This is a genomic window from Caulobacter sp. LjRoot300, from assembly GCF_964253875.1.
In the GTDB taxonomy this organism is placed as follows: Bacteria; Pseudomonadota; Alphaproteobacteria; order Caulobacterales; family Caulobacteraceae; genus Caulobacter.
The window spans coordinates 1-107,267 of the sequence record NZ_CAXUSA020000007.1; the positions used below are offsets into that span (position 1 = coordinate 1).

Genomic DNA, 107,267 nt, shown 5'->3' on the forward strand with positions numbered 1-107,267 from the left:
CGGCGTCATGGGACTTCAGCGCCGGACTCAGCGGGTCCGTTGGGGACATGCACGCACAGTCAGCGCCCTGCGCGCCGGCCGACGCCTTGCCGTGCGTGCGCGTCCCCGCTGAGTCCTATTTCCCGCTGTCGACCACGCGGGTGACGGGGCGGTCGTCGCCGGCCGACAGCTCGTCGCGCCATTGACCGCGGTCGTCCTCGTAGGAGATGCCGGTGTCGTCGCCGGCCACCCGCTGCTCGCCGGCCGCGCGCTGGGCGGCGTGCAGGGCCGCGTCGTGGGTGCGGAAAGTCTCGGAGAACACGTCGCCCACCTTGTAGGCCCAGCCGCCGTCGTGCTCGACGATGGTGTAGGTGATGTCGGTCATGGGACGGCTCCGTTCAGTGTGGCTCAAGGAAACTGCGCCTCGAAGGCCACGGTTCCAAGCGGGAAGTCTTGAACGGAGCGGTCGCGTCGCTACGCCTTCGGAAACAACCATGTCAGGCCGTGGGTGAACGCTACCGGGAACGTCGTCTCGTGGAAGGTATTGTCCATGATCTCGTCGCGGACCTTCAAGCCCGGATAGCCCCGCCCCCGCAACGCCTTGGCGAAGGCCCGCTGGTCGGCGACCATGTCCTCGGCGTCGCCCCCGGGACGCGGTCGTTCCAGCGCGCCGGTCGCCAGATAGATGCGCGCCTTCAGGTCCTTGTGGCCGGCGGCGTAGGCGGTTTCGGCCTTGAACATCTCGCGATGGCCATACCAGAGCGACGGGCTGGTCAGGATGTAGCTGTCGAACAGCTCCGGCTCGGTCACCGCCACCCAGGCGCCGAACAGGCCGCCATAGGACTGGCCCGCCAGCGTCCGGCGTCGCGGATCGGCCCGGTAGCGGCTCTCCACGAACGGCAGGACCTGCCCCTTGATGAAGGCCAGATATTGCGGAGCGCCGCCGCTGGCGGACGGCAGGCCGGGATCACGCCAGGGCGTCATGTCGCGCCGGCGGCTGACCATGCCATCGTCGCCCTGGGCATAGGAAATCCCCACCAGGATGGCCTGGTCCAATCGGTCGAACCTGTAGGGCAGGTGGGTGACGCCCGAGGCGACCTGGAAGGTGTACGGACCATCGTTCAGATAGATCACCGGCCAGGTTCGGCCGGCGTTCTCCGGTGCGTCGTAACCGAACGGCGTCTTGACATAGATCTGGTAGACGCGGCCCTGGGCCGAGGCCGGCAGGGTGTGGACCTTGCTGCCGGGCACGGCGAACTCGGCGGCGTCGGTCTGGAAGACGGCGACGGGCGAGGCCGGTTTGGCCTGCTCGGCCGCGCGGGCGTCGGTCGCGGGCTTGCAGCCGGCGAGGGCCAGCACCGCCGAGGCGCTGGTCAGTATGGCGAAGAGCGGTCGCCGGGCCGAACGCGGGAACACCAACCGCTCCTAAGCCACCTTCACCCGCGCCGCGCTCTCCGGCAGGTCGGTTCCGAACGCCCGCTGGAAGAACTCGGCCACGGTCGGCCGCTCCAGCTCGTCGCACTTGTTCAGGAAGGTCAGGCGGAAGGCCAGGCCGATGTCCTTGTCGAAGATCTCGGCGTTCTGGGCCCAGGTGATCACCGTGCGCGGGCTCATGACGGTCGAGATGTCGCCGTTCATGAAGGCGTTGCGGGTCATGTCGGCGACGCGGACCATGGCGGCCAGGGTGCGCTTGCCTTCCGGGGTGTCGTAGGACGGGTTCTTGGCCAGGACGATGCCGGCCTCGACGTCGTGGTCGAGGTAGTTCAGCGTCGTGACGATGCTCCAGCGGTCCATCTGGCCCTGGTTGATCTGCTGGGTGCCGTGATAGAGCCCGGTCGTGTCGCCCAGACCGATGGTGTTGGTCGTCGAGAACAGCCGGAAATAGGGGTTGGCGCGGATCACCCGGTTCTGGTCGAGCAGGGTCAGCTTGCCGCCGGCCTCCAGCACGCGCTGGATGACGAACATCACGTCCGGGCGGCCGGCGTCGTATTCGTCGAACACCAGGGCGATCGGGCGCTGCAGGGCCCAGGGCAGAATACCTTCGCGGAACTCGGTGACCTGCTTGCCGTCCTTCAGGACGATGGCGTCCTTGCCGACCAGGTCGATGCGCGACACGTGGCTGTCCAGGTTCACGCGCACCAGCGGCCAGTTCAGCCGGGCGGCGATCTGCTCGATGTGGGTGGACTTGCCGGTGCCGTGATAGCCCTGGACCATCACCCGGCGGTCGTTGGCGAAGCCGGCGCAGATGGCCTTGGTCGTCTGCGGGTCGAACCGGTAGGCGCCGTCGATCTCCGGCACGTGGGCGTCGCGATGGCTGAAGGCCGGGACCTTCATGTCGCTGTCGACGCCGAACGCGTCGCGGAGCGTGACCCACTTGTCGGGGGCCAGGGTGATCAGGGGATCGGCGGCGTGGCTGTCGGTCAGGTCGGGCATGATGCTTCCCGCTTACCGCTTTGACGTGGGGGAGGGGAAGGGCGAAGGCCAGTCCGGCGTGGAAAAAACACGACCTCTCAACACGACGCCCCGGGCGGCGTGAGCCGTCCGGGGCGCGCGGTGCGGTCCTCCCGGGGGAGAACCTAGTGGTTGGCGATGATCACCGAGGCGATCAGGCCGGTGGCCACGGCGGCCAGGATGTAGTTGTCGTCCACGCGCTGCCAGCGATAGCCGCGGGGCGGCGCGCGCAGGCCGTGGCGGCGCCAGTCGCTGACATAGTAGCGGTTGTCGCGATAGCGGGCGTCCAGGCGCTGGCCGCGTTCCCAGCGGCGATAGTCGCGGCGCTCGTGGGCGGCTTCCCGGCGGCTGTGGCCGTAGTCGCGGCGGTCATGGCGATCATAGCGGTCGTCGTGACGCTGGTCGTAGCGGCCGCGGTCGTGGTCGTCATAGCGCTGGCCGGCGGCCATGGCCGTGCCCGACAGGGCCGTGCCGGCCAGCAGGGTCGCGGCCAGGGTGGTGATGATCAGACGCTTCATGATGAGGTCCTTTCCTATTGGTGGCGGTCCGACACCGCCGAACCTCTTCGATAGTCCGACACTAGCGAATGGGGTTTGGACTGAACATGAACGGCGCCGGTCAGGAATGGTTCATCGTATTTCCGGGGTGCAACATTTGGCCCAGCTCTGGAATACTGGCGTGGCGCGAAATCGAAGTTTGTGCGTTCACTTGCCATGATGCGTTTTTCCGCCTTTCAACCTCGCCGGGATTTGCCGCGACTGCTGGCCGCGGCGCGAATCGAGCTGGGCGCGGTGGCGGCCCTGCTGGTGCTGGCGGGCGGGGCCCTGGCCTTCCTGGCGCTGTCCGACGAGGTGGCCGAGGGCGACACCGCCGCCTTCGACCTGGCCGTGCTCAAGGCCCTGCGGCTGCCGGGCGACCCCAACGGCCTGATCGGCCCCAAGTGGCTGCACGTGGCGGCCGCGGACGTCACCGCCCTGGGCTCGATCACCGTGCTGGGCCTGGTGGTGGTCCTGGCCCTGGCCCTGATGCTGAGCCTGCGGCGCTGGAGCGAGGCCCTGGTGGTGCTGGTCGGGGCCGGCGGCGGGGTGGCGATCAGCCAGGGCCTGAAGCACCTGTTCGGGCGCGAGCGGCCGCAGCTGGTCTATCGCGCGGTCGAGGCGGCCAATCCCAGCTTCCCGTCCGGCCACGCCATGCTGTCGGCCGTGGTGTTCCTGACCCTGGGCGCCCTGGCGGCCCGGTTCGCGCCGCGCCGACGGGTCAAGGCCCTGGCCCTGGGGGCGGCGGTGCTGCTCAGCCTGCTGGTCGGCGCGTCGCGGATCTATCTGGGCGTCCACTGGACCAGCGACGTCCTGGCCGGCTGGAGCCTCGGCGCGGCCTGGGCCATGGCCTGCTGGGTGGCGGCCTGGGCGTGGGAGCGACGGGGCTGGAGAGGCGGGCCGAAAGCCGACCGCCTCTAAGGCGCGCTCAACTTCTCCAGCCGTTGGGCGGCGTTGCGATTGGTCGGGTCCAGCGCCAGGGAACGCCGGTAGTTGGCGATCGCGGCGGCCTTGTCACCGTTGGCCTCGTAGGCGTCGGCCAGGCTGTCGAACGCATTGCCGCTGGCGGGATGAAGGTCGGCCGTCAGCTTCAGCACGGCGAGCGCCGTGCGGGGCTTGCCGAAGGCCAGCAGGCGATAGCCCCAGTCGTTGAGTTCGGGCTCCGGCGCGGTGAAGCCGGGCGTGGCCGCGACGAACCGCGCCACGGCGGCCTGCGGATCGCGGTCCTCCTGTTCGGCCAGGGCCGCGCGCAGGGCCGAAACGCCGGTCAGCGTCATGCCCGGAATGAAACCCTGGGCGATTTCGTCGATCAGGTCCTCGGGCGTGGCGCCGGCCAGGTTGGTCAGGATCACCACCGCCACCCTATCGTCGGGATAGAGGTAGACCGCCGAGCGGCTGCCGCCGGTCATGCCGACGACGCGGCGCCGCGGGCGGTCCTGGACCAGCCAGCCCAGGCCCCACTGGCCCGGCTCGCCGTCGGCATAGGCGACCGGCGTCCACAGGGTCTTCAGGGCCGAGGGGCCGAGAAGACGGCCCTGCCGCAGGGCGATCGCCCACCGCGCCACGTCCTCGGCGGTGCTGTTCATGCCGGAGGCCGCCCGATGCAGGGGCGTGAAGATCTCCTGGCGGAGAGCCGGCTGGTCGGGCGCCGCCTGGCGATAGCCGTAGGAGACCGCGCGCTCGGGGCCGGCGTCGCGGCTGTCGCCGTAGCCCGTGCGGGTCATGCCCGCCAGGGCGATCTGTTCCCCGGCCAGGGTGGCGTCGGCGGCCCGTCCGCGCAGGCCGTTGATGGCCATCTGGACCAGGGCGTAGTTGGTCTGGCTGTAGTCGAACCGCTGGCCGGGCGGAAAGCGGACGGGCTTGGCCAGGGTTTCCTTCCAGGCGGCGGCCTCGTCGATCGCGCCGCCGCCGTTGTTGTCGACGAAATTGGGCAGGCCGGAGGTGTGGCTCAGCAGGCGCTCGACGGTGACGCCGCGCCAGGCCTGCGGCAGGTCGCCGACATAGCGGCCGATCGGCGCCGACAGCTCCAGCCGCCCGGCCTCGACCTCGCGCAGAGCGGCCACGCCCGTGAAGGCCTTGGTGATGGAGTTCAGCGGAAAGATGGTCTGGGGCGTCACCGGGGTTCCCGCCGCGATGTCGGCCAGGCCATAGGCCCGCGACATGACGATCCGGTCGTCCTGGACGACCGCGATCTGCAGGCCGGGAATGTGTCGCTCGCTCATCGCGCGCCGGATCAAGGCGTCGGTCCGCGCCGACGCATCGGGCGCGGCCTGGGCCGAGGCCCCGAGCGCAAGGGCCGCCAACAGCGCCAGCGCGCCGATCATTCCACTCGTCATGACGCCATCGCCCCACGTGGACCCGCGTCATAAGGACCAGGCCGGAGATGCTCCGGCCAGTTAATCCTTGGTCATGTACGGCGTGGGCCGCGGACCGGGGCCCGTCCTACTTCGCCAGCCCCGACTTCTGCAGCGTCTTGTAGGCCTTGATCACCCGCTGCAGCTTGTGCTCGGCGCTGCGGTCGCCGCCGTTCATGTCGGGGTGGCAGCGCTTGAGCAGGTCCTTGTAGCGGGCGCGGATCGCCGGGCCGTCGGCGCCGGCCTCCAGGTCGAGGTCGGCCAGGGCCTGGCGCTCCAGCTTGCCCAGGCTGCGGCCGGCGGCGGCCTGGGCCGATTCGGCCCTGCGCTTCTCGGCGCGGAACAGGCCGAACGGGTCGTTCAGGTGGCGGGCGTCGCGGGCGGCGGCGGCGGCGGCCTCGCGCGAGCGGCTGTCGGCCTTCATCGACCAGGTCGGCCGGCCGCCGGTCATCTTCTCCTGCTCCTGCTGGGAGCGGATCTGGCCCTCGCTCATGCCGGCGTAGAAGTTCCAGTTCTTGTTGTACTCGGCCGCGTGGCGCTGGCAGAAATTGTAGTAGACGCCCGGCATGTCGCGCGACTTGGGCGCCTTGGCCGTGGCGGCCGAGCGGCACTCGGGGTGATCGCAGCGCACCTCGCCCGGTTTCAGGGCGTAGACGTCGTTCTCCCGCGCGGCCTCCTCGGCCGTTTTCGGGGGGCGGACACGGATGTCGAAAAACTTGGGGCGATATTCGAAGTCGGCGCTCATGGCGCTTAGAGTAAGCCGCAGCTATTTCCGTTCAAGGATTGACAAGCAAGGAACCCGCCATGGGCGCTATCGCCGACGCCATCGCCGCCAAATTGACCGCCGCTTTCTCGCCCACGCGGCTGGAGATCGTCGATGACAGCGACCGCCACCACGGTCATGCCGGACACCGCGAGGGCGGGGAGAGCCACTTCAACCTGCTGATCGAGGCCCAGGCCTTTGCCGGCAAGGCCCGGGTGGCCCGCCAGCGGCTGATCTTCCAGGCCCTGGCGGAGGAAATGGCGGGTCCGGTCCACGCCCTGTCGATCGTCGCCAAGGCGCCGGGCGAGGCGTGATCAGGCCCGCGAAAACGGGCTTGCCAGGGCGGCCCGCGACTGATTGCCTCTCCGCCCGGCGCGACCCCGCAACGACGCGGATTCCGCCGGCGAAGAGGCCGGCATGAGCGCAACCGAGACATCTCCCCCCATCCCGATCTTCCTGGACGAGGACAGCGAGGCCGCCCTGGCCGCCGCCTTGCCGGCCCTGCTGGCGCGATCCTACGCCCGCTATTCGAACTTCACCGTGGCCGCCGCGGTGATCGACGCCGACGGCCGCGCCCACCTGGGGGTCAATGTCGAGAACGCCGCCTACCCGTCCGGCACCTGCGCCGAGCAGACGGCGATCGGGGCGATGGTCACGGCCGGCGGGCGCGGCATCGCCAAGGTGCTGATCGCCGCCGGCTCCAACGGCGTGGTCCAGCCCTGCGGCGCCTGCCGCCAGCGGATCGCCGAATTCGCCACCGACGCCTGCGAGGTGGTCTCGGTCCAGGACGGCAAGGCCACGCGCCGCACGCCGTTCTGGAGCCTGCTGCCGGAGTCGTTCGGCCCGCGGGACCTGGGGTAGGCGCTACGGAAAAGGGGCGGCCCGGAGACCGCGCCCCTTCTTGTTCGGACATCAAGCCCGGTCCGGGCGATCACAGACCGCCGGGGCCGCAATCGGTCTTCAGGTACTTCTCGATCTCGACCAGTTGGGTTTCCAGCATCTCCGGGGTCATGAAGTTGTACTGGTGCCCCATGTCCTTGATCTCGAGGTACTTGTAGGTCTTGCCGGCAGCCTTGAGGGCCCCGACGAAGCGGCGGGATTCCTCGACCTCGACCGTCTGGTCGCGATCGCCGTGATAGACGAAGATCGGGATCGAGACGTTCTTGGCGTTGGGCAGCGGGTCCAGGCCGTCGATGGTGGGGCGCTGGTATTCGCGCAGGAAGCGGTCGTTGTAGGTCTCGCCCTGGAAGCGCTTGATCTCGGCCACGCCGGCCCCGGCGATCGAGCATTGATAGAGGCCGTTGGGGCGGATGGCGGCGGCGAAGGCCGCATAGCCGCCGTAGGAATAGCCGAACAGGGCGATACGGTCCGGCGCGGCCAACTTCTGGTCGATCAGGTACTTGGCCGCGTCGTCGTTGTCGTCCTGCATGGCCATGCCCCACTGGGCGTCGCCCGCCCGGGCCAGCCTGGAGCCCCAGCCCTCCGACCCGCGGAACTGCGGCTGGATCACCACATAGCCGCGCGAGGTGAAATACTTGGTCCAGCCCGACACGTCCCAGTCCAACTCGTCGCGGGCCGAGGGGCCGCCGTGCGGCAGGACGATGGCGGGGTAGGGGCCCGGGCCATAGACGTCCTTGGGCGGGGTGTGCAGGAAGGCGGGGATCATCAGGCCGTCGCGGGCGGCGTACTGCACCAGCCGCGACTCGCCCAGGACCGCGGGATTGATCTGCGGGCGCGACTTGCCCAGCAGAGTCAGCTTGGTCCCGTCGGTCAGCAAGTAATACTCCGGCGGCAGGTTGGGGCCGGATTTGCGGACCAGGATGTATTTCTTGTCCTTTGACCAGTCGGTGATCTGCACCCCGGCCCCGTCCGGATAGCTGAACTTGGCCGGGGCCGCGCCGCTCGGATCGGTCCATTGCAGGCTAGTGGGCTTCACCCCCAGGGCGGTGGGCAGATTCTTGGCGGCGGCCGCCAGGACCGGGTCGACCCAGTAGTCGCGTCCCGTATCGGCGCCATAGCTGAAACCCAGCACCTTGCCGTCATCGTCGAGGATCGGGCCGCCGGCGTCGAACAGCTTTATCTCAAAAGCGGGCTCGATGATCTTCCGCTGGGCGATGTCGTATTCGTAGATGCCGGTCTTGTCGGCGCCGTTCTGGCGGACGTTGACGTAGACGATGTTGGGGTCGTCACCGAAACCGACCACGGTCGTCAGGTTGCGGTCCTTGGCGTACGACCGGAAGTGCTCGGACCATTCGCCGGTCTTCGGATCTCGAATCTGCTGACCGATATAGACGTTGCCGTTGTTAACCTCGACTTTCTGGCGGGCCCGCAGTTCTCCGGTATGGTCGGCCTCCAGGCCGCCGAAGCGGTCCGAGCCGCGGGTCACGCGATCGGCCCCGCCGTCATAGAGATCGACCTTGTAGACGTCGCCCGCGCCGTTCGCGCCGGTGTTGAGCACCAGGATATGTTTGGGGTCGTTGGGCAGCCGGCTCAGGATCGACGGGTTGCCGACGGCCTGCACCAGCTCCTCGTAGTCGCTCTTGCCGCGGTTCTCCGGCAGGGCCGAAGTCCATTTCGAGCCCTGTAGATCGGTGATGTACACCTTCTGCAGGTGGGCCTTGGTCGAACCGTAGGTCCACAATTGCTGGGCCACGACCGCCAACCGGTCGTCCTTGACGAAATTTACCGCCATCAGTTGCATCTTGGACGCGCCCAGGATGGTCGGCGCCTTGTCCGGATTGGCGGTTTCCCAGATGGCGACGACCTTGGTCACCCCGTCTGGCGAGACGAGACCGGCGATGTGCTTGCCGTCCGGCGAGATGCTGACGTCGTCGATCTGGGCGTTGCGGGCGAAGTCATGGGCCGTCGGCGCCGTCGCCGGAGCCTGGGCCAGCGCCGGAGCGGCCATCAAGGCCAGGGTGACGCTGGAGAGCAATCCAAGGTTGCGTAAAAGCATCGTGACTTCAAATCCCCGCGCTGGATAAACATTGCTATTTGTAAGAGCGCACTTACCGGGCGCTCGCCCCATTCTCGACACGCCTGACCACCGGCTTCAAGGCGTTCGACACGGCAGCCTATCCAGTTTGGGGCGGACTCCAAGCTATCATGAGCATCCAGGGCGCTGGTGAAAGCGGCATCGTGGTCCCTTAGTGGCGATACTGTGACCAGATTGTAACGCCGGTCGCCATAAGTTTTCCAAACAGCTTCTTATCATTGAGCCGGCCTTCGAAGGTGAATAGCGTTCGCCGTAATCGGGGGCGGCGCAATTTTTTGATCGTCCCCTAGCGCGCTTAAAAGGCAGGGGACCTTATGCTAGACCGCAAGCTATTGCTTACCACTTCAATCCTGGCGGGTGTCGTCGCCTTAGCCGTCGCGCCCGTGAGCGCCCTGGCCCAGGACACCACCTCGACCGCCAAGGCCCCGCCGGCCGACACCGAAGTCGAAACGCTTGTCGTGACCGGTTCGCGCATCAAGCGCACCGAATACACCAGCGCCTCGCCGATCCAGGTGATCACCTCCGAGCAGTCCACCCTGCAAGGGCTGGTCGACACCGGCGACATCCTGCAGAAGTCGTCGGCCGCGAGCGGCTCGTTCCAGTCGAACAACCTGCTGACCGGCTATGTCATCACCGGCGGCGAGAACATCAGCAGCGTGTCGCTGCGCGGCCTGGGCGCCAACCGCACCCTGGTCCTGCTGAACGGCCGCCGCCTGGCGCCGGCCGGCCAGGGCGGCACGGTCGGCCCTGTCGACCTGAACGTCCTGCCGTCGTCGATCATCGACCGCACCGAAATCCTCAAGGACGGCGCATCGTCGATCTACGGCTCGGACGCCGTGGCCGGCGTCGTCAACATCATGACCAAGAAGGACTTCGACGGCGTCGAGCTCAACGTCTACGGCTCGGTTCCGACCCGCGGCGAAGGCGAGACCTACCGGATCTCGGGCACCGCCGGCAAGGTGTTCGACAAGGGCTACATCAACCTGACCGCCGACTACAACGAGCAGAAGGCGCTGAAGGTTAAGGACCGCAAGTACACGTCCTGCGCCGAAGACTACCGCTTCGACGCCGTGACCGGCGACCGCGTGGACTTCATCGATCCGAAGACCGGCCACTACAAGTGCTACAACGCGGTCAACAACGCCTGGCAGGCGGCCGACGTCTTCGGCGGCATCTTCCAGTACGATCCGACCCTGGCCAACGCCCCTCCCGGCGGCTACCCGGCAGCGGCCCTGGGCCTTCGTGGCACGCCCGCCAACCCCATTCTGATCGACTGGGTGCGTGCCGCGCGGGGCGGACAACCGGCGACCTACCCCTATGCTAACTATGACAACGCCGCGTACCAGAACTCGGACGCGATCTCGCCGATCAAGCGCGGCACGATCTATCTGACCGGCAGCTACGATATCACGCCGAACGTCGAGGCCTACACCGAACTGCTGCTGAACCGCCGTAAGTCGTCGGGCGCCAGCATCATGTACCTGTTCGAGACTGTGTCGGGCGACAACCCCGCCAACTCGGTCGCTACTGGTCTGCAGACCGCCGGCGCCTCGGGCGATGCGATCCCGCTGATCCTGCTGCCGCACTTCCAGCGCGAGACGATCGACTACGGCCGCATCGTCGGCGGCCTGCGCGGCACCATCAACGGCGCCGGTTTCCTGAACAACTGGGACTGGGACGTCTACGGCCAGTACGGCAAGTCGGACGCCAAATACACCAGCGACTTCATCTACCAGGACCGCGTGTACGCGACGACCGGCGGCAGCGGCCTGGCTTGCGATCCGTCCGAGATCACCGTCTCCGGCGGCTCGTGCATGACGATCGACTACTTCAATCCGGCTGTGCTTGCGGGCAATCTGACGCCGGCCCAGCGCGCCTTCCTGATCGGTCAGGAAACCGGCACGACCAAGTACACCCAGTACTCGTTCGAAGGCTCGATCAGCGGGGACCTGTTCACCCTGCCGGCGGGCCCGGTCGGCGCGGCGTTCGGCGCCACCTACCGCAAGGACAAGCTGGACGACACCCCCGGCTACAACGCCCAGAACGCCAACTACTGGGGCTACAGCACCGCCGGCCGCACGAAGGGCAGCGACGACGTCAAGGAAGTCTACGGCGAACTGGCCGTCCCGGTCTTCAAGGACCTGCCGATGGTCGAGAAGCTGGATCTGAGCCTGTCGGGCCGCTACACCGACTACAAGAGCTACGGTTCGGACGAGACCTATAAGGTCGGCCTGAACTGGCAACTGTCGTCGGCCTTCCGCATCCGCTCGTCGTACGGCACCTCGTTCCGCGCCCCGGCGCTGTACGAACTGTACCTGGCCGACCAGACCTCGTTCTTCAACGGCATCGACCCCTGCCGTCGCTGGGGTGAATCGACCAATACCAAGCTGCAGACCAACTGCGCGGCCGCCGGCATCCCCGACGACTACGTGGAATCCTCGACCCCGCAGGTCAGCACCGGCGGCGGCGCGGGCCGCCTGAAGGCCGAAACCTCCAAGGCCACCACCTTCGGCGTGATCTGGACCCCCAGCTTCATCGACCTGAGCCTGGCGCTGGACTACTTCGAGATCGAAGTGAACAACGAGGTGGCGAACTTCGGGGCCGGCAACATCCTGAACGCCTGCTACGGCGGCAACAACTACCCCAACGACTTCTGTACGCTGTTCAACCGCGACCCGGTCAGCCACGACGTCACGATCATCAACGACAACTACCTGAACGTGGCCAGCCAGAAGAACCGGGGTCTGGACTTCAACTCCCGCTACCAGCACGAGTTCACCGTCGGCAAGCTGACGATCGATGGTCAGTTCACCTGGCAGTTCGAAGACGTGACCAACCTGCTGGAAGGCGGCGAGCCGGACGACCACAACGGTGAAACGACCGAGCCGGACTTCACCGGCGTGATCAACACCCGCTTCGATCACGACGACTGGACCGTCAACTGGGCGGTCGACATGTACGGCAAGGCTTCGGACACCGAGCTGATCGACGGTGGCGACATCCACTCGAGCACCCGGTACAACAAGAGCCTGTACTCCAAGCAGTACACCGAGTTCACGGCCTACCACTCGCTGACCGTGCGCAAGAAGTTCGACAACCTGTCCATCCAGGCGGGCGTGCTGAACCTCTTCGACGAACTGCCCCCGGCTCAGTCGGCCGGCCAGTTCCGCGTCGGCGTCTCGGCCCTGAACGCCTACGACCTGCGCGGTCGCCGGTTCGTGTTCGAAATCAACAAGCGCTGGTAGCGGCTCCGCCCGGGCCGCCGGCCTCGCTGGCGGCCCGGGTCAGGGCGACTTTCCAGACAAAGAACTGACCAGGCATAAAGGAAGAGCGGAGGGACCAGTCCCGCCGCTCTTTTTCTTTTGAGGGGGCCGGCGGTGGCGGACCTCAGACCACCTGCGCCGCCAGCCCTTCCAGCACCTTGCGCAGGTCGGCTTCGCGGAACGGCTTCTGCAGCACGGTCGCGCCCCTGTGGCCCTCGGACAGCCCGGCCTCGCCATAGCCGCTGGCGAAGGCGAACGGCACGCCGCGTTCCCTGAGGGCGTCGGCGACCGGGAAGATCGGGCGACCGCCCAGGTTGACGTCCAGCAGGGCGGCGTCGATGTCGGCGGCGCCGGCCAGGCGCAAGGCCTCGTCCAACTCGGCGGCGGGGCCGACGACGATGCAGCCGAGGTCGGTGAGCATGTCTTCCACCAGCATGGAGACCAGCGCCTCGTCTTCGACCACCAGGACCTTAAGGGCGGCGAGGGTCTTCATTGTTCAGGGCTCCAGGGCACGGATCGGCAACCTCATGGTGCATACGAGGCCAAGGCTATCATAGGCCAGCGCGACTTGTGCGGACAGTTCTCCCGCCAGGCCCTTTTCGAGCAGGCGCGCGCCGAACCCCTGGCGGCGGGGCGGAACGACCGGCGGGCCGCCGCGCTCGGTCCAGGTCAGGCGCAGGCGCGGGGCTCCGGACGCGTCGGGCTCCGGTCCCCAGGCCACTTGCACCGCGCCGCCGGGGACCGACAGCGCGCCGTATTTCAGGGCGTTGGTCGCCAGTTCATGGATGGCCATGCCCAGGGCGACCGTCGCCTTGGGGTTCAACTGGACGTCGCGGGCGTAGTCGAAGGCGATGCGGTCGCGGGCGGCGAAGGCCTCCAGCTCGAAATCGAAGATCTCGCGCAGGCTGGCGCCGGCCCAGTTCTGCTGGGTCAGCAGGTCGTGGGTGTGGGACAGGGCCATGATCCGGCCTTCGAAGGCGTCGCGGAACGCCGCCGGCGTGTCGGTGGTGCGCAGGGTCTGGCTGGCGATCGACTGCACCGAGACCAGGGTGTTCTTCACCCGGTGGTTCAGCTCGTTGACCAGCAGCTTCTGGCGTTCCTCGGCCCGCTTGCGCTCGGTGACGTCCAGGGAGACGCCGGCCATGCGCCGGGCGCCGCCGTGGTCGGCGGTCTGGGCGGCGCGGCCTCGGGCATGCACCCAGCGGACCTCGCCGCCGGGAGTGCGGACGCGGTACTCGATGTCATAGTCGGCCTCGTGCCGGATGGCGTCCTCGATGGCGGCCATCATCCGCGGGCGATCGTCCGGATGCACCGAGGCGACCAGGTCGGCGAAGCCGAAGTCCTCGTCGGGGCCACGGCCGTAATTGGCCTTGCAGATGTCCGAGGCCAGATAGGCCCTGGTCTCCACGTCCAGCTCCCACGAGCCCAGGCGACCGGACTCCAGGGCGAACTTCAGGCGCTCCTCGGCGTCGCGGCGCTGGGCCAGCTCGGCGTGGGCCGCCTCGTGGGTCCGTGCGGATTCGATGGCCACCGCCGCCTGGGCGGCCAGGCCGATCATCAGGCTCTCGGCGCGGGAGCCGAAGCGCGCCGGCTGGGAATGGCCGAAGAACAGGCCGCCCAGCACCGCGCCCTGGCGGGTGATCACCGGCACCGCCAGGTAGCTGCGGACCGGCAGGTGGCCTTCCGGCATGCCGCCATGGGGCGGGTTGCGGCCATAGCGCGGGTCCTGGGTGATGTCGTCCGACCGCACCACGCCCTCGCCCGCGAAGGTGGGGGCGAAGACCGCGGTGCTGCGCGGCATGGGGAAGGTTTCGAACGCCGAGCGCGGCGCGCCCGACAGGCTGTAGAGCATCAAGCTCTCGCCGGCCTGATCGACGACCTTGTAGAAGAAGGCCCCGAACTGGGCGCCGGTCAGCTCGACCCCGCCGTCGACCACCGTCTGGACCAGGGTCTCGGCGTCATGGCCGGCCCCGATCGCCTCGGCGACGCGGTTGAGGGCGCGGGACCGGCGGACCTCCTCGGCCAGGGCCGCCTCGGCCGCGGCGAGGCGTGCGGCAAGGTCCTGAACCTCGTCCTCCTCGACGCGACTGGTCGCCTTGGCCAAGCTGTTCACCCCCACTCGCCCCGGTCGCCCGATCTACCGGGCGCGGTCACAAACGCGTCGCCATGGTGATGGTTCCCGCGCCGTCATAGTGCGTCGAGATCGCGCCGGGCTCAACCGGCCGTCGCGCGGAATGGTCGACTAAGGCGACCGAAAACAAGACCTTGTGTCGGGTAGGCGACCCATCGTGCTCATCGGGCGCTCTCGTCCAGCCGGCCGCTGATCCGCAGGCCGGTGATCTGGTTGCGCTGGCGGCGCAGCACCTGGAAGCGGTGGTGGTGGAAGATGAAGATCTGGCCGGGCTCGGGAATGGTCTGGGCCTCGTGGATGACCAGGCCGGCGATGGTCACCGCCTCGCCCTCCGGCAGCCGCCAGTCCATGGCGCGGTTGAGGTCGCGCACCGTGACGTGGCCGTCGACATGCACCGAGCCGTCCGCCTGCGGACGAAGGCCCTCGACCTTGGTGTCGTGCTCGTCCTCGATCTCGCCGACGATCTCCTCGAGGATGTCCTCCAGGGTGACCAGGCCCTGCAGGGCGCCGTACTCGTCGACCACCAGGGCGAAGTGGCTGCGGCGCTTGAGGAAGGCGTTCAGCTGGTCCTTGAGGTTGGTGGTGTCGGGGATGAACCACGGCTCGCGCTGGATCGAGGCCACGTCGATGTCGTCGATCGCGCCGTTGGCCGCGGCCAGGGCCCGCAGCAGGTCGCGGGCGTGCAGCACCCCGACGATGTTGTCGGCGTTGTCGCGATAGAGGGGGATGCGGGTGTGCTGGGCCTCCAGCGCCTCGGCCACCAGCTCGCGGATCGGCAGGTCGGCGTCGATCAGGGTGATCGACTTGCGGTGGACCATGATCTCCGAGACGTCCATGTCCGACAGGTCCAGCACCCCGCCCAGCATCCGCCGGTCGCCGCTTTCGACCCCGCCTTCGGAGTGGTGGTACTCGACCGCGCCGCGGATCTCCTCGTGTGCGGCCAGCACGTCGACCTCCATGGTCAGCCTGACGCCGAACAGCCGCAGGGTGCGCCGCACCACCCACTGGATGGTGTAGATGATCGGGCCGAACAATCGCACCACCAGCAGGGTGGGGCCCGACAGGAAGCGGGCCACGTCGTCGGACTTCAGGATCGCCAGGGTCTTGGGCAGCACCTCGGCGAACACCAGCACCAGCACGGTCATCGCCCCGGTGGCCGCCGCCACGCCCCACGGGCCGGGGATGGCGGCGGTCAGCACCTGGGTGGTCAGGGCCGAGGCCAGGATGTTGATCAGGTTGTTGCCCAGCAGCACCGCCCCGATCATCGTCTCCTGGTCGGCCAGCAGCGTGTTGACCCGCTTGGCGGGGCGGTCGCCCTCGCGCTCCAGCTGGTGCATGCGGGCTCGGGAGGCGGCGGTCAGCGAGGTCTCGGCGGCCGAGAACAGCGCCGACAGGGCCAGCAGGACGATGACGATCGGCGCGAGGCCGAGGATGGCGGTCAGGATCATGGGAGTGGTTGTACGCCGGGGCGGCGGCGAGGGGGAGATGGCATGGGCCGCGGGCCAGGTGCGCCGCCGCTGGCGTCGGAGCCTCCTCCGGGATCGCAGGGCAATCGCCTATGACCAAAAGCGGTTGTCATCCCGGACGAGCGCGCAGCGCGAAGATCCGGGACCGGGGCGTGAGCTCAGAGCTTGCGGCGGTCCTGGATCGGCGCTCGGCTTCGCCAAGCTTGTCCGGGATGACAGGTTTTTCAGAGCGATAGCCCTGTCCAGGATCGGCGGCTTCCATCGCAAGTCGAGGCTATTTTGTGGATATATAGACAGTTTGGCGGGATTCCCCCAGATATAAGCAATAACTTTGTGGATTTACGAGAAAAATGTCACATAGCCGTGTCATGGCCTCCCCGGATTTCATTCGCAGGAGGGGCTATTGCACCGGATCATCGACACAGGCGCCGCGTCCACGCACTCGCGCCGGACTGGAACGCGCAGGCGCGCGCTGATGGCCGGGGCCATGGCGACCGCGGCCCTCATGGCCGGCCAGGCCTGGGCGGCCGAGCCGACGGCCGAACCCGCGGCCGACGCCGGCGACGCGACCATGGTCGACTCCTTGGTCATCGTCGCCAAGCGCAACGACGCCGCCAAGGCCCAGATGAACGCCCTGACGCCGGTGGCGATCCTGTCGGCCGAGGACCTGGAGCACACCGCGGTCCACAACGTCGCCGAGGCCCTGGGCATGATGCCCAGCGTCAATGTGATGAACACCGGCTCGTCCTTCTTCGGCGGCATCGACGGGGCCTCGCGCGGCGAGGGCATGTTCGTGTCGATCCGCGGCCTGAACGCCGAGTTCAACGTCAACATGATCAACGGCGTGACCGTGGCCCAGGGCATGCCCTACAGCCGCCAGGTCCAGCTGAGCCTGTTGCCGCCCTCGGGCCTGCACACCATCCTGCTGAACAAGACCTCGACCGCCGACATGGACGGCGACGCGATCGGCGGCACCGTCGATTTCCGCACGCCCTCGGCCTTCGATTATCACGACGATTTCCACGGCTCGATCACCGCCTCCGGCCGGGTCGAGAGCCGGGCCCGCGACTATGGCGACAAGGGGCTGGGCGGCGGCCTTTCGGGCGAATGGGCCCATAAGTTCGGCGCGAACCAGGCTTTCGGCCTCTATGCCAGCGCCTTCTACGACAAGCGCAACTACGCCAACAGCGAGATGGCCGGGGTCATGGCCGCCCGCAACGATGGCGGCTGGGGCTTCCTGGTCAAGGACGCCGCCACGAACGGCAACAGCTATCCCGGTCTGGACCCGGAGCAGAACATCACCCAGACCGGCGCGAACTTCGGGGTCTCCAACGGCTATACCGCGCGCTGGGGCGGCAATTTCACCCTCGACTGGCGTCCGGACGACACGCTTGAAGTCTATCTGCGCGGCTCCTACGCCTACGCCAAGACCCAGCAGAACTCGACGCTCAGCCAATACGTCAGCGCCGCCAAAAGCTACAAGGAGGCCGTCCCCGGCTCCGGGCGTTACGCCCTCAGCGTCGACGCGATCTCGACCCGCGTCTGGTACGAGACCAACCCCGAGAAAGCCGATCTGGGCACCCTGCAGTTCGGTGGCGACAAGACCCTGGGCGCCTGGACCCTATCGCCGCAGCTGTTCTACAGCGAGGGCGACAACGACCGCCCCAACCACATCGAGGCCTCGGCCCGCGTCAACCAGAGCGACCATTTCAACCACGGCTCGAACCGGCCTCTGGGTGGCCTGTCGATGGGCTATACCGACGACCTGCCCCGGCCGCTGTTCACCCCCGACATCTTCAACGACCTGAACAACGCCGGCTCGGCCCTGCTGGCGCGCCGCGCCGGCCAGCTGACCGAGCAGTACAGCGGCCAGCAGAAGTACGGCTTCAAGTTCGACGCCAAGCGGGTCTTCGACGACGGCGCGCTGCAGTGGGTCAAGCTGGGCGGCAAATATGTCGACAGCCATCGCCGGGTCACCAACCGCGACTGGACCAACGACCACTTCGCCAACCTGATCGGCCAGGGCGGCCTGACCTGGGACAGCCTGGGCCTGACCACCGGTTCTTACGATCACATCTATCCGGGCGAATATGGCTGGCGAATTCCGAAGGTCAGCCAGGACAAGCTGTTCGAGTACTTCAACAAGTACAAGACCGACGCCAGCTTCGACACCTGCGGCTCGCTCGCGGTCAACAACTTCAACTGCAACACCCAGAAGGGCGACGAGGCGGTGGCCTCGCTCTACGCCATGGCCGACTACCGGTTCGGCGACGTCGAGGTCATCCCGGGCCTGCGCTACGAGCACACCAAGATCGACAACACCTACTGGGTGATCCCGAGCAAAAACGGGGTCGAGGAAGTCGGCGACTGGGCGCACAGCGACACCACCTATGACGAGGTCCTGCCCAGCCTGTTCCTGACCTGGCGGCCCAGCGGGGCGGCCGTCTATCGCGGTTCGGTCTGGACCTCCTACACCCGCCCGGCCTTCATCCAGCTGGCCGGCGGCGAGCGCCGCCAGGTCAGTGACGACGGCAATGTCACGATCACCAAGGGCAATCCCGACCTGAAGCCGATCAAGGCGATCAACCTGGATCTGTCGGGCGAATGGAGCAACGCCAAGGGCGGCTACGCCATGGTCGGCGGCTTCTACAAGCACCTGTCGGACTATCTGTACGACAACGGCTCCAGCCCGGTGAACTCCGACACCCTGACCGAGGGCAAGGTCACCACCAACCAGCCCACCAACGGCGGCGACGGCGACGTCTATGGCGTCGAGCTTCAGCTGCGGCAGAAGTTCTCGGACCTGCCGGGCCTGCTGAGCGGCCTGGGGGCGGGGCTGAACGTCACGCGCCAGTGGACCAGCGTCGACCTGGGCGACGGCGTCGACAACCGCATCCAGAACGCGCCGGACTGGTTGGCCGACGCCCAGCTCTTCTACCAGAAGGGCGGTCTCAGCTTCGACGTGATCTACCATTACACCGGCGCCTATGTGTCCGACTACGACGTGCTGGACCAACCGGGGGAATGGGACAACCTCTGGGTCCGGCCCCTGCGCAGCGTCGACCTGCATGTCGGCTACGCCTTCGACAACGGCGTCAAGCTGGACCTGTCGGTGGCCAACCTGCTGAAGGGCGAAAGCTACTGGTCGCACATCGGCGAGCACAGCCTGGCGCTGTCCGACGTGGTCGACTCCGGCCGGACCAGCCTGCTGACTCTCAAATACGCCTACTGACCCCGCGGATCCCGGCCGTCCTCCGCGGCCGGGATCCCTCGCTCCGGCGCGGGCGTCGCGCCGACCTCACCGACAGGCGCGCCTGATGAAGCCCATCCTTCCGATCATCGCCTTCGCGGCGCTGCTGGCCCTCGGCGGCGGCGCGGACGCCCAGGCGCCGGGTCCGCGCGGCTCGCTCAAGGTCGAGCGCACCGTGATGCTGTACCGCCACGGCATCCGCGCCCCGCTGCCGGGCGAGGCGGCGGTCGACGCCTACGCCCACCCGCCCTGGCCGGTCTGGAGCACCCCGCCCAGCCTGCTGACGCCGCACGGCCGCGAGGCGGCGCGGCTGATGGGCGCCTATGATCGCCAGCGCCTGTCCCATCTGGGGCTGACGGCGCCGGGCGGCTGTCCCGCGCCCGGCGCCGTCGCCATCTGGACCAACACCGCCCAGCGCACCATCGCCAGCGGCGAGGCGTTCGCCGAGGGCTTCGCGCCCGGCTGCGGCCTGGCCGTGGGCCACCAGCCGCCCGACACCGAGGACCCGCTGTTCCACCCTGTCGAGGCCAGGGCGGTGGACTTCAGCGGCGCCGAGGCCGCCGTCGCGATCATCGCCGAGAACGGCGGCCCGGCCGGCCTGGTCGCCCCCTACGCGGCCGAGATCCGCGAGATGGAGCGCGTGCTGGGTTGCGACAGGGCCCAGCCCCCCTGCGACATCGCCTCGGCCAGGGCGAGCCTCGCGTCCAGCGCCGACGATGGCCTGGCGCTGGACGGGCCGATCGCCATCCTGTCCGGCACGGCCCAGGTGTTCATGCTGCAATATGCCGAAGGCCTGCCGCTGGACCAGGTGGGCTGGGGCCGCGCCTCGCCGCGGACGCTGGAGGAGGTCTCGCGCCTCCACGCCCTGCTGTTCGATATCCACGCCCGGCCGCGCTACATGGCCCGGCGGATCGGCGGGCCGATGGCCAGGCGGATCTCCGGCATCCTGGCGGCCAAGGACGCGCCCGCCGTCAACGTCTTCGTCGGACACGACAACAACATCGCCGCCCTGGCCAGCCTGGTCGGCGCGCACTTCAAGATGGACGGCTACGGCCAGGACGACCCGCCGATCGGGGGCGCCCTGGAGCTGCAGGTCCTCGTCGACGGCCAGGGCCGCCGGTTCGTCGAGGCCTTCTACGAAGCCCAGACCCCCGACCAGCTCCGGCGGCTGGCGCCTCTGTCGCTGGCCAACCCGCCGGCCCGGCGCGCGCTGGACCTGGCTTGTCAGGCGCCGGGCCAACGGCTCTGCCGGCTGGAGGACTTCCTGGCCGCGCTGGATCGCCGCTTGAGCGCCGACTAGGCGTGGTCCTCGTCCTTCGACAAGCTCAGGATGAGGACCCTTGCGGACGCAGCGCCAGAAAACCTCATCCTGAGCCTGTCGAAGGACGAGGTTTTCGGCTCCAGGGCCAACCGGCTCGCGCCGACTAGAGCGCGCCTTCCTCGATCAGGAACGCCCGCAAGGCCGCGCGGTCGACGTCCTTGGCCACGAAGGCGTCGCCGATGCCGCGGACCAGGATGAAGGTCAGCAGCCCGCCTTCGGCCTTCTTGTCCTGGGCGCTGTGGGCGATCAGGGCGTCGGCGCTGAACGGCTCGGGGCGGACGTCGGACAGGCGGGTCGGCAGGCCGGCGGCCTTGATCGCGGCCTCGGCGCGGACCGCGTCCTGGGCCGAGCACAGGCCCTGGCGGACCGAGAAGCGGAAGGCCTGGGCCATGCCCAGCCCGACGGCCTCGCCGTGCTTGAGCGCGTCGCCGAAGCCCATCTCGCCCTCGACCGCGTGGCCGAAGGTGTGGCCCAGGTTCAGCAGGGCCCGGCGCCCGGTCTCCTTCTCGTCCTCGGCGACGATTTCGGCCTTCATCTCCACCGAGCGGCCGACGGCGCGGACCAGGGCGGCGGTGTCGCGCTCCAGCACGGCCTTCACGTGGGCCTCCAGCCACTCGAAGAAGACGAAGTCGCCCAACAGGCCGTACTTGATGATCTCGGCGTAGCCGCAGGCCAGCTCGCGGGCGGGCAGGGTGGCCAGGATGTCTAGGTCGGCCAACACCAGGCGCGGCTGGTGGAAGGCGCCGATCAGATTCTTGCCGCGCGGGGTGTCGATGGCCGTCTTTCCGCCCACGGACGAATCCACCTGGGCCAGCAGGGTGGTCGGGATCTGGATGAAGTCGATGCCGCGCTTGTAGATCGCCGCCGCGAAGCCGGTCAGGTCGCCGACCACTCCGCCGCCGAACGCGATGACCATGTCGCCGCGCTCCAGGTTCAGGGCCAGCAGCCGGTCGCTCAGCGCGGCCAGGCCCTCGAAGCTCTTGGTCTCCTCGCCGGGCGGGACCAGGATCACGTCGGTGGCGATCCCCGCGTGCTCCAGGGCGTTGGCCAGGCGCTCGCCGTGGTGCTCGCCGACGATGGTGTCGGTGACGACCGCCACCCGCTTGCGCTTCAACAGTGGGGCGATGTGCTCCCCCGCCCGGTCGATCAGGCCGGTGCCGACGACCACGTCATAGGCGCGCGCGCCCAGGCCCACGGGGATGGTGGTGATCACTTGGACTCGCTTTCGGATGAGGACGGGCTTTCGGACGGGGCCAGGTAGCCCCTCAGGCCCTGGATCACGGCCTCGACCGCCACGCCATGGGCGGTGTCGCCGGTCTCGACGGTCAGGTGGGCCTCGCCATAGGCGGGATAGCGGAGGCTGGCGTGTTCGCGCAGCACGTCCATTGGGTCGCGGCCCTTCAGCAGCGGCCGGCCTTCCTTGCGACCGACGCGACGGGCCAAGAGCTCCAGGTCGGCCTTCAGCCAGACGGCGACGGCCTTGGACTTGATCAGGGCGCGGGTCTCGGCGTTGACGAAGGCCCCGCCGCCGGTGGCCAGCACGTGCGGCGGCTCGTCCAGCAGCCGGGCGATCACCCGCCGCTCGCCGTCGCGGAAGGCCGGCTCGCCCATCTCGGCGAAGATCTCGGGGATCGAGCGGCCGGCGGCGGCCTCGACCTCGTTGTCGGCGTCGCGGAACGGCAGGTCCAGGGCCGTGGCCAGGCGGCGGCCGACGCTGGACTTGCCCACGCCCATCAGCCCGACCAGCACGATGGTCTTGCGGCGCAGGATCGCCTTGGGGTCGGGACCCTGGTCGTCGGGGCGGGAGGGGGCGGGATCGTCGGTCATGGCCTGCTGGCGGTTTACACGAGGGCGGGGCGTCCCGCCAAGGTTTGGACCAAAGCCGCGTCCAGGGTGTTCGGCAGGGCGAAAAGTTTCGCCAACCCCCGTCCTGCGGCATAGTTGATCCATGGCTCCTTCCAAGCGACTCACGACCTGTTCGACCTTCGTCCTGGCGGCGGCGTTGCTTTCGGCGGCTCCCGCCTGGGGGCAGGGACCAGTGCAGGTCCAGTCCCTGGCCGCGCCGGACCTGTTCTCGCCGCCGGCCGCCCAGACGGGGCTGTCGGGCGACCTGTGGAAGGACGCCTCGCCCGGCGTCGTCAAGGAGGCCCTGCCCAAGCTGGCGGCCAAGCCGCTGTCGCCGGCCACGGCGGGCCTGGCGCGGCGGGTGCTGGCCACCGGCGCCAACGCCCCGGCCGGGATCGGCGACGACCCGGAGCTGGGCGCGACCCGGGCCATGGCCCTGATCGCCCTGGGCGAGGCCAAGGGCGCCGACGCCGTGCTCGACCGCGTCCCCGGCGTGGCCGGCAGCGCTCCGTTGTCGATGGCGGCGGCCGAGGCGGCCCTGATCACCGGGGCCGACGACAAGGCCTGCAAGGTCGGCGAGGCGCTGAGCGTCGAGCGCGGCGGGCCCTACTGGCTGCGGCTGCGGGCCTTCTGCCAGGCGATCGGCGACCAGCACGACGCGGCCCAGCTGACCTTCACCCTGGCCGCCCAGCAGACCAAGGACGCCGACTACGCCCGGCTGATGAACGCCCTGCTGTCGGGCACGCCGGCCGGGGCGGCCAACCTGAAGAACGGGATCAACTACGCCCTGTCGCGCAAGCTGGGCCTGGACGTCTCGACGCCCGCCGTCGTCGCCGCCGCGTCGCCGGCCCTGAAGGCGGCGCTCAGGCCGGCCGACGCGGCGCCGCCCACCGACCTGACCGCCGCCCAGGCCTCCGCCGTCGCGGCCCTGCGCGGCGCCAAGGGGCTGGCCGCCTTCACCGACGCCGCCAAGGCCGCACAGCCGGCCATCGCCGCCCTGGCCCGGGCCGACGCGCCGCTGGAGGACCCGGTCCTGCTGGCCCGCGCCGCCCTGGCCGCCGGCGACCCGGCCACGGCCCGGGCCATCCGGGGCAAGCTGACCGGCGACGTCCTGCCCGCCGGCGCCACGACCACGGACCTCGCCCTGCTGGACGCGACCCTGGCCGCCGCCGAGGGCAAGAAGGACGGCCAGATCCTCGACGGCCTGGTCGAGCGCGGCGTCCAGGGCGGCGCCAAGTCGCCCGCCCAGCCGGCCGCCCTGATCCTGGCCGCGTTGGGCGGCGTCGTCAGCCCCGAAGCCCGAGCCCCGTTCGCGACCTTCGATCCCGGCAAGTCCACGGCCCCGGCCGGACGGCTGATCGTGCTGGACGAGGCGGCCGCCGCCGGCCGCCAGGGCGAGGCGGCGATGCTGGCCCTGTCGATCGCCGCCGACGCCGGCCCCGCCGGTCCCGGCCCGGTCGACCGCGCCCGGCTGGTCCGCGCCCTGCTGAAGGCCGGGCTGGAGGCAGACGCCCGCGCCTTCGCCGTGGAGGGGCTGCTGGCGCTGCAGGTGAAATGAGCGCCGCCGCCTCTCCGGGAAAGAGCGGGGGTTGGATCGACGCCTTCCTCGAGATGATGGCCGTCGAGCGCGCCGCCGCCCGCAACACCCTGACCGCCTATGAGAAAGACCTGGTCGACGCCCGCACCTTCCTGGCCTCGCGCGGCGACCTGGACGGGGCCTCGGCCGAGGCGGTCGAGGCCTATTTCGCCGACCTGGGGGCGCGCGGCCTGTCGCCGGCCACCGCCGCCCGCCGCCGCTCGGCCCTGCGCCAGTTCTACCGTTTCGTGCTGGGCGAGGGCTGGCGGGGCGACGACCCCTCGCGCCGGGTCGAGGCCCCCAAGGCCGGCCGGCCCCTGCCCAAGGTGCTGTCACGCGACGCCGTCCTGCGGCTGATCGCGGCGGCGGCCGCCAAGGACGGGGCCCAGGGCCTGCGCCTAGCCTGCATGATCGAGCTGCTCTACGCCTCGGGCCTGCGGATCTCCGAACTGCTGAACCTGCCCCTGGCGGCCCTGGCCCGCGACCCGGCCTTCCTGATGGTCAAGGGCAAGGGCGGCAAGGAGCGGCTGGCCCCGCTGAACGACGCGGCCCGTACGGCCGTGAAGGCCTATCTGGAGGCAAGGCCGCAATTCCTGCCAAAGGGCGTCAAGGAAAGCCCCTGGCTGTTCCCGTCACGTGGCAAGGGCGGAAAGCTGACCGGCCGCCGAGTGTCGCAGCTGCTGGAGGACGCCGCCATCGCCGCGGGCATTGACCGCGAGACGGTCAGCCCGCACGTGCTGCGCCATGCCTTCGCCACCCACCTGCTGGAGGGCGGCGCCGACCTGCGCGTCATCCAGACCCTGCTGGGCCACGCCGATATCGCCACCACCCAGATCTACACCCACGTGGCCGGCGACCGCCTGGCGGAGGTGGTGAAGGCCAAGCACCCGCTGGGGCGGAAGTAGCTAGGGCGGATCGACACCCCCGCCGTCATTCCCGCCACAAGGGCGGGGTTTCACTCAGGCCGACGATTCCTAGGACAAACAACCTAGACTCTCTAGGTCGTTTGTCCTAAAGCGTGATGCGGCGTGGAGATCAAGGTGTCAGCTGCTGATACGAGAGCGCAGATTGTCGAAGCGGCGGATCGCTTGTTCTATGAGCGCGGCTTTGAGGCCACCACGTTCGGCGACATCGCATCGGCCACCGGTCTGTCGAGGGGCAACTTCTATTATCATTTCCGAACCAAGGACGAGATCCTCGACGCGGTGATCGCGCTCCGGCTAGTCAATACGTCGGCCATGCTCGCCTCCTGGGAACGCGCAAGCCCACGTCCCGCCGATCGCATTCGAAGCTTCCTTGAGATCCTTATTGTCAACCGGACCAAGATCATGGGCCACGGTTGCCCCGTGGGAACACTTTGCACCGAGCTTTCCAAGCTCGACCACTCAGCGGCGATGGCGAGCACAGGTCTCTTCACGCTCTTCCGTGATTGGCTGAAACTTCAGTTTGTGGCGCTCGGCCGAGCCGACGAGGCGGACGCGCTCGCCATGCACGCCCTGATGCGCAGCCAAGGCGTCGCCACGCTGGCCACGGCTTTCAAAGACGAGGCCTTCATTCGCCGTGAGGTGGCCGACCTGAAGGCCTGGCTTGGCGCCCAGGCGCCCAAGTCTTCTTGAGCTCCCTCCCTTGCTTTTAGGAACGCCAATGTTCGTGATCACCCTGCGATTCGCCGACAAGAGCCGCGCGCCGTCCTTAATGGATGACCACAACGCCTGGATCAGGAAGGGCTTCGAAGACGGAGTGTTCCTACTGGTCGGAAGCCTTCAGCCTGCCGCAGGCGGCATGGTCGTCGCCCATGGCGCGACGCAGGCTGAAATCGAGTCGAGGGTCCAGAACGATCCCTTCGTCGCGGCAGGCGTCGTGACAGCTGAAATCGCCGAGATCGTGCCCGCCAGAACGGACGAACGCCTAGCCTTCCTTCGACCCGCCGCCTGACCAACAGGTTTGCGCCGCCGGCGCGGCGCCTCGTCGGCACATCGCGCCCGACAGCGCGCGTATCGGTCAGGACGCACGGCGTTGATGCTCTCATGGCGGGACCAAATCCTCGGATTTGGACCACAGCTAGCGCTCTTCGCTCTTGTCGGGGCGGGCGCGCTACTTGGTCTCGCGCAAATCTACTTGGTCTCGCGCGAATATAGAGGCATGCCGTGCGCTCAATGGCCAACGCCATCTGAAGTCTGTAACCCACCCTGTACAGATGACCGCCATGTCCGCCTCAGGGCCGGCGGCCGACCTTTGCCAGCATCGGTGTATCCCCCTCATTTCAGGGCGGGAATGACGGATGCAAAGGGGTAGTTTGGAGATCGATCGAGCGGTCCGAAGCGCTGAATGCCGATCCGCCCTAGCCCTCCGCCCTGTCCAGGTGAAGCGCGAAGCCGTTCGCGCCGGGATCGCCCAGGCAGGGACGGAGCGTCATGCTCGGGATCAGGTAGTCGCCGCCGTTCTGCCGCCGATAGGGGATGGGCGGGGTGGTCGCCAGCGTTCGCATCCGGTCGCGCAGGCGCTCGGCGACGGGTTCGAAACCGGCCGCGTCGAGGCGGTCGACCCTGCAGGCCACGAACGGCGGCAGCACGTCGTAGCCGGGATAGTAGAGGATCCCGTGGTTGATCGGGAACAGCAGGTCGTCGATCGGGCCGTTCACCCCGCGGGCGGAATAGTGCTCATCCCAGCCGCCGGCGGTGACGATCAACATCGCGCGTTTCCCCGCCAGGGTTCCCTCACCGTAGCGGTCGCCCCATCGCGTGTCGCTGTGCTCGCCGACGCCATAGGCGAAACCGTAGGCGTAGACCCGGTCGACCCAGCCCTTGAGGATCGCCGGCATGGCGAACCACCAGAGGGGGAACTGGAGGATCAGGACGTCGGCCCACAGCAGCTTCTCCTGCTCGGCCCTGACGTCCGTGGTCAGGCCGCCGGCGGCGAAGGCCTCGCTGGAGGCCGCGGCGGGCTTGAAGCGCGCGTCCGGGGCCAGGAGGGGGAAGTCAGCGTGGTCGACCTGCGACTTCCAGCCGTCGGCATAGAGGTCGGTCACCCGCACCTCGTGGCCCTGGGCCAGCAGTTCCTGGACGGCGACGTCGCGGAGCGCGCCGTTGAGCGAGCGGGGTTCGGGATGGGCGAAGACAAGCAGGACTTTCATGGGTCGACGATCCTAGGGGGTGGAAACCGACCCTCCAGGTAGGCGGCGTCGCCATGATCCGGTACGTATGGTGAATGCATAGGATCATGCCGAAAAATGGATAGGTCCGACGTCACGCTGGAGCGCATGCGCACCTTTGTCCGGGTGGCCGAACGGGGAAGCCTGACCGCCGTCGCGCGGGAGCTGGGCGCCGGCCAGTCGACGGTCACCCGGCACCTGCGGGAGCTGGAGGAGGCCGTCGGCGCGCCCCTGCTCAGCAGGACCACCCGGCGGGTCGCCATGACCGAGGAAGGCGCGCGCTATTACGCCCACTGCGTCCAGATCCTGCGGCTGGTCGAGCAGGCGGCGGACGAGGCGCGCGGCGCGCGCGGCGCGCCGGCCGGCACGATCCGGATCTCGTGCACGGCGGCTTTCGGGGTGTTGCACGTCAGCCGACTGATCTTCGCGTTCCAGGACCTCTATCCCGGCATCGGGATCGACCTTGGCCTCACCGACGAGCGCGTCGACCTGGTGCGGGAGGGCGTCGACATCGCGCTGCGCCTGGGGCCGCTCGCTGACAGTTCCATGAAGCTGCGGACCCTGGGCCAGTCTCGGCGCCTGCTGGCGGCCTCGCCGGACTACCTGGCGGCGCGGGGCCGGCCGGCCGTGCCGGCGGACCTGTCCGGCCACGAGGGCGTCCGGATGTCGAACGTGGCGGGCAGCGAGACGCTTGTCCTGCGGGGACCGGACGGCGAACACCATGCGATCCCGTTCGGGGGCCGTCTGCGGGTCGACCACGGGCTGGCCGCGCGCGAGGCCCTTGTCGCCGGGCGCGGCGTGGCGCCCGCCCATCGGTGGCTGGTCGACGACCTGCTGGCGGCGGGCCGGCTGGAGGCGGTGCTGCCGGACTACGCGCCGCCGCCGGTCCCGCTGAACATGCTGATCGTCCCCGAACGGGCGGGCGTCGCCCGGGTCCGGCTGCTGGTCGACTTCCTCGCCGCGCGGATCGGCGAGGTCCCGGGGATCGAGAAGACACGGCCGGAGCGCTAGAGCCTGTTTATCGGGATCAGATGGAATCATCTGATCCCGATAAACAGGCTCTAGATTCAAACATTTAGAGCGCGTTTGGCGGGCGAAACCGCTCACACTTTCGCCCAACGCGCTCTAGGCGGCGCCGAGCGGTTTTGATTTGGCCGCGCGCCCTGCTAAGCACCCCCACCTTTCAGGAGAAGAACGACATGTCGGACGAAACCCGCGACAGCAACGGTACGATCCTGGCCGACGGCGACAACGTCACCCTGATCAAGGACCTCAAGGTCAAGGGCTCGGGCGGCGTGACGCTGAAGCGCGGGACCCTGGTCAAGAACATCCGCCTGACCGGCGACACCGACGAGATCGAGGCCAATGTCGAAAAGGTGCGCGGCCTGGTGCTGCGGACCGAGTTCGTGAAGAAGGCCTAGGTTCCGTGGACCGCTAGGCGTTTGGCGTCGAGGCGGCGCCCTCGTCCTTCGACAGGCTCAGGATGAGGGCTACTGGTCAGGCGGCTCCGTAGAATTCCTCATCCTGAGCTTGTCGAAGGACGAGGAATTCGGCCCAAGACCATCAATTGTCCACAGACCTCAGGCCGCCGCCGGGGTTTTCGCCGCCCTGCGGTTCAAGCTCCGGAACGCGCCGGCCGCCATGAGCAACAGGGCCAGGGCCAGATAGTCCAGCCAGGCGAGCGCCGGATGCACCAGGTAGGGCGACGGCCAGGTCGCCACTAGGGCCAGGGTGTTGGCGGTGTGGATCACCAGGCCGGCGCCCACGGCGACCAGCAATCGTCTGAACTGGCCCCGCGCCGCGAACCACCCCCCCGCCGCGAAGACCCCGGCCAGGCCCAGCATGGCGGCCACGTGCCAGGCCGGTATCGACAGGAGATCGGCGACGGCGCTGTCGGCGGTCTGGCCCCGGAAGAGGCGGAAGCTTCCGGCCCACCCGTCGAGACCGTGGCGTTTCAGGTCCGCGACGACGGCCAGCATGTATAGCGGCATGAAGGCGTGGGCGGCGGCGGTCAGAAAGCTGACCACCGCGACGGCCAGGCGGCCGGTCAGGAGCGCGATCCTCATCGGCGAGATCCTTTGCTGGTAGGCGGCCCAGACGCAGCCGGCCGCGAAGGTCAGGGCCGGGCCGGGCGCGTCGATGGCGGCGAGCTCGGCCTGCATGCCCAGGGCCCAGTCGCGGCGACGGTCGGGCATGATGGCGGCCGCGTGGCGCAGAAGATGTTCGGCGATCTGGCGGGCCAGGGACATCAGGCCAACCTCGCCCTGGCCGGCGTCGCGCTCGCGAAGACCTCGCCGCCGACCCGTTCGCGCGCCAGGGCCGCGCCCGTGTCGGTCAGGCGGTAGGCGTGGCGCGGCGGCCGCCCGGGCTGCAGCGGCTGGCGCCATTCGGCCTCCAGCAGCCCCTGGTCGCTCAACCGGATCAGCAGCGGATACAGCGTGCCCGACTTCAGCCCCGTCTCCTTGGACAGGTCGTAGCCGTAACGCCAGGCCTGGGGCTGGGCCAGCAGGGCGGCCAGCACCGATCGGGTCTGTCGCGAGATGTTGGGCGCACGGGTCATGCGACCATTAGCAACATATGTAGAGTTTGAGTCAAGAGCGGGAGGTAGAGCGGCTGCAACCGGATCCTTCCCCTGTGGGGGAGGACTATCGCATATGGCCAAAAGCAGTTGTCATCCCGGACGAGCGCGCAGCGCGAAGATCCGGGACCGGGGCGTGAACTCAGAGCTTGCGGCGGTCCCGGATCGGCGCTCGGCTTCGCCGAGCTTGTCCGGGATGACAGCTTTTTTCAGAGCAAAACCATATGCGATAGCCCTGCCACGGGGAGGGATCAGACCTAAGCCCCCTCGAACGCCGCCTTCAGCTTCGGCATGTCCAGCTTGACCATCTGCATCATCGCCGCGAACATCCGGCCGATGGCGGCCTTGTCGGGGCTGGAATAGAGGTCCAGCAGCTCCTGCGGCACGATCTGCCAGGACAGGCCGTACTTGTCCTTCAGCCAGCCGCACTGGCTTTCCCGGCCGCCGTCGGCGATCAGCGCGTCCCAGTAGCGGTCGACCTCGGTCTGGTCGGCGCAGTGGACGACGAACGACACGGCCTCGGTGAAGGGAAAGATCGGGCCGCCGTTCAGGGCGGTGTAGGTCTGGCCGTTCAGCTCGAAGCCGACGGTCATCACTCGCCCGGGCGGTCCCGCCGGCGGCTGGGCGTCGCTGGGATAGCGGGCGACGCTGGTGATCCTCGAATTGGGAAACAGCGAGACATAGAAGTTGGCGGCTTCCTCGGCCTGGGTGTCGAACCACAGGAAGGGGGTGATCTTGGGCATGGCTTTCCTCCACGGGACCGCCGGTCGGCGGGTTCAAGGCGAGGACGATCAGGACATGCGTCTCCCGACATCGGTCCGGACTTTTCGACCAAACGCCCTTCTCACGCGGCGGCCAGCAGATCCGCGGAGGTCAAGGAGGATGGTCGAATCCTGCGGGGCTTCGCCGCGCGCTATTCGAACGTGGCCATGCTGAGGGCTGTGACCTGGCGCTGGGTGAGTTGGCGCACCAGCATGATCGAGGTGATCGAACTGCCGATCGCCGCCAGCATGGTCGCGATGGTCAGGCACGCGCCTAGTGACTGGCCGCCCGCCGTGTTGTCGCTTGAGGCGAAGCTGCCGACGAGCGCGACGACGTTGGTCGCCAGGAACAGGCCCCACCACACCCGCAGAAGGTTCGGAGTGTCCAGCGAGCGCCAACGCGCCGAGTCCGTGCTGATGTTCCAGGTCTTCTCGACACCTTCGAAAGGCTTGGTCAGGCAGGCCACCGGCACGAAGAACCAGCCGACGCCCCAGGCGGGCGACATGTCGAAGCTGGGCGCCAGAACGTGGGCGTTGCGGTTGGTGCGATGGACCCACATGAGGAATAGCACCAGATAGATCGGCAATGAGGCGGCATAGACCATGGCCGACAAGGCGAAGCTCAGGATGAAGCCCGTGGATTGGCTGCCCAGATCGTCGGCGGAGAGCGTCGTACCGGGATCCAGCTGAAGGAGGAAGCTCAGCTGCCAGGCCGTGGCCGCGCCATAGGCGGCCGCGCCCGCCAGATGCATCCACAGGCCAACGATCGCGCCCTTGGCGCGCCGCGTCGGGCTCTTGGATGTGTAGACTTTCTTCTTTGCCATGGACGGCCCCCCGGTTCGTCGCAACCGGAGATAGACCGTTTTGAGCCACCCGACAACGCCGCCGTTGCCGCCCCCGCCGCCGCGGACTAGTTACGCGGCATGCCCGCTTCCGAGATCGAACCCTTCCACGCCATCGCCATCAGCCGCCTGGCCCACCAGATGAAGGCCCAGGGCCGGTCGATCATCCACATGGAGTTCGGCCAGCCCTCGACCGGCGCGCCCAAGGCGGCGATCGCGACGGCGCATCACGTGCTGGACACCGACGGCATGGGCTATTGGGAAAGCCCGTTGCTGAAGGCGGCGATCGCCCGGCGCTACGCCGACCTGGACGGGGTCGAGGTCGATCCCGAGCGGATCATCCTGACCTGCGGCGCCTCGCCGGCCCTGGTGCTGGCCCTGGCCTCGAACTTCCAGCCGGGCGACCGCGTCGCCCTGGCCCGGCCGGGCTATGTGGCCTATCGCAATACCTTGAAGGCCCTGAACCTGGTCCCGGTCGAGATCGGCTGCGGGGCCGAGAGCCGCTTCCAGCTGACCGCCGCCCACCTGGCCGCGCTGGACCCCGCCCCGGCCGGGGTGATCATCGCCAGCCCGGCCAACCCGACCGGCACGATCATCCCCGCGGCCGAGCTGGAAGCGATCGCCGGCGTCTGTCGCGACCGGGGGATCCGCATTGTCTCCGACGAGATCTATCACGGCCTCAGCTACGGCGAGCCGGCCCGCTCGATGCTGGCCTTCGAGCCCCAGGCCCTGATCGTCAACAGCTTCTCCAAGTACTTCAGCATGGCCGCCTGGCGGCTGGGCTGGGTGGTCGTGCCGACAGAGCAGGTCCAGCGGGCCCGGGCCTTCATGGGCAACCTGTTCCTGACCCCGCCGTCGCTGAGCCAGCACGCCGGCCTGGTCGCCATGGACTGCCTGGACGAGCTGGAGGGCCATGTCGCCGTCTACCGCGCCAACCGCGCCCTGCTGCTGGACGCCCTGCCGGCCCTGGGCCTGGCCTCGATCGCCCCGCCGGACGGGGCCTTCTACATCTATGCCGACATCGGCCACCTGACCGACGACAGCCTGGCCTTCTGCGAGGCCCTGCTGCGCGACACCGGCGTGGCCACCGCGCCCGGCGTCGACTTCGACCCGGTGGACGGCCGACGGTTCATCCGCTTCAGCTTCGCGGTCTCGACGCCGGAGGTCGAGGAGGCGCTGCGGCGGATCACGCCGTGGTTCGCGGCGCAGGCGACGGCTTAGGAGGACAGTGATGCGGCTGATCGGAATGCTGGATTCACCCTATGTGCGGCGGGTGGCCGTGACCCTGCGGCTGCTGGACCTGCCGTTCGCGCACGAACCGGTGTCGGTGTTTCGCCACTACGACGTGTTCGCGGCGATCAATCCGGTGGTCAAGGCGCCGACCCTGGTCACCGACGACGGCGTGGCGCTGATGGATTCGACCCTGATCATCGCCCATCTGGAGCGGCTGGCCGGGCTGCGCCTTGGCCCCGACGACCTGGCCGAACACGCCCGCGCCCAACGGATCCTGGGCCTGGCCCTGGCCGCCTGCGAGAAGACCGTGTCGCTGGTCTACGAGTTCAACCTGCGCCCCGAAGACAAGCATCACGCCCCTTGGATCGACCGGGTGCGGCGGCAGCTCGGCGCGGCCTGGAGCCTGCTGGAAGCCGAACTGGCCTCGCCGCCGGCGTGGCTGGAAGGCTCGCAGGCCTGGGCGACCAGCGCGGTAGCCTGGACCTTCGCGACCCGGACCCTGCCCGAATCCGTCGAGGCGTCGGCGTGCCCCAGCCTGGCGGCGCTGACCGCGCGGGCCGAGACGACACCGGCGTTTCTGGCGACGCCGTTCGACGACGCCTCTAGGCTCGCATCCAGTCGATGAACGCCCGCAGGGCCGGCGAGAGCTGGCGGCGGCTGGCATAGTAGAGGAAGAAGCCGGGGAACGGCTCGCACCAGTCGTCGAGCAGCGAGACCAGTCGGCCGGCGGCGATGTCGTCGGCCACCTGGTCGCGGATCAGGAAGGCCAGCCCCGCGCCGTCGAGACAGGCGCGGCGGATCACCTCGTTCTCGTCGCTGACCAGCACGCCCGGCGGGTTGACCACCACCTCGCGTCCCTGGCGCTCGAACTCCCACGGCCAGGGCTGGCCGTTGCCCCGCCGAAACAGCAGGCAGCGATGGTCGAGCACGTCCTCGGGTCGGTCGGGCGCGCCGCGGGCCTCGACATAGGACGGCGCGCAGACCAGGGCCTGGCTGAGCTCGCGCCCCAGCGGGGCGGCGATCATGTCGGCCTGCAGGCTCTCGCCCAGCCGCACGCCGCAGTCGAAGCCGCCGGCCACGATGTCGGACAGGCCGTCGTCGCAGACGATCTCGACCCGCACGTCCGGATAGGCGTCCAGGAAGCCGCCGATGCGCGGGCCCACCAGCCAGCGCGCCGCCGAGCGGGCGATGTTGATCCGCAGCCGCCCGGCGGGACGGTCGCGGAACGCCGCCACCTCGGACAGGGCCGCGTCGATGTCGGCCAGGGCCGGGGCCAGCCGCGCCAGCAGCCGCTCGCCAGCCTCGGTGGGCGCGACGCTGCGGGTCGTGCGGTGCAGCAGCCGCACGTCCAGCCGGGCCTCCAGGTTGCGCATCGTGTGACTGAGGGCCGAGGCCGAGACCCCCAGCACCTGGGCGGCGGCGCGGAAGCTGCGATGCTGGGCCACCAGGGCGAAGACGGCGAGGTCGGGCAGGGGGCGCTGGTCCATTGCTGAGTATTGCTCAGCAGTCCGCTGAGACTTCAAGCGCTTATCCTGGGCGGGGCCCGCGCCCATCTTCACGCTGTCGGAAGGCCGCGCCTTTCGACCGCAATTCCAGACATGAGGATATCACCATGAAGACGCGCAAACTCGGCGACGGACTGGAAGTCTCGGCCATCGGCCTGGGCTGCATGGGCATGGGCCAGGTCTACGGCACGGCCCTGGACAAGGCCGACGCCTTCAAGGTGCTGGCCCGGGCGGTCGAACTGGGCGTGACCTTCTTCGACACCGCCGAGGTCTACGGCCCCTACACCAACGAGGTGCTGGTCGGCGAAGGCCTCAGGCCGTTCCGTGACAAGCTGGTGATCGCCACCAAGTTCGGCTTCGACATCGCGCCGGAAGGGACCGCCGAGGGCTTCGCCCGCATGCGCGGCACCGACAGCCGGCCCGAGCACATCCGCGCCGTGGCCGAGGCCTCGCTCCAGCGGCTGGGCGTCGAGGTGATCGACCTGTTCTACCAGCACCGCGTCGACCCGAACGTGCCGATCGAGGACGTGGCCGGGACGGTCAAGGACCTGATCGCCGAGGGCAAGGTCAAGCACTTCGGCCTGTCGGAAGCCGGTCCCGAGACCATCCGCCGGGCCCATGCCGTCCAGCCGGTGGCGGCCCTGCAGAGCGAATATTCGCTGTGGTTCCGCGACCTGGAGCAGACCACCCTGCCGGTGATCCGCGAACTGGGCATCGGCCTGGTGCCGTACAGCCCGCTGGGCCGGGGCTTCCTGACCGGGGCGATCAAGGCCGACGCGCCGTTGGCCGACAACGACTTCCGCCGGGGGCTGCCGCGCTTCCAGGGCGAGGCCCTGGCCAAGAACCTGTCCCTGGTCGAGGCCCTGACGGCGATCGCCGCCGAGAAGGGGATCACCCCGGCCCAGCTGGCCCTGGCCTGGATCCTGGCCCAGGGCGAGCACATCGCCCCGATCCCCGGCACCACCAAGATCAGCCGACTGGAGGAGAACCTCGGCGCCGTCGACGTGGTCCTGTCGGCCGACGACCTGGCCCGGATCGCCGCCGCGGTGCCCGAGACCGCGGTCGAGGGCGCCCGCTACAGCGAGGCCGGCCTGGCGATGGTGGGCAGATAGTCGCCCTCTCCCGGAGGGGAGAGGGAGGGACCCGCCGCGTAGCGGTGGGAGGGTGAGGGGTTACACCCTCACCGATTTCTCGCAACGCCCTGCCGGCGCTCCGTCGGACTCACCACCCCCTCACCCTCCCACGCCTGGCGGCGCGGGCCCCTCCCTCTCCCCATGGGAGAGGGGGCTTTGGGTATTGCCCCTTCCGCCCCGGCGCCCCCACACTCGCCGCCATGGCCGACAATCCGCTGCAGCGCCTCGACGCCCTCGAACTGGTCAAGATGGGCAAGAGCACCATCACCCTGGGAGGGCTGGGCGCGGCGATCGTGATCGTGGCGGCGGCGATGCTGGCGGCGCGCTTGGCCGCCGCCGGCCTGCGCCGCCTGCGGGCCCGGGCGGTCGACAACGCCTCTTCGCTGTACGTGGTCGAGAAGCTGGCGACCTACGGCCTGGTGGTGATCGGCTTCCTGGCCGCGTTGTCGACCATGGGCATCGACCTGACCTCGCTGGCGGTGTTCGCCGGGGCCCTGGGCGTCGGCGTGGGCCTGGGCCTGCAGGGGGTGATCAAGGACTTCGCCTCTGGCATCTCGCTGGTGTTCGAACGGCTGGTGGCGGTGGGCGATTTCGTCGAGCTGTCGAACGGCGCCCGGGGCGTGGTCCACGAGATCGGGCCGCGCGCCACTCGCATCCGCACCAACGACAGCACCGACATCGTCGTGCCCAACTCGGTGCTGGTCAACGACCAGGTCATCAACTGGACCCTGCACCATTCCAACCGCCGCATCCGCGTGCCGTTCGTCACCGCCTTCGGGGCCGACAAGGAAAAGGTGCGGGCCGCGGTGCTGAAGGCCGCCCATTCGGTGCCGTTCACCTCGCCCGACGACGCCGTGCGCAAGAGCCAGGTCTGGCTGGTCGGCTACGGCGACTCGGCGCTGAAGTTCGAGCTGGTCGTCTGGCCGACGATCGAGTCCGTGCGTCGGCCGGCGGCGATCTTCGCGGCCTATACCTGGGCCATCGACGACGCCCTGCGCGGGGCCGGGATCGAGATCCCCTATCCGCAGCGCGACCTGCGCCTGCGCGGCGTGCTGGGCGAGGAGGGCGACGACGCCCGCGCCGCCCTGCGCCTGGAGCCCCGCGCCGCCCGCCGCGCCAAGGCCAAGGCCGCGGCGCTCTCGTCCAGCAACGACGCGGCCGAGGACCTGACGCGCGAGGATCCCGAGGAACCGCCGGCGCCGGTTCAGGGGCCGCCGAAACCTGAACGCTAGCTTTCCTCCGTTGTCATCCCGGAAGCCTCGTAGAGGCTGTCCGGGACCCAGGGGACTGGGCGAAGGCGGTGCGGTTCACCTGGATCCCGGCTCTGCGCTTCGCTCCGGCCGGGATGACAACCATTGGGCTGGGAGAGATCAAGGGTTCCCCGAGCGTCAGTCTTGACCCTCGTGCCGCGCCGCCGCACCTTATCTCGCAACTGCGAAATAAGCAGAGACCAGGGATGCGAGCGCCATGAAGACCCCCCGAGGCTTTTTCAAACCCCTGGCGATCGGCGCGCCGACGCCCTGGCGCGAGCCGCCGGCCCGGGTCGAGCGGATGATCCACTTCGTGCCGCCGCACCTGGACAAGGTCCGCGCCAAGCTTCCCGAGATCGCCCCAACCGTCGACGTGATCCTGGCCAACCTGGAGGACGCCATCCCCGCCGACGCCAAGGGCGCGGCCCTGGCCGGCGCGGTGGCGATGTCGCGTGAGGTCGACTTCCGGGCCCTGGGCGTGGGCCTGTGGGTGCGGATCAATTGCCTCAACTCCCCCTGGCACCTGGACGAGGTGGCCACCCTGGTCGAGAAGGCGGGCGACCGCATCGACGTGATCATGGTCCCCAAGGTCGAAGGGCCGTGGGACATCTTCTACATGGACCAGCTGCTGGCCTCGCTGGAGGCCAAGCACGGGGTCACCCGGCCGATCCTGCTGCACGCGATCCTGGAGACCGCCGAGGGGGTGATGAACGTCGAGCAGATCGCCGGGGCCAGCCCGCGCATGCAGGGCATCTCGCTGGGGCCGGCCGACCTTGCCGCCAGCCGGGCCATGAAGACCACCCGGGTCGGCGGCGGCCATCCCGGCTACCGCGTCATCGAGGACCCGCACGCCGACGGTTCGCCCCGAGCCTCTGTCCAGCAGGACCTGTGGCACTACACCTTCGCCAAGATGGTCGACGCCTGCGCCGCCCACGGCATCAAGCCGTTCTACGGCCCGTTCGGGGCCATCGACGACCCGGTCGCCTGCGAGCAGCAGTTCCGCAACGCCTTCCTGATGGGCTGCGCCGGGGCCTGGAGCCTGCACCCCAGCCAGATCGCCATCGCCAAGCGGGTGTTCTCGCCGGCCCCCGACGAGGTGGCCTTCGCCCGGCGCATCCTGGAGGCCATGCCCGACGGCACGGGCGTGGCCATGCTGGACGGCAAGATGCAGGACGACGCCACCTGGAAACAGGCCAAGGTCATGGTCGACTGCGCCCGACAGATCGCGGCCAAGGATGCGGAGTATGCGGCGTTGTATGGGTTTTAGTTAGGTCCTCCCCCTGTGGGGAGGTGTCGGCGAAGCCGACGGAGGGGGGAGTGGTCGGGCGCCCGACATAAGCAGGATCGACGATCCCAAAACTCCCCCCACCGATCGCTTCGCGATCGCCTCCCCCACAGGGGGAGGGTTCTGGTTTACGCCGCCACCGACGTCACCACCCGCGATCCCGCCACCAGCATCTTGTGCACGGGACACGCCTCGGCGATCTCCATCAGCCGGGCCCGCTGGGCGTCGTCCAGGTCGCCGCCCAGGGTGATCACGCGTTCGAAGGTGTCGGCCGGCTGCGAGGACGGGTCGCGCCGCCAGGTCACCTCCACATGCACCGCGCCCAGCGCCCAGGCCTTGCGCCGGGCGTAGAGCCGCAGGGTCTGGGTGGTGCAGGCCGCCAGGCCGGCGGCGACCAGGTCGTGGGGATTGGGGCCGACGTCCAGTCCGCCGTCCACGGGGCCCAGGTCGGCCGCGAAGCGGCTGGGGCCGGCGGTGACCAGGATCTGCACCCCGCCGTGGCCGCTGTCGTCGGCGATGGCGGAGGGGCGGGCGAGGGCGACGATCATGGGCGGACTCCGAGCTAGGGCCGGAAACCTGCCATCGCCAGGCAGAGCCGTCTTGGATGGATTTGAGGCCATCCCCGGAATTGTCATCCCGGACGAGCGCGAAGCGCGAAGATCCGGGACCGCCGGAAACGCGGCGCTCAGGCGTCGGTCCCGGGTCTGCGCTTCGCTACGCCCGGGATGACAGCCGTTCTGAATGTGATTTTAGGCCGCCGCGCGCTGGGCCGAGGTCACCTCGAACAGGCGCGTGGCCCCGCGCCACACCTCGACGGTGTCGCAGCCGCGATGGACGCCGACCAGCTCTTCGGCGCGACGGCGCGCGGCCTGGTCGTCGGGGCAGGGGGTGACGTCGAAGCGCGGCACCGAGCCATCCGGCTCGACACAGAAGAAGGTGAACACCTGCATGGGAACGTCCGTTCGCATCAGGCGGGACCGGGTCCATATTCGATGGGCGGGGCCGCGGGCGCCGGCTTTGGTTCTAAGCCGACCAGGAGGATATAGGCGAGAACCCCGCGATTAACCAGTAACCATCGGTTTTCAGACGAGACTCTCCTGGGGACGAATCCCTGGGACGCAAAAGGGGTTCCCACACGGCCAAGGTGTCGCTGCGACGACGAGTCGCAGGACCGGCCCGCGCGTGGGACGCTTCTGGGCCGATTTCGAGGCCGAAGCGCCAAAAGCGGTTTCGTTTTGCGTTATCGCGCTCTAGGTTCGCCACCTTTCCGCAACGGCGACGTTAAGAGACCCATGGCCGCGCACTATCTCGACTTCGAGCGACCCATCGCCGATCTGGAAAGCAAGATCGAAGAGCTGTCGCGGCTTTCCGAGACGGCCGGCCCCGGCGCGTTCGAAAGCGAGATCCAGGCGCTTCGCGATCGCGCCCAGCAGTTGCGCAAGGAGGCCTATGCGGGCCTGGACGCCTGGCAGAAGACCATGGTCGCCCGCCACCCCGAGCGCCCGCATCTGAAGGACTACATCGCCGGCCTGATCGACGAGTTCGTCGAGCTGCGCGGCGACCGCAAGTTCGCCGACGACCAGGCGATCGTCGGGGGCCTGGGCCGGTTTCGCGGCGTGCCCGTCGTGGTCATGGGCCACGAGAAGGGCCACGACACCACCACCCGCCTGAAGCACAATTTCGGCATGGCCCGCCCCGAGGGCTATCGCAAGGCCGTGCGGCTGATGGACATGGCCGAGCGCTTCAACCTACCGGTCATCACCTTCGTCGACACCGCCGGCGCCTATCCGGGCCTGGGGGCCGAGGAGCGCGGCCAGGCCGAGGCCATCGCCCGCTCGACCGAGCGCGGCCTGGTGCTGGGCACCCCGATGGTCGCCACCATCGTCGGCGAAGGCGGCAGCGGCGGGGCCATCGCCCTGGCCGGCGCCAACAAGGTGCTGATCCTCGAGCACTCGATCTATTCGGTGATCTCGCCGGAGGGCGCGGCCTCGATCCTGTGGCGCGACGGCGCCCGGGCCAAGGACGCGGCCGCCAACATGAAGATCACCGCCCAGGACCTGATCCAGCTGAAGATCGTCGACCGCATCGTCGAGGAGCCGGCCGGCGGGGCCCATTCCGACCCGTCCGCCGCCATCGAAGCGGTCGGCGACGCGGTCGAGGACGAACTGAAGGCCCTGATGAAGCTGTCGCCGGCCGAGCTGAAGAAGCAGCGCGCCGCGCGGTTCTACGCCATCGGCCGCGAAGGGCTGCAGTAGTGTTTGAGCCGAGCCCGCGCGATCCTCTTCTCGGGGGGGAAGTCGGAGGGCGTAGGCAATCGAGCCGCGACTGGCTCGGCGCCGGGCTCGACGGCGGCTTGGCCAATGCCGGCTGGTTGGCCTTGCCCGTGGTCGCCATTCTGGGTTTCGGCATGTTGGTTTTCTCTGCCTGGCGACAGTTGTTCGGCGGCCGTCGATAAAAATTCGCGGCGCATGTCACGTCCGGCCGCCCGACCTCGTCTTGTTCCCGAAAGCCCGAACACCGGGCCCCAATCGAGGACAAGACCATGAGCGCCGAAACCGCCCCCTTCCGCCACGACATCAATGTGCCGGCCGTCTACCAGGCGTTCATCGCCGCCGAGACCGCGGCGGTGGGCGCGGGGATCGACAAGCATCTGACGCACCTGGTCAAGCTGCGCGCCTCGCAACTGAACCAGTGCGCCTTCTGCGTGAAGATGCACTCCAAGGAAGCCCGCGACGACGGCGAGACCAACGAGCGGCTGGACCGGTTGACGGTCTGGAGCCACGTCTCGGACTTCACCGCCAAGGAAAAGGCCGCCCTGGCCTGGACCGAGGCCCTGACCCAGCTGCCGACCCACACCGACCTTGGCCCCCTGCGCGCCGCGTTGCGCGAGCACTTCACCGACGTCGAGGCCAGCGCCCTGACCACGGTGATCGCGATGATCAACCTGTGGAACCGCCTGGGCGTGTCGGTGCACTAGGAGAGTCCGAACGGATCCTCCCCCTGTGGGGGAGGTGTCGCCAAAGGCGACGGTGGGGGGAGTGATCGGCCATTGACCGCACCCCGGATCGAACGAGCCCAAGACTCCCCCCACCGGTCCTGCGGACCGCCTCCCCCATAGGGGGAGGGTCTTCACGCGTCGTCTTCGCTTGCCCGCCACGGTAAACACCCCGGCAAACACTGTGACGCCGCCGCGAAGTTTTCGTGAAATAGCCACGCTTGCGACCGCGGATTAGCCGGTCGTTAGCTCAGAAATGGTCCCTCCAGCCGCGAGTGGAGGCGTACCCATGTTCACCTTGCGAGACACCGTTTCTTCCCTGGTCCCGGCCCGCGCCGACACCCTGGGCAAGACGCTGTACGAGCGGTTCCGCGAGGAGCCGGACACCCTGATCGTGCCGGTGCTGGACGCGGACGATCGCCCGATCGGCCTGGTCGAGCGCAATGCCTTCTTCCTGCGCATGGCCGCCGAATACGGCCGCGCCCTCTACGCCCTGCGGCCGATCTCGGTGCTGATGGACCCCGACCCGCTGGTGGTCGAGGCCGAGGTCGAGCTGGCGGCGTTCACCAGCGACAGCCTGTCCTACCGGGCCAGCGACCTGCTGCGCGGCTTCATCGTCACCGACGGCGGCCGCTATCTGGGCGTCGGCACGGTGCTGGGCCTGCTGCAGGCCGCCAACGAGACCAACCGCCGGGGCGTCGCCGACCTGGCCGCGGCCAAGGCCAGCGCCGACCAGGCCCATACCTTCATGACCGCGGTGGTCGAGGCCATCCCGTCGATGGTGTTCGTCAAGCGGGCCGACGACCACGCCTATGTGCTGCTGAACCGGGCCGGCGAGAAGATCCTCGGCCACGCCCGCGCCGACATGATCGGCCGCACCGACGCCGACTTCTACCCGGAAGAGCAGGCCGCCATATACAGGGAGCGCGACGCCGAGGTGATCTCGTCGGGCGAGGTGCGGGTGATCGAGGAGGACCACGTGCCGCGCAAGGACGGCTCGGTCGCCCTGCTGCGCACCAAGAAGATCGCCATTCCCGGCCCCGACGGAACGGCGGAATACCTGCTGGGCGTCTCCGAGGACATCGCCGAGCGCAAGCGGGCCGAGGCCCAGATCGCCCGCCTGGCCCACTATGATCCGTTGACGGATCTTCCCAACCGCCTGCTGTTTCAGAAGGACCTGGCCGCGGCGCTGGGCCGCGCGGCCCGGCGCGAGGACCTTGTGGCGGTGCACTGCATCGACCTGGACCGCTTCAAGACCGTCAACGACACCCTGGGCCATCCGGTCGGCGACGCCCTGCTGAAGACCGCCGCCGAGCGCCTGCGGGCCTGCGTGCGCGAGGGCGACACCGTCGCGCGGCTGGGCGGCGACGAGTTCGCGGTGGTGCAGTGCGGCCTGACCGACCTTTCCGGCGCCACGCGCCTGGCCGGCCGCATCGTTGAGGCCCTGGCCGAGACCTTCGGGCTGCAGGGCCACCAGGTGATGATCGGCGGCAGCGTCGGGGTGGCCGTGTCGCCCAATGACGGCGCCGACAGCGACGAGCTGCTGAAGAAGGCCGACATGGCCCTCTACCGCGCCAAGGCCGACGGGCGCGGGACCTTCCACTTCTTCGAGCGGGCCATGGACGAGCAGCTGCAGGCCCGCCGCGCCCTGGAGCTGGACCTGCGCCTGGCCCTGGCCGAGGGCCAGTTCGAACTTTACTACCAGCCGCTGTACAGCCTGGGCGCCGACCGGGTGATGGGCTGCGAGGCCCTACTGCGCTGGCGCCATCCGGCGCGCGGCATGGTCTCGCCGGCCGACTTCATCCCACTGGCCGAGGAGATCGGCCTGATCAACCCGCTGGGCGAGTGGGTGCTGCGCGAGGCCTGCCGCGAGGCGGCCGGCTGGCCCGGCCACGTGCGCCTGGCGGTCAACCTGTCTCCGGCCCAGTTCCGCGACCGGCATCTGGTGTCCACCGTGGTCTCGGCCCTGGCCGCCTCGGGTCTGGCCGCCCAGCGGCTGGAGCTGGAGATCACCGAGTCGGTGCTGCTGCAGGACACGGCCGGCAACATGTCGATCCTGCACGACCTGAAGGCCCTGGGCGTGCGGATCTCGATGGACGATTTCGGCACCGGCTATTCCAGCCTCAGCTATCTGCGCAGCTTCCCGTTCGACAAGATCAAGATCGACCAGACCTTCGTGCGCGACATCCTCGACGACGCCGACGCCCTGGCGATCATCAAGGCGGTGCTCGACCTGGGCGCCAGCCTGGGCATCACCACCACGGCCGAGGGCGTGGAGACGGTGGAGCAACTGGACGAACTGCGCCGCCAGGGCTGCGGCGAGATCCAGGGCTACTTCATCAGCCGCCCCAAGCCGGCGGCCGAGATCGCGGCGATGCTGGGCGTGGTCGTCGCGCGGCAGGGCGGCCCCATCGTCACCTTCTCCCATGGGGAGAAGGAGGGGCCCGCGACGAAGTCGTGGGAGGATGAGGAGGTAAGGCGTCAGACGGCGCGCCGGCAGGGCGGTTCGTGAAGCTGGGGACAGGCGCATGCGCCTGTCCCCGACCGATTTATCCCCGACCTTTGCGCCTTCACCCCTAGCCTCGCGCCGCGATCTTCGCCACACAGCGGCCCATGCGCATGGTCGGCTATCTCAGGGTTCCGCCCGTCAGGGGCGTGGTGATCGACGGGCCGCAGTCGCAGCGGCTGTTCGAGGCCGGCTGCGACCAGCTGTTCCACGACCGCTGCTACGGCCTGGCGGTGCACAAGCCGGGGCTGGACCAGGCCCTGGCGGCGATGAAGCCTGGCGACGTGCTGGCGGTCATCAACCTGCACGCCTTCGCCGCCCACCTGGTCGACCTGCTGGAGGCGCTGGCGCGGCTGGAGGCGGCCGGGGTTCACCTGCTGACCCTGGCCGAGGGGATCGACACCCGCCAGCCCGGCGGCTTCTTCACCGCCTGCGCCCAGCTGGCGACCTTCCATGACCAGCGCCGCATGGTGCGCACGGCCGAGGAGAAGATCGTGCGCGACGGCGGGCGGCGGTCGGCCGAGACTGGACAAGCTTCCGAGCCAGTCCCAGATCTGGGTCCCGACGCCTGAGGACATCGCCATGACCGCCGCGCCCGCACCGAGACGTCATCCGGACGGGCGCCCGGCCATCGGCGTGCTGCTGCGCGAGCAGCGCGCGGCGCGGCGGATGAGCCAGCTGGACCTGGCCAACGAGTCCGGCGTCTCGGCCCGCCACCTCGGCTTCATCGAGATCGGCCGGGCCCAGCCCAGCCGCGAGATGATCGCGCGCCTGGCCGACGCCCTGGGTCTGCCGCTGCGCGAGCACAACGCCCTGCTGCTGGCCGCCGGCTACGCCCCGCAATATGGCGAGCGGGCGCTGGCCAGCCCTTCGATGGGGTCGATGGGCCAGGCGATCGACCTGATCCTGCGCCACCAGGAGCCCTATCCCGCCTTCGTCATCAGCCGCCGCTTCGAGGTGCTGGCCGCCAACGACGCGGCGATGCGGGTCAACGCCTTCCTGATGGAGGGGCGGTCCAGTCCGCACACCAACCTGCTGCGCCAGGTGTTCGACCCCGACGATTTCCGCCCGGTGATCGCCAACTGGCCCGAGGTGGCGGCCAAGTTCGTGCGCCAGCTGCAGGACGAGATGATGGCCTCGCCCCACGACCCGGCGCTCCGCCGGCTGCTGGACGACATCCTGCGCTATCCCGACGTGCCGGCCGCCTGGCGGCTGCGTGCGCTGGGCGCCGAGCCGGACCCGGTGCTGACCATGGTGTTCAACAGCCGCGCCGGGCCCCTGCGCTTCTTCGAGACCATCACCACCTTCGCCGCCCCGCGCGACGTGACGCTGGACGAGCTGCGCATCGACTGCGCCTTCCCGGCCGACGACCACACCGCCCAGGTCTGCGCCCGGCTGGCCGCCGGCGAGTTGCGCTGACCCGCCAGGTAGTTGCGGCCGCCGGCGTCCCCGCGCACCTCTGCCGTCGTGTTCAATCGGAGGCGCGGATCATGCGGAACGGGTTCAAGGCGGCGCTGGCCGTGGCGGCGGTGATGGTCGCGATCGCGACGGGCGGAGGCGCGCAGGCCGCGCCGCAGGACGCCGAGCACGCGGCCCTGGCCCGGTTCGCCGGCCACTGGACGGTCAGGCAGAGCTACTGGACCCGCCCCGACAAGCCGCCGGCGGTCGACCAGGGCGAGGCCGACCTGGCCATGGTGCTGGACGGCCGTCACCTGCGGCAGGACCTGCGGATCGCCGGCCAGGACAAGCCGTTTCAGGGCCTGGGCTATATCGGCTACGACACGGCGGCGAAGACGTTCTTCAGCACGTGGATGGACGTCAACTTCACCGGCCTGATCGTCGCCCGGGGCGCCTATGACGCGGCGGCCGGTCGCTACACCTTCCTCGGCGAAACGCCCGACTTCGACCATCCGGGCCAGTCGATCCCGCTGCGCGAGGTGCTGACGCGCCAGGACGACGACCACTTCACCTACGCCTATTACGAGACGCGCGACGGGCGGGAGGCTCAGGCGGTGCGGCTGGACTACACGCGGGTGCGGTAGGGCGGTGGCCGGGGTATCTCCTTTTTTCCGTCATTCCCGCCCTTGTGGCGGGAACCCCTGGTTCAGCCGACGGTGAGACGCCTTGGCGCGCCGGCGCGCTACCCTCCCGCACCTGCGGCGGATAGAGGGGTTCCCGCCACAAGGGCGGGAATGACGGCTGAAATTGGAATCAGGCTTGGAGGTCGATAGCTCCTACGCCACGTCCCTCAGCGCCTCGCCCAGTTCCTCGACCATTTCCGGCGTCGTCGCCCAGGAGCACATGAAGCGGGCCGTGCCGTCCAGGAAGCGGTAGACGAACCAGCCCCGCTCGCGCAGGCGCTCCAGGGCCGCGTCGTCCATGTCGACGAACAGGCCGTTGGCCTCGACCGGGTGGCGCAGGGGGAAGGGCATCAGGGCGGCCAGCTTACGGGCCATGGCGTTGGCGTGAGCGGCGCGAGCGGCCCAGGGCCCGCCGTCGCCGGCCTCGCCCAGCAGGCCCAACCACGGGGCGGACAGGAACCGCCCCTTGGAGACCAGCTGGCCGGCGTGCTTGAGGCGGGCGTCCAGGCGCCGGGCCAGGGCCTTGTCCAGGAACACCACGGCCTCGGTCGGGGTCGAGCCGGCCTTGGTGCCGCCGATCACCAGGATGTCGACGCCGATCTTGGCCACCCGCCTGAGGTCGAAGCCCGCCGCCACGGCGTTGGCCAGGCGCGCCCCGTCCAGGTGGACGCCGTAGCCCCTGGCCTTGACCGGCGCGATCAGGGCGGCCAGGTCGTCGGCGCTGTAGACCGTGCCGTACTCGGTGGCGTTGGTCAGGGACAGGGCGGCGGCCGGCTGGCGGTACGAGACGTCCGGCTCGTTCAGGGCCAGCTCCAGCCCCGGCAGGGCGATCTTGCCCGAGGCGCCCGGCAGGCCGACCAGCCCCATGCCCTGGCCGAAGAAACCCGGCGCGCCGGTTTCGTCGGTGCAGATGTGGGCGTGCTCGTGGGCCAGCACCGCCTCGTGCGGCCGGGCCAGGCAGGTCAGGGCGAAGGCGTTGGCGGCCGTGCCCGAGGCGGTGAACCGCACCTCGGCGTCGGCGTCCAGCAGGGCGCGGATGCGGTCGGCGGCCGCTTGGCTGACGTGGTCGGTCCCATAGCCCGACGCCGTGCCGTCATTGGCGGCGACGATCGCGGCGATGACCTCCGGCATGGCCCCGGCCACGTTGTCGGAGGCGAAGTCGTAGCGGGCCATGGGGAGTCTCGGGGGTTGACGGTACCGACCGGATGCCATGGCGGGGGCGGTCACGTCCAGCATCCCTCACGGTTGTCATCCCGGAAGCCTCGCAGAGGCTGTCCGGGACCCAGGGGACTGGGCCGATGCGGTGCGGTTCACCTGGGTCCCGGACAAGCGCTGCGCGCTTTCCGGGATGACAACCGTTGGGGGCCAAGGGCGCTGCGAAGGATCAATCGAACACGATCACCGACCGCGCCAGTTCCCCCCGCTTCAGCTCGTCGAAGGCCGAGTTGACGTCCTCCAGCTTGATCCGCCGCGAGATCAGCTCGTCCAGCTTCAGCTTGCCGCCCATATAGGCGTCGACCAGGCGGGGCATGTCGACGGGGAAGCGGTTGCTGCCCATGAAGCTGCCCTGGATCTTCTTCTCGCCCAGGAAGTCGGGGCCGTGCAGCTCGATCATCGTGCCGACCGGGATCATGCCGATGATGTTGGCCGTGCCGCCCCGGCGCAGCATCTTGAACGCCTGCTCGGCGGTGACCTTCAGGCCGATGGCCTCGAAGCTGTGGTGGACGCCGCCGCCGGTCAGGTCCTGCACGGCCTTGACCGGGTCGTCGGCCCCGGCGTCGATCACGTCGGTGGCCCCGAACGATTTGGCCAGCTCCAGCTTGCCCGGGATGCGGTCGATGGCGATGATCCGGCCGGCCCCGGCCATGGCCGCGCCGTTGATGGTGGCCAGGCCCACGCCGCCGCAGCCGATCACCGCCACGGTCTCGCCGGGCCGCACGCCCGAGGTGTGGATCACCGCCCCGACCCCGGTCATCACCGAGCAGCCGATCAGGGCGGCGCGGTCGAACGGCATGTCGCGGCGGATGGCGACGCAGGCGTGCTCGTGCACCAGCATCTGCTCGGCGAACGACGACAGGTTCAGGAACTGGGCCATCTTCGTGTCCCCCGACCCCGAGAGATCCTCGCGGAATAGCCGCGGTTCCTCGCCCTTGGCGCGCTTGGTCTCCGGACTGATGCAGAGACTCATATGGCCGGTCAGGCAGACCTCGCAGTGGCCGCAATAGGCGCTGAGGCAGGTGATCACGTGGTCGCCGACCTTGACGGTGCGGACCTCGGACCCGACCGCCTCGACGATCCCGGCGCTCTCGTGGCCCAGCACGGCGGGCAGGGGATGGGGATAGGAGCCTTCGACGAAATGCAGGTCCGAATGGCAGACCCCGGCGGCCTTGGTGCGGATCAGCACCTCGCGCGGGCCCGGCTTGCCGATCGAGACCTCCTCGATCGTGAGCGGCTTGCCCACCTCGCGCAGAACGGCGGCCTTCATCGGCGATCTCCCGGGTTCGTTTCGGGAGACCCTAGCGGGCGGGCGGGGGGCGAAGGAAGGGGTGTTCGAACAAATGTTCGGGGGCGGTGGGCGCGGCTGGGGACAGGCGCATGCGCCTGTCCCCGATCTGGCCCTAGGCCGCGATCGCCACCTTGCGCTCGGGCAGGATGGCGTCCACCGACAGCAGCACGATCATGGCGGCCTCGGTGGTGATCACCGCCGCCACCAGGGGCGAGGCGGCGTCCTCGCCGAGCGGCGGGGGCGGGCTGATGGCCTCGGCCGGGACGATGAAGCTGTCGCAGACCGCGTCGACCAGCAGGCCGGCGACGTCGTCGTGGTGCTCGACCACGATGATCACCTGCCGGGCGCTGTCGGCGGCCACGCCCTTGCCCAGGCGTTCGGACAGGTCGATGACCGGCATCACCTGGCCGCGCAGGTTGATCACGCCGCGCACATAGGGCGGGGCGTCGGGCAGCGGGGTGGCGGGGGTGACGCCGCGGATCTCGCGGACCGCGCCGACCGGCACGCCATAGGTCTGGGTCCCGACCTCGAACGACAGGATCTGCAGAGCCTCGCCGGCCGCGTAAGCCACGTTCCTGGACATCGCCTGGTCGCCTTCAAGCTTGGCGCCGCCCGTTCTGGGCACCGTCTCGCCCGCAGCCTCGCGCGGAAAGGTGAATAAATCGGCCTGGTTTCAAGGATTTGAGTCCCGGCGGGCCGGCCGCCGAAGCTGAAAGCCCCGTTCAGCCTGCGTTCAGCCGCCGGGTCCGACACTGGCCGCAAGATGGAGACGGGCCGTAGCCAGCGCCTGCTCCAGGAAGGAACAGCGTCATGACCCGCACTCTGAAGACCACGATCGGCCACATCGCCGCGGGCGTCGCGGCCCTGGCCATGGTCGCCGGCGCGACCGCCGCCTCGGCCCAAGGCTACCGTCACGGCGGTTATGGCGGCTATTACGGCGGCCGCCACCACCATCACGGCAACGACGCCGGCGTCGCCATCGCCGGCGGCATCGTCGGCCTGGCCCTGGGCGCGGCGATCGCCGGCAACAACAACGACCACTATCGCCGCGGCTACGACTACGGCTACGCCCCCCCGCCGCCCCCGCCGCCCCCGCCGCGTTACTACGGCGGCTACGGCTACGGACGCCCCTACGGCTACGGCTACGGCCGGGGTTACGGCTACGGCCGCGACTGCTGGACCACCCGCGACTACGACCGCTGGAGCGGTTCGGTCTACGAACGGACCGTCTGCCGCTAGGGCAGGGTCCATCCCGACACGAAGACGCCCCGGGTTCGCACCCGGGGCGTTTTTCGTTTTGGACGGCCCTCATGCGTCCGCTCATCCTGGCGAATGTCCATAGGCGCCAGGTTACAAAGTTCCTCATCCTGAGGCGCCCGCGCAGCGGGCCTCGAAGGACGCAAGGCCGCCAGCTTCGTGCGTCCTTCGAGGCCCGCCGCTACGCGGCGAGCACCTCAGGATGAGGAATATCAAGCCAGCCTATATGCCTGACGCCCAAACCTAGCGCCTATGGGCATTCGCCGGGATAACCGGTGTTCGGCTAGGCCGCCCGCAGCCGCTCCAGCACCAGCGGGTGCAGCTCCTGGTTGGTGGCCAGGATCGAGACGCCGGCCAGCGGGTCGCCATGCTCCTCGATGGTCGAGACCTTGCCGCCGCTCTCGGTGACCATCAGCACGCCCGCCGCCACGTCCCAGGGCTTGATGTTGCGCTCCCAGTAGCCGTCGAAGCGGCCGGCCGCGACCCAGGCCAGGTCCAGGGCCGCGGCGCCGAAGCGGCGCACGCCGGCGACCTTCTGGCTGACCTGGTGCAGCTCCTTGAGGAACTGGGCGTGGCCCGGCTTGCCCAGGAACGGCACGCCGGTGGCCAGGATGCTTTCGTCCAGGTGGCGGCGGGCCGCGACCCGCAGGCGCTTCTCGGCGCCCAGATAGGCGCCCTTGCCCTTCTCGACCCAGAACAGGTCGTTGGTGATGGGGTTGTAGGTGACCCCGGCCACCACCTCGCCCTCGCGCTGCAGGGCGATGTTGACCGCGAAGTGGGGGATGCCGTGCAGGAAGTTGGTGGTGCCGTCCAGCGGGTCGACGATCCAGGTGTGGGTCTTGTCGGTGCCCTCGACCAGGCCGCGCTCCTCGCCCAGGAAGCCGTAGCCGGGGCGGGCCTTTTCGAGGATCTCGAAGATCACCTGCTCGGCCTTCTGGTCGGCGACGGTGACGAAGTCGGCGGGACCCTTCTTGGACACCTGCAGCTCGGTGACTTCGCCGAAGTCACGGGCCAGGCCGCGGGCTGCTTTACGCGCAGCGTCGATCATCACGTTCAGGAGGGCGGAAGCGGTGGCCAAGGCGGGTGTTCCTCATAGTTCCCCCTGCGCGGCGTCGCCCAAGGGGGAGCGACGGCGGGGGATATGCATGCGGGCGGATAGAAAGATCGGGAAAGTGGGCGCGATACCTAGTCGCGTAGGCGCGCGAAAGCAAGGCGAGGGGATTTTGTCGCGTTCCCCCACCCCCGCTCATCCCGGCGAACGCCGGGATCCAGATCCCATGGCGGTGTGGCGGGTTGGAAGAGCTCGGCGTCCTTGGCGTCCGACCCAAAGCCATTCCATCTGGGTCCCGGCATTCGCCGGGATGAGCGGATTTTTGGATTTGAGCGGCTAAACCAACCCGCCATGTCACATCCGCGACGCGAATCTCGTCCTGCTTCTGAACAACGGAGACCACGACGATGCGATGGGCGAAATGGATCCTGCCGGTGCTGTTGGCCATCAACGGCGCGGTGATGATGCTGGCCCCGGCCTGGTGGTATCCGCGCGTGCCGGGGGCGATCGAGACCGGGCCGCTGAACGACCACTTCGTGCGCGACGTCGGCGCCGCCTACCTGGCCTGCGCCCTGGCCCTGAGCTGGGCGGTGAGGGACCCGGCGCGCGGGCTGGGCGTCGCGGTCGCCTCGGCGACTTTCCTGACCCTGCACGCCGCCATCCACCTGGTCACCCCGTTCTGCGGGACGAGCCTGCCCTGGCCGCTGCTGGTCCGCGACTTCCCCGGCGTGTTCCTGCCGGCGATCGTCAGCCTGCTGGTGGTGCGGTCGTGCTTTCGGCGCCAGAAGAGGACGGCATGAGCGAACAGGATTCCATCTTCGAGGAACGGCGCGGGGCGATGACCGGCCTGGCCTACCGCATGCTGGGCTCGCGGGCCGACGCCGAGGACGTGGTGCAGGACGCCTGGATCCGCTGGCGCGGCGTCGAGGCCGACGCGGTGGCCAACCCCGCCGGCTTTCTGAACAAGGTGGTCACCCGCCTGTGCCTGGACCGGCTGAAATCGGCCCGCGCCCGGCGCGAGGTCTATGTCGGCGAGTGGCTGCCCGAGCCGGTGGTCGACGACGACCATGAGCGGCTTCACGACGATTTGGGCGAGGACCTGTCGGTGGCCTTCCTGCTGGCCCTGGAGCGCCTGACCCCGCTGGAACGCGCCGCCTTCCTGCTGCACGACGTGTTCGACGTTCCGTTCGCCGAGGTGGCCAAGACCCTGGGCCGCGGCGAGGCGGCCTGCCGCCAGCTGGCCGCTCGGGCCCGCGAGCACGTCAAGGCCGGCAAGCCGCGCTACCGGCCCAGCCCCGAGGAGGAGCAGCGCCTGACGGGCGCCTTCCTGGTCGCCACGATGAGCGGCGACGAGAGCCTGCTGCGCGGCATCCTGGCCCAGGACGTGGTCATGCATTCCGACGGCGGCGGCATCGCCAAGGCGACGCTGAACCCGGTGTTCGGCCTGGAGAAGGCCGTCCGGCTGGTGCTGGGTCTCAAGAAGAAGTGGCCGACCCCCGAGGGCGCGACCGCCCGTCTGGCGCGGATCAACGGCGCGCCGGGCATCGTGCTCAGCCACGACGGCGTGGTGTTCCAGACCATGGGCCTGGAGATCGTCGACGGACGCATCGCCGCCGTCTACACGATGCGCAACCCGCAGAAGCTGGCGCGGCTGAATTCTTAGCGCGGGCCCCTCCCTCTCTCTCTTTGAGAGAGGGAGGGGCCCGCCGCGAAGCGGTGGGAGGGTGAGGGGTGAAGGCGTGGGCAGTGAAACCCCCGTTACTCCGCTTGCCGGGGATAAAAACGCAGCCAAGCTCGCCCCATGAACCCGATCCCCAACGCCCGCCGCCTGCGTCGCCATCAGACCCGTGCCGAGGAAAAGCTCTGGGCGATCGTGCGCGGTCGCCGCCTCGGCGGCTTCAAATTCCGCCGCCAGGTTCCGATTGACCGCTATTTCGCCGACTTCGCCTGTTGGGCCGCCAAGCTCGTCGTTGAACTCGACGGTCCGACGCATGAAGAGCGCGAACTCCATGATCTGGTTCGCACCGAGGTTCTGGAACGTTGCGGATATCGCGTGCTGCGGTTCGACAACGATCTTGTGCTGGCCGATCCCGGCGGCGTGGCCGAGGCCATCGGCGCGGCGCTCCGGCCGAGGGCGTGACCCCTCACCCTCCCACGCTTCGCGCGGGCCCCTCCCTCTCCCCTCCGGGAGAGGGCGATTTAAGGCAACGTCACCTTCGGCAGGGTGTCCCTGGTCTCGCAGGCCACCCGGCCGGCGCCGCCGGCGGCGCCCTTGATGTCTTCGATCTTCTCGCCCGTCCGCCAGCCCTTGGGCAGGCCCTGGTCGCCGGTGAAGTCCATGCCCAGGTCGATCCACTTGTCGGTGGCGCAGTCCAGGGCGAAGACCATGATCGGCCCCTTGCTGGCCGGCCAGGCCTTGTAGGGGCCGTTGGGCCGCCCCTCGGCGATGCGCAGCACGATCAGGCCGGACGCCTGGTCCACCCGCATGAAGTCGGCGTCGTAGAAGGTCTTCGCCTCGCCGGGCGAGGGCTTCCAGTTCTCCGCCAGGGCCGCGCCGGCGACCGCCGTCGCCAGGCCCAGGACGGCTACGCCAAGCCAACACAGTTCAAGCCGCCGCATGGGCGTCCTCCCCGTTTCTTATCGTTGGAGGAAGGGTACGCCCGTCAAGCTTGGGCGGCAAGTTCCGCGAACGGCGTTATCCGTCGCGCGCGGCCTGGCGGGCTGCAAGCCCCTGGGCGATGGCGGCGTTGAGCGCCGCGACGCCGGCCGCCGGGCCGCCGGCGTGCTTCCAGACCCCGGCCGAGACGGCCAGGAAGTCGGCCCCGGCCGCGGCCAGGCCGGCGGCGTTGTCGGCGGTGATCCCGCCGATCGCCACCGAGGGAACCTCCATGGTCTCCTGCCAGATCGACAGGATTTCCGGATCGGCGGTGGTCGGGGCCTCCTTGGTGGTGGTCGGGAAGAAGGCCCCGAAGGCCACGTAGTCGGCCCCGGCCTCGGCGGCCTCCATGGCCAGGTGGCGGCTGTCGTGGCAGGTGACGCCGATCATCGCGCCCGGCCCCATGATCTTGCGGGCCTCCTTGTAGGGCGTGTCGCTCTGGCCGACATGGACGCCGTCGCAGCCCAGGCGCGCGGCCAGGTCCGGCCGGTCGTTGAGGATCACCGCCACCTCGCGCGAACGGGCGATGGGGCTCAGCGCCTGGACGGCGGCGGCGATGATGTCGTCCGGCGCGTCCTTCAGCCGGATCTGCAGCGCGGCCACGTCGCCGCCGTCCAGCGCGGCGGCCAGCTCGCGGCCGAAGCCGGCCAGGTCGTCCAGGGCCGGCGGAGTGATCAGATAGAGGCGGCAGTCGGTCATGGGCCGGGATTACGCCGATTTGCCGGAACGGGCGAGAGGCTGAGAGGCAAAGGTCCTCCCCCCGTGGGGGAGGCGGCCGAAGGCAGGTGGGGGGAGTTTTGGGACCGAGGACCCAGGGTGCGGCCAACCCCCGACCAATCCCCCCTCCGTCGGCTTCGCCGACACCTCCCCCACAGGGGAAGGATTTAGGGTCTCTTTGTCGCACTGCGAGTCAGTTGCAAAAGCTTTGCGCCTGAGCTACATGAGAATGACAATCATTCGGCGGGACCTGCGGCCTTGTACGTCTGCAACTGTAACGGCATTCGCGAGCGGGAAGTCCGCGCCGCCATCGACGCCGGGGCCACCCGCCCGGCCGAGGTGTTCCGTCACAAGGGCTGCCAGGCCCAGTGCGCCAAGTGCGTCTGCGAGATGCGCCAGATGATCCAGGACAACCGCCAGGCCTTGGCCTACGCCGCCGAATAATCGGCCGCAAACCGCGAAAATCCGTTATCGCGAAGCAGTCTCACGCTTTTCCGTGAGGCTGAGAAACACTTGCAGACATAGCGGTTGAAGCCGTCGCCCCGATAGACCACGGTCGCGCCGAATCCAGTCTTTTGAGGAGGCCGCCATGCAAGGCGATCCCGGCATCATCCGGCTCTTGAACGCGGTGCTCACCAACGAGCTGACGGCGGTGAACCAGTACTTCCTGCACGCGCGGATGTACGACAACTGGGGCTTCAAGCGCCTGGGCAAGATCACCTACGACGAATCGATCGGCGAGATGAAGCACGCCGACAAGCTGATCAACCGCATCCTGTTCCTGGAAGGCCTGCCCAACCTGCAGGACCTGCACAAGCTGAAGATCGGCGAGACCGTGCCCGAATGCCTGGCCAGCGACCTGTCGGTCGAGCTGGGCGGCCGCGAAACCCTGATCCCCGGGATCATCCAGTGCGAACAGGTCCGCGACTATGTCAGCCGCGAGCTGCTGCGCGAGATCCTCAGCGACACCGAGGAGCACATCGACTTCCTCGAGATGCAGCTGGGCCTGGTCAAGGCGCTGGGCGAGCAGAACTACCTGCAGAGCGCCGTGGGCGAACTGCCGGCCTAGGTTGAAGGCCAGAGCGCAGACCCTCCCCCTGTGGGGGAGGCGATCGCGCAGCGATCGGTGGGGGGAGTTTTTAGGGGTGTCGATCCTTGAAGCGGTCGAGCGGCGATCAGTCCCCCCTCCGTCGGCTTCGCCGACACCTCCCCCACAGGGGGAGGACCTAAGAATCTCGTCGGGACGGGCGGGGCGCAAAGCGATCATGCTGACCTCACAAACCGTTGTCTCGCTTGGGAACCAAGGTCCAGCTAGGCGGTTACAAGCATGTTTAGCGAGGAGTCCCGTCATGCACATCCCGAACGGCAAATCCCACGGGAGGCGGACTCACGCCGGCCGCGAGTCGTTCGAGATCGACGCCAAGGCCGACACCCCCGCTTCGGCCGGCGCCCAGCTGGCCCTGGGCCTGGCGGTGGCCGGCGGTGCGATCCTGCTGTCGACGGTGCTGGGCCGCCGGCATGAGCGGATGATCGACGACGAGGAATATGCGGTCGGCTACGCCGAGATGCACGAGCCGGTCGCCCACCAGCCCAAGATGCTGACCAGCCTGATCCTGCCGCCGCTGTTCATCGCCATGACCCTGTCGGGGCTGCGCATCTGGAACGCGCCGTCCAGCCCCACCCGCACCCGGGCTCTCACCCTCTGGAGCTTGGTCCAGGGCTTCAACGCCCTTTGGCTGGCCCTCGGCGCCAAGCGCGTCGGGGGGCAGCTTGGGGCCGCGACCGCGTCCCTGGCCGCCTCGGCCGCCTACGCCCTGCAGGCCCGCAAGCTGGTGGCCCCGGCCTCGGGTTTCAACAGCCCCTATCTCGGTTGGCTGGGCTTCGCCAACGCCCTGACCGAGGAGCTGTGGAAGCGTCCGCGCCGCGCGACGATTCATTAGGATAACGCCGGTCCGCCGTCGTTCAGCGGCCGTTCAGGCGGCCAAGCCCTAGCTTTCCTCCGAGCCAAGTCTTTGGGGGAGTTTTCACATGAACCGTCGTCTCTGGACCTTGGGGATCGCCGTCGCGACCGCCGCCTTGGCCGGCTGCGCGACCATGAGCCAGGAGGCTTGCCTGCAGGGCGACTGGGCCGGCGTCGGCTTCAAGGACGGCCAGGCCGGGCGGGCCCAGAGCCGGCTGGACGAGCACGCCAAGGCCTGCGCCAAGGCCGGGGTGGTCCCCGACGCCGCGCCCTATTTCGCCGCCCGCGACCAGGGGCTGAGGCTCTATTGCACCCAGGACCGCGGCTTCGACGAGGCGCGCCGCGGCAACGGCTATGCCGGGGTCTGCCCGCCGGACGCCGAGCGCGGCTTCCTGGTCGGCTATGCCGACGGGCAGCTGGTCCATGACGCCGTCTCGCGGCTCAGCCAGGCGGAGTCGGAGCGCGACAGCGCCGACCATCGCGCCGAGAAGCGCGACCGCCAGGCGAGCGGCGTCGAGGACGAGCTGAAGAACCCCAAGCTGAACGACGAGCAGAAGCACGAGCTGCGCGACCGCCTGAACCGCCTGCGCGCCGAGCGTCGCCAGGCGGTGGAGGACGGCCGCCGCGCCGACTGGGCCGCCCGCGACGCCGAGCAGGAGGTCGACGCCCTGCGGCATCGGTTCGGGCCGCGGTACGGGGGATGGTAGATTCACCCTCTCCCAGAGGGAGAGGGAGGGGCCCAAGCGAAGCTTGGGAGGGTGAGGGGTTTAGGCGTCGGACGGCGTGCCGACAGGGCGTTTGTGTGAAATCGGTAAGGGCGTAACCCCTCACCCTCCCAACCGCTGCGCGGTCGGGTCCCTCCCTCTCCCTTTGGAAGAGGGTTATTTCAAACCCGCCACCCGATCCAAACTCCACTTCCCCCCGCCCTTGGCGACCAGGAACAGCAGGATCGCCGCCCAGGACAGGTGGGTGCTCCAGGCGTCGGGATAGACGAACACTTCGATCACCAGGGTCATGCCCAGGAACGCCAGGGCCGAGAGCCGGGTGAACAGGCCCAGCACCAGCAGGATCGAGAACAGGTGCTCGCTGTAGGTCGCCAGGTGGGCGGCCAAGTCCGAGGGGATCAGCGGCAGAGCGTAGTCGTCGGCGAACAGCGAATAGGTCGAGTCGGTGATGTGCAGGACGCCGTCGACCTTGGTGCGGCCCGACAGGAAGAACACCGAGGCGATCCCCAGGCGGGCGACCAGGGCCAGCGCCCCGTCGGGCAGGGCGCGATGGGCGGCGGCGGCCAGGGCGTCGAACGGCCGCTTCAGGATAAGGTCGATCATGCGGGATCTCCAAGGTCGAGGCCGCTGAACACGCCGTCGGCGATCAGGGCGGCGAAGAGGGCGGCGAGGTCGGCGGCGGGATCGGCCTGCCCGGCGGCGGTGATCGCCTCGCCCAGGCTGGCGCCGTCTCGAGCGGCCGCCAGGAAGGCGAAGCCGGCGAGATCGAGGACACGGCTGGTCACCGTGTCTCGGGGGCGAGCGATCAAGATCGCCTGCGGGTCTTCTCGCAGCGCCAGCTCGCCGGGCTCGGGCTGGCGGGCCGCCAGCCACAGGCCCGGCAGGCCGCTGTCGAACCCCGCGAAGGCCAGGCTGGGGTGCAGGCGCGGCCGGGCGGCGGCCAGGATGTCCGGGGCCAGGGCGAAGGCCTCGGCGGCCAGCGGCTCGGCCTCGGGCGCGAACAGCGCGGTGGTCCACATCCGGTCCAGCCGGGCCATGGCCGGCAGGTAGGGGAGGTCGCCCGCCGGCGGGAAACGCTCCAGCCAGTCCGCGAAGGCCTCGCCATAGGCCAGCAGGGCGGCGCTGGCGGGCGGATGCTCGCGGGCGAACAGGGCGGCGGCGGCGCGGAACCAGTCGTCGCCGACCAGGCCGGCCACGGTCGGGAAATTGGCCGCCAGGGCGTCGACGCAACCCTTGGCGATGGTGTTGCGATAGACGGCCAGGCCGGCGGGCTCGGCCTCGCCGCCTCCATCGCTGTCTGGCAGCCAGCCGGCGATCGGTGCGGCGCTGCGTTCGGCGAGGGCGGCGACGAAGGCGTCCTGGAACTGGCCCAGCTCAGACATGCGTCGGCTCCGCTGGGAGCGGCTGGGGACCGGCGCGTGCGCCTGTCCCCAGCGGTGTCCCCGTCAGCATGCCATGCGCCCGGTCGCGCTCGGCCATCAGCGCCGCGAAGGCCGGGATGTCGTCGTCGCGCTCGATCAGGGTCGGGCGCGTACCGATGCGGTCGACCAGACGGCGGTACAGCGTCCAGACGGCTTCGGCCACCGGCGCGCCGTGGGTGTCGATCAGCAGGGTCGAGCCGCCTTCGTCCGCGCCATGGCCGGCCAGGTGGATTTCGCCGATCGCCTCGGCCGGCAGGGCGTCCAGATAGGCCTCGGCCGCGTAGCCCAGGTTGCTGGCGCTGACGAACACGTTGTTGACGTCGACCAGCAGGCCGCAGCCGGTGCGGCGGGCCAGCTGCCCCAGGAACTCGGTCTCTTCATAGTCGTGCCCCGTCAGCGGCAGGTACAGCGACGGGTTCTCGACCAGGATCGTCCGGCCCAGGGCGTCCTGGGTGCGGCCGATGTTGCCGGCGATGCGGTCCAGGGCCGCGCGGGTGCGGGGGAAGGGCAGCAGGTCGGGCTGGTGGACGCCGCGCCAGGCGCTCCAGGCCAGGTGCTCGGAGACCACGAACGGCTCGAACCGGTCGGCCAGGGCCTTGAGGGCGGCCAGGTGGGCGGGGGCCAGATCGGCGTCGGCGGCCAGGGACAGGCCCACCCCGTGCAGCGACAGCGGATGCTGGCGGCGGATCGCCTCCAGCGCCCGCAGGCGCGGCCCGCCGGCGGCCATGTAGTTCTCGGGATGGACCTCGAACCACAGGCCTTCGTCCTCGGCCGCGAGGGCGTCGGCGTAGTGCTGCGATTTCAGGCCGAGGCCGGCGGTGGGGGGCATGGTGGTCATTCCGAGCGCGAAATCGGTTGTCATCCCGGAAAGCGCGCAGCGCTTGTCCGGGACCCAGGTGAACCGCAAGGCATCAGCCCAGTCCCCTGGGTCCCGGACAGCCTCTGCGAGGCTTCCGGGATGACAACAGCAAGAGCGGCGGCCTTGGGCCCTAAGCCTTCGGCGTCAGCGAGCCCGTGCCGTTCGGGGTCTTGATGCTGGTGCAGGTCCCCTTGGCGACCTTCTTCCAGCTGTCGCCCTGGTAGTCGACCTTGGAGGTGCCCGCGCACGAGGTGCCGGCGCCGGCCTTGCAGTCGTTGTGGCCGGCCTTGGCCACGCCGTAGCACTTTTCCATCTCGACCTTGGCCGGCTTCATGTCGTCGCGGGCCATGGCGGCGCCGGCGCTCAGGGCGAAGACGGCGGCGAGGGCGAGGGCGGGGGTCTTGGTCACGAGGCTCATGGGGAACGTTTCCTTCGTCGGTTCTGGCCGCGCCCGGCGCCGTTCGTCGGCCCGTCCTGCGCGGTCAAGGGTGAGTTACGGACGGGGGCGGCCAAAGGTTACACCGGTATCCGAACAAAAAATGCGGCGCCCGAAAACATCCTCGCGCCGAAAGCCCCTTTCCCGTCGCGGGCCGGCGCGTGTAACCATCGGCCCGTCTCGCGCGAACAAGGGGGAGGCGTGACGGAAACCGAAGCCGCCCTGAAGGCGCTGATGCTGCTGGGCCTGGACGGCGACGCCCCGGCCTATCGGCTGCTGCTGTCCCAGCTGGGCGGCCGGCTCCGCGTCTATTTCGAGCGCCGCATGCGCGACGCTCCCGGCGATGTGGAGGACCTGGTGCAGGAGACCCTGATGGCGGTGCATACGCGGCGCGCGACCTATGATCGCGCCCAGCCGTTCACCCCGTGGGCCTTCGCCCTGGCGCGCTACAAGCTGATCGACCACTGGCGGCGGCGCAAGGTGCGGGCGACCACGCCCATCGACGATTACATCGAAGTCCTGGCCGCCTACGCGCCCGAGCCGGGCTCGGCCATGGACCTGGACCGGGCGCTGGAGACCCTGCCCGAGCGCCAGCGCAAGCTGGTGCGCGACGTCAAGATCGAGGGCCTCAGCCTGGCCCAGGCCGGCGAGCGGGCCGGCGTCTCGGAGGGCGCGGCCAAGGTCGCCCTGCATCGGGCGCTGAAGAGCCTCGGAGAAAGGATGCGCGGCCGTGCGGACGGATGATCTGATCGATCAGCTGGCGGCCGACCCGCGCGCCATCCCCGCGGGGGCGGTGCAGCGCCGGTTCGCCGGCGTGGCCGTGGCCGCGGCCCTGGCCGCCCTGGTCATGGTGCTGGCCTGGCTGGGCGCGCGCCAGGACCTGGCCCAGGCGATGACCGGCCGGATGTTCTGGATGAAGGCGGCCTATACCGCCCTGCTGGCCGTGGCGGGCTTCTGGGCCCTGGAGCGCCTGGCCCGGCCCGAAGGCGCGCCGCGCAAGGCCCTGCTGTTCGGGGCCCTGGTGCTGGCGGTGTTCGTCGGCATGGGCCTGGGCCAATGGCTGGCCGCCGATCCGGAGCACCGGCGGATGATGATGATGGGCGGATCCTGGAAGGTCTGCTGCCGCTACATTCTCACCCTGGCCCTGCCGGGGCTGGCGGCGACGCTGGCGGTGCTGCGCGGCATGGCCCCGACCCGCCCGGCCCTGACCGGCTTCGCGGCCGGCGCCTTCGCCGGCGGGGTGGCGGCCACGGTCTACGGCCTGCACTGCGGCGAGAGCACGATGGTGTTCGTGGGCACCTGGTACACCCTGGGGGTGCTGGGGACGGGCCTGCTGGGCGCGGTGGTGGGGAAGTGGGCGCTGCGGTGGTGACGGCCCACTTCTGAAACGCGAAAAGCCTGTCATCCCGGACGAAGCGCGGAGCGCGAAGATCCGGGACCGGGCCGAAGCGCTGAGCTCAGGCGTCGGTCCCGGCTCTCCGCTGCGCTGCGGCCGGGATGACAGGCTTTTCGAAGCTCGCGAGGACGATCAGTCCTTGGCGCGTTCCTGGTACGAGCCGTCCTCGGTCAGGATGATCACCTTGGTGCCGGCCGCGATATAGGGCGGGACCATGGTGCGCACGCCGTTGCTGAGCACGGCGGGCTTGTACGACGAGCTGGCGGTCTGGCCCTTCACCGACGGTTCGGTGTCGACGATCTCCAGCACCACGGTGCGCGGCAGTTCCAGGGCGATCGGCGCCTCGTTGTGCGTCGACAGCTGGACGGTCATGCCTTCCTGCAGATAGGCGCCCAGGTCGCCGACCACGTCCTCGGTCGCCACGAGCTGATCGTAGCTTTCCGGGTTCATGAAGTGGTAGCCCTCGCCGTCCTGGTACAGGAAGGTGTGGTTGCGCTGGTCGACGAAGGCGCGCTCGACCTGCTCGGTCGTGCGGTAGCGTTCCGACACCTTCACCCCGTCCGAGATGCGGCGCATGTTCAGCTGGGTGACTGGGGTACCCTTGCCGGGGTGGATGTTTTCGGCGTTGAGGACCACGTAGAGCTTGCCGTCCATATCGACGACGGAACCCTTCCTCAGCGAGCTGGCGGCGACTTTAGTCACTTAGTTCGTCCTTGATCCCGCGGCGGCCCGAAGCCGCGCGAATTTGCGTTGGATATCGCCCTCCTATAGCGATCCTCGCCAAGTTCGCCAGCCCGACCAGGGACTTTCCCGTGCAAGCACCCTCAGCCTCGCCCTGGTGGCGGCCCGAAAACCACGCCGACCGGCGGCCGTTCCTGCTGGCCCGCAACCGGATCAAGGCCGCGTTCCGGGCCTGGTTCGAGGCGCGGGACTTCCTGGAGGTCGAGACCGCGGCCCTGCAGGTCTCGCCCGGCAACGAGGCCCACCTGCACGCCTTCGAGACCGCCGCCCTGACGCTTTCCGGGGAAAGCGCGCCGCTCTACCTGCACACCTCGCCGGAGTTCTCGTGCAAGAAGCTGCTGGCGGCGGGCGAGCGGCGGATCTTCGATTTCGGCAAGGTCTGGCGCAACCGCGAGCGCGGGGCGCTGCACCATCCGGAGTTCACCATGCTGGAGTGGTACCGGGTCGGCGAGCCCTACCAGGCCCTGATGGACGACTGCGCGGCGCTGCTGGCCCTGGCGGCGGAGACGGCGGGAACCCGGCAATTCCGCTTTCGCGGCCAGGCCTGCGACCCGTTCGCCGCGCCTGAACGGCTGACGGTGGCCCAGGCGTTCGAGCGCCATGCGGGCGTCGACCTGCTGGCCTCGATCGGCCCCGGCGGCGAGACCGACCGCGACGCCTTGGCCGGCTCGGCCCGCGCCGCCGGGATCCGCGTCGCCGACGACGATACCTGGGCCGACGTGTTCAGCCGGGTGATCGTCGAGAAGGTCGAGCCGAACCTGGGCGTCGGCCGCGCGACCATCCTCTGCGAATATCCGGCCGCCGAGGCCGCCCTGGCCCGGCCCAAACCCGGCGACCCGCGCGTGGCCGAACGGTTCGAGCTCTATGCCTGCGGCGTCGAGCTGGCCAACGCCTTCGGCGAACTGACCGACGCCGGCGAGCAGCGCCGTCGCTTCGAGGCCGAGATGGACGAGAAGGCCCGGGTCTATGGCGAACGCTATCCGCTGGACGAGGACTTCCTGGCCGCCCTGGCGATCATGCCGCAGGCCTCCGGTTCGGCCCTGGGCTTCGACCGCCTGGTGATGCTGGCGGCGGGCGCGTCACGGGTGGACCAGGTGCTGTGGACGCCGGTGGCGGGGTAGCTGAAGACTTCGTCGTCACCTTCGTTGTCATCCCGGAAAGCGCGCAGCGCTTGTCTGGGACCCAGGGTAACCGCACCGCTTCGGCCCAGTCCCCTGGGTCCCGGACAGCCCCTGCGAGGCTTCCGGGATGACAACGTTTGGGGAGGCGTAAGAAGCGCCTAGCCCCGCCCCCGCACCATCCAGCACGCCGCCGTGAACCGCGCCGCGCCGTCGGTCACGAAGGGTTCGAAGCCGCGCCGGGCCGCCTCGACCACCGCGCGTCGGCGGTCCTCGTCCAGGCTCGGCAGCACCAGGCTCACCGGCCCCATGCGGGCGGCGTAGGTATCCAGGGCCGGCGTCGGCATCGCGCAGGCCACGTCCAGCGGCTCGAGGTCGACGTCCCGCCACCCGGCGGCCGACAGGATCCCGCTCACTCGTTCGGGATCGGCGAAGGCGAACTGGCCGGGCGCGGCGGGGTCGCGCGGCGGCGCTTGCGGCAGCAGCGGGGCGGCGGCCCGTTCGGCCGCGGTCATGAACGGGTTCTCCGCCGCGCTGCGCCAGACGATCATCGCCAGCCTGGCGTCCGGCCGCGCCGCGCGCCGCAGGTTGGCGAAGGCGGCGACCGGGTCGTCGAAGAACATCACCCCGAACCGCGAGATCACCGCGTCGAAGGTCGCGGGCGGGAAGGCGTGCTGCTGGGCGTCGGCGACGAGGAAGTCGGCGTTGTCGACCCCGGTCTCGACCGCCTTGCGCCGCGCGAGCTCGATCAGCGGCGCGGAGATGTCAGCGCCGGTGCAGCGGCCTTGCGCGCCCAGGCTCCGCGCCACGGCGAAGGTGGTCGCGCCGGCCCCACAGCCGATGTCGAGCACCGCGTTGGCGCCCTGGACCGCGTCCGCCAGCAACGGCTCGAACGGCGCGAACAGGCGATCGAGCATGGCGTTCTGCTCGACCCAGGCCCGGCCAGCCCCGCTGTTCCAGTGTTCGGCCTGGGCCTGGTTGGCTTGCGGCTGGGTCATGCGATCCTCCTTGCGTTCCACGTCGGACATGAACCAAGCTACAACTTCAAGCTCACTTGAGGTCAATGGTGAAACTGCTCGATATCGCTGAGGTGGCCGCGGCGACCGGCATGGCGGCCTCCAGGCTGCGCTACTACGAGGAAAAGGGCCTGATTGCCTCGGTCGGCCGGCGGGGGCTGAAGCGCCTGTTCGAGGCCGGCGTGCTGGAGCGGCTGTCGCTGATCGCCCTGGCCCAGTCCGCCGGCTTCTCGCTGGACGAGATCGCCGGCATGGTCGACGAGGCGGGCCGGCCGCGCCTGGACCGCGCGCAGCTGTCGGCCAAGGCCGACGACCTGGACCGGACGATCCGCCGCCTCTCCGCCCTGCGCGACGGTCTGCGCCACGCCGCCGCCTGTCCCGCCCCCAGCCACATGGAATGCCCGACCTTCCGGCGGCTGCTGAAGGGCGCGGTGGAGACCCGCCGCCGGCCCTTCGTGGAGGACCTGGCTTAAAGCCGCCGCATTGCTCCGGACGCCCTAATCGGCCATACCGCCGGCCTCATGACCGCCGTCCGCACCCTTCGCAGCGCCGCCGCCCTGGCCGAGGCCGGCCTGATCGCCCCCGGGCGCCTGCCGGCCCTGGAGGCGGTGGCGGCGCGCTATGCGGTGGCGATCACCCCGGACATGGCCGAGCTGATCGACCCGGCCAACGAAGGCGACCCGATCGCCCGCCAGTTCCTGCCGTCGGAGGCCGAGCTGCTGGAAAGCCCGGGCGAGGTCGCCGACCCGATCGGCGACGCCGCCCACAGCCCGGTCGAGGGCGTCGTCCACCGCTATCCCGACCGCGTGCTGCTCAAGCCCACCCACACCTGCGCGGTCTATTGCCGGTTCTGCTTCCGGCGCGAGGTGGTCGGGCCCGAGGGCCTGGCCAACCTGACCCCGGCCCAGCTGGACGCCGCCTTCGCCTACATCGCCGCCCGTCCGGAGATCTGGGAGGTGATCGTCACCGGCGGCGACCCGCTGGTGCTGTCGCCGCGCCGACTGGGCGACCTGGGCGAGCGGCTGGCGGCCATCGACCACGTCAAGGTCGTGCGCTTCCATACCCGCGTGCCGGCGGTCGACCCGGCGGCGGTCACCGACGCCCTGGTCGCGGCCCTGAAGGCCAGCGGCAAGACGGTCTATGTCGCCCTGCACGCCAACCACATCCGCGAGCTGACCCCGGCGGCGCGGGCGGCCTGCGCCCGGATCATCGACGCCGGCATCCCGATGCTGAGCCAGACCGTGCTGCTGAAGGGCGTCAACGACGACCCCGAGGCGCTGGGCGCCCTGATGCGCGGCTTCGTCGAGAGCCGCATCCGGCCCTACTACCTGCACCACGGCGACCACGCCCCGGGCACCGCCCATCTGCGGACCACGGTCGAGGAGGGCCGCGCCCTGATGCGGGCCATCCGCGGCCGGTTCTCGGGCCTGTGCCAGCCGACCTACGTGCTGGACATCCCCGACGGCCACGGCAAGGTGCCGATCGGACCCGACTACCTGGCCGTCGAGGGCGAGGTCGAGGATCCGAACGGCGGGGTTCATGCCTATCCGCCTAAGGGATAGCGCTCGGCGGTTGGGGACACGCACAAGTGCATGTCCCCGTTCCGGGGCTGGGGACATGCACTTGTGCGTGTCCCCAACAACGCCCCAAACGAAGAAGGCCTCCCGGGTCTCCCCGGAAGGCCTCGTCGTCTCAGCGGTGAACCACGGCTCTACTCCGCCGCCGCCTTCTTGGCCGCCGCGCCGAACTTGGCGTTCAGTTCGCCGGACACGTAGCGCTTGGCCATGGCCGCGGTGGGCAGCGGCTTGATCCTGTCGGCGTGGCCGGCCGAGCCGAACTGCACGAAGCGGTCCTGGCAGACCTGGCGCATGGCCTCCTTGGCGGGCTTGAGATAGGCGCGCGGGTCGAACTCGTGCGGCTTCTCGGTCAGGATCTTGCGGATCGCGCCGGTGATGGCCAGGCGGTTGTCGGTGTCGACATTGACCTTGCGCACGCCGTGCTTGATGCCGCGCTGGATCTCTTCCACCGGCACGCCCCAGGTCTGGGGAATGGCGCCGCCGTACTGGTTGATGATGTCCTGCAGCTCCTGCGGCACCGAGCTGGAGCCGTGCATCACCAGGTGGGTGTTGGGCAGGCGCTGGTGGATCTCCTCGATCACGTTCATGGCCAGGACGTCGCCGTCCGGCTTGCGCGTGAACTTGTAGGCCCCGTGGCTGGTGCCCATGGCGATGGCCAGGGCGTCGACACCGGTGGCCTGGACGAAGTCGACCGCCTGGTCGGGGTCGGTCAGCAGCTCGTCATGGCTGAGCACGCCCTCGAAGCCGTGACCGTCCTCGGCCTCGCCCATGCCGCTCTCCAGCGAGCCCAGCACGCCCAGCTCGCCCTCGACCGACACGCCGCAGGCGTGGGCCATCTCGACCACCTTGCGGGTGACCTCGACGTTGTACTCGTAGGTGGCGGGGGTCTTGGCGTCCTCCATCAGCGAGCCGTCCATCATCACCGAGGTGAAGCCGTACTGGATCGCCGTGGCGCAGGTGGCCGGGCCGTTGCCGTGGTCCTGGTGCATGCACACCGGGATGTTGGGATAGATCTCGGCCAGGGCGTCGATCATCCGGGCCAGCATGATGTCGTTGGCGTAGCTGCGCGCCCCGCGCGAGGCCTGGATGATGACCGGGGAGTTGACGGCTTCCGCCGCCTCCATGATCGCCAGGCCCTGTTCCATGTTGTTGATGTTGAAGGCGGGCAGCGCGTAGTCGTGCTCCGCCGCATGATCCAGCAACTGTCTTAGCGTGATCCTCGCCACGTGGTGTTCTCCTGCAAGCGTGAAGTGATTTGGACGGTTTCTTGTTTTTGGGGCCCGGCGCTGATGCGCTCTTTGCCCAATGGTCCGGACCCTGCGATCCGAATGGTCGACCCGGCCCGCCTGCGTGGGCGCGCCGTGGTCCGGTTTTCCTCCGTCAGTCCGCGCGGCCCTAGGCTTCGAGGGCGGCGACGCCGGGAAGCGTCTTGCCCTCCATCCACTCCAGGAACGCGCCGCCGGCGGTCGAGACGAAGGTGAAATCGCCCGAAACGCCGGCGTGGTTCAACGCCGCCACGGTATCACCCCCGCCCGCGACGGCCACGATCTTACCCGACTTGGCGAGTTTGGCGGCGTGTTTTGCCGCCGAAACGGTCGCTTCGTCGAAGGGAGGCACCTCGAAAACGCCCAAGGGGCCGTTCCAGATCAATGTCTGGCTCAAATCCATGGCTTCGATCAGCCGCTGGGCGCTCTTGGGGCCGGCGTCGAGGATCAGGTCGTCGGCCTGGACCTCGGAAAGGTCGCGGGTCTGCGCGTCGACGCCCGGGGCGACCTTCTTGGCCACGACCACGTCGATCGGCAGCAGCAGCTCGCAGCCGCTCTTCTGCGCCGTGGCGATGATCTGGCGGGCGGTGTCGGCCAGGTCCTTTTCGCAGAGGCTGCCGCCGACGTCGTGGCCCTGGGCGAACAGGAAGGTGTTGGCCATGCCGCCGCCGATCGCCAGGCGGTCCAGCTTGGCGACCAGGTTGTTGAGCAGGTCGAGCTTGGTCGAGACCTTGGAGCCGCCGACGATGCCCAGCACCGGCTTCTTGGGGTTGCCGAGGGCGGCGTCCAGGGCGTCCAGCTCGCGCTGCATGGCCAGGCCCGGATAGGCCGGCAGGATGCGGGCCAGGGCTTCGGTGGAAGCATGCGCGCGGTGGGCGGCGCTGAAGGCGTCGTCGACATAGAGGTCGCCGTTCTCCGCCAGCTGGGCGGCGAAGGCGGGGTCGTTCTTCTCCTCGCCGGCGTGGAAGCGGACGTTCTCCAGCAGGGCCACGCCGCCGTTCTCCATGGCGTTGACGACCTCGGCGGCGGCCGGGCCGACGCAGTCGCTGGCGAAGGCCACTTCCTGCTCCAGCAGCTTGCCCAGCGGCTCGGCCACGAAGGCCAGGCTCATCTCCGGCACGACCTTGCCCTTGGGGCGGTCGAAGTGGGCCAGCAGGATGACCTTGGCGCCCTTGGTCGACAGGTAGTGGATGGTCGGCAGGGCCGCGCGCAGGCGGGTGTCGTCGGTGACTTGATTGCCATTGGGCCCGCCGTCGACGGGCACGTTGAAGTCCACCCGGACCAGGGCGCGCTTGCCGGCGAGATCGGCGGTGTCGAGGGTGCGGAAGGGCATGTCAGGAACCTGTGGCGATGGCGTTCACGATGAGCGCGCCAGGCATGGCCGTCAGCAGACAAAGCAGGCTGACGGCGCCGGCGGCGGCGATCTTGAGTTTGCGGGAGGCATGCTGCGTCAGCAGGCCGATGGTCTCGGCGATGGCGCGAAGATAGAGCGCCATGAGGGCGGCGCAGACCAGGGCGGTCGTCCACCAGCCAAGGCCGGGCGGATGTCCGCCTTGCAAGGCGGTAGCGACCTGGATGACGACCATGGCCGTCAAATAGCAGGCGGCGCCCGCCAGGGGACCGAAAAGTCCGATCCCGGCGAGCGCCGCCCAGCGCATCAGAGGAACTTCGCCATCACCAGGGCCGTGTCGGCCATGCGGGTCGCGAAGCCCCACTCGTTGTCGTACCAGCTGAGCACGCGGACCAGCTTGCCCTCGATGACCTGGGTCTGGGGCAGGGCGGCCGTCGAGCTGGCGGCGATGTGGTTCAGGTCCGACGAGACCAGCGGGTCGGTGGTGGTGAACAGCACGCCGTTCATGTCGCCGTCGGCGGCGGCCTTCAGGGCGGCGTTGACCTCGTCGACCGTGGTGTCGCGCGAGGGCACGACCTTCAGGTCGATGACCGAGACGTTCGGGGTCGGCACGCGGATCGAGCTGCCGTCCAGCTTGCCCTTCAGGGCCGGCAGCACCAGGCCCAGGGCCTTGGCGGCGCCGGTCGAGGTCGGGATCATGCTGAGGGCCGCGGCGCGGGCGCGGTAGAGGTCCTTGTGCATGGTGTCCAGCGTCGGCTGGTCGCCGGTGTAGCTGTGGATCGTGGTCATGTAGCCGCGCTCGATGCCGACCAGGTCGTGCAGCACCTTGGCCACCGGGGCCAGGGCGTTGGTAGTGCACGAGCCGTTCGAGACGACGATGTCCTCGGCGGTCAGGACGTCGTGGTTGACCTTGTAGACGATGGTCTTGTCGGCGCCGTCGGCGGGAGCCGAGACCAGCACGCGCTTGGCGCCGGCCTTCAGGTGCAGGGCGGCCTTGTCGCGGGCGGTGAAGATGCCGGTGCACTCGAAGGCGATGTCGACGTTCAGGTCCTTGTGCGGCAGCTCTTCGGGGTTACGGATCGCCGTGACCTTGATCTTGCCCAGGCCGACGTCGATCCAGTCCTCGCCCGAGGTGACCACGCCCGGGAAGCGGCCATGGACGCTGTCGTAGCGCAGCAGGTGGGCGTTGGTCTCGACCGGGCCCAGGTCGTTGATCGCGACGACCTCGATGTCGCGGCGCGCATGCTCGGCGATGGAACGCAGGACGAGACGTCCGATCCGGCCGAAGCCGTTGATGGCGACGCGAATGGCCATGAGGTCTTTCTCCTAACGAGCGTCCGGCCGAGGCGACCGGCGTTACCTTGATTTTGCAGCGCGTTTTGCGGTGCGGGGCGGGGAAGTCAACCCCAAGAAACCTCTGCGAGCGCTCACATTGGATGACCTATTGTTATCCGCGCGGTTTCGTCGCCCAATTGTCGCCATGGCGGGTGGCGAAGCAGGCCGCAGTCTATATGTTGCGCTGCATGACCGTTGGACGATGCCGATGACCCCGGGCGAAGGGAACGCCCTCGAACTGGCCGCGCGCCGCCTGGAGCGCGCCGTCAGCCAGCTTGAGCAGAAGATCACGGCCGAGCGCACCGCGCGCTTGGCCGCGTTTTCGGCCGCCGCCGCGGCGGCCTCGTCGGGCGCGTCGTCGGACACTCCCCCCGGCGTCCCCAGCCTGTTCGACGCCGACGCCCAGGCCCAGGCGGAGTCCAAGGCCGCGCGCCTGGCGCTCGACCTGGAAGCCGCCCGGGCTCGCGAGAAGGCGCTGGAAGAAGCCGGCGAGCAGGCCTCCGAGGCCCTGGGCCGCGCCATCGCCGAGATCCGCGCCGCCCTGGGCGACGAGAGCCTGATCACCGAAGGCGTCCATGACGACGAGGACGACCAGGACGAGGGCGCCGAGGCGAGCGACCTGTTCGGCGACCTCGACCACGATGACGGCGTCACGGAACGGGAGGCCTGAGCCATGGCCCAACTGACCATCCAGGTGAACGGCCGGCCCTACACCGTCGGCTGCGAGGACGGGCAGGAAGCCCACCTGCTGGAGATCGCCCGCCTGTTCGATCGCCAGGTCCGCCAGGTCAGCCAGGACGTCGGCCAGTTGGGCGAGACGCGGCTGTTCCTGATGGGCGCCCTGCTGCTGGCCGACGAACTGTCGGACCTGAAGCTGCGCCTGGCCCACGCCCAGTCGGAACTGGCTCGCCTGCAGACCGAACAGACCCGCGTCGAGATCCGCGCCATAAAGGCCCTGGACGCCGCCTCCGAGAAGATCGAGGCCCTGGTCCAGGGATAGCGGCGTTCGCGCAAGAGTGCTCCCGATGGGGACAGGCGCATGCGCCTGTCCCCGGCTCTGGCTCGGGGACATGCACTTGTGCGTGTCCCCACCAACATCCTAGATCTCCCCCAGCGCCTCCGCGATCACCGCCAGCCCCCGCTCGGCGGCCTCCGGCTCGGCCAGGCTGAAGTTCAGGCGGATGGTGGGCGAAGCGCCGCCTTCGGCCAGGAAGTGGCTGCCCGGGGTGAACAGCACGCCGCGCGCGACGCAGCGCTTCAGCAGGGCCTCGATGTCGATGCCATCGGCCAGCGTCAACCAGAAGAACAGCCCGCCCGGCGGCAGGGACCACGACGCCCGGTTGCCCAGATGGCGGGTCAGGGCGTCGGCGAACGCGTCGCGCTTGCGGCGATAGAGGGCGGCGACCTGGTCCATCCGCGCGGCCCGGCCGGGATCGTTCAGATATTGCAGCACCATCCATTGGCTGAGCCGGTTGGTGTGCAGGTCGGCGGCCTGCTTCAGCTGGACCAGCAGCGGGAACAGGTCGGGCGAGGCGGTCAGGTAGCCCAGGCGCAGGCCCGGGGCGACGGTCTTGGAGAACGAACCCTGATAGATCCACGACCCGCCGGTCAGGCCGGCGCAGACCGGCCGGCGCTCGCAGGGTTCGTAGACCAGGTCGCGATAGGGATCGTCCTCGAACAGGATCACGTCCTGGGCCTGGCAGGCCGCCGCCATGGCCTGGCGCTCCTCGGCGGTCCAGCAATGGCCCGACGGGTTCTGGAAGGTGGGGATGACGTAGGCCATCGAGGGCGGGGCCATGGCCGGCGGCGTCTCGCCCCAGCGGGCCCCGGGCGCGCTCCGGTCGATGATCTCGAACCGCGCGCCGTAGAAGCGGAACACCTGCAGGGCGGCCAGGTAGGCGGGCGACTCCACCGCCAGGGCCGTGCCGGCGTCGACCACCAGCTTGGCGGCCAGGTCGATGCCCTGCTGCGAGCCCGACAGCACCATCACCCGGTCGGGCGCGGTGTCCAGCCCCAGGGCGGCCAGGTCCTGGGCGATCCTGGCGCGCAGGGCGGGCTCGCCCTCGGTGGGGCCGTATTGCAGCAGTTCGCGCGGCGGCGGCGGCAGGTCCAGGCCGGCGAAGGTCTCGGGCGAGGGCAGGCCGCCGGCGAACGAGATCATGCCCGGGCGCTGCGACACGTTCAGCATCTCGCGGACCGGCGAGGGTTTGATATCCGAACTGCGCATCGACAGCCGCGCCATGGCTCACCTTTCAACAGTGTCAATGATCTTGACCTATCGACACGATGAGCGCGTCAGCCCTATTGTGTCAATATGGTTGACCTGGATGATCCTGCCTCTGTGGGCGATCTGCACGATGCGATCGAGCAATTCTATTTCGCCTATCGCGGCTTTACCGATCGTCCAGACCGGATTCTGGAGCGGCGGGGCCTGGGGCGGGTGCACCACCGGATCCTCTATTTCATCGGCCGCCGGCCCGAGGTGTCGGTGCGCGGCCTGCTGGACCTGCTGGCCGTCAGCAAGCAGGCCCTGAACGCGCCGCTGCGCCAGCTGATGGAGATGGACCTGGTCCGCGCCGAGGCCTCGACCCAGGACCGCCGCGTCAAGCGCCTGGCCCTGACGGACGCCGGCCGCAAGCTGGAAGCCGAACTCACCGAAGCCCAGACCCGGCACCTGCGCGCCGCCTTCGACCGGGCGGGGGCGGAGGCGCAGCAGGGGTGGCGCGCGGTGATGGGAGAGATGATCAAGGGCTAACCCTTCTAGATCCTCCCCCTGTGGGGGAGGTGTCGGCGAAGCCGACGGAGGGCGGAGTGATCGGTAGCCGGCCGGATCTCGGATCCTCGATCCGACAAATCCCCCCACCGGCCTTCGGCCGCCTCCCCCACAGGGGGAGGGTCTATCCAGCGGTCTGCGACAACCTTCCCCTGGCGCCCGAGGCCCCGAACGCCTATCTTCCCTCTCGGCGGGTCAGCTGTGGCCCTCGTCGAAGATTTCTATTCCCAGGGACCTTAATCTCTCTATCGGGACCTGTTCCCTCCCGTGGCCGTGGCTGCGGGAACACGGGGCCCACCTGTAACTAACAGGTTCGAGTGGATTGAAACGTCTTCACGGTTCTTCACGGCGCCGCCACCTTTCTTCACTTGTTCACTCTCTGTTTCATGCCATAATTCCGGCCATGGCGACTGCGCGCAAGACATCGACCACCCGCTCGGCGAAGGCCGACGTCAGCCGGCAGGATCGCGCTGTCGTGTATCGGGGGATCACGATCCAGCCCATGGTCGGAAAACGTTCCGCGATCGCCGAGGTCATCCGGGAAGGGTTCCGGACAATGAACGATACGACGCGTGACGCCGCGTCCAAGGGTTAGGTTTCCGGCGGCCCGATCCGTCTTCATAAACTGTCCGTTCGATAGCGACTTCCAGCCGATCTTCCGGGCGATGGTCTTCACGATCGTCCTGTCGGGCTATTATCCTCGTTGCGCGCTGGATTCCACCGACGGCGCCGAGGTCCGCATCGACAAGATCGCCCGGATGATCGGCGAGTGTGACTGGGGCATACACGACCTGTCGCGGGTCGAGGTCGAACGGGGCGCCCTGCCTCGGTTCAACATGCCGATGGAGCTTGGACTTCACCTCGGCGCCCGATTGCTCGGCGAGCCGCGTCATCGCCGCAAGCGTGCGTTGATCCTGGACGCCGATCGCCATCGCTACGACGCCGCCCTCTCGGATATCAGCGGCCAGGACATCGAGTCGCACGGCAACGATCCGGATGAGGCGATCCGCTGTGTTCGCGACTGGCTTTCGGACCATCGCGCCCGCGATGCGCCGCCCTTGCCTGGCGCCGGCGCGATGCGCGAGGACTACCGACTTTTCAACGCCGAACTCGCAACCCTGCTGTCTCCCCGCCGGCTCGATCCCGGGACGCTGACGCACAGCGATTTCGTGTACGCCATCCATGCCTGGGTCCAGTTTCGCGCTGACCGCGAACTGATCGGATGAGGGCTTCATGACGATCGCCGATCCCGCCGCCGCCAAGACCGCCCTGCGAGTGTTCGTCCGCGACCGCCGCAAGGCCCTGGCGCGCGAGCATCCCGAGGCCGATCGCGCGGTCGTCGACATGGCCCGGGGGCCGCTGACGCAGCGCTTCCCCGATCCGCGCGGCCGGGTCGCGGCCGTCTATCACGGCCTGGGCTCGGAGCTTTCGGCCCTGCCCCTGGCCGACTGGCTGGCGAGCGCCGGCTGGACCCTGGCCCTGCCCAGCGTCGAGGGCGTCGGCCCTGAAAGACCCGACGGCCGCATGGTCTATCGGCGCTGGACGCCGGGCGAGGCCCTGGCCCGCGACGCCATCGGCCTGGTCGCCCCGAGCGGCGAGCAGCCGATCGTCGAGCCCGACCTGGTGGTCACGCCGCTGCTGGCCTTCGACCGCCAGGGACGGCGGCTGGGCCAGGGCGGCGGCTATTACGACCGGGCGCTGGCGGTCCTGCGCGCCCGCAAGAGCGTCTTCGTGCTGGGCCTGGCCTATGTGGGCCAGGAGACACACGGCCTGCCCGATGAGCCGCACGACCAACGATTGGACGCCATCCTGACGGAAAGCGAGTATATCGCCGTCCAAGAGGACTAATTCATGCGTTTTGCTTTCTTCGGCGACGTCGTGGGCAAGTCGGGCCGCGACGGCCTGGCCGACCACCTGCCCGCCCTGCGCCGCCAACTCGGGCTCGAGTTCGTGATCATCAACGCCGAGAACGCCGCCGCCGGCTTCGGCATCACCGAGAACACCGCGCGCGAGCTGTTCGAGGCCGGGGCCGACTGCCTGACCCTGGGCAATCACAGCTGGGACCAGCGCGAGGCCCTGACCTACATTGTTCGAGAACCGAGACTGATAAGGCCGGCCAACTACCCGATCCTGTCGGACGCGCCGGGCAAGGGCAGCCACCTGTTCCAGACCGAGGGCGGCCGGACGATCATGGTCATCAACCTGCTGGGCCGGGTGCACATGGACGCCATGGACGACCCGTTCGCCGCCGCCGACCGCGAGCTGGACAAGGCCCCGCTGGGCCAGGTGGCCGACGCGGTGGTGGTCGACATGCACTGCGAGGCCACCTCGGAGAAGATGGCCATGGGCCACTATTGCGACGGCCGCGCCTCGCTGGTGGTCGGCACCCACACCCACGTGCCGACCGCCGACGCCCAGATCCTGCCCGGCGGCACCGCCTACCAGACCGACGCCGGGGCCTGCGCCGACTATGACAGCGTGATCGGCAACCAGAAGGAAGAGCCCCTGCGGCGCTTCACCACCAAGATCAGCGGCGGCCGCTACACCCCCGCCAGCGGCCCGGCCACGGTCTGCGGCGTGTTCGTCGAGACCGACGACCGCACGGGCCTGGCGGTCCGCGTCGAGCCGATCCGGGTGGGCGGACGGCTGAAGGAGGCTGTGCCGGAGGTGTGATGAGGGCGTCTAGCGACGCGGCGGCTTGTTGGAGGCCTGAGGCGGTGGAGCGGGTCGGGTTGGTGCAGTCCCCGCCGGCATAGGGACATTCACCTTGAACGTTGGGAATATCGTACCGCGTTCGACAAAGCGTCCACCGCTGGGGGTTTTAGGGTCGTTATGGTTCACGGCGCGACCTCGTCATCGAAGGTGATCCTAAGATAGCTTTCGGCTTCCTGTTCCGCTAGCGCGATGAGCTTCGGGTCGGGCTCGAAACCTTCAGGGAAATGCTTACGTTCGGCGTCCAGCTGCAGCTTGCGTAGTTTCTGCAGCCGTTTGCTAACCTCTTGGTCGGTCAGCCGCCCCGCGTAGATGTCGGTCCATTCCGCATCGGCGTCTATCCAGATTGTCTCCATCGCGATGGTCAGATCGCTGGCGGCGCGATGCAGCTTGGCAAATGGAAAAACACCCTTAAGGGCGTCGAGCAGCTGCGCTGCGGCGATGATGCCCGCCCAGAGAAATGGAAAATCCTTCCACACTACCCAGCCGGCGATTGCACCGCTGGAGCTCACGGCCTTGATCAGTTCGATCGTGCGCACCTGCTTGGCTAGGCGATTACGATAAAGGCGCATGTAAACGCTGGCGGCTTTCACCTGTCTCAGTTGCGCCCAATAGAGATTTGGGAGTTGAGCTGGTTGTGTGGCCATCGCGCGATCTCTGGGTGTGTTGTTCTTAAGGGTTGTATTTCGCCGCACCCCAAGGTCAAGCTTTGGTTGTGTGTTGCCGTTGTCACCTACCAGGTGTCCATTTGAACTTTCGCAAAAGGAGCCCCCCCCATGACCGACGCCATCTACACCGCCCATGCCCACGCCGTCGGCGGCCGCCAGGGCACGGCCAAGACCGACGACGGCCACCTGGACGTCAAGCTGGCCTATCCCAAGTCGATGGGCGGCGACGGGAACGGCACCAATCCCGAGCAGCTGTTCGCGGCCGGCTACAGCGCCTGCTTCCTGGGCGCCCTGGGCCTGGTGGCCCGCAACCAGGGGGTCAAGCTGGGCGAGCACAGCCTGGACAGCGAGGTCGACCTGATCAAGGACGACGTCAGCTTCCACGTCGGCGTGCGCCTGACGCTGAACGCCCCGGACCTGGACCGCGAGACGGCCGAAAAGCTGCTGCACGCGGCCCACGAGGTCTGCCCCTATTCCAAGGCGACGCGCGGCAATATCGAGGTGGTGCTGAAGGTGGCGTGAGGCACCAGATCCTCCCCCTGTGGGGGAGGTATCGGCGCAGCCGACGGAGGGGGGAGTGATCGGGCTCGGCCGTTTTGCGACAGCCCTCCGACGACTCCCCCCACCGGCCTTCGGCCGCCTCCCCCACGGGGGGAGGATCGGCTCTGCGCATCGCGGGGTGACAATACCCCGCTTCAGACGCTAGAAGCGCGCCCTACCTTTCACTTCGCAGACCAGAGAAGAGCCTCCGAATGGCCGGCCACTCGAAATTCAAGAACATCATGCACCGCAAGGGCCGCGCCGACGCCGCGCGGTCCAAGCTGTTCTCCAAGCTGTCGCGGGAGATCACCGTGGCGGCCAAGGCGGGCCTGCCCGACCCGAACATGAACCCGCGCCTGCGGCTGGCGGTGAACAACGCCAAGGCCGAGAGCCTGCCCAAGGACGTCATCGACCGCGCGATCAAGAAGTCGCAGATGGGCGACGCGGCCGACTACAGCGAGATCCGCTACGAGGGCGTGGCCGCCGGCGGCGTCGGGATCATCGTCGAGGTGCTGACCGACAACAGGAACCGCGCCGCCGCCAATGTCCGCTCCTACTTCACCAAGATGGGCGGCAACATGGGGGCCACCGGCTCGGTGACCTTCAACTACGACCGCGTCGGCCAGATCAGCTATCCGGCCAAGGCCGCCAGCGAAGACGCCATGATGGAAGCCGCCATCGAGGCCGGCGCCGACGACGTGGTCTCGGACCTGGACGAGGAGGGCGAGGGCCACACGGTCTACACCGCCTTCGAGGACCTCAACGAGGTGGCCGCCGCCCTGGAAGCCAAGTTCGGCCCGGCCAGCAACACCAAGATCGCCTGGCGCCCCAAGAGCCAGGTCCCGGTCACCGGCGACGCCGTGGCCACCCTGATGAAGCTGCTCGACGCGCTCAACGACGACGACGACGTCCAGGACGTCTACTCGAACGAAGAGATCAGCGACGAGGACGTGGCGAAACTGGGCTGATCCCGCCCGGGGACATGCACTTGTGCGTGTCCCCAGTTCGGACGCTGAGCTTCTTCTGCTGGGCTTGTTCCATCGAGGTCAGAAGTGGGGACACGCACAAGTGCATGTCCCCGGCCCTGCCCGGCCCTGCGTGAAAGGGGAGAGGGATCGCGGCTCCCCCTTCACCCGTTCCCTCCGCATGGACGCCCCCCTGCAACTGGCCATCCCCGTTCTCGGCGCCCTGGCGGCTGGCGGGGCGATCGGGTTCGAGCGGGAGTATCGGGCCCGGCCGGCGGGGTTGCGCACCCACATGCTCGTCGCCCTGGCCTCGGCACTGCTGATGCTGGGGGCCGTGCACCAGATCACCTGGCTGCAGGGCGCGCCCAACGAGGTGGTGCGCATCGACCCGGTCCGCATGGCCCACGGCATCCTGACCGGCGTCGGCTTCCTGTGCGGCGGGGTGATCTTCCAGCAGGGCGCCTCGGTGCACGGCCTGACGACGGCGGCCTCGCTGTGGATCACATCGGCGATCGGCACCCTGTTCGGGGTGGGGCTGTACGAGCGGCGGTCGGCGGCACGGTGCTGTCGCTGGTGGTGCTGAGCGCCGCCCGCTGGCTGGACCGCCACATGCCGCAGAAGAACTTCGCCGAGATCGTCGTGCGCTCGCGCCGCGAGGCGGTGATCGACGAGGCCGAGCTGCGGCGCATGCTGGACGCCTTCGACCTGCAAGGCGCGCGGGTCTGCCAGGAACTGGTCCAGGGCGGAGCGGTGTTCGAGCTGTCGGGGCCGTTCTCGGGCCGGGGCGTGCTGCGCCTGGACGAGCTGTCGGCGGCCCTGCGCGCCGATCCTCGGGTGCTGGAGTTCGCCATCCGGCCGCGCAAGGACTGACGGTCGCCGGTCGTCCCCGATCCTCGCCGTATATGAGCCTGATATGAGCTTGGGCGACGCCACGCCGTCTTCTCGCGACCGCCCCTCTCGCGCTATGCTGTCGCCATGCCGCTGCGCCTGCACATCGACACCGACTGCGGCGTGGACGACGCCCTGGCCCTGGCCATGCTGGCGCGTTCGCGCGACGTGGTGGAGATCGTCTCGGTCTCGGCGGTGTTCGGCAACACCTATGTCGACCAGGCCGCCGCCAACGCCCGCGGGGTGCTGCGCCTGGCCGGCTGCCCGGCCGAGGTCTATATCGGCGCCGGCTCCGGCGTGGCCAAGCGGCGGGTCGAGCGGATGCGCCCGGCCCACGGCGTGGACGGCCTGAACGGCGCGGGCTTTTCGCAGCGCTGGAAGCTGCCCGAGCTGGATCGCGGCCAGGGCGGCAGCCTGCTGGCCTTTCGCGCCCGCGCCAAGGTGGCCGGTCTCTTCCTGGGGCCGCTGACCAACCTGGCCCAGGGGTTGCTGGAGGACGCCGGCGCCTTCAAGGGCTGGGGGCCGACGATCATGGCCGGGGCCTTCTCCGTCGAGGGCAAGGCGGCCGGCGGGGCCGACTTCAACAGCTGGAGCGACGCCGAGGCCCTGGCCCGGGTGCTGGAGCGCGGGGTCCTGCCGCGGCTCGTGCCGCTGGACGTCAGCGTCAAGGTCACCCTGACCGCCCAGGCCATGGCCGAGGGCTCGGCCGCCTGCGGCACGCCGCTGTCGGCGCGGCTGAACAAGGCGATGGGGCCGTACATGGCCTTCCATCGGCGGGTCTGGGGCGTGGAGGACGGCTGCCACCCGCACGACGCTGTGGTCGCCGCCAGCGTCGTGGCCCCGGAGCTGTTCGTGTTCGAGCCCGCGCGCCTGCGGGTGCTGACCGACGGCGAGCACCTGGGCCGCATCGAGCGGATCGACGGCGAGCCCAACGCCGAGCTCTGCGTCGGCCTCGACGCGCCGGCCGTCGAGGCCCTGCTGCTGGCCCGGCTGTTCCGCGCCCCGGCGCTGAGTCCGGCCTGAGGCAGCGAGGGCGCGCGGTTCCTAACAGTTGTCATCCCGGAAGCCTCGCAGAGGCTGTCCGGGACCCAGGGGACTGGGCGGATGCGGTGCGGCTGTCCTGGGTCCTGGACAGCGCTGCGCGCTTCCGGGATGACAACCCGGGGGCGGAAGCGCTCGAACCCACGGGAGACGCGCTTTAAGCTTTCGTTAGGCAAGTCGCGTGTTTTGCTGGACCGCGTCCCGCGCCTTTTCTTCGGGCGGAATCCGGGCGATGGTGCGAGAACACATGATGAACGCGAATCGCATTCCGATCCGGATCCTGGGGCTCGACCCCGGCCTGCGCCGCACCGGCTGGGGCGTGCTCAGCGTCGAGGGCTCGCGCATGAGCCATGTCGCCCACGGGGTGATCGCCCCCGACGAGAAGGCCGACTTCGCCAGTCGCCTGCTGCATCTGTTCGAGGGCATCTGCGCGGTGATCGAGGAGCACAGGCCCGACGAGGCGGCGGTCGAGGAGGTGTTCCTCAACACCAACGCCCAGTCGACCTTGAAGCTGGGCCACGCCCGCGCCGCCGCCCTGATCGCCCCCGCGCGCGCGGGCCTGCTGGTGGCCGAATATTCGACCCGCCTGGTCAAGAAGGCGGTGGTCGGCACCGGGGCGGCCGACAAGGCCCAGATCGGCTTCATGATCGCCCGCCTGCTGCCGACGGCCGGCAAGACCACGGCCGACTGCGCCGACGCCCTGGCCGTCGCCATCACCCACGCCAACCTGCGCGTCGCCAACCGGAGAGTGGCATGATTGGTCGCCTACGCGGGGCCGTGGCCGAGGTCGGCGAGGAGGAGGCCCTGATCGACGTCATGGGCGTGGGCTATGTCGTGCGTTGCGGGTCGCGCACCCTGCAGCGCCTGCCGGCCCTGGGCGAGGAGGCCCTGCTGCACATCGAGAGCCAGTGGAGCGAGAGCGCCGGCCTGCGGCTCTATGGCTTCGGCACGCGCGAGGACCGCAAGGCCTTCGTGCTGCTGCAGGCTATCCAGGGCGTGGGCCCCAAGGCGGCCATGGCCGTGCTGGACGTGCTGTCGCCGGCCGAGCTGGCCTCGGCGGTGGCGCGCGAGGACAAGGCGGCGGTCGGCCGGGCCTCGGGCGTCGGTCCCAAGCTGGCCCTGCGGATCGTCACCGAGCTGAAGGACAAGCCGATCACCGACGGGCCGGTGCTGATGACCGCGCCGTCGACGCCGTCGGCCCCCGCCAAGCCGGCCCCGACCGGTGACGCCGTCGCGGCGCTGATGGGCCTGGGCGTGGCCGAGGTCAATGCGCGGCGGGTGGTGGAAGCCGCCGCCGCCAAGCTGGGCGACGAGGCGACGGTGCAGGCGCTGATCAAGGCGGGTTTGCAGGAGTTGGGGCGGTGAGCGTTCGTCACACTCCCCCCACCGGCCCTTCGGGCCGCCTCCCCCACGGGGGGAGGGGCTGTGTGCCTAGCCCCTCCCCCCGTGGGGGAGGTGTCGGCCCCCGGGTCCGGCCAAAGGCCGGCCCGAGGATAAACTCCGCCGACGGAGGGGGGATATGACCCGCATCATCTCCGGCGAGCCCCAACACGGCGAGACCATCCCCACGGCCTCCGACCGCGCCATGCGCCCGCAGACCCTGGCCGAGTTCGTCGGCCAGGAGCAGGCCAAGGGTAATCTCCGCATCTTCATCGAGGCGGCCAAGGGCCGGGGCGAGGCCCTGGACCACGTGCTGCTGTTCGGCCCGCCGGGCCTGGGCAAGACCACCCTGGCCCAGATCGTCGCCCGCGAGCTGGGCGTCAATTTCCGCGCCACCTCGGGCCCGGTGCTGAACAAGGCCGGCGACCTGGCGGCGATCCTGACCAACCTGGAAGCCAACGACGTCCTGTTCATCGACGAGATCCACCGCCTGCCCTCGACCGTGGAGGAGATCCTCTATCCGGCCATGGAGGACCATGTGCTGGACCTGGTGATCGGCGAGGGGCCCTCGGCGCGCTCGATCCGCATCGACCTGGCCCCCTTCACCCTGGTGGCGGCCACCACCCGGGCCGGCATGCTGGCCACGCCCCTGCGCGACCGCTTCGGCATCCCGATCCGGCTGGAGTTCTACACCCCGGCCGAGCTGCGCCACGTGCTGCTGCACGCCGCCCGCAAGATGGGCGCGCCGCTGTCGGACGACGGGGCCGACGAGATCGCCAAGCGGGCCCGGGGCACGCCGCGCGTCGCCGGCCGCCTGCTGCGCCGGGTCCGCGATTTCGCCGCCGCCGACGGGGCGACCGTGATCGACCGCAAGGCGGCGGGGATGGCCCTGGCGAGACTTGAGGTCGACGAGAGCGGGCTCGACAGCCTGGACCGCCGCTACCTGCGGGCCATGATCGACAACTACGGCGGCGGCCCGGTGGGCGTGGAGACCATCGCCTACGCCATCGCCGAGGCCCGCGACGCGGTCGAGGACGTGATCGAGCCCTATCTGATGCAGCAGGGCTTCATCCAGCGCACCCCGCGCGGCCGGATGGCCTGCGGCAAGGCTTATCTGCACCTGGGCCTGGCCGAGCCGGTCTCGGCGCCGAAGATCGTGCAGGGCGGACTGTTCGGGGAAGACTAGCTCAGTCCGGACGCTGCGCGCCGTGGCGGATGCGCAGGATCACAACGGCCTCGTCCGAGAACCGGTAGCGGATCAGGTACGGATGGATCGTGGCCAGTTCGCGCAGGCCCCGCGAGGCGGCTCGGCCGCGTTCGGGATGCTCGACCAGGCTGTTGGCCGCCGTCTGCAAACGCTGGGCCAGGCGCGCGGCGGCCGGCGCGTTGAAGCCCGCGACATAGGTGAAGATGCTGTCGAGGTTGGCTATGGCTTCGGCTGTCCAGATGACCCGACGCAATCCCTCAGTCGCCTACCTTGGGCGGCGGGATCGGCGCGCCGTTCGCCCAGGACGCCAGCCAGCGGCTGACCGCCTCGTGACTGATCACGCGGCCCGCCGCGACATCGGCCTCGGCGCGCGCATCGGCGGCGGCTTCCGCGTCGTCGTCGATCTCATCGAACAGGGAGGGCTCGATTTTCATGAGCCGAACATAGCACTACAAGGGCGAGAGCCCAATACGCCGCGCCCGACCGGAGCCCAGGATGATCGAACCCACCGCCGGCGTCTTCGACGGCCGCGAGCACCAGTTGCCCGTGCGCATCTATTACGAGGACACCGATTTTTCCGGCATCGTCTACCACGCCAACTACCTGCGCTATTTCGAGCGGGGGCGGAGCGATTTCTTCCGCAGGATCGGCATCTCGCACACCGCCCTGCACGCGGCCGACACCGCCTTCGCGATCATCCGCATGGAGCTGGACTTCAAGCGCTCGGCCCGGATCGACGACGCCCTGCTGGTGCGCACCACCTATGACCGGGTCAAGGGCCCGCGCCTGTACGTCAGCCAGAAGATCACCCGCGGCGACCAGATGATCGTCCAGGCGGCCGGCGAGGCGGTCTGCATCACCCTGGACGGTCGCCCCCGCAAACCGACGGCGGAGATGCTGGGCCAGCTGGCGCCGTGGCTCGGGGCGAAGGACTAGCGCCGCGGACGCCCCCTCCGTCACGCCGCTGCGCGACGCGCCACCTCCCCCGTTGCACGGGGGAGGAGAAAGATGCGGCGTCCTCCTCACCCGCATCGCGGGGGAGGTGGCGCGATGCGGATACGCATCGTGACGGAGGGGGCGTCCCAAGGTGAAGCTCAACGCGTCACCATCAAAAAACCCCCGCCCTCAACGATCGTCATAGTTTCACCATTGCCCCGCTTCATGTCAGTAAGGCGCAACGGAACCCCGGGAGGTGCGCTATTCACCTTCCACGATACTGACGCCCCAACGGAGCAGGACCCCGCATGGACGCCGCCGCAGGCCCCCAGAGCTTTTCCTTCATTTCGCTGTTCCTCCAGGCCGATTGGGTGGTCAAGGCGGTGATGATCGGCCTGATCCTGGCCTCGCTGGGCTCGTGGGCGGTGATCATCGACAAGCTGTTCCGCTTCGCGGGCCTGAACGCGGCCGCCAACCGATTCGAGGATCAGGTCGGCTCGGGCCAGGGGCTGGAGGAGGTGGCCGCCCAGGCCGGCAGCAATCCGCGCCATCCGCTGCCGCGCATGCTGCAGGCGGCGCTGAAGGAATGGCGCGAGGCCAAGGCCAAGGGGCCGATCGGCGAGGCCCAGGCGGCCTTCCTGATCCAGCGCATCGACCGGATGCTGGACAGCCTGATCTCACGCGAGACCGGCAAGGCCGAGGATGGGCTGGGCAGCCTGGCCATCGTCGCCACGGCCAGCCCGTTCATCGGCCTGTTCGGCACGGTCTGGGGCATCATGCACGCCTTCCAGAACATCGCCCTGTCGAAGAACACCTCGCTGGCCGTGGTCGCCCCGTCGATCGCCGAGGCCCTGTTCGCCACCGCCATCGGCCTGATCGCCGCCATCCCGGCCTATATCGCCTACAACAAGTTCTCGACCGACGCGGGCAAGTACGCCGGCCGGCTGGAGAACTTCGCCGACGACCTGTCGACGGCCATCCAGCGCCGCCTGAGCGAGCGGGTCTAGTCGCATGGCCATGTCCGCCAACGACGCCTTCGCCACCGGCGGTCGTCGCGGTCGCCGCCGCGGCCGGCGGGGCAAGGGCGCCCTGTCCGAGATCAACGTCACCCCGCTGGTCGACGTGATGCTGGTGTTGCTGATCATCTTCATGATCAGCGCCCCGCTGCTGACCGCCGGCGTGCCGCTGGAACTGCCCAAGACCGAGGCCGCCGCCCTGCAGAACCAGCAGGAGCCGATCACGGTGTCGATCAAGGCCGACGGCGCGGTGTTCATCGGCGAGGGCGAGGTGCCCTTCAACGAGCTGGCCCCGCGCATCTCGTCGATCGCCGGCGACGGCTACGACAAGCCGATCTTCGTGCGCGCCGACGGCAAGGCCAACTACGCGACCGTGGCCCAGGTGATGGCGGCGCTGTCGAACGCCGGCTTCGCCAAGATCAACCTGCTGACCGACACCGGCGGCCCGTCCTCGGGCGCCGCGGCCAAGACCCCGGGCGCTTCCGACGCGGGCGCCCTGCGTCCGGCGCAGTGACGGTTGGCGCCCATGGTCCTTACTTCCGCTCATCCCGGCGAACGCCGGGACCCAGATCCCAAAGCGGTGTGGATGACTGGAGGCGCTCGGCGCTGTTTGGCGTCAGCCTCGAAGCCATTCCATCTGGGTCCCGGCGTTCGCCGGGATGAGCGGATCATGGGGTGGTTCGCATGAGCCATCGCGAAGACCGCACCAACTTCTCCCCCGCCCTGGTCGGGTCGATCGGCCTCCACGTCCTGGTGGTGGCCGCGATCCTGATCGGGCCGTGGAAGCCGTCCAAGCCGGTGATCATCGGCGAGAGCGTGCCGGTGACCATCGTCACCGAGGGCCCCACCAACGTGCGGCCGGCGATCGAGGACGTGCAGGACCAGACGGCCCAGACCGAGGAGCCGACGCCCGAGGCCACGCCCCAGCCGCCGGCCCCGGTGCCCGCGCCCGTGCCTACTCCCGCCCCGGCCCCGCCGAAGACCGCGCCGACGCCGACCCCGACGCCCAAACCGCCCGCGCCGAAACCGCCGCCGCCCAAGCCGGCCAAGCCCGAGCCCGACTTCTTCGCCTCGCTGGAAAAGACCCTGGCCAAGACGCCCAAGGCGACCGGCAAGCCGGTGGCCAACGCGGCCAAGGGCCCGACCCGTCCGGAGACCGCCACCCAGGCCCGTCCCGGCGCCGGGGCGATGACCGGCCTGCAGGCCGCCGCCATCAACGGCATGAAGGACGAGATCCAGCGCCGCTGGAACCCCAATTGCGAGGTCGAGGGCGGGGCGGCCGTGCAGGTCAAGGTCAGCTTCAAACTGGCCACCGGCGGGCGCATCGTCGGCCAGGTGACGGCCGCCGACGCCGAACGCTCGCCCGACCCGGTGGTCAAGGCCGCCGCCGACCGGGCGATCCGCGCGGTCTACCAGTCGGCGCCGTTCGAGGGCCTGCCGCCCGACTATTACGGCCAGCAACTCAATTTGAACTTCAAGGCGCGCGACGCTTGCGCGGCGCGATAGGGAGGATGCCCAGCATGAACCTCAAGTCCGTCTTCACGGGTCTGCCCGCCGCCTTGGCCAGCGCCGCCGTCCTGGCCCTGTCCATGGCCGTCCTCGCGCCGACCGCCGCCCGGGCCCAGATCGAGGTCGACATCGACAAGGGCGCGGTCAAGCCGCTGCCGGTGGCCATCCCCGCCTTCTCGGGCGGCGGGCGCGGGGCCGACATCTCGCAGGTCATCAGCGGCAACCTGGAGCGCTCGGGCCTGTTCCAGCCGCTGAACGTGGCCAACGTCGCCGACAAGCTGACCGACGTGAACGTCCAGCCGCGCTTCCCCGACTGGCAGGCGACCGGGGCCCAGGCCCTGATCAACGGCCAGGTCACGGTCGGCGCCGACGGTACCCTGCGCGTCGACTTCCGCCTGTGGGACACCTTCAGCCAGCAGCAGCTGCTGGGCCTGCAATTCACCTCGACCGCCGAAAACTGGCGGCGCGTGGCCCACAAGATCAGCGACGCGGTCTATGAGCGGCTGACCGGCGAGAAGGGCTATTTCGACACCCGCGTGGTGTTCGTCGCCGAGAGCGGCTCCAAGCTGGCCCGGGTCAAGAAGCTGGCGATCATGGACCAGGACGGCGCCAACCCGCAGTACCTGACCGACGGCTCCTACATCGTCATGACCCCGCGCTTCTCCTCGACCAGCCAGGAGATCACCTACATGGCGCTGCGGCCGACGGGGTCCAGCATCTACCTGACCAACCTGGAGACGGCCCGCACCGAGACCATCGGCAAGTTCCCGGGCATGGTCTTCGCCCCGCGCTTCTCGCCGGACGGCAGCAAGGTGGCCTTCTCGGTCGAGAAGGGCGGCAACAGCGACATCTATGTGATGGACCTGCGCAGCCGGTCGTCGACGCGGATCACCACCGACCCGGCCATCGACACCTCGCCCTCGTTCTCGCCGGACGGCAGCAAGATCGTGTTCAACTCCGACCGCGGCGGCCAGGCCCAGATCTACATCATGAACGTCGACGGCAGCGGCGTGCGCCGCATCTCGTACGGCGGCGGCCGCTACACCACCCCGGTGTGGAGCCCGCGCGGGGACTTCATCGCCTTCACCAAGCAGACCGGCGGCGAATTCCACATCGGCGTCATGCGGGCCGACGGCGGCGACGAACGCCTGCTGACCACCAGCTACCTGGACGAAGGCCCCACCTGGGCCCCCAACGGCCGGGTGCTGATGTTCTCGCGCGAGAGCTCCAACGGCAATTCGCGGCTGTGGACGGTGGACATCACCGGCCGGATCCTGCGCCCCGCCGCCTATCAGGGCGCCGCGTCGGACCCCGCCTGGTCGCCGCTGCTGGATTGATCACCTGACCGTGCGCAAGGCCCTTTTCATACTGAGCTATGGGGTGATGTGCGCCACGCCCCTATACCCCTTTGTGGCCGTGGCTCTAGCCTCTCGCGGAGCGCCAGCGTGGATTGCGCTGGCGCCGATCCCGTTCCTCTTCATTCCGGCGACGCTGTACCTGATATCCAGGCGGTGTCGGGATTGCCGCGCGACGCTCTACACCGTTGAGCATTTGAAGCGCGCGCCCGGCGGCTTGGGGCGGTTTCCATTGCCCATTTTCCGAACTTGCCCGGAGTGCGGTCACGCTCTGGGCAATATCTGAGGGGCCCGGGAAAGGACGAGCAGGAGGTTTTGGGTCATCCATCCACACGCTTTTCAGGCAACCTCTGCCATGGCGGCGCGTTGCCTCATCGTCGTTCATCCGGCGTTCACGCGGCGGATGAAACCAGGTGGTCGTGCGACATTCTGACGCCATTGTGAGGTGCAAGGTACGATTTGGCGCGCCGCCGCGAAGGCCACACGCGCTAGAACTACGGACCTTGGCCGTGGACTTGAGGAGAAACTTGGATGAGCTTCGACACCCAACGCGTCGCTAGACTGGCGATGATCGGTCTGGCGGCCGCCTCGCTCGCCGCCTGTGCTTCGCGGCCGAAGCCCGCGGGCCCCGCGGCGCCGACGCCGGAAGCCTCGCAACCCACGCCTCCCCCGTACCAGGCGCCGGCCACGCCGGAGTCGCCGGTCAACCAGGGCCCGCTGCCGGGCACGGTGCAGGACTTCGTGATCAACATCGGCGAGCGGGTCTATTTCGACACCGACAGCTACGACATCCGCAGCGACGCCCAGCCGACCCTGTCGGCCCAGGCCCAGTGGCTGAACCGCTATCCGGCGGTGAAGGTGCGCATCGAGGGCAACGCCGACGAACGCGGCACCCGCGAGTACAACCTGGCCCTGGGCGCCCGCCGCGCCAACGCCGTCCGCGAGTTCCTGACCGGCCAGGGCGTCTCGGCCTCGCGCATCGAGACCCTGTCCTACGGCAAGGAACGCCCGATTGATCCGGGCACCAACGAGGACGCCTGGGCCAAGAACCGCAACGCCCGCACCGCCATCACCGACGGCGCGCGGTAGTCGATCTTCCCCTTTCCTCGCTGGGGAGGGGTTCTCTTCCCGTTGTCATCCCGGAAGCCTCGCAGAGGCTTTCCGGGATCCAGGTGAGCGGCCGATGCGGTGCAGCCGCCCTGGGTCCCGGACAGCGCTCCGCGCTTCCGGGATGACAACGTTTTTACGCGCCGCCAGGGCGATCCTCGTAAAGCTCTGGCCTTTGGCCGCACTTTTGTCCGCAACCGGGGCATAATCGCCGACATGAAGCTGAAAGCCGCTCTGCTCGCCGCCGTCCTGGCGCTCACCACGGTCCCGGCCATGGCCCAGACCCCCATGCCCGACCCGCTGGACGACCGCTCGGCCAAGCGGCTGGACAAGATGGAGAAGGTGGTCCGCGAACTGCGGGCGATCGTCTTCCAGGGCCGCGACACCGGCAAGCCGGTCGTCGTCCAGGCGGCCGAGACCGACGCCCAGATCGCGGCGATGTCGGAGCGGATGCGCGACCTCGAACAGACCCTGACCAAGCTGAACGGCCAGAACGAGGGCCTGACCCACGACCTGGACGAGGCGCGCCGCGCCAACGACGCCGAGAAGGCCCGGGCCGACGCGCTGGACCAGCGCCTGGCCGCGCTGGAAAAGCGCCTCGCCGACCAGGAGGCCGCCGCTGTGGCCGCGGCCGCCGCCGCCGCGCCGGTCGCCGCCGCGCCCGCCCCGGCCTCGACCGACCCCGCCACGGCCTTCAAGTCGGCCCGCCAGATGCTGCTGGACGGCGACTACGCCGGGGCCGAACAGGCCTTCGCCGGCTATGTCCAGGCCTTCCCCGACAGCGCCAAGGCCCCGGAGGCCCGCTACTGGCTGGGCGAGACCCAGTTCGTGCGCGAGGCCTATGGCGACGCCGCCGGCAATTATCTGGGCGCCGTGCGCGGCTGGCCGCAGACCAGCTGGGCGCCCGACGCGGTGCTGAAGCTGTCGCGCTCGCTGGTGGCCCTGAAGAAGCCCGCCGACGCCTGCAAGACCCTGGACGAACTGACCCGGCGCTACCCCAAGGCCCCGTCCGCGATCGCCTCCAAGGCCGCGACGACCCGGGTCCAGGCCAAGTGCGGGGCTTGAGGCTTTAATAACTCCGCTCATCCCGGCGAATGCCGGGACCCAGATGGAATGGCGGGGAGGCGGGTTCCTCGAACTCCGAGCTCATCCAATTCGACACACCGCCATAGGATCTGGGTCCCGGCATTCGCCGGGATGAGCGGAGAACGGGAGGGCGTTTCATCGAAAGTTTCCCCGCCTTCACCGCCGCCCTCGACCGCCGCCTGCGCCCCGGCGCCGCGGCGCCCCTGGCGGTGGGGTTCTCCGGCGGCGGCGATAGCCTGGCCCTGCTGATCCTGGTCCTGGACTGGGCCCGGCCCCATGGCCGCCCGGTGCTCAGCCTGACCGTCGACCACCAGCTGAACCCCGCCAGCGCCCGCTGGACGGACGAGGCGGTCGCCAAGGCCCGCGCCCTGGGCGCCCAGGCCCAGGCGCTGGCCTGGACCGGTCCCAAGCCCGTCTCCGGCCTGTCGGCCGCCGCCCGGGCCGCCCGCCACGCCCTGCTGGCGACCGCCGCCCGCGAGGCCGGGGCGGGGGTCCTGCTGCTGGGCCACACCGCCGACGACCTGGCCGAGGCCGCCCTGATGCGGGCCCAGGGCTCGACCGTGTCCGACCCCCGCGCGTGGTCGCCCTCGCCGGCCTGGCCGGAAGGGCGGGGCGTGTTCGTGCTGCGGCCGTTGCTGTCGGTCCGGCGCGGCGAGATCCGTGACTGGCTGGCGGCGCGCGGCGAGACCTGGCTGGACGATCCGGCCAACGACGATCCGAGGTCGGCGCGGGCCCGGGCGCGGGCGCATCTCACCTCCCCCGCCCAGGCGGGGGAGGTGGCGGCGAAGCCGACGGAGGGGGCGTCCGCCGCTGGCATGACGGCGCCGCCGGACGCCCCCTCCGTCACGTCGCCGATCGGCGACGCGCCACCTCCCCCGTTTCACGGGGGAGGAGAGGGCTATCTCGTCCTGCCGCGCGACGCCCCGGCCGCCCACGTCGCCGCCGCCTGCCTGTGCGCGGCCGGAACCGCCCAGCCGCCGCGCGGCGAACGGCTCCAGCGGCTGGTGGACCGGATCCGGACAGGCGAGACCTTCACCGCCACCCTGGCCGGGGCGCGGATCGAGGCGGCGGGAGAGGTCGTGCGTTTCTTCCGCGAACCCGGCGAGGCGCGGCGGTCAGCAAATCCTCCCCCCATGGGGGAGGTGTCGGCGAAGCCGACGGTGGGGGGAGTAGACCCACCCCGGCAAGCTCCCCCCACCGACCCTTCGGGTCGCCTCCCCCACGGGGGGAGGGGCGATTTGAGGCTGCCCGTCGACCAACCCGTCGTCTGGGACGGCCGCTACGAACTCACCGCCGTCGAGACCGGCCTGGTCGTCCGTCCCCTGCAAGGCCTGGCCGTTCGGCTGCCCGCCGCCCAACGCCAGGCGCTGAAAGCCCTGCCGCCGGCCGCCCGCCCGGCCCTTCCGGCCGTCATCGACCCGCAAGGCGGCGTCAGTTGCCCGATCCTTGCAGGGGCCGAAACGACACGGGCGCGTTGTCTTGTGGCGGATCGTTTCGAGGCGGCGACAGGCCGTGTCGATCAAGAGCCCGCGACATGATATCCCCGCGCGTGGCGAAACCGGCCGGACCGTCCTATCTTGGAAGGTCAGAGACATCGTTGGGAAGACAACGCGTATGAATTTCAAGACCCTGGGCATCTGGGCGGCGATCGTGCTGGTGGTGGTGGCGGCCTATGGCGTCTTCAGCCAGGGCGGTCGCGCGGGCGCCGCCGGCGAGACCAGCTATTCGCAGCTGCTCAAGAACATCGACAGCGGCGAGGTCAAGACGGCCAACATCAATGGCGACGTGGTCAAGGTCGAGCCGAAGACCGGCAAGCCCTACAGCGTCAACATCCCGTCCAATTCCGAGGACCTGGTCAAGCGCCTCGAGGCGCGCGGTTCCGAGATCGTCTACCAGAAGGGCGGCAACGTCCTGGTGAGCATCCTGCTGCAGATGCTGCCGATCCTGCTGCTGATCGGCGTGTGGATCTTCTTCATGCGCCAGATGCAGGGCGGCACCAAGGGCGCGATGGGCTTTGGCAAGTCCAAGGCCCGGCTGCTGACCGAGAACAAGAACCGCGTGCTGTTCGACGACGTCGCCGGCGTCGACGAGGCCAAGGAAGAGCTGCAGGAGGTCGTCGAGTTCCTCAAGGACCCGGCCAAGTTCCAGCGCCTGGGCGGCAAGATCCCCAAGGGCGCCCTGCTGGTCGGCCCTCCGGGCACCGGCAAGACCCTGATCGCCCGCGCCGTCGCGGGTGAAGCTGGCGTGCCGTTCTTCACCATCTCCGGTTCGGACTTCGTCGAGATGTTCGTCGGCGTCGGCGCCAGCCGCGTGCGCGACATGTTCGAGCAGGCCAAGAAGAACGCTCCCTGCATCATCTTCATCGACGAGATCGACGCCGTCGGCCGCCATCGCGGCGCCGGCCTGGGCGGCGGCAACGACGAGCGCGAGCAGACCCTCAACCAGCTGCTGGTCGAGATGGACGGTTTCGAAGCCAACGAGGGCATCATCCTGATCGCCGCCACCAACCGTCCCGACGTGCTGGACCCGGCCCTGCTGCGTCCGGGCCGCTTCGACCGCCAGGTCGTGGTGCCCAATCCCGACGTCATGGGCCGCGAGAAGATCATCCGCGTGCACATGAAGAACGTGCCGCTGGCCGCCGACGTCGACGTCAAGACCCTGGCCCGCGGCACCCCCGGCTTCTCGGGCGCCGACCTGGCCAACCTGGTCAACGAGGCGGCCCTGACCGCCGCGCGCAAGAACCGTCGCATGGTCACCATGCACGACTTCGAATACGCCAAGGACAAGGTGATGATGGGCGCCGAGCGTCGCTCGATGGCCATGAGCGAGGACGAGAAGAAGCTGACGGCCTATCACGAGGGCGGCCACGCCCTGGTGGCCCTCAACGTCGCCGTCGCCGACCCGGTGCACAAGGCCACCATCGTGCCGCGCGGCCGGGCCCTGGGCATGGTCATGCAGCTTCCCGAGGGCGACCGCTACTCGATGAGCTTCGACATGATGACCTCGCGCCTGGCCATTATGATGGCCGGCCGGGTGGCCGAGGAGCTGATCTTCGGCAAGCACAAGATCACCTCGGGCGCATCCAGCGACATCAGCGCCGCCACCAGCCTGGCCCGCAACATGGTCACTCGCTGGGGCTTCTCCGACGAGCTGGGCACCGTGGCCTATGGCGACAACCAGGACGAGGTGTTCCTGGGCCACTCGGTGGCCCGCACCCAGAACGTCTCGCCCGACACCATGATCAAGATCGACACCGAGGTCCGCCGCCTGGTCAAGGGCGGCGAGGACGAGGCTCGCCAGATCCTGACCGAGAAGCTGACCGAGCTGCACGCGGTGGCCAAGGCCCTGCTGGAGTTCGAGACCCTCAGCGGCGACGAGATCATCAACGTCATGAAGGGCATTCAGCCCGTCCGCGTCGAGGACGAGAGCAACAAGATGCCGGTCGGGCCGGTGGCCTCGGTGCCGGTCTCGACGGGCCTCGTCGCCTAGGCCTGGAGCCCACGCGGCAGCACCAGGAAAAGCCGGACCGGTTCGCCGATCCGGCTTTTTCTTCGCCGGTTGCTTTGCGTCCGGAGCGGGCGCCGCTAGCCTGCGCCCTGGCCGCGAGCGCGCGGCGGGGAGGCATGACATGAAGACGGCGATCATCGCCCTGGCGACCGCGACGGCGCTGCTGATCGTGGGCGGGGCCGGAGCGGCCCAGGCCCAGGAGATCCACAAGGGCGGCATGACCGGCCCCGAAGTGGCGGCCTGGCTGCAGAAGGGCGGCTACAAGGCCGAGCTGACCAAGGATTCGTCGGACGATCCGCTGATCAACAGCGCCGCCGACGGCCAGACCTTCAAGATCTATTTCTACGACTGCGACGAGGCCAAGCGCTGCAAGGCGCTGCAGTTCTCGGCCGGCTTCGACCTGAAGACGCCGCTGAAGCTGGAGAAGGCCAACGAGTGGAACCGCAAGAACCGCTACCTGAAGGTCTATCTCGACGACGACGGCGACCCCTACGTCCAGTACGACGTCAATGTGAACGCCGGCCGCACCATGGCCGGCCTGGACGACGACTTCGGCGTCTGGACGGGGATGATCGGCGAGTTCACGACGTTCATCGACTGGTAGGGGCGGGACGCCCCCTCCGGCCCTTCGGGCCACCTCCCCCGTTGCACGGGTGAGGAGAGCGTTCGCCCATTCTCCTCACCCGCATAGCGGGGGAGGTGGCGCGATGCGAATACGCATCGTGACGGAGGGGGCGTCGCGGGCCTAAAACCCGACAATGACTACCCCTCGCCCCCACCTCCGCCCCCGCGTCATGGGGATCGTCAATGTCACGCCCGACAGCTTCTCGGACGGCGGGCGGTTCCTCGCGCCCAGCGCGGCCCTGGACCAGGCCCGGCGGCTGATCGAGGCGGGGGCCGACATCCTCGACATCGGCGGCGAGAGCACCCGGCCCGGCGCGACGCCGGTGTCGGCCGCCGAGGAGATCGCCCGGGTCGTTCCGCTGATCGAGGCGATCCGCGCGACCAGCGACGTGACGATCTCGATCGACACCATGAAACCCGCCGTGGCTCGCGCCGCCGTCGCCGCCGGGGCCAGTCTCTGGAACGACGTCGCGGCCCTGCGCTTTGCCGCAGACGCCCCGGAGGCGGCCGCCGAACTGGGCTGCGAGGTGGTGCTGATGCACATGCTCGGCGAGCCGGGGACCATGCAGGACGATCCGCGCTACGACGACGTGGTCGCCGAGGTCGAGGCCTTCCTGCTGGCCCGGGCCCTGACGGCGATGGCGGCGGGCGTGGCCAGGGAGAAGATCTGGCTGGACCCGGGCATCGGCTTCGGCAAGACTCCGGCCCACAACCTGGCCCTGCTGGCCGCCCTGCCGCGCTTCGTGGCCCTGGGCTATCCGATCCTGCTGGGCGCCAGCCGCAAGCGCTTCATCGCCGCCCTGGACCCGCAGGGCGCCGATCCCGCCGCCCGCCTCGGCGGCTCCCTGGCCGCCCACCTGCACGCCGCGGCCGCCGGCGTGGCGGCGGTGCGGGTCCACGACGTCCGCGAGACGGCGCAGGCGCTGGCGGTGTGGGGGGCGATCGGGGGCGGGTAGGGGGTCAGGGGCGGATTTCGACGCATGTCGGACTTTGACCCCTCTCTCTTTGAGAGAGGGAGGGGCCCGCCGCCGCAGGCGGTGGGAGGGTGAGAGGTTACACCCTCTCCGGTCGAAGCACGGCCAGTATGTCGTCGGCGACGCCGCCGGGGTCGGCCAGGACCCGCTCGTTAGGGAACCTCAGGATCAAATAGCCAAACAGTTCCAGCACCTGCGTGCGGCGGGCGTCATAATCCTCCCGCCCGTCGTGGGCCGGACCGTCCAGTTCCACGATCAGCTTGCCCGCCTCGCAGACGAAATCGGCGAAGTAGCGGTCGATCGCCACCTGTCGCAGGAACTTGAATCCGCCCAGGCGGCGGTTGCGCACCAGGGCCCAGAGCGTCCTTTCGGCGAGGGTCTGATCCCGGCGAAGGCGACGGGCGGTGGCGGTCGTGTCCATGGTCGAAGCCTGGCTGGCCGGACTGGGCCGATCAACGACAGAATCGGGATTTTCCGGCCAGCGGTGAAACCTCTCACCCTCCCACCGCTTCGCGGCGGGCCCCTCCCTCTCTCAAAGAGAGAGAGGGGTTCCAGGGCGGCAGCCAAGTCCCGCTAACCACCCTTCTCGGACTCTTGAAACGTCAGCTTGTTGGAACTCCATCCGTCTCGGATGGGCCACGCCTTAAAGCCTTGGTGGATCGGAGCTCTGGCGTCTGGCCGTGTCAAGGACCGCTTCCGGCGGCCGCGTCGCGGCGACGCTCCGCGTCGTCCTTGACACGGCCAGACGCCAGAGCAAGCTCGCCATCAAGGTTTTAAGGCGCGGCCCCTTCTCGACCGCCCACCACGGCGAGGCCCGCCCGCTCCGGCAGGGTCTCCGGCGTCCGCACGTCCCAGGCCAGGCCCATCCGCTCCAGCAGGCGGATGAACGCGAACCCCCAATCGGCCTGTCCCGGATACAGCCCCAGCCGCGCCGAGCCCGGCCAGGCGTGGTGGTTGTTGTGCCAGGCCTCGCCCATGGTCGGGATCGCCGCCCAGGGCACGTCGTGGGCCTGGACGCCCGAGGCTTCGACGATCCAGCGCTGCGGCCCCGTCCGGTGGGCCAGGCGGCCGACGTACCAGTGGCCGGTCACCGACACGCAGACCCGCGCGCAGACGCCCCACAGCAGCCAGGACCAGCCACCGAGCGCGAACAGCAGGACGGCCACGGGCAGCTGCTGCAGCATCCAGGTCCGTTCCAGAAGGCGGTAGAACCGGTCGCCGGCGATCCGCGCCGGGATCTCGACGCGCGGCGGCGCGGCCAGCACCAGCCGGCCATGCAGGTTCCAGGCGTAGTCCGTCCAGAAGCCGGCGCGGTTGGAGAGATAGGGGTGGCAGTCGCCTTGCCGCTGGCCCCAGTCGCGCAGGTCGTGGCCCTGGATCATGGCCAGCGGTCCGCTCATGCCCACCAGCGTGCCCAGATACATCATCAGGTGATCCAGCCAGGGCTGGCTCTGGAAGCTGCCGTGGATCAGCCGCCGGTGGAAGCCGACCGAATGGCCGACCAGCAGGGTGACGCCGGTCAGCACGACGAAGACGAGCAGGCCGCTCCAGCTGAAGAACCACGGCGCGGCCAGGGCCCCGGCCAGCATCGTCGTCTGCCAGAGCGACGGGGCCGGCGCCCAGACCACGCGACCCGCCACCGCGTCGCCAACGGCGTCCAGGGCGATGGAATGGACGGCGTAGGGGTCTTCGTGGGCATCTGTCATCGCTCGGTCCTCTTCGGGTAGGCGACCCGGGCGAGAACCCGGCCGGTGACCGCGCCGATCACCGTCAGGCCGGCGACGAACATCCACGCTGTCGCCGACTCCCTGTCGGCGGGCACGGGCGACAGGACGAGGTATCCGCCCGCGACGAGCAAGGTCAGCAGGGCGCCGGCCAGGGCGGCCGTCCATCGCGATCGGACCCCGAGCCGATGCAAGACCCACCAGCAGGGTCCGCCGAGCGCCGTCAGGCCTGCCAGCCAGATCGGGCAGGCGAAGATGAAGACCAGCGGCAGCATGGAGCCAGCCACGGCGAAACCTCCGCCGGAGGGCGACAGGAGCGCGCCGCCGGCGAGCAGCGATGCCGTCAGACCTGAGCCGGCCGCCGTAGCCAGCAGCAAGGCGGCAAGCACGCTTCCGGCCTTGAGGCGGGAGACGGATCCGGGAGGTTGAGGCGGCGCGGCGCGGGCCATGAACACCTTCTTATGAATAAGCTATTCCTTAAATACCTTATCGCCTATTTGCAAGCGGTTAGCGAACAGCTTAAATACCGATATATGCAGCGCGTGTTCGAAGCCCTCTCCTCCACGGTCCGCCGGAAGATCCTGGCCTACCTGGCCCATGCCGAGCTGACGGCGGGGGACATCGCCTCGCGGTTCGCGATTTCCAAGCCGGCGGTGTCGCAGCACCTGTCGATCCTAGAGGCGGCGGGCCTGGTGCGCAGCGAGAAGCGTGGCCAGTTCGTGCACTACAGCCTGGTGCGCGACAGCCTGGTCAACACGCTGAACGACTTCGTCCAGGAGGTCTGCCCGGTCTCCAAGCCGTTGAAGGCCGAGAGCGCGCGGCTCAAGGACGAGTGGGACTAGGGGCTTTCCTCACAACCGCCCGCGTCGTCCGCCCTTGAGTTTGTCGAGCGCGCGGCGGGCGTGTTCGGCCTGAGCCGCCATGGGGGCGGTCATGGGGGGCCCCATGGGAGCCGCGGCGGGCGCGAGGGCCTCGGCCAGGGTCGGCGCGATCGGGGCCGACAGCGGCGGGGCGGGGGGCCGCGCGGCGCGGGCCATCGGCACGATCAGCGCCACCTTGCGGGCCATGGCGGCCAGGTCGCCGATCGCCTTGGCCTTGTCGCGGATCTTTCGGATCTCGGCCGGGTCGTGACTGCGCTCGAGGCTCGCCCAGGCCGCGTCGAGGGCGGCCATGAGCTTGGCTTGCATCGCCTGGCACCAGGCGATGGACGGGGCGGGGGTGTGGGTCTGGGTTTGGGTCATGCCCACAGTGTGCGGCCGTCCTGGAGGGTGGGGATCGGAAACGTGCGTTTTCGTGTAAGCTATTGAATTTACGCGAATTGATTTCGCGGGGCGCGGGGATAGACACGGTTGGGGACAGGCCCATGGGCCTGTCCCCGGACGGTTCTCCGGCCTTTTCTCCCGGGAGGGAAGAAGGAAGGAGGAAAGGCTGGGCCTGTGGATAACTTTGGTCGCCTACCCCGCCGGCAGGGCGTCGGTCAGGTGGCAGGACTTGCCGGCCTTGAGGTTCTCCAGGGCGATCACCTCCAGGCCGTTGCCGTCCTCGCCCTGGACCTCGACATATTCGCCGATCACCTCGACATAGACCGGCGCCTTCAGGGTCTTCAGGCGTTCGCGCAGCTTGGCGACAGGCTTGTCCGCCTCGCCCTCGCGGTCGCGCAGCACGTAGCGGTTCTGGACCAGGTCGCAGCGGGTCAGGATCACCTGGTCCTTCTGGACGTCGACCGTGCCGATATAGAGGTCCTGGGCCAGGGCGGGGGCGGCGGCCGCCACGAACACGGCGCAGAGGGCGGCGAGGACGGGCTTACTGGCCATTTTCGATCATCTCGAAGGTGTAGCTGCAGCCGGCCAGGGTCTTGCCCGGGTGCGAGGTGACGGTGGAGACGTTGAGGGTGACGCGGGTCTTGTAGGTGAAGCCGCCGGCCTGGCCCTTGTCGGTGTGGCCGAGATCTCGCGCTCGCCGAGGAACTTGGCCGGCTGGTCGATCGCCGGCTGGATCTCCAACTGCTTGGCCAGGGGATGGGGATCGGCCTCGTCCAGCACGGCCATCAGGCCGGAGCTGTTGAAGACGATGTGGCGGGTCTGGCGGCCGAACACCGTGATCGGGGCCTTGAGCGCATAGGCCTTGAGCATGAAGTTGGCGGTCTTCTCCTCGGTCAGGCCGAAGTGGGCCCGCGCCTGGGCGGCTTCGTCGCCGACCAGCCAGAAGGCCAGGGCGTTGTACGACGGCACGTCGTAGGTCCGGCACTCGATCAGCTTGGCCAGGTCCAGGGTCGCCGGATCGACCGCGTCGCCGCCGGTCGCCTGGGCCAGGGCGCCCGCCGGCGCGCAACAGGCCGCGCCGACCAGCACGGCGCAAAGCAATCTTCTCATCGGCAACCCCACCAACACAACTTGGCAGTGAATACGCGCCGGATACGGTGAAGGTTCCGGCGCCGGGTCAAGAATGTCGCGACCTGTCGCCTTCCTGTGGGCCAAGCGTCGGCCACGCCCCAAGGCGCCTACCCCCCACCCCCGACTCCCCGCTAGAACCTCTGCATGACGAAAGCGCCACATCGCGGCCGCGTGCTCGTCCTCGCCGGATCGGATTCCGGCGGCGGGGCGGGGATCCAGGCCGACATCAAGACCATCACCGCCCTGGGCGGCTACGCGGCCACCGCGATCACCGCGGTCACCGTCCAGAACACCCTGGGCGTGAGCGCCGTGCATCCGATCCCGCTGGAGATCATCGAGGCCCAGGCCCGCGCCGTGCTCGACGACATCGGGGCCGACGCCTTCAAGACCGGCATGCTGGGCGACGCGGCCACGGTCGAGGTCGTGGCCCGGGTGCTGGACAGCGCCAAAGCCATCCCCGCCGTCATCGATCCGGTGATGGTCGCCAAGGGCGGCGCCGCGCTGCTGGCCCAGCCGGCGGTCGGGGCGCTGAAAAGCCTGCTGGTGCCACGCGCCGCCCTGCTGACCCCCAACGCCCCCGAGGCCGCGGCCCTGACCGGCCTGACCGTCGAGACCACCGACGACCTGCGCCGGGCCGGCGAAGCCCTGCTGGAGCTGGGCGCCCATGCGGTGCTGATGAAGGGCGGGCATATTCTTGAGGGAAATGGGGCCGGCGAGCGGGTCGTCGACCTGCTGATCACCCGCCAGGGCGAGACGGCCTTCGAGGGCGAGCGGATCGACACCCGCCACACCCATGGCACCGGCTGCACCCTGGCCAGCGCCTGCGCCGTCGGCCTGGCCCAGGGCCTGTCCCTGACCGAGTCGGTGGCCCGGGCCTGGAACTATGTCCACCAGGCCATGCTGCGCGCGCCGGGCTTCGGGGCGGGGCATGGGCCGCTGGACCATGGCTGGGTGGTGCGCGGGGAAGGAGGGGGCAGATGAGCGACCTGCAAGCCCGCTTCGTCGAGATCCTCCGCGCCACGCCCACCACCTTGCAGGTGTTGCGCACGGTCCGCGAGCTGGACCTGCCCGACGGCATGGTGTTCTCCGGCGCGGTCTACCAGCCGGTCTGGAACCACCTGACCGGCCGGGCGCCCGACTACGGGATCAGGGACTACGACGTGGCCTATCACGACGATTCCGACATCTCCTACGAGGCCGAGGACGTCGTGATCCGACGGGTGGCGGCGGCGTTCGAGCCGCCGCTGCGCGACCTGGTCGAGGTGCGCAACCAGGCTCGCGTGCACCTGTGGTTCGAGCAGAAGTTCGGGGCCGACGAGCCTTATCCGCCGCTCAAGTCCAGCGCCGACGCCCTGAAGCGCTTCGTGGCCACCGCCTTCTGCGTGGGCGTGCGGCTGGAGGCCGACGACACCCTGTCGGTGTTCGCCCCGTTCGGGCTGGAGGACCTGTTCGCCCTGCGGCTGCGGCCCAATCCCCTGCGGGTGAAGGGGGCCGGCGGCTGGGCCCGCACCACCGGCTCGGCCAAGGCCCGCTGGCCGGAGATCGTGGTGGAGGGGGAATGATCCTTCTCCCTTTTTCCACCGTCATCCCGGGCCTCGTGCCCGGGAACCCTCTGTCCGCCGCAAGGGCGGAGGTGTGGCGCGCCGGCGCGCCAAAGCGCTTCACCGTCGGCTGAACCAGGGGTCCCGGGCACAAGGCCCGGGATGACGGACCTTTGTGAATGCCCGGCGGCAAAACATTGTCACCCGTGACAATGTTGCCTTTGATCCGGTGACGCCTTGCTCCTACGACCGCGAAAGCCGTCATTTCCAGGAGCTCCCGCCATGCGCCAGTGGACCATCGACGCCTTCGCCTCCGGCCCGTTCAAGGGCAATCCGGCCTGCGTGGTCGAGCCGTTCGACGCCTGGCCTGAGACTGCCTGGATGCAGGCCCTGGCCGCCGAGAACAACCAGGCCGAGACGGCCTTCCTGCTGAAGACCGCCGATCCCGCCCGGTTCGGCCTGCGCTGGTTCACCCCGGCCCTGGAGGCGCCGCTGTGCGGCCACGCCACCCTGGCCAGCGCCCATGCGCTATTCCAGGAGATGGGCGTCGATGTCCCGCTGCTGAGCTTCGACACCCGGTCGGGCGAGCTGACCGTGCGCAGGGTCGACGGCGTGCTCGGGGGCGCGGGGCTGGAGATGGACTTTCCGGCCGATCCGCCGACGCGGGTCGAGGCCGGACCCGACCTGGCCAGGGCCCTGGGCGTGACGCCGATCGAGGTCTGGGCGGGGCAGTACGTGCTGGCCGTGGTCGCCGACGAGGCGACGGTGCGCGGGCTGTCGCCGGACCTGGCCCTGCTGGGCGCCGTCGGCGGCGGCCTGGCCAAGGGCGGGCCGGGCCAGGTGATCGTCGCCGCCCTGGCCGATCCCGGCCGGGACTACGCCGTGGTCAGCCGGTTCTTCGCCCCGGCCGCCGGCATTCCCGAGGACCCAACCACGGGCTCGGCCCACTGCATGCTGGCGCCGCTGTACGGCGACAAGCTGGGTGTGGCGGCGTTGCGGTTCCACCAGGCCTATCCCGGACGGGGCGGCGACCTGGACTGCGAAAACCGCGGCGCGCGCGTTCTTCTGCGCGGCCGCGGCTTCACGATGGTGGAGAGCCGGCTACGGGTGGCGCCGGCGCTCGGCTAGGCCCTAGTAGCGACGGCCGTCGCGATAGTCGCGGCCGTAGCCATAGTCGCGGTCGTGGCGCTCGTAGCGGATCTGGGCGCTGATGCGGTCGAAGCGGCGATCCAGGTCCTCGCGCTCCCAGCGGTTCAGGCCGTCGCGACGATAGCGGGCCTCCAGGCGGGCGGTGTCGCGCAGCTCGCCCTTCAGGCGCCAGGCCTCGTTGCGGGTCAGGCCGCCGCTGCGGATGCCGCGGTCGATGCGGTCGTCCAGGCGGGCGACGCGGTCGCCGCCATAGCCGTAGCCGCGGTCATAACCACGATCGGGGCCGCGATCGGGGCCGCGGTCGTAGCCATAGTCCTGGGCCGAGGCGACGGCGGGGACGGCGGCGGCGATGGCCGAGACCGCGGCGATCGAAAGCAGAATCTTTTTCATCGTACGGTTCCTCTTGAAGATGTCCGGCGCCGACGAGGCGACGTTGGACACAAGAGACCACACGGCGGCTGAAGCGGTCCTGAGCCGCCCGTTATGTTGCGTTCAGGTAGGTGAACCACCAAATATCCGCTCATCCCGGCGAATGCCGGGATCCAGATGGAATGATGGTGTGGGTGACGCCAAAAGCGCGGCGCTCTTCCAGTCCGCCGCGCAGCTATGGGATCTGGGTCCCGGCATTCGCCGGGATGAGCGGCTTTTTCAGGCCGCGGCGACCTTCGCGCCCTCGCGGCGGGCGGCGGCGACGGCGGTCTCGATGGCGTCGTAGAGCTTGGTCACCTCGATCGGCTTGGCGACGTGGCCGTCCATGCCGGCGGCCATATAGCCCTCGACCTGGTGGACCAGGGCGTTGGCGGTCACCGCCACGATGGGGATGCGCTTGCGGCCCTCGCCGACCTCGAGCGCCCGGATGGTGCGGGCGGCCTCGACGCCGTCCATTACCGGCATGTGGATGTCCATCAGCACGATGTCGAAGCCGCCGCGCTTCCAGGCCTCGACGCAGGCGACGCCGTCGGCCACCAGCTCGACCTCGGCGCCCAGCGGGGCCAGGACGGCGGCGATGACCTTCTGGTTGGTGGGGTTGTCGTCGGCGGCCAGCACCCGCAGGCGGCGCTCGGACTCGATCGGCGGCGGGGCGGCTTCCTCCGGCGCGGGGGCGGTCGCCTCGCCGCGCGGCATGGCCACCACGACGGTGAAGGTCGAGCCCTGGCCCTCGCGGCTCTGCACGTGGACGCCGCCGCCCATCAGGGTGGCCAGCTCGCTGCAGATCGACAGGCCCAGGCCCGAGCCGCCGAACCGGCGGGTGGTCGAGCTGTCGGCCTGGACGAACTTGTCGAACAGGCGCGGCAGGGTCTCCGCATCGATGCCGATGCCGGTGTCGACCACGTCGATGCGCAGGCCGCCGCCGTCGTCGGCCGAGGCGAAGCGCACCGAGACGCTGCCCTCCAGCGTGAACTTCAGGGCGTTGGACACCAGGTTGCCGAGGATCTGGCGCAGGCGGTCGACGTCGCCGCGCCACGAACCCAGGGCTTCGGGCGCGACGAACACCCCGAACTCCAGGTTCTTGGCCCGGGCCTGGGTGGCGTAGGTTTCGCGGACCGACAGGGCCAGGCTGGCCAGGTCGAAGTCGCGCTCGACCAGGTCCAGGCGGCCGGCCTCGATCTTCGACAGGTCCAGCACGTCGTTGAGCACCGACAGCAGCAGGGCCCCCGATTCGCGAATCACCGACAGGCGCTCGCGCTGGGCGGCCGACAGCTCGCCCATGGCCATCACCTCGGTCATGGCCAGCACGCCGTTCAGCGGCGTGCGGATCTCGTGGCTCATATTGGCCAGGAAATGCGACTTCAGGACGTTGGCGGCGTTGGCGTCGTCGCGGGCCTTGACCAGTTCGGCCATGGCCCCGCGCAGTTCGTGGTCGTTGATCTCCAGCCGCGAGACCAGGTGGTTGAAGCTGGCGGTCAGGCTGTGGAAGACGTCGTCGTCGGCGGCCTGCTCCACCGGCTTGAAGCGGCCGTCGGCGGCGACCTCGCGCATGGCGTTGGACAGGCGCTCCATCGGCTTGGTCATGCGGCGGGCCAGGCCGTTGGCCAGCAGGATCGCCAGGCCGGCCGAGCCGAAGAACAGGGTGCCGGTCAGGGCCAGGTCGCGGGCCATGATGTCGGTCAGGCTGGGGCGGCGAGCCGACAGGGCTAGCGACCCCACCTGGCGCGAGCCCAGCTTGATCGGACGGACCAGGGTGTCGACCTCGGCGTCGTCGGCCGCGCCGATCTGGGCGACCACCTGGCCATGAATGTCGGTCAGGCGCACCGATACGACGTTGGGGGCCTTGGCTACGGCTTCAAGGGCCCGATAGGCTCCGACCGTGTTGTGGTCGGCCACCGGCGCGGCGGCCCCCGCGGCCACCATCTGGGCCAGGATCTCGTGATTCGTCCGGGTTTCCTGGCGCGCGACGCTCCACTGCTGGAGCATGAAGCACAGGCACGCCGCCAGCAGCGCGACCACCGTCGTGGTCAGCGCGACGCTGGCGATTCGCGCCTGCAACGGTGCATGCGGCGTGCCTTCAGGGCGGCGGCTATCGTCGATCATGACCCGTCCGGGTTGGTTTTTCGGCCCTATTTTCGCGCGATCTCCCTAACGGTTCACTTCCGTCCAGGCCCCCAATGCGCGACAAACTAACGCTAACGGTTGTTTTTCTTTCCGACGCGTTAACATCTGGTTTACCTTCGCGCTTAGGTTTTTCTTAAGGGAGATGGGTGTGGAAAAGACTTTCGTTGCTCAACGTGTCGCTAACAAGCTGTTCGCCACCGAGGCCGCTGTCGACGCCGCGATGGTGGAGGCGATGGAAATGATGGCCGAACTGATCCAGGCCCGTAAGGACCTGGGCCTGTCGCCCACGGTCGCCAACGGGGCCACCGCCAAGCTGGGTGACGCCGTCGCCGCCCTCACCGCCGCCCGCACCGCGGTGGTCGAAGCCCACGCCCAACTGGATGAAGTTCGCCTGCGCATCGGCATCCGGACCAAGCTGATCGGCGTGATCGGCAAGGAAGGCTCGCTGGTCCAGCACGGTCTGCGCGCCGCCAGCTAAGTCACATTGCAAATAGTTTAATACCTTGGGCCTCTAATTTCGGTTAGAGGCCCAAGATATGCATCTCGATTTCCTGATCCTTTTCGGTTGGATGTTGATTCTAGGCGTCGGCCTCTTGGCTTGGCGCATAGGCGGCGGAGTCGAGCGGCAGGTCGCGATGCTGGTGGTCGTCATGTCGCTGGCCATCACCCTGATCGGGCTGATCCCGGACAAGGCCATCCAAAAGCCGAGCTATTTCCTGGTCGATGGCCTGTTCGGAGCTGGGCTGATGGTCATGGCGCTGCGCTACACGACCGCCTGGTTGGGCCTCGCGGTTCTCCTGCAGGCCGCGCAATTCAGTCTTCACGCCTATTATCTGGTGGCGGGTAAGCTGTACGACAGTTTCTACGCCATGGTGAACAACCTCGTCAGCCTGGGCGTGCTCCTGTGCCTGGGCGGCGGCTGCCTGCTGGCTTGGCGAAAACGCCGCCACGCCGCCAGGGAATAGGCCGCGCAAGATAATTGCCCGCCGCGGCCGATTCGCTCGCCACGCCGCAAAATCTCTCCTTGCCTTCGCCGTCGAAAAAGAGTTTGTCGCCGGCGGGCCACGCCCCCCCAACGGGGCGCTGTCCATCTGTAAGGATGGGAGACATCGCTATGACCACCCCCCTCGCCAAGCCGGCGATCCGCCCGGCTCGTCCCGAGTTCTCTTCCGGCCCCTGCGCCAAACGGCCCGGCTGGACCCCCGAAAATCTCAGAAACGCCGTGCTGGGCCGGTCGCACCGCTCCAAGCTGGGCAAGGGCCGCCTGAAGGCCGCCATCGACCAGACGCGGCAAGTGCTGGAAGTCCCCGCCGACTTCCTGATCGGCATCGTCGCCGGTTCGGACACCGGCGCCGTCGAGATGGCCATGTGGTCGATGCTGGGCGCCCGCCCCGTGCAGGTCATGGCCTTCGAATCCTTCGGCAAGGACTGGGTCACCGACGTGACCAAGCAGCTGAAGCTGCCGAACGTCGAGGTGCTCGACGCGCCCTACGGCCAGCTGCCCGACACCGCCAAGGTCGATCCGGCCAAGGACCTGGTCTTCACCTGGAACGGCACCACCTCGGGCGTCCGCGTCCCGAACGCCGACTTCATCAGCGCCGACCGCGAAGGCGTCGTGATCTGCGACGCCACCAGCGCCGCCTTCGCCCAGGACCTGGACTGGACCAAGCTGGATGTCGTGACCTTCTCCTGGCAGAAGGCGCTGGGCGGCGAGGGCGCGCATGGGATCCTGATCCTGTCGCCGCGCGCCGTGGCCCGCCTGGAAAGCTACTCCCCGGCCTGGCCGATGCCGAAGCTGTTCCGGATGACGAAAGCCGGCAAGATCGCCGCCGACATCTTCGAGGGCGCGACGATCAACACGCCGTCGATGCTGTGTGTCGAGGACGCGCTGGACGCCCTGAAGTGGGCCGCCTCGATCGGCGGCCTGGAAGCCATGCAGGCCCGCGCCGACCAGAACCTGGCCGTGCTGGCGGACTGGGTCGCCCGCACCCCGTGGGTCGAGTTCCTGGCGGCGACGCCGGAGATCCGGTCCAACACCTCGGTGTGCCTGAAGGTCGTCGATCCCGCGATCGCCGCCCTGCCGGACGACGCCCAGGCCGACTTCGCCAAGAAGCTGGCCGGCCTGCTCGAGAAGGAGGGCGCGGCCCTCGACATCGGCGGCTATCGCGACGCCCCGGCCGGCCTGCGCATCTGGTGCGGCGCCACCGTCGAGGCCTCGGACCTCGAGGCCCTGACGCCCTGGCTCGACTGGGCCTTCGCCACCGTCTCGGCCGAACTGGCCGCCGCTTAACAGCCTAGCTTTACTCCCCCCTCCGTCGGCTTCGCCGACACCTCCCCCACAGGGGGAGGGTCTTAAACGAGGTCCTCCCCCTGTGGGGGAGGCGGCGCGAAGCGCCGGTGGGGGGAGTTTTCAAACTTCTCCGCAAGGAATCCCCCACATGACCGCTCCCCGCGTCCTCATCGCCGACAAGCTTTCCCCCGCCGCCGTCGACATCTTCAAGAACCGCGGCGTCGACTTCGACATCAAGGTCGGCCTGTCGAAAGACGAACTGATCGCCGTGATCGGCGACTATGACGGCATCGCCATCCGCTCGGGCGCCAAGCTCGACAAGGACGTGATCGCCGCCGCCAACCGGCTGAAGGTCATCGCCCGGGCCGGCATCGGCGTCGACAATGTCGACATCCCCGCCGCCACCGCCAAGGGCGTGGTGGTGATGAACACCCCGTTCGGCAACTCGATCACCACGGCCGAGCACGCCATCGCCATGATGTTCGCCCTGGCTCGCCAGCTGCCGGCCGCCGACGCCTCGACCCAGGCCGGCAAGTGGGAGAAGAACCGCTTCATGGGCGTGGAGCTCTACGCCAAGACCCTGGGTCTGATCGGGGCCGGCAACATCGGCGGCATCGTCGCCGACCGGGCCCTGGGCCTGAAGATGAAGGTCGTGGCCTACGACCCCTTCCTCAGCCCCGAGCGCGCCGTCGAGATGGGCGTGGAGAAGGTCGAGCTGGAAGACCTGCTGGCCCGCGCCGACGTCATCACCCTGCACACGCCGCTGACCGACAAGACCCGCAACATCCTGTCGGCCGAGAACCTGGCCAAGACCAAGAAGGGCGTGCTGATCGTCAACTGCGCCCGCGGCGGCCTGGTCGACGAGGTGGCCCTGCGCAAGCTGCTGGACGACGGCCATGTGGGCGGCGCGGCCTTCGACGTGTTCGTCACCGAGCCGGCCAAGGAAAACCCGCTGTTCGGTTCGGACAAGGTCGTGGCCACCCCGCACCTGGGCGCCAGCACCAGCGAGGCCCAGGAGAACGTCGCCCTGCAGGTGGCCGAACAGGTCAGCGACTACCTGCTGACCGGCGCGGTCACCAACGCCCTGAACAGCCCGTCGATCACCGCGGAAGAAGCCCCCAAGCTGAAGCCGTTCGTGGCCCTGGCCGAGAAGATCGGCGCCCTGGCCGGCCAGATGGTCGATTTCGGCATCCTGGCCATCGACATCGCCTTCGAGGGCGAGGTCGCCAACCTGAACGTCAAGCCGATGACCTCGGCCGCCCTGTCGGGCATCCTCAAGCCGATGCTGGCCGAGATCAACATGGTCTCCGCGCCCGCCGTGGCCAAGGAGCGCGGCATCACCGTCTCCGAGAGCCGCCAGGAGGTCAGCCCCACCTATGACAGCCTGATGCGCATCACCATCACCACCGAGAAGGGCAAGCGCGCCTTCGCCGGCACGGTGATCGCCGGCGCCCCGCGCGTCGTCGAGGTCAAGGGCATGGAGCTGGACGCGGGCTTCTCGCCGGCCATGCTGTACATCAACAACCTGGACAAGCCGGGCTTCATCGGCGCGCTGGGCATGCTGCTGGGCGAGGCGGGCGTCAACATCGCCACCTTCAACCTGGGCCGCGTCTCGGCCGACGAGGACGCCATCGCCCTGGTCGGCGTCGACCAGGCCCCGGACGAGGCCCTGCTGGCCAAGATCCAGGCCCTGCCGCACGTCAAGGAAGCCCGCGCTCTGACGTTCTAGAGCCCTGACCCTTCTCCCCTTGCGGGAGAAGGTGGCCTGCGTAGCAGGCCGGATGGGTTTCTCAGACGTTCGAAGCCGCGTCCGGTCGAAAGGCTGGGCGCGGCTTTCGCGTTCATCGACCCCTTCCGTCGGCTTCGCCGACACCTTCTCCCGCAAGGGGAGAAGGAAGAGCGTGCAGATCCCATGCAGTCGGCAAGGCGATGCGGCCAAGACGTCATCCGGCCATTTTCAAGCCTCACCGGACCGGCTAGGTGCGGACGGTCCCAGTCAGGAGCTTCGATGTCCCTCCGCGCCCGCAAGATCAATCGCCTGGTCTTCATCGTCTTCCTGACCGCCGCCGCCTACGCCCTGGCCAAGGCCCTGCTGCCCGACAACGACAGCATGGGCCTGATCCCCTGGGACAAGGCCAAGCACTTCCTGGTCTTTTACGTGCTCAGCATCCTGGCCAGCCTGGCCCTGCCGCAGAGCCGGCTGCACCGCATCGGCCTGGTGATCCTGGCGTTCGGCGGGGCGATCGAGATCCTGCAGGCCTTCGTCGGCCGCGACGCCTCGTGGTTCGACCTGTTCGCCGACGCCTGCGGCATCAGCGCCGCGTTCGGACCGATGCTGGTCAGCCAGTGGTGGCGGGCCAAGGCGCGGTTCTAGGCCTGCGCGCCCGGCGCGTCATTCCAGCGCATCCCTGAATCGCGACCCAGCTCCGCTTGACTCTCCATGTCTGGAGGATCAGAACAAAAGTGGAACATTGGAGATGCAGGGATGCCCGGGGCGAAGCCCGCCCTTTCGGTTTTGAGAGCCCAGATCGCCGCCCTGGAGGCGGGGACTCGGACTCCGCCCCCCGTCCTGCCGTTCGGCGATCCGCGCATCGACGGCTGTTTCCCGGCCGGCGGCCTGCCGCGCGGCGGCTGGCACGAGGTCGGTGGCCGCGGACTGGAGGAAGAGACCGGCGCCGCCCCCGCCGCCTTC

Annotated in this window: 119 protein-coding genes and 3 pseudogenes (1 of these 122 running past the window's edge); 73 read left to right on the top strand and 49 right to left on the bottom strand. The window is 69.3% G+C overall.

The genetic code is table 11. The features are described from left to right. Positions 1–115 precede the first annotated feature (115 nt). The 4 genes from ACSQ2G_RS20535 to ACSQ2G_RS20550 form a co-directional block, all read right to left on the bottom strand. Positions 116–364 carry a DUF2188 domain-containing protein gene (locus ACSQ2G_RS20535; RefSeq protein ID WP_436034057.1) on the bottom strand — a complete coding sequence of 83 codons (249 nt, stop codon included), beginning with the start codon at positions 362–364 and terminating at the stop codon, positions 116–118. Between the two features lie 89 nt (positions 365–453). Then, entirely contained in the window at positions 454–1,395 is a 942-nt protein-coding gene (locus ACSQ2G_RS20540; protein WP_436034059.1) for an alpha/beta hydrolase, read from the bottom strand. A 9-nt stretch (positions 1,396–1,404) separates the two neighbouring features. Beyond that, on the bottom strand, positions 1,405–2,412 hold the full coding sequence (gene cobS / locus ACSQ2G_RS20545) for a cobaltochelatase subunit CobS (RefSeq protein WP_310081051.1): 1,008 nt from the start codon (positions 2,410–2,412) through the stop codon (positions 1,405–1,407). Positions 2,413–2,555: 143 nt separating this feature from the next. Then, positions 2,556–2,948: an RcnB family protein gene (locus ACSQ2G_RS20550; RefSeq protein ID WP_436034062.1), complete on the bottom strand. Its 393-nt coding sequence runs from the start codon at positions 2,946–2,948 to the stop codon at positions 2,556–2,558. Positions 2,949–3,143: 195 nt separating this feature from the next. On the opposite strand from ACSQ2G_RS20550, the gene ACSQ2G_RS20555 reads away from it, so the two are divergent. Beyond that, positions 3,144–3,887, top strand: coding sequence for a phosphatase PAP2 family protein (locus ACSQ2G_RS20555; protein ID WP_436034064.1), 744 nt, complete (start codon positions 3,144–3,146; stop codon positions 3,885–3,887). Here the strand turns inward: ACSQ2G_RS20555 and ACSQ2G_RS20560 are convergent. Both ACSQ2G_RS20560 and ACSQ2G_RS20565 read right to left on the bottom strand, forming a co-directional pair. After that, entirely contained in the window at positions 3,884–5,302 is a 1,419-nt protein-coding gene (locus ACSQ2G_RS20560; protein WP_436034066.1) for a serine hydrolase, read from the bottom strand. The two genes, ACSQ2G_RS20555 and ACSQ2G_RS20560, sit on opposite strands and share 4 nt — an antisense overlap. Before the next feature lie 106 nt (positions 5,303–5,408). Next, entirely contained in the window at positions 5,409–6,065 is a 657-nt protein-coding gene (locus tag ACSQ2G_RS20565) for a J domain-containing protein (protein WP_310081048.1), read from the bottom strand. 59 nt (positions 6,066–6,124) lie between these two features. Between ACSQ2G_RS20565 and ACSQ2G_RS20570 the strand changes: the two genes are divergently transcribed. Continuing rightward, positions 6,125–6,397 (top strand): BolA family protein, encoded by a 273-nt coding sequence (locus ACSQ2G_RS20570; protein ID WP_310081047.1) that lies wholly within the window; start codon positions 6,125–6,127, stop codon positions 6,395–6,397. Between the two features lie 103 nt (positions 6,398–6,500). Beyond that, positions 6,501–6,944: a cytidine deaminase gene (cdd, locus tag ACSQ2G_RS20575; RefSeq protein WP_436034069.1), complete on the top strand. Its 444-nt coding sequence runs from the start codon at positions 6,501–6,503 to the stop codon at positions 6,942–6,944. A 70-nt stretch (positions 6,945–7,014) separates the two neighbouring features. On the opposite strand, the gene ACSQ2G_RS20580 is transcribed toward cdd, so the two are convergent. Beyond that, positions 7,015–9,039, bottom strand: coding sequence for an alpha/beta hydrolase family protein (locus ACSQ2G_RS20580; RefSeq protein WP_436034071.1), 2,025 nt, complete (start codon positions 9,037–9,039; stop codon positions 7,015–7,017). A gap of 422 nt (positions 9,040–9,461) precedes the next feature. Between ACSQ2G_RS20580 and ACSQ2G_RS20585 the strand changes: the two genes are divergently transcribed. After that, positions 9,462–12,323, top strand: a complete 2,862-nt coding sequence (locus ACSQ2G_RS20585; RefSeq protein ID WP_436034073.1) for a TonB-dependent receptor plug domain-containing protein — start codon at positions 9,462–9,464, stop codon at positions 12,321–12,323. Between the two features lie 142 nt (positions 12,324–12,465). Here the strand turns inward: ACSQ2G_RS20585 and ACSQ2G_RS20590 are convergent, their stop codons facing one another. The 3 genes from ACSQ2G_RS20590 to ACSQ2G_RS20600 form a co-directional block, all read right to left on the bottom strand. Beyond that, on the bottom strand, positions 12,466–12,834 hold the full coding sequence (locus tag ACSQ2G_RS20590) for a response regulator (protein ID WP_436034074.1): 369 nt from the start codon (positions 12,832–12,834) through the stop codon (positions 12,466–12,468). A gap of 3 nt (positions 12,835–12,837) precedes the next feature. Next, a complete protein-coding gene (locus ACSQ2G_RS20595) occupies positions 12,838–14,454 on the bottom strand; it encodes a sensor histidine kinase (protein ID WP_436034076.1) in 1,617 nt (538 codons plus the stop codon). 179 nt (positions 14,455–14,633) lie between these two features. Then, the gene (locus ACSQ2G_RS20600; RefSeq protein WP_436034296.1) at positions 14,634–15,917 is read right to left on the bottom strand and encodes an HlyC/CorC family transporter; all 1,284 of its coding nucleotides are present in this window, start codon (positions 15,915–15,917) and stop codon (positions 14,634–14,636) included. A gap of 508 nt (positions 15,918–16,425) precedes the next feature. Between ACSQ2G_RS20600 and ACSQ2G_RS20605 the strand changes: the two genes are divergently transcribed. Beyond that, on the top strand, positions 16,426–19,170 hold the full coding sequence (locus ACSQ2G_RS20605; RefSeq protein WP_436034078.1) for a TonB-dependent receptor: 2,745 nt from the start codon (positions 16,426–16,428) through the stop codon (positions 19,168–19,170). Positions 19,171–19,255: 85 nt separating this feature from the next. Further along, positions 19,256–20,488 (top strand): histidine-type phosphatase, encoded by a 1,233-nt coding sequence (locus tag ACSQ2G_RS20610; RefSeq protein ID WP_436034080.1) that lies wholly within the window; start codon positions 19,256–19,258, stop codon positions 20,486–20,488. 124 nt (positions 20,489–20,612) lie between these two features. On the opposite strand, the gene aroB is transcribed toward ACSQ2G_RS20610, so the two are convergent. Further along, a complete protein-coding gene (gene aroB, locus ACSQ2G_RS20615) occupies positions 20,613–21,722 on the bottom strand; it encodes a 3-dehydroquinate synthase (protein ID WP_436034081.1) in 1,110 nt (369 codons plus the stop codon). Next, a complete protein-coding gene (locus ACSQ2G_RS20620) occupies positions 21,719–22,336 on the bottom strand; it encodes a shikimate kinase (protein ID WP_436034083.1) in 618 nt (205 codons plus the stop codon). The genes aroB and ACSQ2G_RS20620 overlap by 4 nt, the downstream gene beginning before the upstream one ends. Before the next feature lie 121 nt (positions 22,337–22,457). Between ACSQ2G_RS20620 and ACSQ2G_RS20625 the strand changes: the two genes are divergently transcribed. From ACSQ2G_RS20625 to ACSQ2G_RS20640, 4 genes are all read left to right on the top strand, one after another. Beyond that, the gene (locus ACSQ2G_RS20625; protein ID WP_436034085.1) at positions 22,458–23,912 is read left to right on the top strand and encodes a hypothetical protein; all 1,455 of its coding nucleotides are present in this window, start codon (positions 22,458–22,460) and stop codon (positions 23,910–23,912) included. Then, the gene (locus ACSQ2G_RS20630; RefSeq protein WP_436034087.1) at positions 23,909–24,835 is read left to right on the top strand and encodes a site-specific tyrosine recombinase XerD; all 927 of its coding nucleotides are present in this window, start codon (positions 23,909–23,911) and stop codon (positions 24,833–24,835) included. The genes ACSQ2G_RS20625 and ACSQ2G_RS20630 overlap by 4 nt, the downstream gene beginning before the upstream one ends. A 123-nt stretch (positions 24,836–24,958) precedes the next feature. Continuing rightward, on the top strand, positions 24,959–25,546 hold the full coding sequence (locus ACSQ2G_RS20635) for a TetR/AcrR family transcriptional regulator (protein ID WP_436034089.1): 588 nt from the start codon (positions 24,959–24,961) through the stop codon (positions 25,544–25,546). Between the two features lie 28 nt (positions 25,547–25,574). Further along, positions 25,575–25,865: a YciI family protein gene (locus tag ACSQ2G_RS20640; RefSeq protein WP_436034091.1), complete on the top strand. Its 291-nt coding sequence runs from the start codon at positions 25,575–25,577 to the stop codon at positions 25,863–25,865. A 406-nt stretch (positions 25,866–26,271) separates the two neighbouring features. Here the strand turns inward: ACSQ2G_RS20640 and ACSQ2G_RS20645 are convergent, their stop codons facing one another. Then, entirely contained in the window at positions 26,272–27,063 is a 792-nt protein-coding gene (locus tag ACSQ2G_RS20645) for an NAD(P)H-dependent oxidoreductase (RefSeq protein WP_436034093.1), read from the bottom strand. 96 nt (positions 27,064–27,159) lie between these two features. On the opposite strand from ACSQ2G_RS20645, the gene ACSQ2G_RS20650 reads away from it, so the two are divergent. Together ACSQ2G_RS20650 and ACSQ2G_RS20655 are read left to right on the top strand one after the other, a co-directional pair. Next, entirely contained in the window at positions 27,160–28,092 is a 933-nt protein-coding gene (locus tag ACSQ2G_RS20650) for a LysR family transcriptional regulator (RefSeq protein ID WP_436034095.1), read from the top strand. A gap of 188 nt (positions 28,093–28,280) precedes the next feature. Beyond that, complete coding sequence (locus ACSQ2G_RS20655; RefSeq protein ID WP_056758688.1) at positions 28,281–28,502, top strand: alkylphosphonate utilization protein; 222 nt, start codon at positions 28,281–28,283, stop codon at positions 28,500–28,502. Positions 28,503–28,661: 159 nt separating this feature from the next. Here the strand turns inward: ACSQ2G_RS20655 and ACSQ2G_RS20660 are convergent, their stop codons facing one another. The 4 genes from ACSQ2G_RS20660 to ACSQ2G_RS20675 all read right to left on the bottom strand — a co-directional run bounded on the left by ACSQ2G_RS20660 (position 28,662) and on the right by ACSQ2G_RS20675 (position 31,244). Further along, entirely contained in the window at positions 28,662–29,330 is a 669-nt protein-coding gene (locus tag ACSQ2G_RS20660) for a hypothetical protein (RefSeq protein WP_436034096.1), read from the bottom strand. After that, a complete protein-coding gene (locus ACSQ2G_RS20665; RefSeq protein WP_436034098.1) occupies positions 29,330–29,641 on the bottom strand; it encodes a PadR family transcriptional regulator in 312 nt (103 codons plus the stop codon). The genes ACSQ2G_RS20660 and ACSQ2G_RS20665 overlap by 1 nt, the downstream gene beginning before the upstream one ends. Before the next feature lie 275 nt (positions 29,642–29,916). Next, positions 29,917–30,402 carry a VOC family protein gene (locus tag ACSQ2G_RS20670; protein WP_436034100.1) on the bottom strand — a complete coding sequence of 162 codons (486 nt, stop codon included), beginning with the start codon at positions 30,400–30,402 and terminating at the stop codon, positions 29,917–29,919. A gap of 170 nt (positions 30,403–30,572) precedes the next feature. Then, on the bottom strand, positions 30,573–31,244 hold the full coding sequence (locus ACSQ2G_RS20675) for a DUF4328 domain-containing protein (RefSeq protein WP_436034102.1): 672 nt from the start codon (positions 31,242–31,244) through the stop codon (positions 30,573–30,575). A 99-nt stretch (positions 31,245–31,343) separates the two neighbouring features. Here ACSQ2G_RS20675 and ACSQ2G_RS20680 point away from each other — a divergent pair, with 99 nt between their 5' ends. Together ACSQ2G_RS20680 and ACSQ2G_RS20685 are read left to right on the top strand one after the other, a co-directional pair. Next, complete coding sequence (locus tag ACSQ2G_RS20680; RefSeq protein ID WP_436034104.1) at positions 31,344–32,483, top strand: aminotransferase class I/II-fold pyridoxal phosphate-dependent enzyme; 1,140 nt, start codon at positions 31,344–31,346, stop codon at positions 32,481–32,483. A gap of 10 nt (positions 32,484–32,493) precedes the next feature. Then, positions 32,494–33,120, top strand: coding sequence for a glutathione S-transferase family protein (locus ACSQ2G_RS20685; protein WP_436034106.1), 627 nt, complete (start codon positions 32,494–32,496; stop codon positions 33,118–33,120). On the opposite strand, the gene ACSQ2G_RS20690 is transcribed toward ACSQ2G_RS20685, so the two are convergent. Continuing rightward, complete coding sequence (locus ACSQ2G_RS20690; RefSeq protein ID WP_436034108.1) at positions 33,098–33,982, bottom strand: LysR family transcriptional regulator; 885 nt, start codon at positions 33,980–33,982, stop codon at positions 33,098–33,100. The genes ACSQ2G_RS20685 and ACSQ2G_RS20690 overlap by 23 nt on opposite strands. A 125-nt stretch (positions 33,983–34,107) precedes the next feature. Between ACSQ2G_RS20690 and ACSQ2G_RS20695 the strand changes: the two genes are divergently transcribed. The 3 genes from ACSQ2G_RS20695 (at position 34,108) to ACSQ2G_RS20705 (ending at position 37,650) form a co-directional block, all read left to right on the top strand. After that, a complete protein-coding gene (locus ACSQ2G_RS20695) occupies positions 34,108–35,112 on the top strand; it encodes an aldo/keto reductase (protein ID WP_436034110.1) in 1,005 nt (334 codons plus the stop codon). A gap of 221 nt (positions 35,113–35,333) precedes the next feature. Continuing rightward, entirely contained in the window at positions 35,334–36,365 is a 1,032-nt protein-coding gene (locus ACSQ2G_RS20700) for a mechanosensitive ion channel family protein (protein WP_436034111.1), read from the top strand. Between the two features lie 235 nt (positions 36,366–36,600). Then, complete coding sequence (locus ACSQ2G_RS20705; RefSeq protein ID WP_436034113.1) at positions 36,601–37,650, top strand: HpcH/HpaI aldolase/citrate lyase family protein; 1,050 nt, start codon at positions 36,601–36,603, stop codon at positions 37,648–37,650. A gap of 146 nt (positions 37,651–37,796) precedes the next feature. Here the strand turns inward: ACSQ2G_RS20705 and ACSQ2G_RS20710 are convergent, their stop codons facing one another. Both ACSQ2G_RS20710 and ACSQ2G_RS20715 read right to left on the bottom strand, forming a co-directional pair. Beyond that, a complete protein-coding gene (locus ACSQ2G_RS20710) occupies positions 37,797–38,216 on the bottom strand; it encodes an OsmC family protein (protein WP_436034115.1) in 420 nt (139 codons plus the stop codon). A gap of 201 nt (positions 38,217–38,417) precedes the next feature. Next, complete coding sequence (locus ACSQ2G_RS20715; RefSeq protein ID WP_310087011.1) at positions 38,418–38,618, bottom strand: hypothetical protein; 201 nt, start codon at positions 38,616–38,618, stop codon at positions 38,418–38,420. A 342-nt stretch (positions 38,619–38,960) separates the two neighbouring features. Between ACSQ2G_RS20715 and ACSQ2G_RS20720 the strand changes: the two genes are divergently transcribed. The 6 genes and pseudogenes from ACSQ2G_RS20720 to ACSQ2G_RS20745 all read left to right on the top strand — a co-directional run bounded on the left by ACSQ2G_RS20720 (position 38,961) and on the right by ACSQ2G_RS20745 (position 45,211). Further along, positions 38,961–39,923: an acetyl-CoA carboxylase carboxyltransferase subunit alpha gene (locus tag ACSQ2G_RS20720; RefSeq protein ID WP_436034117.1), complete on the top strand. Its 963-nt coding sequence runs from the start codon at positions 38,961–38,963 to the stop codon at positions 39,921–39,923. A 287-nt stretch (positions 39,924–40,210) separates the two neighbouring features. Next, complete coding sequence (locus tag ACSQ2G_RS20725) at positions 40,211–40,645, top strand: carboxymuconolactone decarboxylase family protein (RefSeq protein WP_310087019.1); 435 nt, start codon at positions 40,211–40,213, stop codon at positions 40,643–40,645. A gap of 307 nt (positions 40,646–40,952) precedes the next feature. Continuing rightward, positions 40,953–43,140: pseudogene (locus ACSQ2G_RS20730) on the top strand (putative bifunctional diguanylate cyclase/phosphodiesterase). A 136-nt stretch (positions 43,141–43,276) separates the two neighbouring features. Then, positions 43,277–43,741 carry a recombinase family protein gene (locus ACSQ2G_RS20735; RefSeq protein WP_436034120.1) on the top strand — a complete coding sequence of 155 codons (465 nt, stop codon included), beginning with the start codon at positions 43,277–43,279 and terminating at the stop codon, positions 43,739–43,741. 10 nt (positions 43,742–43,751) lie between these two features. Then, positions 43,752–44,588 carry a helix-turn-helix domain-containing protein gene (locus ACSQ2G_RS20740; RefSeq protein ID WP_436034122.1) on the top strand — a complete coding sequence of 279 codons (837 nt, stop codon included), beginning with the start codon at positions 43,752–43,754 and terminating at the stop codon, positions 44,586–44,588. A 71-nt stretch (positions 44,589–44,659) separates the two neighbouring features. Continuing rightward, complete coding sequence (locus ACSQ2G_RS20745; protein ID WP_436034123.1) at positions 44,660–45,211, top strand: DUF1579 family protein; 552 nt, start codon at positions 44,660–44,662, stop codon at positions 45,209–45,211. A 192-nt stretch (positions 45,212–45,403) separates the two neighbouring features. Here ACSQ2G_RS20745 and ACSQ2G_RS20750 read toward each other — a convergent pair whose 3' ends face one another. The 3 genes from ACSQ2G_RS20750 to ACSQ2G_RS20760 all read right to left on the bottom strand — a co-directional run bounded on the left by ACSQ2G_RS20750 (position 45,404) and on the right by ACSQ2G_RS20760 (position 48,339). Further along, complete coding sequence (locus ACSQ2G_RS20750; protein WP_436034124.1) at positions 45,404–46,423, bottom strand: beta-eliminating lyase-related protein; 1,020 nt, start codon at positions 46,421–46,423, stop codon at positions 45,404–45,406. Positions 46,424–46,634: 211 nt separating this feature from the next. Next, positions 46,635–47,735 carry a Zn-dependent alcohol dehydrogenase gene (locus ACSQ2G_RS20755; RefSeq protein ID WP_436034126.1) on the bottom strand — a complete coding sequence of 367 codons (1,101 nt, stop codon included), beginning with the start codon at positions 47,733–47,735 and terminating at the stop codon, positions 46,635–46,637. A 133-nt stretch (positions 47,736–47,868) separates the two neighbouring features. After that, positions 47,869–48,339 carry a chemotaxis protein CheW gene (locus tag ACSQ2G_RS20760; protein WP_310087033.1) on the bottom strand — a complete coding sequence of 157 codons (471 nt, stop codon included), beginning with the start codon at positions 48,337–48,339 and terminating at the stop codon, positions 47,869–47,871. Positions 48,340–48,566: 227 nt separating this feature from the next. On the opposite strand from ACSQ2G_RS20760, the gene ACSQ2G_RS20765 reads away from it, so the two are divergent. Next, positions 48,567–48,995, top strand: coding sequence for a hypothetical protein (locus tag ACSQ2G_RS20765; protein ID WP_436034128.1), 429 nt, complete (start codon positions 48,567–48,569; stop codon positions 48,993–48,995). A 301-nt stretch (positions 48,996–49,296) separates the two neighbouring features. Here ACSQ2G_RS20765 and ACSQ2G_RS20770 read toward each other — a convergent pair whose 3' ends face one another. After that, a complete protein-coding gene (locus ACSQ2G_RS20770; RefSeq protein WP_436034130.1) occupies positions 49,297–50,091 on the bottom strand; it encodes an inositol monophosphatase family protein in 795 nt (264 codons plus the stop codon). Between the two features lie 380 nt (positions 50,092–50,471). On the opposite strand from ACSQ2G_RS20770, the gene ACSQ2G_RS20775 reads away from it, so the two are divergent. The 3 genes from ACSQ2G_RS20775 (at position 50,472) to ACSQ2G_RS20785 (ending at position 52,204) form a co-directional block, all read left to right on the top strand. Then, the gene (locus ACSQ2G_RS20775) at positions 50,472–50,864 is read left to right on the top strand and encodes a hypothetical protein (protein WP_436034132.1); all 393 of its coding nucleotides are present in this window, start codon (positions 50,472–50,474) and stop codon (positions 50,862–50,864) included. After that, entirely contained in the window at positions 50,861–51,727 is an 867-nt protein-coding gene (locus ACSQ2G_RS20780; protein ID WP_436034134.1) for a sigma-70 family RNA polymerase sigma factor, read from the top strand. Before ACSQ2G_RS20775 ends, ACSQ2G_RS20780 begins: the two co-directional genes overlap by 4 nt. Positions 51,728–51,865: 138 nt before the next feature. After that, a complete protein-coding gene (locus ACSQ2G_RS20785) occupies positions 51,866–52,204 on the top strand; it encodes an endonuclease domain-containing protein (protein ID WP_436034136.1) in 339 nt (112 codons plus the stop codon). 59 nt (positions 52,205–52,263) lie between these two features. On the opposite strand, the gene ACSQ2G_RS20790 is transcribed toward ACSQ2G_RS20785, so the two are convergent. Continuing rightward, positions 52,264–52,683 (bottom strand): hypothetical protein, encoded by a 420-nt coding sequence (locus tag ACSQ2G_RS20790; RefSeq protein WP_436034138.1) that lies wholly within the window; start codon positions 52,681–52,683, stop codon positions 52,264–52,266. Between the two features lie 76 nt (positions 52,684–52,759). Continuing rightward, complete coding sequence (gene thiE, locus ACSQ2G_RS20795; protein WP_436034139.1) at positions 52,760–53,419, bottom strand: thiamine phosphate synthase; 660 nt, start codon at positions 53,417–53,419, stop codon at positions 52,760–52,762. A gap of 276 nt (positions 53,420–53,695) precedes the next feature. Here thiE and ACSQ2G_RS20800 point away from each other — a divergent pair, with 276 nt between their 5' ends. The 4 genes from ACSQ2G_RS20800 (at position 53,696) to ACSQ2G_RS20815 (ending at position 56,104) form a co-directional block, all read left to right on the top strand. Continuing rightward, positions 53,696–53,881, top strand: coding sequence for a (2Fe-2S)-binding protein (locus tag ACSQ2G_RS20800; RefSeq protein ID WP_310087045.1), 186 nt, complete (start codon positions 53,696–53,698; stop codon positions 53,879–53,881). Between the two features lie 145 nt (positions 53,882–54,026). After that, positions 54,027–54,506 carry a bacterioferritin gene (bfr, locus tag ACSQ2G_RS20805; RefSeq protein ID WP_436034142.1) on the top strand — a complete coding sequence of 160 codons (480 nt, stop codon included), beginning with the start codon at positions 54,027–54,029 and terminating at the stop codon, positions 54,504–54,506. 280 nt (positions 54,507–54,786) lie between these two features. Next, positions 54,787–55,377: a tryptophan-rich sensory protein gene (locus tag ACSQ2G_RS20810; protein ID WP_436034144.1), complete on the top strand. Its 591-nt coding sequence runs from the start codon at positions 54,787–54,789 to the stop codon at positions 55,375–55,377. Positions 55,378–55,465: 88 nt separating this feature from the next. Continuing rightward, positions 55,466–56,104 carry a DUF2799 domain-containing protein gene (locus ACSQ2G_RS20815; RefSeq protein WP_436034146.1) on the top strand — a complete coding sequence of 213 codons (639 nt, stop codon included), beginning with the start codon at positions 55,466–55,468 and terminating at the stop codon, positions 56,102–56,104. 174 nt (positions 56,105–56,278) lie between these two features. Here ACSQ2G_RS20815 and ACSQ2G_RS20820 read toward each other — a convergent pair whose 3' ends face one another. The 4 genes from ACSQ2G_RS20820 to ACSQ2G_RS20835 form a co-directional block, all read right to left on the bottom strand. After that, complete coding sequence (locus ACSQ2G_RS20820; protein WP_436034147.1) at positions 56,279–56,725, bottom strand: DoxX family protein; 447 nt, start codon at positions 56,723–56,725, stop codon at positions 56,279–56,281. Then, on the bottom strand, positions 56,722–57,504 hold the full coding sequence (locus tag ACSQ2G_RS20825) for an HvfC/BufC family peptide modification chaperone (protein ID WP_436034149.1): 783 nt from the start codon (positions 57,502–57,504) through the stop codon (positions 56,722–56,724). The genes ACSQ2G_RS20820 and ACSQ2G_RS20825 overlap by 4 nt, the downstream gene beginning before the upstream one ends. Further along, positions 57,497–58,372 carry an MNIO family bufferin maturase gene (bufB, locus tag ACSQ2G_RS20830; RefSeq protein WP_436034299.1) on the bottom strand — a complete coding sequence of 292 codons (876 nt, stop codon included), beginning with the start codon at positions 58,370–58,372 and terminating at the stop codon, positions 57,497–57,499. Before bufB ends, ACSQ2G_RS20825 begins: the two co-directional genes overlap by 8 nt. A 160-nt stretch (positions 58,373–58,532) precedes the next feature. Beyond that, complete coding sequence (locus tag ACSQ2G_RS20835; RefSeq protein WP_436034151.1) at positions 58,533–58,820, bottom strand: BufA1 family periplasmic bufferin-type metallophore; 288 nt, start codon at positions 58,818–58,820, stop codon at positions 58,533–58,535. A gap of 219 nt (positions 58,821–59,039) precedes the next feature. On the opposite strand from ACSQ2G_RS20835, the gene ACSQ2G_RS20840 reads away from it, so the two are divergent. Continuing rightward, entirely contained in the window at positions 59,040–59,582 is a 543-nt protein-coding gene (locus ACSQ2G_RS20840; protein ID WP_028038015.1) for a sigma-70 family RNA polymerase sigma factor, read from the top strand. Beyond that, positions 59,569–60,210 (top strand): NrsF family protein, encoded by a 642-nt coding sequence (locus ACSQ2G_RS20845; protein WP_436034153.1) that lies wholly within the window; start codon positions 59,569–59,571, stop codon positions 60,208–60,210. Before ACSQ2G_RS20840 ends, ACSQ2G_RS20845 begins: the two co-directional genes overlap by 14 nt. 156 nt (positions 60,211–60,366) lie before the next feature. Here the strand turns inward: ACSQ2G_RS20845 and efp are convergent, their stop codons facing one another. Then, a complete protein-coding gene (efp, locus tag ACSQ2G_RS20850; protein ID WP_436034155.1) occupies positions 60,367–60,936 on the bottom strand; it encodes an elongation factor P in 570 nt (189 codons plus the stop codon). Positions 60,937–61,046: 110 nt separating this feature from the next. Between efp and epmA the strand changes: the two genes are divergently transcribed. Then, positions 61,047–62,096 (top strand): EF-P lysine aminoacylase EpmA, encoded by a 1,050-nt coding sequence (gene epmA, locus ACSQ2G_RS20855; RefSeq protein WP_436034157.1) that lies wholly within the window; start codon positions 61,047–61,049, stop codon positions 62,094–62,096. 158 nt (positions 62,097–62,254) lie between these two features. Here epmA and ACSQ2G_RS20860 read toward each other — a convergent pair whose 3' ends face one another. Beyond that, positions 62,255–63,091, bottom strand: coding sequence for a class I SAM-dependent methyltransferase (locus ACSQ2G_RS20860; RefSeq protein WP_436034159.1), 837 nt, complete (start codon positions 63,089–63,091; stop codon positions 62,255–62,257). Between the two features lie 68 nt (positions 63,092–63,159). Here ACSQ2G_RS20860 and ACSQ2G_RS20865 point away from each other — a divergent pair, with 68 nt between their 5' ends. Together ACSQ2G_RS20865 and ACSQ2G_RS20870 are read left to right on the top strand one after the other, a co-directional pair. Beyond that, a complete protein-coding gene (locus ACSQ2G_RS20865) occupies positions 63,160–63,582 on the top strand; it encodes a helix-turn-helix domain-containing protein (RefSeq protein WP_436034161.1) in 423 nt (140 codons plus the stop codon). Positions 63,583–63,630: 48 nt separating this feature from the next. Then, complete coding sequence (locus tag ACSQ2G_RS20870; protein ID WP_436034163.1) at positions 63,631–64,671, top strand: lysine-2,3-aminomutase-like protein; 1,041 nt, start codon at positions 63,631–63,633, stop codon at positions 64,669–64,671. Between the two features lie 149 nt (positions 64,672–64,820). Here the strand turns inward: ACSQ2G_RS20870 and fba are convergent, their stop codons facing one another. The 4 genes from fba to gap form a co-directional block, all read right to left on the bottom strand. Next, complete coding sequence (gene fba / locus ACSQ2G_RS20875; RefSeq protein ID WP_436034165.1) at positions 64,821–65,912, bottom strand: class II fructose-bisphosphate aldolase; 1,092 nt, start codon at positions 65,910–65,912, stop codon at positions 64,821–64,823. 169 nt (positions 65,913–66,081) lie between these two features. Continuing rightward, entirely contained in the window at positions 66,082–67,284 is a 1,203-nt protein-coding gene (locus ACSQ2G_RS20880) for a phosphoglycerate kinase (protein ID WP_436034167.1), read from the bottom strand. A 1-nt stretch (position 67,285) separates the two neighbouring features. Continuing rightward, positions 67,286–67,609 (bottom strand): hypothetical protein, encoded by a 324-nt coding sequence (locus tag ACSQ2G_RS20885; protein WP_436034169.1) that lies wholly within the window; start codon positions 67,607–67,609, stop codon positions 67,286–67,288. Beyond that, entirely contained in the window at positions 67,609–68,616 is a 1,008-nt protein-coding gene (gap, locus tag ACSQ2G_RS20890; protein ID WP_436034171.1) for a type I glyceraldehyde-3-phosphate dehydrogenase, read from the bottom strand. Before gap ends, ACSQ2G_RS20885 begins: the two co-directional genes overlap by 1 nt. 229 nt (positions 68,617–68,845) lie before the next feature. On the opposite strand from gap, the gene ACSQ2G_RS20895 reads away from it, so the two are divergent. Both ACSQ2G_RS20895 and ACSQ2G_RS20900 read left to right on the top strand, forming a co-directional pair. Further along, complete coding sequence (locus tag ACSQ2G_RS20895) at positions 68,846–69,307, top strand: hypothetical protein (protein WP_436034173.1); 462 nt, start codon at positions 68,846–68,848, stop codon at positions 69,305–69,307. Positions 69,308–69,310: 3 nt separating this feature from the next. Beyond that, a complete protein-coding gene (locus ACSQ2G_RS20900; protein ID WP_012284839.1) occupies positions 69,311–69,637 on the top strand; it encodes a cell division protein ZapA in 327 nt (108 codons plus the stop codon). Positions 69,638–69,736: 99 nt separating this feature from the next. Here the strand turns inward: ACSQ2G_RS20900 and ACSQ2G_RS20905 are convergent, their stop codons facing one another. Then, complete coding sequence (locus tag ACSQ2G_RS20905) at positions 69,737–70,864, bottom strand: PLP-dependent aminotransferase family protein (RefSeq protein ID WP_436034175.1); 1,128 nt, start codon at positions 70,862–70,864, stop codon at positions 69,737–69,739. A gap of 114 nt (positions 70,865–70,978) precedes the next feature. Between ACSQ2G_RS20905 and ACSQ2G_RS20910 the strand changes: the two genes are divergently transcribed. The 5 genes from ACSQ2G_RS20910 (at position 70,979) to ACSQ2G_RS20930 (ending at position 74,083) form a co-directional block, all read left to right on the top strand. Beyond that, positions 70,979–71,392, top strand: a complete 414-nt coding sequence (locus ACSQ2G_RS20910) for a MarR family winged helix-turn-helix transcriptional regulator (RefSeq protein WP_436034177.1) — start codon at positions 70,979–70,981, stop codon at positions 71,390–71,392. 421 nt (positions 71,393–71,813) lie between these two features. Further along, entirely contained in the window at positions 71,814–72,005 is a 192-nt protein-coding gene (locus tag ACSQ2G_RS20915) for a hypothetical protein (RefSeq protein WP_436034178.1), read from the top strand. A 70-nt stretch (positions 72,006–72,075) separates the two neighbouring features. Then, positions 72,076–72,636, top strand: coding sequence for a hypothetical protein (locus ACSQ2G_RS20920; RefSeq protein WP_436034180.1), 561 nt, complete (start codon positions 72,076–72,078; stop codon positions 72,634–72,636). Between the two features lie 7 nt (positions 72,637–72,643). Then, a complete protein-coding gene (locus tag ACSQ2G_RS20925; RefSeq protein WP_436034182.1) occupies positions 72,644–73,258 on the top strand; it encodes a 5-formyltetrahydrofolate cyclo-ligase in 615 nt (204 codons plus the stop codon). A 3-nt stretch (positions 73,259–73,261) separates the two neighbouring features. Next, complete coding sequence (locus tag ACSQ2G_RS20930; protein WP_436034184.1) at positions 73,262–74,083, top strand: TIGR00282 family metallophosphoesterase; 822 nt, start codon at positions 73,262–73,264, stop codon at positions 74,081–74,083. Between the two features lie 164 nt (positions 74,084–74,247). Here the strand turns inward: ACSQ2G_RS20930 and ACSQ2G_RS20935 are convergent, their stop codons facing one another. Further along, on the bottom strand, positions 74,248–74,769 hold the full coding sequence (locus ACSQ2G_RS20935; RefSeq protein ID WP_436034186.1) for a hypothetical protein: 522 nt from the start codon (positions 74,767–74,769) through the stop codon (positions 74,248–74,250). Positions 74,770–74,898: 129 nt separating this feature from the next. On the opposite strand from ACSQ2G_RS20935, the gene ACSQ2G_RS20940 reads away from it, so the two are divergent. The 8 genes from ACSQ2G_RS20940 (at position 74,899) to ruvB (ending at position 80,790) form a co-directional block, all read left to right on the top strand. Next, the gene (locus ACSQ2G_RS20940; RefSeq protein WP_436034188.1) at positions 74,899–75,312 is read left to right on the top strand and encodes an organic hydroperoxide resistance protein; all 414 of its coding nucleotides are present in this window, start codon (positions 74,899–74,901) and stop codon (positions 75,310–75,312) included. Positions 75,313–75,542: 230 nt separating this feature from the next. Continuing rightward, positions 75,543–76,298, top strand: a complete 756-nt coding sequence (locus ACSQ2G_RS20945) for a YebC/PmpR family DNA-binding transcriptional regulator (protein WP_028038035.1) — start codon at positions 75,543–75,545, stop codon at positions 76,296–76,298. 178 nt (positions 76,299–76,476) lie between these two features. After that, positions 76,477–76,878 carry an MgtC/SapB family protein gene (locus tag ACSQ2G_RS20950; protein WP_436034190.1) on the top strand — a complete coding sequence of 134 codons (402 nt, stop codon included), beginning with the start codon at positions 76,477–76,479 and terminating at the stop codon, positions 76,876–76,878. After that, on the top strand, positions 76,857–77,165 hold the full coding sequence (locus tag ACSQ2G_RS20955; protein WP_436034192.1) for a hypothetical protein: 309 nt from the start codon (positions 76,857–76,859) through the stop codon (positions 77,163–77,165). The genes ACSQ2G_RS20950 and ACSQ2G_RS20955 overlap by 22 nt, the downstream gene beginning before the upstream one ends. Positions 77,166–77,270: 105 nt before the next feature. Then, positions 77,271–78,206: a nucleoside hydrolase gene (locus tag ACSQ2G_RS20960; protein ID WP_436034194.1), complete on the top strand. Its 936-nt coding sequence runs from the start codon at positions 77,271–77,273 to the stop codon at positions 78,204–78,206. Between the two features lie 253 nt (positions 78,207–78,459). After that, positions 78,460–78,981: a crossover junction endodeoxyribonuclease RuvC gene (ruvC, locus tag ACSQ2G_RS20965; protein ID WP_436034301.1), complete on the top strand. Its 522-nt coding sequence runs from the start codon at positions 78,460–78,462 to the stop codon at positions 78,979–78,981. Next, positions 78,978–79,589 carry a Holliday junction branch migration protein RuvA gene (ruvA, locus tag ACSQ2G_RS20970; protein WP_436034195.1) on the top strand — a complete coding sequence of 204 codons (612 nt, stop codon included), beginning with the start codon at positions 78,978–78,980 and terminating at the stop codon, positions 79,587–79,589. Before ruvC ends, ruvA begins: the two co-directional genes overlap by 4 nt. A 154-nt stretch (positions 79,590–79,743) precedes the next feature. Further along, positions 79,744–80,790 (top strand): Holliday junction branch migration DNA helicase RuvB, encoded by a 1,047-nt coding sequence (gene ruvB / locus ACSQ2G_RS20975; protein WP_310031947.1) that lies wholly within the window; start codon positions 79,744–79,746, stop codon positions 80,788–80,790. A 1-nt stretch (position 80,791) separates the two neighbouring features. Here the strand turns inward: ruvB and ACSQ2G_RS20980 are convergent, their stop codons facing one another. Continuing rightward, entirely contained in the window at positions 80,792–81,064 is a 273-nt protein-coding gene (locus ACSQ2G_RS20980; RefSeq protein ID WP_310087106.1) for a type II toxin-antitoxin system RelE/ParE family toxin, read from the bottom strand. A 4-nt stretch (positions 81,065–81,068) separates the two neighbouring features. Further along, the gene (locus ACSQ2G_RS20985) at positions 81,069–81,245 is read right to left on the bottom strand and encodes a CopG family transcriptional regulator (protein ID WP_436034196.1); all 177 of its coding nucleotides are present in this window, start codon (positions 81,243–81,245) and stop codon (positions 81,069–81,071) included. A 61-nt stretch (positions 81,246–81,306) separates the two neighbouring features. Here ACSQ2G_RS20985 and ACSQ2G_RS20990 point away from each other — a divergent pair, with 61 nt between their 5' ends. Beyond that, complete coding sequence (locus ACSQ2G_RS20990; RefSeq protein WP_436034197.1) at positions 81,307–81,747, top strand: YbgC/FadM family acyl-CoA thioesterase; 441 nt, start codon at positions 81,307–81,309, stop codon at positions 81,745–81,747. Between the two features lie 20 nt (positions 81,748–81,767). On the opposite strand, the pseudogene ACSQ2G_RS20995 reads toward ACSQ2G_RS20990, so the two are convergent. Further along, a pseudogene (locus ACSQ2G_RS20995) lies at positions 81,768–81,909 on the bottom strand (hypothetical protein). A gap of 146 nt (positions 81,910–82,055) precedes the next feature. Between ACSQ2G_RS20995 and tolQ the strand changes: the two are divergent. From tolQ to folP, 10 genes are all read left to right on the top strand, one after another. Beyond that, positions 82,056–82,754, top strand: a complete 699-nt coding sequence (gene tolQ / locus ACSQ2G_RS21000; protein ID WP_436034198.1) for a protein TolQ — start codon at positions 82,056–82,058, stop codon at positions 82,752–82,754. Positions 82,755–82,758: 4 nt separating this feature from the next. After that, entirely contained in the window at positions 82,759–83,277 is a 519-nt protein-coding gene (locus ACSQ2G_RS21005; protein ID WP_310087117.1) for an ExbD/TolR family protein, read from the top strand. Positions 83,278–83,447: 170 nt separating this feature from the next. Further along, positions 83,448–84,269 (top strand): energy transducer TonB, encoded by an 822-nt coding sequence (locus ACSQ2G_RS21010; protein ID WP_436034199.1) that lies wholly within the window; start codon positions 83,448–83,450, stop codon positions 84,267–84,269. Positions 84,270–84,352: 83 nt separating this feature from the next. After that, positions 84,353–85,609, top strand: coding sequence for a Tol-Pal system beta propeller repeat protein TolB (tolB, locus tag ACSQ2G_RS21015; protein ID WP_436034303.1), 1,257 nt, complete (start codon positions 84,353–84,355; stop codon positions 85,607–85,609). A gap of 549 nt (positions 85,610–86,158) precedes the next feature. Next, complete coding sequence (gene pal, locus ACSQ2G_RS21020; protein ID WP_436034200.1) at positions 86,159–86,716, top strand: peptidoglycan-associated lipoprotein Pal; 558 nt, start codon at positions 86,159–86,161, stop codon at positions 86,714–86,716. Between the two features lie 234 nt (positions 86,717–86,950). Next, complete coding sequence (gene ybgF, locus ACSQ2G_RS21025; protein WP_436034201.1) at positions 86,951–87,799, top strand: tol-pal system protein YbgF; 849 nt, start codon at positions 86,951–86,953, stop codon at positions 87,797–87,799. Positions 87,800–87,957: 158 nt separating this feature from the next. Next, positions 87,958–89,358, top strand: coding sequence for a tRNA lysidine(34) synthetase TilS (gene tilS / locus ACSQ2G_RS21030; protein WP_436034305.1), 1,401 nt, complete (start codon positions 87,958–87,960; stop codon positions 89,356–89,358). 76 nt (positions 89,359–89,434) lie between these two features. Then, a complete protein-coding gene (gene ftsH, locus ACSQ2G_RS21035) occupies positions 89,435–91,309 on the top strand; it encodes an ATP-dependent zinc metalloprotease FtsH (RefSeq protein WP_436034203.1) in 1,875 nt (624 codons plus the stop codon). Between the two features lie 139 nt (positions 91,310–91,448). Then, entirely contained in the window at positions 91,449–91,931 is a 483-nt protein-coding gene (locus tag ACSQ2G_RS21040) for a YbjN domain-containing protein (protein WP_436034205.1), read from the top strand. A 154-nt stretch (positions 91,932–92,085) separates the two neighbouring features. After that, positions 92,086–92,907 (top strand): dihydropteroate synthase, encoded by an 822-nt coding sequence (folP, locus tag ACSQ2G_RS21045; RefSeq protein WP_436034206.1) that lies wholly within the window; start codon positions 92,086–92,088, stop codon positions 92,905–92,907. A gap of 97 nt (positions 92,908–93,004) precedes the next feature. Here folP and ACSQ2G_RS21050 read toward each other — a convergent pair whose 3' ends face one another. Then, the gene (locus ACSQ2G_RS21050; RefSeq protein WP_436034208.1) at positions 93,005–93,346 is read right to left on the bottom strand and encodes an endonuclease domain-containing protein; all 342 of its coding nucleotides are present in this window, start codon (positions 93,344–93,346) and stop codon (positions 93,005–93,007) included. 71 nt (positions 93,347–93,417) lie between these two features. Between ACSQ2G_RS21050 and ACSQ2G_RS21055 the strand changes: the two are divergent. Further along, positions 93,418–93,509: pseudogene (locus tag ACSQ2G_RS21055) on the top strand (hypothetical protein); the annotation flags it as partial. Positions 93,510–93,698: 189 nt separating this feature from the next. Here the strand turns inward: ACSQ2G_RS21055 and ACSQ2G_RS21060 are convergent. Both ACSQ2G_RS21060 and ACSQ2G_RS21065 read right to left on the bottom strand, forming a co-directional pair. Then, a complete protein-coding gene (locus ACSQ2G_RS21060) occupies positions 93,699–94,631 on the bottom strand; it encodes an acyl-CoA desaturase (protein WP_436034210.1) in 933 nt (310 codons plus the stop codon). Then, positions 94,628–95,098, bottom strand: coding sequence for a hypothetical protein (locus tag ACSQ2G_RS21065; protein WP_436034212.1), 471 nt, complete (start codon positions 95,096–95,098; stop codon positions 94,628–94,630). The genes ACSQ2G_RS21060 and ACSQ2G_RS21065 overlap by 4 nt, the downstream gene beginning before the upstream one ends. 84 nt (positions 95,099–95,182) lie before the next feature. Between ACSQ2G_RS21065 and ACSQ2G_RS21070 the strand changes: the two genes are divergently transcribed. Next, positions 95,183–95,491 carry a metalloregulator ArsR/SmtB family transcription factor gene (locus ACSQ2G_RS21070; RefSeq protein WP_436034214.1) on the top strand — a complete coding sequence of 103 codons (309 nt, stop codon included), beginning with the start codon at positions 95,183–95,185 and terminating at the stop codon, positions 95,489–95,491. Between the two features lie 9 nt (positions 95,492–95,500). On the opposite strand, the gene ACSQ2G_RS21075 is transcribed toward ACSQ2G_RS21070, so the two are convergent. From ACSQ2G_RS21075 to ACSQ2G_RS21085, 3 genes are all read right to left on the bottom strand, one after another. Then, positions 95,501–95,890, bottom strand: coding sequence for a hypothetical protein (locus ACSQ2G_RS21075; protein WP_436034216.1), 390 nt, complete (start codon positions 95,888–95,890; stop codon positions 95,501–95,503). A gap of 213 nt (positions 95,891–96,103) precedes the next feature. Beyond that, complete coding sequence (locus ACSQ2G_RS21080; RefSeq protein WP_436034218.1) at positions 96,104–96,463, bottom strand: hypothetical protein; 360 nt, start codon at positions 96,461–96,463, stop codon at positions 96,104–96,106. A 6-nt stretch (positions 96,464–96,469) separates the two neighbouring features. Next, positions 96,470–97,021 (bottom strand): hypothetical protein, encoded by a 552-nt coding sequence (locus ACSQ2G_RS21085; protein ID WP_436034220.1) that lies wholly within the window; start codon positions 97,019–97,021, stop codon positions 96,470–96,472. A gap of 165 nt (positions 97,022–97,186) precedes the next feature. On the opposite strand from ACSQ2G_RS21085, the gene thiD reads away from it, so the two are divergent. The 3 genes from thiD (at position 97,187) to ACSQ2G_RS21100 (ending at position 99,711) form a co-directional block, all read left to right on the top strand. Beyond that, positions 97,187–98,023: a bifunctional hydroxymethylpyrimidine kinase/phosphomethylpyrimidine kinase gene (gene thiD, locus ACSQ2G_RS21090; RefSeq protein WP_436034222.1), complete on the top strand. Its 837-nt coding sequence runs from the start codon at positions 97,187–97,189 to the stop codon at positions 98,021–98,023. Beyond that, the gene (locus ACSQ2G_RS21095) at positions 98,020–98,604 is read left to right on the top strand and encodes a nucleotidyltransferase family protein (RefSeq protein WP_436034224.1); all 585 of its coding nucleotides are present in this window, start codon (positions 98,020–98,022) and stop codon (positions 98,602–98,604) included. The genes thiD and ACSQ2G_RS21095 overlap by 4 nt, the downstream gene beginning before the upstream one ends. 261 nt (positions 98,605–98,865) lie before the next feature. Continuing rightward, positions 98,866–99,711, top strand: coding sequence for a PhzF family phenazine biosynthesis protein (locus tag ACSQ2G_RS21100; protein ID WP_436034226.1), 846 nt, complete (start codon positions 98,866–98,868; stop codon positions 99,709–99,711). 3 nt (positions 99,712–99,714) lie between these two features. On the opposite strand, the gene ACSQ2G_RS21105 is transcribed toward ACSQ2G_RS21100, so the two are convergent. Next, positions 99,715–100,122 carry a hypothetical protein gene (locus ACSQ2G_RS21105; RefSeq protein ID WP_436034228.1) on the bottom strand — a complete coding sequence of 136 codons (408 nt, stop codon included), beginning with the start codon at positions 100,120–100,122 and terminating at the stop codon, positions 99,715–99,717. Between the two features lie 258 nt (positions 100,123–100,380). After that, positions 100,381–102,264 (bottom strand): ATP-binding protein, encoded by a 1,884-nt coding sequence (locus tag ACSQ2G_RS21110; RefSeq protein WP_436034231.1) that lies wholly within the window; start codon positions 102,262–102,264, stop codon positions 100,381–100,383. Positions 102,265–102,433: 169 nt separating this feature from the next. Between ACSQ2G_RS21110 and ACSQ2G_RS21115 the strand changes: the two genes are divergently transcribed. From ACSQ2G_RS21115 to ACSQ2G_RS21140, 6 genes are all read left to right on the top strand, one after another. Continuing rightward, positions 102,434–102,763, top strand: a complete 330-nt coding sequence (locus ACSQ2G_RS21115) for a hypothetical protein (protein WP_436034233.1) — start codon at positions 102,434–102,436, stop codon at positions 102,761–102,763. A gap of 58 nt (positions 102,764–102,821) precedes the next feature. Then, entirely contained in the window at positions 102,822–103,250 is a 429-nt protein-coding gene (locus ACSQ2G_RS21120) for a hypothetical protein (protein ID WP_436034235.1), read from the top strand. Positions 103,251–103,399: 149 nt separating this feature from the next. Then, positions 103,400–104,575: a phosphoserine transaminase gene (locus ACSQ2G_RS21125; RefSeq protein WP_436034237.1), complete on the top strand. Its 1,176-nt coding sequence runs from the start codon at positions 103,400–103,402 to the stop codon at positions 104,573–104,575. 148 nt (positions 104,576–104,723) lie between these two features. After that, the gene (serA, locus tag ACSQ2G_RS21130; RefSeq protein ID WP_436034242.1) at positions 104,724–106,304 is read left to right on the top strand and encodes a phosphoglycerate dehydrogenase; all 1,581 of its coding nucleotides are present in this window, start codon (positions 104,724–104,726) and stop codon (positions 106,302–106,304) included. 279 nt (positions 106,305–106,583) lie between these two features. Continuing rightward, positions 106,584–106,949 carry a VanZ family protein gene (locus tag ACSQ2G_RS21135; RefSeq protein ID WP_436034244.1) on the top strand — a complete coding sequence of 122 codons (366 nt, stop codon included), beginning with the start codon at positions 106,584–106,586 and terminating at the stop codon, positions 106,947–106,949. Between the two features lie 111 nt (positions 106,950–107,060). Further along, positions 107,061–107,267 carry the beginning of an ImuA family protein gene (locus ACSQ2G_RS21140; RefSeq protein ID WP_436034246.1) on the top strand. 579 nt of this gene lie beyond the right edge of the window, so the window shows 207 of its 786 coding nt (coding positions 1–207); the start codon lies at positions 107,061–107,063; its stop codon lies beyond the right edge, outside the window.

Bases quoted from the DNA above. Each gene is read 5' to 3' on its own strand.
- ACSQ2G_RS20535 (WP_436034057.1), bottom strand. From the start codon at position 364: ATGACCGACATCACCTACACCATCGTCGAGCACGACGGCGGCTGGGCC.
- cobS (WP_310081051.1), bottom strand. From the start codon at position 2,412: ATGCCCGACCTGACCGACAGCCACGCCGCCGATCCCCTGATCACCCTG.
- ACSQ2G_RS20550 (WP_436034062.1), bottom strand. From the start codon at position 2,948: ATGAAGCGTCTGATCATCACCACCCTGGCCGCGACCCTGCTGGCCGGC.
- ACSQ2G_RS20555 (WP_436034064.1), top strand. From the start codon at position 3,144: ATGATGCGTTTTTCCGCCTTTCAACCTCGCCGGGATTTGCCGCGACTG.
- ACSQ2G_RS20560 (WP_436034066.1), bottom strand. From the start codon at position 5,302: ATGACGAGTGGAATGATCGGCGCGCTGGCGCTGTTGGCGGCCCTTGCG.
- ACSQ2G_RS20565 (WP_310081048.1), bottom strand. From the start codon at position 6,065: ATGAGCGCCGACTTCGAATATCGCCCCAAGTTTTTCGACATCCGTGTC.
- ACSQ2G_RS20570 (WP_310081047.1), top strand. From the start codon at position 6,125: ATGGGCGCTATCGCCGACGCCATCGCCGCCAAATTGACCGCCGCTTTC.
- cdd (WP_436034069.1), top strand. From the start codon at position 6,501: ATGAGCGCAACCGAGACATCTCCCCCCATCCCGATCTTCCTGGACGAG.
- ACSQ2G_RS20580 (WP_436034071.1), bottom strand. From the start codon at position 9,039: ATGCTTTTACGCAACCTTGGATTGCTCTCCAGCGTCACCCTGGCCTTG.
- ACSQ2G_RS20590 (WP_436034074.1), bottom strand. From the start codon at position 12,834: ATGAAGACCCTCGCCGCCCTTAAGGTCCTGGTGGTCGAAGACGAGGCG.
- ACSQ2G_RS20605 (WP_436034078.1), top strand. From the start codon at position 16,426: ATGGCGACCGCGGCCCTCATGGCCGGCCAGGCCTGGGCGGCCGAGCCG.
- ACSQ2G_RS20610 (WP_436034080.1), top strand. From the start codon at position 19,256: ATGAAGCCCATCCTTCCGATCATCGCCTTCGCGGCGCTGCTGGCCCTC.
- ACSQ2G_RS20620 (WP_436034083.1), bottom strand. From the start codon at position 22,336: ATGACCGACGATCCCGCCCCCTCCCGCCCCGACGACCAGGGTCCCGAC.
- ACSQ2G_RS20625 (WP_436034085.1), top strand. From the start codon at position 22,458: ATGGCTCCTTCCAAGCGACTCACGACCTGTTCGACCTTCGTCCTGGCG.
- ACSQ2G_RS20630 (WP_436034087.1), top strand. From the start codon at position 23,909: ATGAGCGCCGCCGCCTCTCCGGGAAAGAGCGGGGGTTGGATCGACGCC.
- ACSQ2G_RS20640 (WP_436034091.1), top strand. From the start codon at position 25,575: ATGTTCGTGATCACCCTGCGATTCGCCGACAAGAGCCGCGCGCCGTCC.
- ACSQ2G_RS20645 (WP_436034093.1), bottom strand. From the start codon at position 27,063: ATGAAAGTCCTGCTTGTCTTCGCCCATCCCGAACCCCGCTCGCTCAAC.
- ACSQ2G_RS20650 (WP_436034095.1), top strand. From the start codon at position 27,160: ATGGATAGGTCCGACGTCACGCTGGAGCGCATGCGCACCTTTGTCCGG.
- ACSQ2G_RS20655 (WP_056758688.1), top strand. From the start codon at position 28,281: ATGTCGGACGAAACCCGCGACAGCAACGGTACGATCCTGGCCGACGGC.
- ACSQ2G_RS20660 (WP_436034096.1), bottom strand. From the start codon at position 29,330: ATGTCCCTGGCCCGCCAGATCGCCGAACATCTTCTGCGCCACGCGGCC.
- ACSQ2G_RS20665 (WP_436034098.1), bottom strand. From the start codon at position 29,641: ATGACCCGTGCGCCCAACATCTCGCGACAGACCCGATCGGTGCTGGCC.
- ACSQ2G_RS20670 (WP_436034100.1), bottom strand. From the start codon at position 30,402: ATGCCCAAGATCACCCCCTTCCTGTGGTTCGACACCCAGGCCGAGGAA.
- ACSQ2G_RS20675 (WP_436034102.1), bottom strand. From the start codon at position 31,244: ATGGCAAAGAAGAAAGTCTACACATCCAAGAGCCCGACGCGGCGCGCC.
- ACSQ2G_RS20680 (WP_436034104.1), top strand. From the start codon at position 31,344: ATGCCCGCTTCCGAGATCGAACCCTTCCACGCCATCGCCATCAGCCGC.
- ACSQ2G_RS20685 (WP_436034106.1), top strand. From the start codon at position 32,494: ATGCGGCTGATCGGAATGCTGGATTCACCCTATGTGCGGCGGGTGGCC.
- ACSQ2G_RS20690 (WP_436034108.1), bottom strand. From the start codon at position 33,982: ATGGACCAGCGCCCCCTGCCCGACCTCGCCGTCTTCGCCCTGGTGGCC.
- ACSQ2G_RS20695 (WP_436034110.1), top strand. From the start codon at position 34,108: ATGAAGACGCGCAAACTCGGCGACGGACTGGAAGTCTCGGCCATCGGC.
- ACSQ2G_RS20700 (WP_436034111.1), top strand. From the start codon at position 35,334: ATGGCCGACAATCCGCTGCAGCGCCTCGACGCCCTCGAACTGGTCAAG.
- ACSQ2G_RS20705 (WP_436034113.1), top strand. From the start codon at position 36,601: ATGAAGACCCCCCGAGGCTTTTTCAAACCCCTGGCGATCGGCGCGCCG.
- ACSQ2G_RS20710 (WP_436034115.1), bottom strand. From the start codon at position 38,216: ATGATCGTCGCCCTCGCCCGCCCCTCCGCCATCGCCGACGACAGCGGC.
- ACSQ2G_RS20715 (WP_310087011.1), bottom strand. From the start codon at position 38,618: ATGCAGGTGTTCACCTTCTTCTGTGTCGAGCCGGATGGCTCGGTGCCG.
- ACSQ2G_RS20720 (WP_436034117.1), top strand. From the start codon at position 38,961: ATGGCCGCGCACTATCTCGACTTCGAGCGACCCATCGCCGATCTGGAA.
- ACSQ2G_RS20725 (WP_310087019.1), top strand. From the start codon at position 40,211: ATGAGCGCCGAAACCGCCCCCTTCCGCCACGACATCAATGTGCCGGCC.
- ACSQ2G_RS20735 (WP_436034120.1), top strand. From the start codon at position 43,277: ATGCGCATGGTCGGCTATCTCAGGGTTCCGCCCGTCAGGGGCGTGGTG.
- ACSQ2G_RS20740 (WP_436034122.1), top strand. From the start codon at position 43,752: ATGACCGCCGCGCCCGCACCGAGACGTCATCCGGACGGGCGCCCGGCC.
- ACSQ2G_RS20745 (WP_436034123.1), top strand. From the start codon at position 44,660: ATGCGGAACGGGTTCAAGGCGGCGCTGGCCGTGGCGGCGGTGATGGTC.
- ACSQ2G_RS20750 (WP_436034124.1), bottom strand. From the start codon at position 46,423: ATGGCCCGCTACGACTTCGCCTCCGACAACGTGGCCGGGGCCATGCCG.
- ACSQ2G_RS20755 (WP_436034126.1), bottom strand. From the start codon at position 47,735: ATGAAGGCCGCCGTTCTGCGCGAGGTGGGCAAGCCGCTCACGATCGAG.
- ACSQ2G_RS20760 (WP_310087033.1), bottom strand. From the start codon at position 48,339: ATGTCCAGGAACGTGGCTTACGCGGCCGGCGAGGCTCTGCAGATCCTG.
- ACSQ2G_RS20765 (WP_436034128.1), top strand. From the start codon at position 48,567: ATGACCCGCACTCTGAAGACCACGATCGGCCACATCGCCGCGGGCGTC.
- ACSQ2G_RS20775 (WP_436034132.1), top strand. From the start codon at position 50,472: ATGCGATGGGCGAAATGGATCCTGCCGGTGCTGTTGGCCATCAACGGC.
- ACSQ2G_RS20780 (WP_436034134.1), top strand. From the start codon at position 50,861: ATGAGCGAACAGGATTCCATCTTCGAGGAACGGCGCGGGGCGATGACC.
- ACSQ2G_RS20785 (WP_436034136.1), top strand. From the start codon at position 51,866: ATGAACCCGATCCCCAACGCCCGCCGCCTGCGTCGCCATCAGACCCGT.
- ACSQ2G_RS20790 (WP_436034138.1), bottom strand. From the start codon at position 52,683: ATGCGGCGGCTTGAACTGTGTTGGCTTGGCGTAGCCGTCCTGGGCCTG.
- thiE (WP_436034139.1), bottom strand. From the start codon at position 53,419: ATGACCGACTGCCGCCTCTATCTGATCACTCCGCCGGCCCTGGACGAC.
- bfr (WP_436034142.1), top strand. From the start codon at position 54,027: ATGCAAGGCGATCCCGGCATCATCCGGCTCTTGAACGCGGTGCTCACC.
- ACSQ2G_RS20810 (WP_436034144.1), top strand. From the start codon at position 54,787: ATGCACATCCCGAACGGCAAATCCCACGGGAGGCGGACTCACGCCGGC.
- ACSQ2G_RS20815 (WP_436034146.1), top strand. From the start codon at position 55,466: ATGAACCGTCGTCTCTGGACCTTGGGGATCGCCGTCGCGACCGCCGCC.
- ACSQ2G_RS20820 (WP_436034147.1), bottom strand. From the start codon at position 56,725: ATGATCGACCTTATCCTGAAGCGGCCGTTCGACGCCCTGGCCGCCGCC.
- ACSQ2G_RS20825 (WP_436034149.1), bottom strand. From the start codon at position 57,504: ATGTCTGAGCTGGGCCAGTTCCAGGACGCCTTCGTCGCCGCCCTCGCC.
- bufB (WP_436034299.1), bottom strand. From the start codon at position 58,372: ATGCCCCCCACCGCCGGCCTCGGCCTGAAATCGCAGCACTACGCCGAC.
- ACSQ2G_RS20835 (WP_436034151.1), bottom strand. From the start codon at position 58,820: ATGAGCCTCGTGACCAAGACCCCCGCCCTCGCCCTCGCCGCCGTCTTC.
- ACSQ2G_RS20860 (WP_436034159.1), bottom strand. From the start codon at position 63,091: ATGACCCAGCCGCAAGCCAACCAGGCCCAGGCCGAACACTGGAACAGC.
- ACSQ2G_RS20870 (WP_436034163.1), top strand. From the start codon at position 63,631: ATGACCGCCGTCCGCACCCTTCGCAGCGCCGCCGCCCTGGCCGAGGCC.
- ACSQ2G_RS20880 (WP_436034167.1), bottom strand. From the start codon at position 67,284: ATGCCCTTCCGCACCCTCGACACCGCCGATCTCGCCGGCAAGCGCGCC.
- ACSQ2G_RS20885 (WP_436034169.1), bottom strand. From the start codon at position 67,609: ATGCGCTGGGCGGCGCTCGCCGGGATCGGACTTTTCGGTCCCCTGGCG.
- gap (WP_436034171.1), bottom strand. From the start codon at position 68,616: ATGGCCATTCGCGTCGCCATCAACGGCTTCGGCCGGATCGGACGTCTC.
- ACSQ2G_RS20895 (WP_436034173.1), top strand. From the start codon at position 68,846: ATGACCCCGGGCGAAGGGAACGCCCTCGAACTGGCCGCGCGCCGCCTG.
- ACSQ2G_RS20900 (WP_012284839.1), top strand. From the start codon at position 69,311: ATGGCCCAACTGACCATCCAGGTGAACGGCCGGCCCTACACCGTCGGC.
- ACSQ2G_RS20905 (WP_436034175.1), bottom strand. From the start codon at position 70,864: ATGCGCAGTTCGGATATCAAACCCTCGCCGGTCCGCGAGATGCTGAAC.
- ACSQ2G_RS20915 (WP_436034178.1), top strand. From the start codon at position 71,814: ATGGCGACTGCGCGCAAGACATCGACCACCCGCTCGGCGAAGGCCGAC.
- ACSQ2G_RS20920 (WP_436034180.1), top strand. From the start codon at position 72,076: ATGGTCTTCACGATCGTCCTGTCGGGCTATTATCCTCGTTGCGCGCTG.
- ACSQ2G_RS20925 (WP_436034182.1), top strand. From the start codon at position 72,644: ATGACGATCGCCGATCCCGCCGCCGCCAAGACCGCCCTGCGAGTGTTC.
- ACSQ2G_RS20930 (WP_436034184.1), top strand. From the start codon at position 73,262: ATGCGTTTTGCTTTCTTCGGCGACGTCGTGGGCAAGTCGGGCCGCGAC.
- ACSQ2G_RS20935 (WP_436034186.1), bottom strand. From the start codon at position 74,769: ATGGCCACACAACCAGCTCAACTCCCAAATCTCTATTGGGCGCAACTG.
- ACSQ2G_RS20940 (WP_436034188.1), top strand. From the start codon at position 74,899: ATGACCGACGCCATCTACACCGCCCATGCCCACGCCGTCGGCGGCCGC.
- ACSQ2G_RS20945 (WP_028038035.1), top strand. From the start codon at position 75,543: ATGGCCGGCCACTCGAAATTCAAGAACATCATGCACCGCAAGGGCCGC.
- ACSQ2G_RS20950 (WP_436034190.1), top strand. From the start codon at position 76,477: ATGGACGCCCCCCTGCAACTGGCCATCCCCGTTCTCGGCGCCCTGGCG.
- ACSQ2G_RS20960 (WP_436034194.1), top strand. From the start codon at position 77,271: ATGCCGCTGCGCCTGCACATCGACACCGACTGCGGCGTGGACGACGCC.
- ruvA (WP_436034195.1), top strand. From the start codon at position 78,978: ATGATTGGTCGCCTACGCGGGGCCGTGGCCGAGGTCGGCGAGGAGGAG.
- ruvB (WP_310031947.1), top strand. From the start codon at position 79,744: ATGACCCGCATCATCTCCGGCGAGCCCCAACACGGCGAGACCATCCCC.
- ACSQ2G_RS20985 (WP_436034196.1), bottom strand. From the start codon at position 81,245: ATGAAAATCGAGCCCTCCCTGTTCGATGAGATCGACGACGACGCGGAA.
- ACSQ2G_RS20990 (WP_436034197.1), top strand. From the start codon at position 81,307: ATGATCGAACCCACCGCCGGCGTCTTCGACGGCCGCGAGCACCAGTTG.
- tolQ (WP_436034198.1), top strand. From the start codon at position 82,056: ATGGACGCCGCCGCAGGCCCCCAGAGCTTTTCCTTCATTTCGCTGTTC.
- ACSQ2G_RS21005 (WP_310087117.1), top strand. From the start codon at position 82,759: ATGGCCATGTCCGCCAACGACGCCTTCGCCACCGGCGGTCGTCGCGGT.
- ACSQ2G_RS21010 (WP_436034199.1), top strand. From the start codon at position 83,448: ATGAGCCATCGCGAAGACCGCACCAACTTCTCCCCCGCCCTGGTCGGG.
- tolB (WP_436034303.1), top strand. From the start codon at position 84,353: ATGGCCGTCCTCGCGCCGACCGCCGCCCGGGCCCAGATCGAGGTCGAC.
- pal (WP_436034200.1), top strand. From the start codon at position 86,159: ATGAGCTTCGACACCCAACGCGTCGCTAGACTGGCGATGATCGGTCTG.
- ybgF (WP_436034201.1), top strand. From the start codon at position 86,951: ATGAAGCTGAAAGCCGCTCTGCTCGCCGCCGTCCTGGCGCTCACCACG.
- ftsH (WP_436034203.1), top strand. From the start codon at position 89,435: ATGAATTTCAAGACCCTGGGCATCTGGGCGGCGATCGTGCTGGTGGTG.
- ACSQ2G_RS21040 (WP_436034205.1), top strand. From the start codon at position 91,449: ATGAAGACGGCGATCATCGCCCTGGCGACCGCGACGGCGCTGCTGATC.
- folP (WP_436034206.1), top strand. From the start codon at position 92,086: ATGACTACCCCTCGCCCCCACCTCCGCCCCCGCGTCATGGGGATCGTC.
- ACSQ2G_RS21050 (WP_436034208.1), bottom strand. From the start codon at position 93,346: ATGGACACGACCGCCACCGCCCGTCGCCTTCGCCGGGATCAGACCCTC.
- ACSQ2G_RS21060 (WP_436034210.1), bottom strand. From the start codon at position 94,631: ATGACAGATGCCCACGAAGACCCCTACGCCGTCCATTCCATCGCCCTG.
- ACSQ2G_RS21065 (WP_436034212.1), bottom strand. From the start codon at position 95,098: ATGGCCCGCGCCGCGCCGCCTCAACCTCCCGGATCCGTCTCCCGCCTC.
- ACSQ2G_RS21070 (WP_436034214.1), top strand. From the start codon at position 95,183: ATGCAGCGCGTGTTCGAAGCCCTCTCCTCCACGGTCCGCCGGAAGATC.
- ACSQ2G_RS21075 (WP_436034216.1), bottom strand. From the start codon at position 95,890: ATGACCCAAACCCAGACCCACACCCCCGCCCCGTCCATCGCCTGGTGC.
- ACSQ2G_RS21080 (WP_436034218.1), bottom strand. From the start codon at position 96,463: ATGGCCAGTAAGCCCGTCCTCGCCGCCCTCTGCGCCGTGTTCGTGGCG.
- ACSQ2G_RS21085 (WP_436034220.1), bottom strand. From the start codon at position 97,021: ATGAGAAGATTGCTTTGCGCCGTGCTGGTCGGCGCGGCCTGTTGCGCG.
- thiD (WP_436034222.1), top strand. From the start codon at position 97,187: ATGACGAAAGCGCCACATCGCGGCCGCGTGCTCGTCCTCGCCGGATCG.
- ACSQ2G_RS21095 (WP_436034224.1), top strand. From the start codon at position 98,020: ATGAGCGACCTGCAAGCCCGCTTCGTCGAGATCCTCCGCGCCACGCCC.
- ACSQ2G_RS21100 (WP_436034226.1), top strand. From the start codon at position 98,866: ATGCGCCAGTGGACCATCGACGCCTTCGCCTCCGGCCCGTTCAAGGGC.
- ACSQ2G_RS21105 (WP_436034228.1), bottom strand. From the start codon at position 100,122: ATGAAAAAGATTCTGCTTTCGATCGCCGCGGTCTCGGCCATCGCCGCC.
- ACSQ2G_RS21110 (WP_436034231.1), bottom strand. From the start codon at position 102,264: ATGATCGACGATAGCCGCCGCCCTGAAGGCACGCCGCATGCACCGTTG.
- ACSQ2G_RS21120 (WP_436034235.1), top strand. From the start codon at position 102,822: ATGCATCTCGATTTCCTGATCCTTTTCGGTTGGATGTTGATTCTAGGC.
- ACSQ2G_RS21125 (WP_436034237.1), top strand. From the start codon at position 103,400: ATGACCACCCCCCTCGCCAAGCCGGCGATCCGCCCGGCTCGTCCCGAG.
- serA (WP_436034242.1), top strand. From the start codon at position 104,724: ATGACCGCTCCCCGCGTCCTCATCGCCGACAAGCTTTCCCCCGCCGCC.
- ACSQ2G_RS21135 (WP_436034244.1), top strand. From the start codon at position 106,584: ATGTCCCTCCGCGCCCGCAAGATCAATCGCCTGGTCTTCATCGTCTTC.